Raw genomic sequence first — 84,549 nt, 5'->3', positions numbered from 1 at the left:
CGGTGCTGGAAGGTTAATTGATGGGGTCAGCCGCAAGGCGAAGCTCTTGATCGAAGCCCCAGTAAACGGCGGCCGTAACTATAACGGTCCTAAGGTAGCGAAATTCCTTGTCGGGTAAGTTCCGACCTGCACGAATGGCGTAACGACAGCGGCGCTGTCTCCACCCGAGACTCAGTGAAATTGAAATCGCTGTGAAGATGCAGCGTTCCCGTGGCAAGACGGAAAGACCCCGTGAACCTTTACTATAGCTTTACACTGAACGTTGAGTTCGTCTGTGTAGGATAGGTGGGAGGCTATGAAACTGTGGCGCTAGCTGCAGTGGAGCCATCCTTGAAATACCACCCTGTCGTGCTTGACGTTCTAACCTAGGTCCATAATCTGGATCGGGGACCGTGTATGGTGGGTAGTTTGACTGGGGCGGTCTCCTCCTAAAGAGTAACGGAGGAGCTCGAAGGTACGCTCAGCGCGGTCGGACATCGCGCACTGTGTGCAAAGGCATAAGCGTGCTTGACTGCAAGATCGACGGATCAAGCAGGTAGGAAACTAGGACTTAGTGATCCGGTGGTTCTGTATGGAAGGGCCATCGCTCAACGGATAAAAGGTACTCCGGGGATAACAGGCTGATACCGCCCAAGAGTTCATATCGACGGCGGTGTTTGGCACCTCGATGTCGGCTCATCACATCCTGGGGCTGTAGTCGGTCCCAAGGGTATGGCTGTTCGCCATTTAAAGTGGTACGCGAGCTGGGTTCAGAACGTCGTGAGACAGTTCGGTCCCTATCTGCCATGGGCGTTGGAGATTTGAGAGGGGCTGCTCCTAGTACGAGAGGACCGGAGTGGACGAACCTCTGGTGTTCCGGTTGTCACGCCAGTGGCATTGCCGGGTAGCTATGTTCGGAAGCGATAACCGCTGAAAGCATCTAAGCGGGAAGCGCGCCTCAAGATGAGATCTCCCGGGGCACAAGCCCCCTGAAGGAACCATATAGACTATGTGGTTGATAGGTCAGGTGTGTAAGTACAGCAATGTATTGAGCTAACTGATACTAATGATCCGTGAGGCTTGACCATATAACCTCAAGTTGCCTTGGCCGACATGACATGTCGATAGATCCCAAGTGCACGCTACGTCACAAGACCAAACGAGAGGCAGGCGCTGTAGGCGCGTCTCTTTGCAAAGCAGGCACATCCGTGCCCGCTCCCTGCAAGGACACGACTCCCGCGGCGACACTCCAAAAGCCTCCCTGGTGAAATTAGCGCTGTGGCACCACCCGATCCCATCCCGAACTCGGAAGTGAAACGCAGCTGCGCCGATGGTAGTGTGGCCTAAGCCATGCGAGAGTAGGTCATCGCCAGGGTTTATACCCAAAAACCCCGCTGCTCACGCAGCGGGGTTTTTTCTTTGTGCGTCCGCACGGCGTCACGTCGGTAGGGTCGGTTCCCAAACGACTGCCGATAACGGCGATGGATGCTTTGACGCCGAGACCCGTATCGAAGCGGTGCCCCAGCTACACAGAGCCCTCCCCGGTGATTGCAATGCCATCACCGGGCGCGGGCCGTGCAACGGCAGTCGATCGGGATGCGACCCTACCAATGCGGGGCCCTGCCGGCGCGACGGCATCGGGTCGTGCATAGCCCCCTGCTGGCGCGGCGGCATTCGGGTCTGCGCATGGCTGCCCTCGGTAGGGTCGGTTCCCAAACGACTGCCGATAACGGCGATGGGTGCTTTGACGCCGGGACCTGTATCGAAACGGTGCCCCCGCTACACAGCGGTCTCCCTGTTGATTGCAATGCCATCAGCGAACGTGGACCGTGCAACGGCAGTCGATCGGGATGCGACCTTGCCAAGGGCGCAAACAGGAACGGCGCCCTTGCGGGCGCCGTTCCTGTTTGCATCATCGGAGGGGGACGGCTCAACCGGCCGCCCTCCGCGTCTGTGCCGCCTGCCGCACTGCGGCAGACGACCTCACTGATGGCGGAATACCGCTACCGCGGCGGTCAGGGCTTCGGCCTGGCCTTCGAGCAGGCGGGCCGCTGCACTGGCCTCCTCGACCAGCGCCGCGTTCTGCTGGGTGGCGTCGTCCATCTGGGTGACGGTCTGGTTGACCTGGTCGATGCCGGCGGCCTGTTCCTGCGAGGCCGAGGAGATCTCGGCCATGATGCCGCTGACACCGGCAACGCTGCTGACGATCTCCTGCATGGTCTGCCCGGCGTCCTGCACCAGCCGCACGCCATCGGCCACCTGGGTAACCGACGCCTCGATAAGCTGCTTGATCTCCCTGGCGGCATCGGCCGAACGCTGCGCCAGGCTGCGTACTTCACTGGCCACCACGGCAAACCCACGGCCCTGTTCGCCGGCACGCGCGGCTTCCACCGCCGCATTGAGCGCGAGGATATTGGTCTGGAAGGCGATGCCGTCGATCACCCCGGTGATGTCGCCGATCCGCCGCGAGGCGTTCTGGATCGCCTCCATGGTGGTCACCACCTGGCCGACCACCACGCTGCCGCGGCTGGCCACCTGCTGCGCGCCGTGTGCCAGCCCGCTGGCCTGGCGCGCGTGCTCGGCGTTCTGGCGCACGGTGGAGGTCAGTTCTTCCATCGAGGCGGCGGTCTCCTCCAGGTGTGCGGCCTGGCGTTCGGTGCGTTCGGACAGATCACTGTTGCCGCTGGCGATCTCGCTGGCGGCCAGTGAGATCGACCCGGTGCATTCCCGGATGCGCTCGACCATGGCGGTCAGCTGCTCGGCGGTGGCGTTGGCGTCGCGCTGCATGGCCGCGAACGAACCGGCGAAATCGCCCTGCATGCGCTGGCCCAGGTCGCCATCGGCCAGTGCCGAGAGGACCCGGCGCACCTCGTCGATGGTGCCACCGACGCTGTCCAGCAGTTGGTTGATGCCGCCGGTGAGACCGTCCAGGAAGCTGGCGCCGTCATTGCCCGGCGGCAGGCGACGGTCCAGGTCGCCCTTGGCGGCGGCGGCGACAATCCCGGCCACCGCGGTTTCCAGCTGCAGCTCCTGGGTGCGGTCGTGCCATTCCACCGCAAAGCCCAGGCGCTGCCCATGCGCGTCGAAAACCGGGGTGACCACCTGGGCGAAATGCACCGGGCCGATCCGCACCCGGCCGTGATGGGTCCGGGTCAAGGTGTTGAGGATGCCGCGGATGCGCTCGGGGCTGACGTGGAAGCGATGGATGCTGCTGCCGACCAGACGTTCGGCATCGAAGTCGGGAAACGCCTGGCGCAGGTTGTGCTGCTGGTTGCGCAGCAGCGCGACCACCGATTGGTTCACGTAGCGGATCACATGGTCGTTGTCGGCGATCATCATCGCGGTGCGCGAGACATCCAGCGCCAGCCGGACCTGGGCGTCTTCGCGGTGCCCGGCGTCGGCCTGCGCATGCAGCTGCGCGTGGGCCGTGGCACTGGCGGCAGCGTGTTGCAACTGCCGCTGCAGGGCCAGGGTAAGGCCGCGCTGGCGGCGCGCGAGCGCACACAGCAGGGCGCTGGCCACGGCAACGGCAAGCAGCGGCCAGGCCTGCCGCTGCCACAGGGCGGCGATCCCGCAGGCGCTCAACAGCGCGGTGGCCAGGACCAGGTACAGCGTATCGATGCGGTTGGCCGACGTGGCCGGCGGGGCGACGTCGATGCGATCGGGCGGATGGGACGGGGCGTTGGGGATGGCAGACATGACGACTCCAGGATCAGCAGGAAACAGCGGGGCCGGCCGCGCAGGCGGACAGGCCGGTGCCGCGCCGGACACCGTCGAGCGGTGGGCGTTGCAGCGGAAGGGAGGGCATTCCAGACGGGCGCGGGGTGAACACGCGCCGCAGCGCCGCGTCGGCGGTGGCGATCACCGCCGGCATGGCCCGGTCCTGTGGGCGATGGCACGGCCAATACGGCATTGCAACGACGTTCCTGGAAGCCTGGAGTGATACGCGGCTTCGCAACGGCGGAGCAAGCGACGACACAGGCCGGGTCCACCAGCCTGCATCAACGGTATCGGTACAAACCTGCGGAAATTGAGTGCGACACGATGTCGCAGCGCCACCTTGGGGGCGCGCTGCGCGGCTATCCGGCGAGGAAGCCGCTGATCACCGTGGCAACCTGCTGCGGATGTTCCATGTGCAGGTGATGGGTGCCGGGGAATACCGCCAGCCGGCCATCGCGCAACAGCCCGATGCGCTGGCTGCGCAGCGGCTCGGGATAGTACGACTGCGCCGGCGTGGCGTAGATCACCTGGGTGGGGCATTCGATCGCCGCCAGCAGGTCGTCGATCTGCGCCTCGCTCAGGCGCATGGCGGTGGGCAGCATCAGCCGCGGATCGCTGCACCAGCTGTAGCCGCCGGCGACCGGCTTGACCCCGCGTTCGACCAGCAGGCGTGCGCAGGGCTCGCTGAGCTGGTTGGCCATCATCCGTGCCCGGATCGGCGCGGCCAGGTCGGGGAACACGCGCAGGTTGCGGCCGGGCAGCGCCCGCGCGGCGCGCACGTGTTCGCGCAGGCGTTGCGCGGTTTCGTTCTCGGGCCCGCGCAGGCCGCCGAGGGCCTCGATCGCCACCAGCCGTTCGATCCGCTCCGGTGCCGCGGCGGCGACCAGGCTGGCGATGCCGGCGCCCATCGAGTGGCCGAGCAGGCAAAAGCGGTCCCAGCCCAGCGCATCGGCCACGTCCAGCACGTGGCAGAGGGCGCCGGGGGTGTTGTATTGCGCGCCCGGCGGCAGGTGCGCGCTGTGGCCATGGCCGGGCAGGTCGATCGCCACCAGGTCCAGCGTCGGCAGCTGCGCGGCCAGCGGCACGAAGCTGGCCGCGTTGTCGAGCCAGCCGTGCAGGGCCAGCACGCGCAGGCCGCCGGGGTGTGCCGCGCGCAGGCCGGCGACGGTGGTGCCGGCCACGGTCAGGTCGAATGGCTGCAGGGTCATGCCAGGGCCGCGATGCTCAGCCGCGACAGCGCCAGCGCGTGTTCGGGGGCATCGTTGAGGCAGGGGATGTAGCGCATCTGCGCGCCACGCTGGGCGACCGTTTCGGTGAAGCCCAGCGCCACTTCCTCTAGGGTTTCCAGGCAGTCGGTGGCAAAACCCGGGCAGACCACGTCGATCTTCCGCACGCCGCTTTCGGCCAAGGCCCACAGGGTGGGTTCGGCATAGGGCTGCAGCCATTTTTCGCGGCCGAAACGCGACTGGTAGGTCAGCTGCCAGGCATCGTCGGCCAGTTCCAGCGCCTGTGCGATCGCCCGGGCGCTGGCCTCGCAGCGTTGCGGGTACGGGTCGCCGGCATCGGCCAGGCGCTGCGGGATGCCGTGGAAGGAGAACACCAGCTTCTCGCCGCGGCCGTGCTGCTGCCACCACTGGCCGATGCTGGCGGCCACCGCCGCCACCCAGTCCGGGTCGACCGCGTAGTCGCGCACCAGGGTGACGGTGACCGCCGGGTGGCGGGGCTGCCAATGGCGCACCTGGTCCTCGATCGAGGCGGTGGTGGTGGTCGAATACTGCGGGTACAGCGGCAGCACCACGATTCGGCGCATGCCTTCGGCGGCCAGCCGGTCCAGTTCGGCGGTCAGCGCCGGGGCGCCGTAACGCATCGCATGGCGCACCTGCAGGTTCGGCATCAACGCCTGCATGGCCTGGGCCAGGCGGCGGGTATAGACCATCAGCGGCGAACCGTCGGGCAGCCAGACCTGGGCGTACTTGGCCGCCGAACGGCTGCTGCGCAGCGGCAGGATCAGCCCGTACAGCAGCGGTTTCCACAGCAGCGGGGGGATCGCGACCACGCGCGGGTCGGTGAGGAATTCAGCCAGGTAGCGACGCACCGCCGGGGCGGTTGGCGTCTCGGGCGTGCCTAGATTGACCGCCAGCACGGCGGTGTCGGGTGCGTGGAGCATGGGCCATTCTCGCAGGTCTGCGCGATTGGTGGGATGGAATGAGTTGGTGGTAGTCATCTATTCGATGTATCAATAGACGGCATCACTCATTGCCGATTCATCGCAAGCCTTCTAATTTCGAACCAGTGCATCGTCCCCCAGGGGAGCGGTGCGGCTGCTTTCCTGCATTATCTTTGTCTGCATCGACTTCTGGAGCCACCATGCGCCGCCTGAGCCTAGTACTGCTGATCTCCGCCAGCCTGTTGCTGTCTACCCAGGCGATGGCCGGGCCACAGGAAGACCAGCGCGCCCGCAATGCGGTGCGCGTGCTGAATGAAATCCAGGACATGCCTGAACAGGGCATTCCGGACAAGTTGCTGGATGAAGGCCGCGCAATCGTTGTCATTCCCGACACGATCAAGGCGGGCCTGGTGATTGGCGGGCGCCGGGGCCATGGCCTGATGTCGGTCAAGAACCCCGACGGCAGCTGGTCCAACCCGGTGTTCGTCAAGCTCACCGGGGGCAGCATCGGCTTTCAGGCCGGTGTGCAGTCCTCCGACGTGGTGCTGGTGTTCCGCAATGACCGCAGCCTGGACAACCTGGTCAACGGCAAGTTCACCCTGGGCGCCGATGCCGGCGTGGCCGCCGGTCCGGTCGGGCGCAATGCCGCTGCCGCCACCGATGGCCAGCTGAAGGCCGAAATCTGGTCGTGGTCGCGCGCGCGGGGGCTGTTTGCCGGTGTCGCGCTGGACGGCGCGGTGCTGCAGATCGACGATGCCGCCAATCTGGACGCCTACGGCAGCAATACCACGCCGCGGATGGTGTTCGAGGGCCGGGTCGGCGAACCGCCGTCGATCGACGTGGTTGCCTTCCGCGATCGCCTGGAAGAAGCCACCTACAGTGCCCGCGAGAAGCGCGGCACCGCCGGCAACGCGCCGCCGCCGGCCGCGCGTTCGGTGGCCCCGGCCGCCGCCCCGGAAGTAGCTGAACAGGCAGCGGCGACCGGCGCGACCACCGCGCCGCTGCAGGCCGTGCCGGCCGCCCAGGCGCCGGCGCAGCAGCAGGGCTTCCAGCCGGTTGGCGAAGGTGAAGTCCGGACTGAATCGCTGGACGGCAACTGACTTTCGTCACGCGCGCCGACCTGTGGCCGGTGCGCTATGCTCAACTGTCTGATCACTACGCAACGCGAGCAGCTCATGGGCAGTTTCAGCATCTGGCATTGGTTGGTCGTGCTGGTCATCGTTCTGCTGGTGTTCGGCACCAAGAAGTTGACCAGCGGCGCCAAGGACCTTGGCAGCGCCGTCAAGGAATTCAAGAAGGGCATGCACGACGAGGACAAGCCGAACGCGCAGCTCGGCGACAACTCGCGTCCGCAGGACTCGACGACCACGTCGCAGACCGAGCACGACCGCGACCCGCGCTGATCCGGAGCGCGTGGCGTGTTCGACATCGGCTTCAGTGAGCTGCTACTGATCGCGGTGGTGGCGCTGGTGGTACTTGGCCCCGAACGCCTGCCCAAGGCGGCGCGGTTTGCCGGGTTGTGGGTACGCCGTGCGCGCAGCCAATGGGATTCGGTGAAGCAGGAGCTGGAACGCGAGCTGCACGCCGACGAGATCAAGCGCCAGTTCCGCGATGTGCAGGCCTCGGTGCAGGACACCGAAGCGCAGCTGCGTGCCAGCGGTGAAGCGGTACGCCGCGAGGCCGAGCAGCTGCGCCAGGGCGTGGTGCGCGATGCAGATGCGGCCGCCGTCGACGCCGATGCCGATGCGCCGGTGATGACCGGTCCGGCCCCCGGTTCGCCGGCCAGCGTGGCCCAGCATGTACTGACCGAGCAGGCCGAGCCGCGCGACGCGATGGCCCCGCCGGGCATCGACGGCGCCGCGCCGCGTGCGGCCGCGGAAGACGCGCACCCGCTGACAGCGCCGGACCCTGCCCGGCTGGCCCAGCCGCCCGGCGGGGAGGCCCCGCGATGAGCGAACACGACACCCCGGAAAGCTCGCTGGTGGAGCACCTGATCGAACTGCGCGCACGCCTGGTGCGCGCCATCGTCGGCCTGCTGGTGGTGCTGCTGGGGCTGCTGCCGTTCTCGCGAAAAATCTATACCTGGCTGGCCGAGCCGCTGATCTCGCAGCTGCCCAACGGGCAGACCATGATTGCGACCAATCCGGCCGGGGCGTTCTTTGCGCCGTTGAAGCTGACCTTCTTCGTGGCGCTGTTCGTGGCGGTGCCGTGGCTGCTGTACCAGCTGTGGGCGTTCGTGGCGCCGGGGCTGTATGCACGCGAGAAGCGCCTGGCGGTGCCGCTGCTGGCCTCCTCGGTGCTGCTGTTCTACCTGGGCTGTGCGTTCGCCTACTTCCTGGTGCTGCCGGCGGTCTTCCATTTCCTGACCACGTTCCGCCCGGAGGTGATTGCGATCACGCCGGATGCGAATGCGTACCTGGATTTCGTGCTGGCGATCTTCTTCGCGTTCGGCACCAGTTTCGAGTTGCCGGTGGCGATGGTGATCCTGGTGCTGATGGGCTGGGTGACGCCGCAGCAGTTCAAGGAAAGCCGTGGTTATGCGGTGGTGGGCATTTTCATCGTGGCCGCGGTGCTGACCCCGCCGGACGTGGTGTCGCAGTTGCTGCTGGCCATCCCGATGTGCCTGCTCTACGAGCTGGGGATCCACGCGGCGAGGTGGCTGGTTCCGCGCCCCGGCGGGAAAGAACAGCCGCAGTGACGAACGCGTCGCCACGCGCCCGTTGTTCACCGACGCCCGCAACACCGCTTGAAACAACGATACCTGGCCGTAGCGCCGGGCTCTGCCCGGCTGCCGTTGCCTTCCATGCAGGAGCAGCCGGGCAGAGCCCGGCGCTACGAACCACAGCGCCGCGAAACTAAAACCCCGGCTCTCGCCGGGGTTTTCTGCTTTTCGGTCAGGCCGCGAACACGTTGTCCGGGCTGGGGGCGGTCGGCGGTGGGGTGCGGCCGCGGTGGGCGAACATCTGCTTCCACGCCGCGTATACCGCCCCGACATACAACGGCATGATCACCGTGGTGACCGCCAGCTGCATCACGAACGCCGCCGCGCCCATGCCGCCGACCAGCATTGCCACCTGCATCAGGATCAGCATCAGGACGTACAGGCAGACCGCGGCGATCAGGCCCAGCAGCATGAACACCGCCATCGCGCCGAAGTTCTCGATGCAGCCCTGCAGGCTCATGCGCAGCGCATGCATGCCGCTCTGGCGGTCGAACACCACCAGCGCCGGCTGCGCGAACATGGCCATGCTCAATGCCACGAACGTGGCAAACACGATCAGCAGCCACAGCATGATGCGCTTGACCGGCACGTTGGCCATCAGCGCCAGGGTTTCGTCCTGGCTGAGCTGCTGGCCGGACTGCTGCAAGGCCTGCACCTTGTGGATCAGGTCGGTGAAGGCGCTGAAGCCCTGGCTGCCGATCAGGGTGAACAGCAGGGTGCCCAGCGCGATCACCGCGATCAGCTGGATCGCCAGCGGCACCAGCAGGTGGCTGACGCGGCGGTCGCGGATCGGCTGCAGCAGGTGGGTGGGCAACGCCCGGCGGCCCTGGTCGATCTCGCTCACCGCCCACAGCATGCCGCCGAAGATCAGTGGGCCCACCGCCAGCGACAGCAGCTGCACCAGCAGCCCGAGCCAGCCCGGCAGCAGCTGGGCCAGTACCAGGATCAGCGAGCTGGCCAGCATGCCGATCACGCCCAGCACCGCCAACTGCATCGGCGCACGGGCATACAGGGAAAACGCGTCCAGCAGCCATTGGGCGCCAGCAGAGGCCGGCAGCTTGCGAATCTCGCTCATACCATTCCGAAACAGGGGAGGGGCGCAGGCGCCCCGAATGCGATCGATTATCCCTGTTTTCCCTGCGCGCCACCTGAAGCCCGGCACGCGCGGCCGGGACGCTGTGTCGTGGCGGCCGGCTCAGGCGTCGCGGGCCTGGCGCACGAAGCGGCGCAGCAGCTGGCGTGCCAGCGGGGCGGCGCTGACCGCCCGCGCCACGCTGCGCGCGCAGCCGCCGTGGCGGCCGATGCACTCGGCGCGGGCGCGCACGTAGCCGCGCATGTGGTGGGTGGCGAACTCCGGATGGAACTGCACCCCCCAGGCCTGCCGGCCCCAGCGGAAGGCGTGGCAGTTGTCCTGCGCCGAGCGCGCCAGGATGGCTGCCCCGTCCGGTGCGCGCAGCACCGTCTGCAGGTGGGTGGCGTGGGCAGGGAACCGCGTGGGCAGGCCGGCGAACAGCGGATCGGTACTGGCCGAGGGGTCCAGCGCCAGCTCGATGGTGCCCGACTCGCGCCCGGCCGGGTTGTAGGCCACCTCGCCGCCCAGCGCATGCGCCAGCAGCTGGTGCCCGTAGCAGATGCCGAACACCGGCCGGCCGGCGTGGGCGGCGTCGTGCAGCCAACGGGCGCTGCGCTCGCTCCAGTCGGCGTGGTCGGTGACGAAGGCGGCCGAGCCGGTGACGATCACCCCGGCAAACTGGCGGTGGTCGGGCAGCGCGCCGCCATGTTCGACATCGACCACCACCGTTTCGTCGGCATCCAGCCCGGCGGCGACCCGGATCCAATGCGGGAACCGCCCGTAACGGCGCAGCGAGGCGACCGGTTGGCCGGTTTCAAGAATCAGGAACGGGGCGGAATTCATCCGGGGGCGGCAGCACTGAAAGGACTTCCTCGATTGTAGTCAGCCCTGCGGCCACTTTTTCAAGTCCCGCGCGGCGCAGGGTACGTACCCCTTCGGCACGTGCGGCGCGGTTGAAAGCGGCCAGATCCATGTCCGCGCGGATCAGCCCGCGCAGGCGCGAGCCCAATGGCAGCAGCTCATACAGGCCTACCCGGCCGAGGTAACCGGTGCGCCGGCAATCGATGCAGCCGACCGGTGCATATGGCGTGGGTGACTCAGGTAATGCTTCATCGGCATCAGCCAGTGCCGCCCATTGGAGCGCGCTGAGCGGGCGCGGCACCTTGCAGTTCGGGCACAGGGTGCGCACCAGGCGCTGGGCGAGGATGCCGTTGAGGGTGGAGGCCAGCAGGTAGTGCGGCACGCCCAGGTCGAGCAGGCGGGTGATCGCCGAGGGCGCGTCGTTGGTGTGCAGGGTGGACAGCACCAGGTGCCCGGTCAGCGAGGCCTGTACCGCCATCTGCGCGGTTTCCAGGTCGCGGATTTCGCCGATCATGATGATGTCCGGGTCCTGCCGCAGCAGGGTGCGCACGCCGCTGGCGAAGTCCAGGTCGATGTTGGTCTGCACCTGCATCTGGTTGAATTCCGGCGCGATCATTTCGATCGGGTCTTCCACCGTGCACACGTTCACTTCCGGCGTGGCCAGCCGCTTGAGGGTGGAATACAGGGTGGTGGTCTTGCCCGAGCCGGTGGGCCCGGTGACCAGCACGATGCCGTGCGGGCGCTCGACCAGGGCGCTCCAGCCGGCCGCTTCCTGCGGGCTGAAGCCGAGCTGGTCGATGCTCTTGAACGCCGCATCGGGGTCGAAGATGCGCATCACGCACTTCTCGCCGAACGCGGTGGGCATGGTCGACACGCGCATTTCCACCTCGCGCCCGCCCGGCGAACGGGTCTTGATGCGGCCGTCCTGCGGGCGCCGGCGTTCGCCCAGGTCCATGCGGCCCAGCACCTTGATCCGGCTGACCACCGCAGTCATCACCGCCGGCGGCACTTCGAACACCTTGTGCAGCACCCCGTCGATGCGGAAGCGCATGCGGCCCATGTCGCGGCGCGGCTCCAGGTGGATGTCCGAAGCGCGCTGTTCGTAGGCGTACTGCAGCAGCCAGTCGACGATGTGCACGATGTGCTGGTCGTCGGCGTTGACGTCGCCGGCACGGCCCAGTTCGACCAGTTGCTCGAAGCTGGGCAGGGTGGCGTTGGCTTCACCGCGCACGTCGCCGCGCGCGCCGCGCACCGAGCGGGTGACCCCGTAGAACTCCATGGTGTAGCGGTGCAGGTCCAGCGGGTTGACCATGGCCAGTTCGATCCGGCGCCGGGTCAGGTGCTGCAGGTCGCGCAGCCATTCCTGGGCCAGCGGCTCGCTGGTGGCCACCAGCACGCGCTCGGTATCCACCGCCAGCGGCAGGAAGCGGTGGCGGCGGGCATAGGCGTGGGAAACCAGCGAGGTCACCGAAGCCACATCGACCCGGGTCGGATCGACCCGCAGGTAGCGGGTACCGGTGCGGGCGGCCAGCCATTCGGTCAGCCGCTCCAGGCCCAGCTCGCCACCGCCGGTGGCGGCCAGCTTGAGGTTGGCCAGCAGTACCAGCGGGTGCACTTCGCTGGCGTTGCGCGCGCCCTGGGCGGAGAAGCGGATGCGCTCCAGGTCGGCCTCGGCGACCAGGCCGTCGGCGATCAACGCCGCCACCACCTGCTCGAAGCCGAGCCGGCCCGGCCGCAGCGGGTCGCCGGTACCCGGGCCGGGGGCTGTCGCGATTGAAACCGGCGGTCGCTGATCCATCGGCCAAGTCCTTGGGGCGTGCCGGGCACGCAGTAATGGGGGGGTGGCCGGGATACCCCGGGGCCGGGCCTGCCTGGCACGTCGAAGGCGTGCCGCGGTGGTGACCGGACAGGGTGATCGCGCCATGTTGGCCGCGCCCGGCCGGGGCCGGAAGGCGGCAACGCAGTCGCTGGCTATACTAGCGCACCCCTTCTGCAGGCAAGAATCCGCCGCATGTCCGTCACGAAGAACGTTCCGATCACTTTCCAGGGCCTGATCCAGACCCTCAACCAGTATTGGGCGCAGCAGGGCTGCGTGCTGATCCAGCCGCTGGACCTGGAGGTGGGCGCAGGTACCTTCCACCCGGCCACGTTCCTGCGCTCGATCGGCCCGGAAAGCTGGAATGCCGCGTACGTGCAGCCCTCGCGCCGTCCCACCGACGGCCGCTACGGCGAGAACCCCAACCGCCTGCAGCGGTACTACCAGTACCAGGTGGCGATGAAGCCCAGCCCGGACAACATCCAGCAGCTGTACCTGGATTCGCTCAAGGCGCTGGGCATCGACCCGCTGGTGCACGACCTGCGCTTTGTCGAGGACAACTGGGAATCGCCGACCCTGGGCGCCTGGGGGCTGGGCTGGGAAGTGTGGTTGAACGGGATGGAAGTCACCCAGTTCACCTATTTCCAGCAGGCCGGCGGCCTGGAGTGCAAACCGGTGCTGGGCGAGATCACCTACGGGCTGGAGCGCCTGTGCATGTACCTGCAGAACTGCGACAACGTCTACGACCTGGTCTGGACCTACGGGCCGGACGGCACGCCGGTCACCTACGGCGATGTGTACCTGCAGAACGAGATCGAGCAGAGCACCTACAACTTCGAATACGCCGACGTGGATGAAATGTTCCATCGCTTCGACGCCTGCGAGAAGGAAGCGCAGAAGCTGGTCGATGTCGGCCTGCCGCTGCCGGCCTACGAGCAGGTGTGCAAGGCCAGCCATGCCTTCAACCTGCTCGATGCGCGCCGCGCGATCAGCGTGACCGAGCGCCAGCGCTACATCCTGCGCGTGCGCGCGCTGGCCCAGGCGGTGGCAAAGCTGTACGAGGCCAAGCGCCTCGAAGCGGTCGCCGCCAGGGAGGTGCAGGCATGAGCACGATGCTGCCGCTGCTGATTGAACTGGGTACCGAAGAGCTGCCGGTCAAGGCGCTGCCGGGCCTGGCCCAGGCGTTCTTCGATGGCATCGTCGACGGCCTGGCCAAGCGTGGCGTGGCCATCGACCGTGGCGATGCCAAGCCGCTGTCGACCCCGCGCCGGCTGGCGGTGCTGCTGCCCGGCGTGGCGGTGGAACAACCCCAACAGCACAGCGAAGTGCTGGGCCCGTACCTGAACATCGCGCTCGATGCCGACGGCCAGCCGACCAAGGCGCTGCAGGGTTTCGCGGCCAAGGCCGGGATCGACTGGAGCGCGCTGGAGCGCACCAGCGATGCCAAGGGCGAGCGGTTCGTGCACCGTTCCACCACCCCGGGCGCGCGTACCGCCAGCCTGCTGCCGGAGATCCTGCGCGAGGCGATCGCGGCCATGCCGATCCCCAAGCCGATGCGCTGGGGCAACCATGCCTACGGCTTCGCCCGCCCGGTGCACTGGCTGGTGCTGCTGCATGGACAGGACATCATCGAGGCCGAGCTGCTGGGCCTGAAGGCCGACCGCATGAGCCGCGGCCATCGCTTCATGCACGACAAGACCGTGTGGCTGTCCCGCCCGGAGGATTACGTCAGCTCGCTGCAGGCCGCGTTCGTGCTGGTCGACGCCGACGCGCGCCGTGCGCGCATTGTCGAGCAGGTCAACGCCGAAGCGGCCAGGGCCGGCGGCCAGGCGCGGATCACCGAGGACAACCTGGAACAGGTGGTCAACCTGGTGGAATGGCCGGCACCGGTGCTGTGCAGTTTCGAACGCGAATTCCTGGCGGTGCCGCAGGAAGCGTTGATCGAGACCATGGAAGTCAACCAGAAGTTCTTCCCGGTGCTCGATGCCGGCGGCAAGCTGACCGAGAAATTCATCGGCATCGCCAACATCGAGTCCAGGGACGTGGCCGAAGTGGCCAAGGGCTACGAGCGGGTGATCCGCCCGCGCTTCTCCGATGCCAAATTCTTCTTCGACGAGGACCTCAAGCAGGGCCTGGAGGCGATGGGCGACGGCCTGAAGACGGTGACCTACCAGGCCAAGCTGGGCAGCGTGGCCGACAAGGTGGCGCGCGTGGTGGCGCTGGCCGAGGCGATCGCGCCGCAGGTGGGCGCCGATCCGGTGCTGGCCAGGCGCGCCGCGCTGCTGGCCAAGAACGATCTGCAGTCGCGCATGGTCAACGAGTTCCCGGAGCTGCAGGGCATCGCCGGCCGCCATTACGCGCTGACCGGCGGCGAATCGCCGGAGGTGGCGCTGGCCATCGACGAGGCCTACCAGCCGCGCTTCGCCGGCGATGACATCGCCTTGTCGCCGCTGGGCAAGGTGCTGGCGATCGCCGAGCGCCTTGACACGCTGGCCGGCGGTTTCGCCGCGGGCCTGAAGCCGACCGGCAACAAGGATCCGTTCGCGCTGCGCCGCAATGCGCTGGGGTTGGCGCGAACGGTGATCGAGAGCGGGTTCGATCTGGACCTCCACGAGTTGATCCTCAAGGCCTGCGAGGGTGTGCTCGGTTCAATTTCGACCGTAACGATTGACAAGCAGATCAAAGCATCAAAGGTGGCTAAGGACGCCGGCATTTCTGCGCAGGATGGAATCTGGGGAGATATGCGTTCCATTGACGAGACTAGCTATTCGGAAATCTACCCCTTCATCCTCGACCGCCTGCGCGGCTACTACGCCGACAAGGGCGTGCCGGCCACGCATTTCAACGCCGTGGCCGAACTGAAGCCGGCCTCGCTGTACGACTTCGACCGCCGCATCGATGCGATCGGCATCTTCGCCGCGTTGCCCGAAGCCGAAGCGCTGGCCGCAGCCAACAAGCGCATCCGCAACATCCTGCGCAAGGCCGAGGGCGACATTCCCAACGGGGTCGATCCGGCGCTGCTGGCCGAACCGGCCGAGAGCGCGCTGGCCGAGGCGGTGGAAGCGGCCATCGACGACAGCAACGCCAGCCTGCACCAGAAGGACTACGTCAGCGTGCTGAACCGGCTGGCCCGGCTGCGCCCGCAGGTGGATGCGTTCTTCGATGCGGTGATGGTCAATGCCGAGGACCCGGCGCTGCGGGCCAACCGCCTGGCCCTGCTCAAGCGCCTGGGCGAGCGCCTGGGCAGCGTGGCGGCGATCGAGCACCTGTCCAGCTGACCTGTCCCGATGGCGGCCATGACCGGCCGCCATCGGGCGTGTTGCCGGGCCACGGGAATGAACCCTGCGGCCCGAAAACGTCGATACCGACGCAGTGGCGGATTTTTACAGTGACTTAACCGGCGTTCTGAAACACCCCCGCCGATTTCGCATGGTCACGATGGCCCGTTATGCTGTGGCCATGCAGCCAAAGAATTACGCCCTTCCCCTGATGTTCCTGTCGCTGGCCACCGTCTCGGTGGCACACGCCCGCGGAACCATCGACAAGGTGGAAATCAAAGGACTGGACAAGGGCGACGACGCCGAGATGATCGAGAACATCGAGGTCTCGCTGTCGCTCTACGACACCATCGGCAAGCCCCAGGGCGAGTCGCGGCTGGAGTACCTGTTGTCCCAGGCCGAACGCCAGACCCGCCAGGCGCTGGAGCCGTTCGGCTATTACAACCCGGTGATCAAGGTCGACAGCCCGCGCGAGGGCGAGAACCTGCGGGTGGTGATCCAGGTCGACAAGGGCCCGGCCACCGTGGTGCGCCGCGAGCATATCGACATCACCGGCCCGGCCCAGCTGGACCAGTACCTGCAGGAAGACCTGGAGAAGTTCAAGCCGCGCAAGGGCCAGCGTTTCGAGCATACCCAGTACGAGGCCAGCAAGATCACCGTGACCCGGCGCCTGGCCGAACGCGGCTACTTCGATGCCGACTACACCCAGCGCCAGGTGCAGATCACCCGCGCCGACAACGCCGCCGACATCGACCTGACCTGGGACAGCGGCCGCCGCTACAACATGGGCGACATCCGTTTCCACGAGGATTACTTCGTCGACACGCTGTTCGACCCGCTGGTGTACTGGGACAAGGGCAGCTATTTCCACGAAGGCAAGCTGGACCGGCTGCGCGAGTCGCTGACCAAGCTGGATTACTTCAGCGTGATCGACATCCAGCCGCGCCCGGACCAGGCCGACGCCGACGGCAATGTGCCGGTGGACGTCAACCTGACCCGCGCCAAGCGCACCATCTACACCGCCGGCCTGAGCTACGGCAGCGAAAGCGGCGCCGGTGTGCGCGGCGGGCTGGAGCGGCGGTTCCTCAACAGCCGCGGCCACAAGATGAACACCCAGCTGGACTATGCGCAGAAGCGCAAGAGCCTGGTCACCAGCTACCGCATCCCGGCGTTCAACTGGCTGGACGGCTGGTATGCGCTCACCGCCAGCGCCTACGACGAGCAGACCGACTACATCGACCTGCGCAACTTCAAGCTTTCGGCCAGCCGCAGCGGCGAAATCAACGAATACTGGACCGCGATCGCCTCGATCAACGCGTTGCGTGAACGCTGGCGCTATGCCTCGGGCACCGAGTTCACCGACCCGGTGTACACCACCTCCACCCTGGTCTACCCGCAGCTGGTGGCCGACTACGTCAACGTCGACGACGAACTGTTCCCGCGCAAGGGCATCAGCGGCAGCGCCACCGTGCGCGGCGGGGTGGAAGGGGCCGGCTCGGACACCAGCTTCGTGCAGGCCAACATGGTGCTGCGCTGGTACATCCCGATCGGCGCTACCGACCGCCTGATCCTGCGCGGCGAGGGCGGCACCACCTGGACCAGCGACCTGGTGGCGATGCCGCCCAGCCTGCGCTTCTTCGCCGGTGGCGACCGCAGCATCCGCGGCTACGCCTACCGTGAAGTCGGCCCGCGCACGCCCGAGCCGGACAAATTCGCCCTGGGCGCCAAGAACCTGGTGATCGGTTCGGCCGAGTACGAGCATTACTTCAAGGGGGGGCCCTGGGGCGCGGCGGTGTTCGTGGACACCGGCAGTGCCTTCGACAACACCATCGACCTGCATACCGGCGTGGGCTTCGGCGTGCGCTGGAAATCGCCGGTGGGGCCGGTGCGGGTGGATATCGCCCATGGCCTGAACAACCCCGATTCGCAGTTCCAGCTGTACCTGAACATCGGAGCGGACCTGTGAGCACGCCCACGCCTGCCGCGCCGCCGCCGCGCGTGCGCTTCTACCGCAAGCGCCGCTTCTGGGCGTGGTCGGGGTTCACCGTGCTGGGCATGGTGCTGCTGGCGCTGCTGCTGCTGTACTGGCTGCTGCAGACCGTGGCCGGGCGCGATGTGCTGCTGGCCCAGGTGGTGGCGCGGCTGCCGGCCGGCGCCACGCTGACCTGGAGCAAGGTCGATGGCCCGGTCGCCGGGCCGTTGCTGCTGCACGACCTGGACTTCCGTTACGACGATATCCATTTCACCGCCGAACGCGCCTACCTGGACCCGGACATCCGTCCGCTGCTGGGCCGCAAGCTGCGGCTGGATGCGCTGCAGCTCAAGAACGCCTCGCTGAACCTGGCCAAGAGCGATGAACCGTTCGAGCTGCCGTCCTGGCCGGGCTCGCTGCCGCAGATCGAAATGCCGCTGGCGATCCAGGTCGACACCATCACCATCGACGGTTTCCGCATCACCCAGGCCGGCCAGCCGCTGATCGACATCGCCAAGGTGCGTGGCGGGGTGGAAATCGCCAATGGCGAGTTCCGCGCAAGCCAGCTCAGGGTGGACAGCAACTACGGCGATTTCCGCGTGGATGGCCGCTACCTGCCGCGCAGCGACTACGACACCGACATCACCGTCGGGGCGCTGATGCCGGCCCCGCGCGGGCGCACCCCGGCGCGGCTGGGGCTGGTGGCGCGTGGCGACCTGGGCCATATGGAAGTGGCGGTGGCCGGCAATGCGCCGGCGCCGCTGCAGGCCAGCCTGGTGTTCGACGGCCGCACCGATCCGGTGTGGAAAGCCAGCGCACGCAGCAGGGAACTGGACCTGGCGCTGCTGGTGCCGGGCATGGAGGCCAGTGCCGGCACGCCGATGGCGCTGGAGTTCCAGGCCGATGGCAAGGGCGGCCAGGCCAACCTGCAGGGCCGCTTCAAACAGGGCGACATCGCGGTGGAACTGGCCCCGTCCAAGCTCGGCCTGGCCGACCAGGTGCTGACCGTGGCGCCGCTGCAGGTCAAGGCCTTCGGTGGCCAGGCGCGGCTGCAGGGCAAGGCCGATTTCACCGACAGGGAGAACGCCAGCCTGCGTTTTTCCATCATCGCCAATGACCTGACCTTCGTGCCGGCGGCCGATACCACCACGCCCGGCGCCGCCGCGCCGGTGCCGGTGACCCTGAAGGAAGCCCGCCTGGGCCTGGCCGGCACGCTGAAGGCGTGGGCGGCGGTGGGCGAGGCCGCGGTGGAGCGCGAAAAGCAGACCGCCGACCTGCAGTTCGATGTGCGCGGCAACGACCAGAGCGCACAGATCCGGCAGCTGCAGGCCAGCACGCCGGGCGGCGCGCTGGATGTCACCGGCCAGGTGGCCTGGGCACCGCAGCTGGACTGGGACGTGGCGGCCAAGCTGGCCGGTTTCGATCCGGGCTATTTCGCCCCGGGCTGGGATGGCAAGCTGTCCGGTGCGCTGGCCTCCAAGGGCCGCCAGTTGCCGCCAGCGGCGGGCAGCCCGGCCGGTACCGCCGGCAGCTATGAGGCCACCGTCGACGTGCCCGGCATCAAGGGCACGCTGCGCAAGCGCGCGGTAGACGCACAGGGCCGGTTCGCGCTGCGCGGCCAACAGGGCGAGGGCAACGTGAAGCTGGCGGTGGGCAACAGCCGCCTGACCGCCAAGGGTTCGGTCGGCGACCGGCTCGATATCGAGGCCCAGCTCGAACCGGTGCAGCTGGACGACCTGCTGCCCGGCAGCAGTGGCAGCCTGCGCGGCCAGGTGCAGATCAAGGGCCCGCGCAACGCACCGGACATCAGCGCCGACCTGGCCGGCAGCGGCCTGCGCTGGAACGACTGGAGCGCCGAGGCGATCAGCATCAAGGGCCGCCTGCCCTGGCAGGGCGACAGCGGCGCGCTGGCGGTGCAGGGCAGCAAGGTGCAGGTGGGCATGCTGCTGGACACGCTCAACGTGGATGCGCGCGGCAGCGTCTCCAACCTGCGCCTGGATGCGCAGACCAAAAACGAACTGGGCGCGGTCGCGCTCAGCGGCGCGGTGCGCCAGCAGGGCCAGGCCTGGCGCGGCGAGCTGGGTGCGCTGCGGATCGCACCGGTCAAGGGCGATGCCTGGAGCCTGCGCGCACCGGCCGCCTTCAGCGTGCAGGGCAGCAATTTCACCCTCGGCGATGCCTGCCTGGGCGCGGCCACCGGCGGCGAACTGTGCGCCAGCGCGAACTGGCCGCGCGAGGGCTTGCTGGTGCGGGGCGATGCGCTGCCGCTGGCCCTGGTGCAGCCCTGGCTGCCGCCGCAGTCGGGCCGGCGCATGTACCTGCGCGGCGAGTTGACCCTGGATGGCCGCATCCGCCCGCGCGGCAACGCCTGGGAAGGCAGCGTCAAGATCGCCTCGCTGGAAGGCGGTATCCGCCTGGGCGACAACGCCCGCGGCGAACTGGTGCGTTACGACCAGTTCTCGGTGGACGTGCAGATGACCCAGTCGCAGATCAACGGCAAGCTCGGCGTCGGCTTCCAGGGCGACGGCTTCGTCGACGCTAAGGTGCAGACCGGCTGGGATGCCGGCGCGCCGCTCACCGGCGAGCTGTACATGAACATCGCGCGGCTGTACTGGCTGGAGCTGTTCTCGCCGGACATCGTGCGCCCGACCGGGCTGATCGAGGGCCACGTCAGCCTGCGCGGTACCCGCGGCACGCCGTCGCTGGGCGGCGAGGCCACCTTGAGCCGGTTCAAGGGCGAGTTCCCGGCCCTGGGCCTGAGCTTCGATGAAGGCAAGGGCAGCTTCACCGCGCAGCCGGACGGCTCGGCCAAGATCACCGCGCAGGCCAATTCCGGCAAGGGCACGCTGTATGTCGACGGCGGGCTGTCGTGGTTCGGCGATGCGCAGCCGTTGCAGTTGCATATCCATGGCGAAAACGTGCTGCTGGCCAATACCAGCGAACTGCGCGTGATCGCCAACCCCAACCTGGATTTCTCCCTGGCCGGCAAGACCATGCAGCTGCGCGGCAGCGTGCATGTGCCCGAGGCCGACCTGGACCTGGAGCGGCTGGACCGTGGTACCTCGGTGTCCGAAGACGTGGTGGTGCTCGATCCGGTCGACCCGGAAGAAACCCCGACCTCGCCGCTGGACATGGACCTGACCGTCAGCCTGGGCGACAAGGTCAAGATGAGCGGGTTCGGCCTGAAGGGCGCGCTGGGCGGCAAGATGCAGGTGTGGTCGCGGCCGGGTCGCGAGATGACCGCCAACGGCGGGCTGGAAGTCAGCGGCCGTTACAAGGCCTACGGCCAGGACCTGACCATCACCCGCGGCAACCTCAGCTGGAACTACAACGCGGTTTCCGACCCGCGCATCAACATCCGCGCCGAACGCAAGGTCGGCGATGTCACCGCCGGCATCGACGTCACCGGCCGTGCGCAGTCGCCGCGCGTGGATGTGTGGTCCAACCCGGCGATGTCGCAGTCCGAAGCCCTGGCCTACCTGGTGCTGGGGCGCAGCCTGACCGGCGCCAGCAGCGACCAGGCCCAGCAGGTCAACGCGGCCTCGGCGGCGTTGTCGGCCGGCAGCGGCCTGCTGGCCGCGCAGCTGGGCGCCAAGCTCGGCCTGGACGACGCCGGGGTGAGCCAGTCGCGCGCGCTGGGCGGTTCGGTGATCGGCGTGGGCAAGTACATCTCGCCCAAGCTGTATGTCGGCTATGGCGTGTCGCTGGTCGGCAGCGGTTCGGTGCTGACCCTGAAGTACCTGCTGAGCCGCGGCTTCGACGTGGAAGTGGAATCGAGCACGGTGGAAAACCGCGGTTCGATCAACTGGCGCCGGGAGAAATAACCCGGGTGGCCGCGTGGTGCGGCCACCCCGTCCCCCAACCATCGGCCGTTGCCCCTGCCGGGCGCAAAGGCTATGGTCCCGGGCTGTTCTGACGTACCGGATGTGCCCATGTCGCCACGCAAAGCCCTCCCCGCCGCCCTGGCCCTCGGCCTGACCCTCGCTGCCGGCGCCCACGCCGATGAAGGCATGTGGATGCCGACCCAGCTGCCGGAACTGGCCAAACCGCTCAAGGCCGCCGGCTTCAAGGGCGACCCGGCCGACCTGGCCAACGTCACCGCGCCGCCGTTGAGTGCGGTGGTGCGGGCTGGCGGCGGCACCGGTTCGTTCGTGTCGACCGATGGCCTGCTGCTGACCAACCACCATGTCGCGATGGGCGTGATCCAGTACAACAGTTCGCCCGAGCACAACCTGATCGACAATGGCTTCATCGCCCAGGACCGCAGCGACGAGCGCGCGGCCAACCCGGATTTCCGCGTGCTGGTCACCACCGGTTTCGACAAGGTCACCGATGAGGTGCTGCGCGACGCGCGCGGCAAGACCGGCCGTGCCTACTTCGAGGCGGTCGACCGCGCCAGCAAGCAGCTGGTGGCCGACTGCGAGAAGGAAGGCAACGTGCGCTGCAGCGTGGCCGACATGTACTACGGCACCGATTTCTACCGCATCCGCCAGCTGGAACTGAGCGATGTGCGGCTGGTCTACGCGCCGCCGCGCGCGATCGGCAACTACGGCGATGAGATCGACAATTTCATGTGGCCGCGCCACACCGGCGACTTCACCCTGCTGCGCGCCTACGTCGGCAAGGACGGCAAGCCGGCGCCGTACAGCGCGGACAACGTGCCCTACCAGCCGCCGGCGCACCTGAAGATGGCCATCGACGGGCCCAGGACCGGCGACTACGCGATGCTGGCCGGCTACCCGGGCATCACCTACCGGCACCGCACCGCGGCCGAATTCGCCGGCCAGATCGATGCGGTGCTGCCGCGCCGGGTGGCGGTGTTCCAGCAGATGATCGACACCATCGAGGCGGCCAGCGCCAGCGATGCGCAGGCGCGCACCCGCTACGCCGCGCAGCTGCAGTCGTTGAAGAACAACCGCAAGCGCGCCGCCGGCGAGCTCGAAGGCCTGCTGGGCAGCGATGCCAAGGCCCAACGCGCGGCCGACGAAGCGGCGATGCTCAAGGCCACCGACCGCCGCTACCAGGGCGACATCCAGGCCCTGTTCGGCTCGCTGTCGCAGGGCGCTGCGGTGGGCGAGCGCGACCTGCTGCTGGACCTGCTGTCGGCGCAGAGCCAGCTGCTGCGCTCGGCGCTCACCCTGGAGCGGCTGCGCATCGAATCGGCCAAGCCCGATGCCGAGCGCGACAGCGGCTACCAGCAGCGCGACCTGGCCTTGATCGAAGGTACCTTGAAGCAGGTCCAGCGCCGTTATTCGCCGGCGGTGGAAAAAGCCCTGCTGACCACCCTGCTGACCCGTTACCAGCAACTGCCCGACGCGCAGCGCGTGCCCGAGTTCGATGCCGCCTTCGGCCGCACCCCGGCCGCGCTGGCCAAGACCCTGGACACGCTGTACGCCGGCACGCAGCTGGGCGAGGAGGCCGAACGCCTGTCGCGTTTTGCCGCGGCAAAACAGGGCAAGGCGCTGGCGCGCGACCCGCTGGTCGACCTGGCCGGCCCGCTGGTGGCCGCGCAGCTGCGCCTGGACGACGAGCGCAAGACCCGCGAGGGCGAACAGCTGCGCCTGCGCCCGGCCTACATGCAGGCGCTGTTCGCCTGGCGCGGCAAACAGGGCCGCGCGGTATACCCCGATGCCAACCGCACCTTGCGCATCAGCTACGGCAAGGTGGAAGCGTTGTCGCCGCGCGATGCGGTGCATTTCGACCCGGTCACCACCGTGGCCGGGATCGTCGGGAAGAACACCAATGCCTACCCGTTCGATGCGCCCAAGCCGCTGTTGGCGGCGATCGCCAAGGGCGATTTCGGTTCCACCGCCGACCCGGTGCTGAACACCCAGACGGTCAACTTCCTGACCAACCTGGACACCACCGGCGGCAATTCCGGTTCGCCGGTGCTCAACGCCAAGGGCGAACTGATCGGGCTGAACTTCGACAGCAACTGGGAGTCGGTCAGCGCCAGCTGGTGGTTCGACCCGCGTTACAAGCGCGCCGTGCACGTGGACATGCGCTACCTGCGCTGGCTGCTGGCCAAGGTCTACCCGGCACCGGCGCTGCTGCAGGAAATGGGCGTTCCGGCTGAATGACCATCGCGGCCACGGCCCCTGGCCGTGGCCTGCCAGCGCGCGGCAGCGCGCCGGTGGATCGGCATTTGGTCCACCGGCAGGCTGCGGCTAGACTGCGCCCTGGCTCTGGGGGAGCGGGACAGACGTGGTGGCAACACAGAACGACGACCGCGGCGCAATGCCGGCGGCGGCAGGTGGGGAACTGCAGGGATTACGGGTCTGGGTGGTGGAAGACGACCCGGAGCTGCTTGCACTGGGGGTGGACGACCTGCGCTGGCGGGGGGCCGAGGTACTCGGCCTGGACAGCGCCGAAGCGTTGTATCGCGCGCTGGCGGTCGGCCAGTGCGACATCGTGGTGCTCGACGTCGGCCTGCCCGGCGAGGATGGCTACAGCGTGGCCCGGCACCTGCGCCGGATCGCCGATATCGGCATCGTGATGCTCACCGGCCGCGGCAGTACCCACGAGATGGCGCACGGCCTGTCGCTGGGGGCCGATGTGTACCTGGTCAAACCGCTGGATGGCAACCTGCTGGCCGCCGCCCTGGCCAGTCTGCGCCGGCGGCTGCGGCCGGCGCTGCCGATCGCCCACGCCGCGCCGGCACCGGTGGCGGCGCAGTGGCAACTGCAGGCCGATGGCTGGAACCTGTGCGCACCCAATGGCGCGGTGCTGGCCCTGACCAGCGCCGAGCGCGGCTTCCTGCGCGCATTGCTGGCCACGCCCAGCATCCCGGTCGAGCGCGAAGCGCTGATCGCCGCGGTCACCGACCAGCCCTGGGACTTCGACCCGCATCGGCTCGAGGTGCTGGTACACCGGTTGCGCGCGCGGGTACGCGGTGGCATCGGCCTGACCCTGCCGGTACGCGCGCTGCGCGGTGCCGGCTACCTGTGGGCCACGACCGCCGACTGAGCCGGCAGCGCCCTGCCGTGAGCGAGTGAGAGCCAGCGAGAGCGGCTGGCACTGCCTTTGTGTCGTCCGCTGCGCAGAATTCCCGCCGCCTCCGGCCATCCGGCCGAGGCCGCGCGTCCGTCGTCGATGGACGCCAGAACGCCGGGGAATGCGTGCCTGACCAATGGCCGTTGCCCCGGCCTTGTCGCCAGCAGGGGAACAGTCGTGCACAAGCAGCAGGTTCGGACGGATGCCGTCGCAGGCATCGCATCGTCGTGGGGTCGGTCGTGGCGCGCCTGCGCCTGGCTGTTGCTGGCCAACTGCCTGTTGGCGCCAGCGGCACTGGCCGCCAACCTCAGCGTGTCGCAGCTGTCGGACTCCACCAGCGGCTGGTTGCTTGGCGATGGCTCGGCATCGGGCAATGCCGGCAGCGATCCGGCACCGGTCGGTGCGATCGTGGTCTACGACGTCACCCTGTCCAACAGCGACAGCAGCGCGGCCAGCAGCGTCGCGGCGGTGTTCGACCTGCCGGCCGGCACCCGCAGCTACCAGCTGCCCAGCGACTGTACCGCCGAGACCGCCACCCGCATCGTCTGCCGCTATGCCAGCTTCCCCGGCAACGGCAGCCGCAGTTTCAAGCTGATGGTCGATACCCAGGGCGTGACCCCGGGCACCACCCAGGTAGCTGCGGCGATCGGCAGCCAGTCCGCGCTGCCGGCCACCACCACCCCGGTCACCAGCCTGGATAGCAGCGATGCGTTCTTCGCCGGCGACAGCAACCCGTCCAACAACCGGCTGGAACAGAACACCACCCTGACCGCGGCGGCCGACCTGGCCCTGACCAAGAGCGCCAGCCCGGCCACGGTGATCGCCGGCGGCGAAGTCACCTATACCCTGGCGGTGCGCAACCTGGGGCCGAGCACCTCGACCAACTTCCGCGTCATCGACACCCTGCCGGCCGGCTTCAGCGTGGTGCCGGGCAGCTTCAGCGGCAGCGGCTGGACGTTCAATGCCGGCACCACCACCGCCACCCACAGTGGCGCACTGACCAACGGCCAGACCGCCACCTTCAGTTTCCGCGCCAAGGCCAACGTGGCCAGCGGTTCGGTCACCAACGCCGCGCGCGTGGTCGCCGGCGGCACCCCGGACCCGCGCCCGGACAACGATGTGGACACCGCCGATACGCTGATCACCACCGGCGCCGATGTCACCGTGAGCATGGTCGCCACGCCGGCACCGGCGGCCACCGACGCCCCGGTGACCTTCACCCTGACCGCCGACAACCTCGGCCCGGAGCCGTCCAGCGGGGTCAGCGTCAGCGGCGTACTGCCGGCCGGCTTCAGCTTCACCGGCACGGCCAGCCTGCCCAACGGCTGGACCTGCAACAACGCCAGCGCCACCACCTTCACCTGCACCCGCAGCGGCGCGATGCCCAGCGGCGCCAAGGAAATCCTGCGCGTCCTGGCCACCGCACCGCCCACCCCGGGCAGCTTCCAGGCCACCGCGCAGATCCAGTCGGCCACCACCCCCGACCCGAACGACGCCAGCCACGGCACCAACAACAACATCGCCACCACCGCGCTGACCGTGCTCGCCGATGGTGCCGACCTGCGCCTGTCCAAGGCCAAGCGCGGCAGCAACAACAACACCGAGGTGGTGCCGGTCGGCACCACCGCCGCCAGCAACATGACCTCCACGCTGCGGCTGTGGAACAACGGGCCGGCGCGGATCACCGCCAATGCGCAGATCGTGGACGTGCTGGCCGACGGTGAGGAATTCATCGGGGTCAGCGGGCCGTTCACCTGTTCGGTGCTGCCGGTTGCCTACACCCCGGGCACCCGGCAGGTGGTGACCTGCGATTACGTGGGCACCTACCCGGTAGCGGTCGCCGCCGGCAGCAACGATGCCAATGCGTTCGCCACCCTGAGCATGACCACCCGCGCACGCGCGCCGGGCGTGCTGACCAACAACGCCTGCACCGGGGGCTCGACCCCGGCCGGCGGCCCGGCGTCGGCCGAGCCGACCACCGACAGCGGCATCAACCTGGACAAGATTTCCAGCAACGACTGCGCCGGCATCGGCATCCGCGCCACCGACGATGCGGCCAACCTGTCCATCACCAAGCTGGCCAGTACCCAGAGCGGTGGCGACAAGGTCGTCGGCGTCACCGAGACCTGGGCCGAGTACCTGCTGACCGTGCGCAACAGCGGTGCCGATACCGCCGGCGTGGTGGTCAACGACCCGCTGCCCGGATACCTGGACAACGACCGCACCAAGGTCGACGTGATCGCACCGGCCGGCTGGCCGGCCGGCCAGTGCCGGATCAATGCCGGCAGCCTGATCTGCGAATCGGGCACGGTGGTGCTGGCGCAGAATGCCAGCGCGGTGATCCGGCTGCGCCTGCACAACGCCGACAACAGCCCCGGGTTCCTGTTCGACAGCGTCGGCAAGACCGCCGGCAATGCCGCCAACAGTGCCTGCGCGGCCAACGGTACGGCACCGGGCAGCGGGCACTTCCACTGCAACCAGGCCGGCGTCGGCGTGGACGGCCGGATCAATGGTTCGGTCGGTGAGGCCGACTGGGCGGACAACTACGCCACCGACTGGCTGCGCGTGGACCGCGTGGCCAACATGCAGACCGAGCAGAAGGTGATCACCAGCGGCGACAACAGCGGCCGTGCCGGCGTGGTCGCCGACTACCGCATCCAGTACCGCAACCAGGGTCCGTCGGCGATCCCGCAGGTGGTCTTCACCGATACCTTCACCCTGCCAGCCGGCGACAGCGGCTTTGTGCTGGTCAGCGCCCGGCTGGCGTCCAACAACCAGGCCTGCGCGATCAGCGCGATGGAGCCGGGCATCACCGCCAGCAATACCGCCGGCGGCATCTCCTACCGCAACACCGACGCGGCCAACCCGCGCAGCCTGACCCTGAGCTGCCCGGCGGTGGCATTGGCCAATGGCGCGGTCAACACGGTCAACCTGAGCATCCGTCCCAACGTCAATGCCAGCAACACCGGGCGCGTGTTCGACAACGTCGCCGCCTTCAGCTTCCCCGGTGGTGCCACCGGCAGCGATGCCGACGGCGACTGGAACTACAACCTGGTGGCCACCGCCGCCGACGACACCAAGAGCGCGCGGCTGACCTTCGGCGAAGGCCGGGTCGACCTGCTGGTGCAGAAAAACGACCAGGGCTTCCCCGGTGGCGTGGATCCGCTCGGCTTCGATCCGCAGGACCCGAGCAGGAACTACCTCACCTACCGCGTGCAGGTGACCAACCAGGGCCCGTCGCTGGCCAGCGACACCCGCATCCGCGACAGCATGGTGCCGCCGGCCGGGCGCACGGTGACCTTCATCGGCGTCTCGGCGACGGCGACCGGCACCTTCAGCAGCGCCGGCTGCACCGTGGACAGCGGCACCAATCCGTTCACCGGCGATGGCAGCAGCGCGCTGGTGCTGAACTGCCTGATGCCCGGGGCCGGTTTCAGCGGCAGCGACGAACCGGGCACGGTTGCCGCCGGCGCCAACAGCGACCTGTTCCTGCGTTACCGCTACGACACCGCCCCCGGTGGCGGCGGCGACACCCTGCGCAATACCGCGCTGGTGCATTCGGCCGAAACCCGCCAGGGCAGCGACCTGACCGCAGGCGATGCCAACGGCGCCGACAACAGCACCACCGAAACCACCAGTGTGTTCATGCGTTCGGACGTGGCGGTGAGCAAGACCATGGTCAGCGTGCTGCCGCCGTCGGCGCCGAACGCGGCGCTGCCGGCCAGCGTGGCCGGCGTGACCGTGCAGCAACCGTTCTGGTATGTCATCACCGGCATCAACAATGGCCCGGGCCAGAGCCTGTCCAAGGACCGCAGCGCGGCCTCGCAGGCGCGTGGCACCGGCACCGTGGTGGTCGATACGCTGCCGGCCGGCGTGCAGGTCACCGGCGCGGTCACCTGGCAGAAGCAGGGCCCGGCCTACGCCGGCGCCACGCCCGACGGCACCGGTACCTGCGCCGTGCTCGACCGGGTGATCACCTGCGAGGTGGGCGATACCACCTACGCCAACGGCACGCCCGGCCAGGTCCGCATCCTGGTGCCGGCGATGTGGCCGCAGCTGCCGGCCGGCAGCACCGCACCGCGCGGTACCTCGAACAACCAGGCCTCGGTCACCACCGAACAGGTTGACGAGACGCCCACCAACAACACCGTCACCGTGCCGCTGGACGTGGTCAACCTGTCGCTGTCGGGCAAGGTCTTCGTCGACAGCGACCAGAGCCCCGGCAATGGCGGCATCCCGCAGCCGGGCGAAACCGGCATCGGCGGCGTGTCGATCCGCCTCAGTGGTACCGATGCCTACGGCCAGCCGGTCAACCGCACCGTCACCACCGATGCCAACGGCGATTACCGCTTCGACAACCTGGCCCCGTCCGATGCCAGCGGCTACACCGTGCTGGAAGTCCAGCCGAGCGGCTACGCCAACGGCCGCATCGACCCGCCGGCCAGCGGCAGTGCCGCGGCCAGCTTCGATCCCGGCAGCTACCGCGCCGGCAACCCGGACAGCCAGTACGTGGCCCTGCTCGGCGCCTCCGTGGCCGTGCCCGGCGGCACCATCGGCAGCGAAGGTGCGGTCGCGCTGCGCTACAACTTCCCCGAAGTGCGTCGCCCCAGCCTGTCCGGCCATGTGTATGTGGACCTGGACTTCAACAACGTGCGCACGCCTGGCTCCGACAGCGCGATCGTCGGCGCCACGGTTGAATTGCTGGACGCCGGCAGCGGCGCGGTGCTGTTCACCACCACCACCGACAGCAACGGCCAGTACCGCTTCAGCGACCTGGACCCGCACGTGCTGTACAGCGTGCGCGAACCGCTGCCCACCGGCCCGTATACCAACCGCCCCGGCGCGGTGACCGCCGGCACCATCGGTGGCGCCGCCTGTGCGGCCGGCGACTGCGTGGCCGGTACCGGCGTGGCGGCACCGGGCGGCCCGGATGCGGCCAGCACCGACCGCCTGTCGCGGATCGATCTGAGCGCCGGGCTGGATGCGGTGGACTTCAACTTCGGCGAAAACCCCAACGGCAGCTCGATCGCCGGCCGGGTCTGGCTGGACCTGGACAACGACGGCCTGATCGGCCCGACCGAAACCGGCCTGGGCGGGGTGGAGATCGTGCTCACCGGCACCGACCGCAACGGCCAGCCGGTGCGCCTGACCACCACCACCGCCGCCGACGGCACCTATGCCTTCGTCGGGTTGCTGCCGGGCACCTATGTGGTGACCGAACCGACCCAGCCGGCCGATACCCTCAACGGCACCACCGTGCCCGGCGACAAGGGCGGCACCGCCACCGGCGTGGAGGCCGTGCCCTCGGCGATCAGCGCGATCGTGCTGGGCGCCAACGAGCTGGCCAGCAGCTACAACTTCGGCGAAATCCCGATCGCCTCGATCAGCGGCCGGGTTTACTACGACAACAACGACAACGGCAGCATCGACGCCGACGAAACCGGCATCGCCGATGTGCAGGTGGTGCTGACCGGCACCGACCACGCCGGCCAGGCGGTCACCCTCACTACCCGCACCGATGCGCAGGGCCAGTACAGCTTCCCCAACCTGCGCCCGGGCAGCTACGTGGTCACCGAGCCGGACCAGCCGGCCTATACCACCAACGGCATCACCAGCCCGGGCACCGTCCAGGGCAGTGCCGTGGGCGTGGCCACCGACCGCAGCACGGTGCCTTCGGCGATCAGCCAGATCGTGCTCGGCACCGGCATGCAGTCCATCCACAACAACTTCGGCGAAGTGGCCGATACCCCCGACCTGGTGGTCAGCAAGCGCGCCACCACGGCGGTGTTCACGGTCAACCACCCGGCCGAATACCAGATCCAGGTGCGCAACATCGGCCCGCGCCAGACCCTGGCCGGCTATGACGTGCACGACCGCCTGCCGGCCGGCCTGACCCTGCTGGACACGCCGGCCGGCAACGGCTGGCAGTGCCAAGGCGCGGTGGGTGCAGACCGCTTCGTCTGCCGTGCCAGCACCGTGATCGGTGCCGGCGCGACCCTGCCCGATGCGATCACGGTCAAGGTGCTGGTGGGTGCCGGCGCGGCCAATGGCAGCACCGTGCACAATGCGGTGCTGGTCGAAGGCGGTGGCGAAGATGGCCCGCATGCGCCCAGCCCGACCGAACGCGCGGCCTTCGACGGCGATGTCACCACGCTGCCCGAGTGCGACCCGGCGATCACCCAGAACGCGTGCCGGGTGCCCAACCGCGTGCAGCTCAGCGCCTCGGTCGGCGGCACCGTGTGGTACGACGTGGGCAGCGATGATCAGCTGCTCGATGGCGGCGACCAGCGCCTGCCGGCATGGGTCGTCGAACTGATCGACCCGGCCACTGGCGACGTCGTGGCCAGCACGCCCACCGGTGCCGACGGCAGCTACCGTTTCAACGACGTGCTGCCGGGGGTGAAGTGGAACATCCGCTTCCGCGACCCGCGCTCGAACATCGTCTGGCCGCACCCGGTCACCCGCGAAACCATCGCCGGCGTCCAGGCCAGCTGTGACGCCGACGGGGCGATCGCGCGGGCCGGCAGCAGTGCCTGCCAGCGCAACGACAACGGCAGCAGCCTGCTGGAAGTGGTGCTGCAGCCGGGCCAGCATCTGCCGCAGCAGAGCCTGCCGGTGGATCCGTCCGGGGTGGTCTATGACGCGGTTTCGCGCGATCCAGTGCCCGGGTCGATCGTGACCCTGGCACCGGTCGGCGTCTGCGCCGGCTACGATCCGCGCACCGCCGTGCTCAACGCCGGCAGCGGCGGTTACCGCATCGAGGGCAATGCGATTTCGATGACGGTGGGCAGCGAGGGCTTCTACCAGTTCGCTTTCGGCGCCGCCGCGCCGCCGCGTTGCGAGTTCCAGCTCAGCGTGACCCCGCCGGGCGGCTACCAGTTCGTGTCCAGCCTGATTCCGCCGCAGACCGGCGCGCTGTCGCCGGTGGGCAGTGGCGGCGCCAACCATGCGGTGCAGCCCAACACCCGTGCACCGACCGGCGCGGTCGGTCCGGCCACGCAGTACTACCTGGGCCTGTTCGCCGGTTCGGCGACCGCTTCGATCGTGCACAACCACCTGCCGCTGGATACCGCGGTGGCTACCGGTCTGGCGATCAGCAAGAGCGGCGACCGCCAGACCGCCGAGATCGGCGACACCGTGCAGTACACCATCACCGTGCGCCAGACCGCCGGCAGTACGCTGCGCGCGCTCAACGTGATCGACCGGTTGCCGCGCGGCTTCACCTACATCGACGGCACCGCCCGCGCCGACGGCCGCGCGCTGGCCGACCCGCATGGCAGGCCGGGCCCGCTGCTGGGCTTCAGCCTGGGCCCGATCAGCGTCGGCGGCCAGATCGTGCTGACCTACCGCGTGCGGGTTGGCGTGGGCGCGCAGCAGGGCGATGGCATCAACCGTGCCCAGGCCTTCGGCTGCGGCTTCGACGGTGGCTGCATCAGCACCGCCAGCCTCACCCCGCTGCCCGGCGCGCTGCCGTCCAACCGCGCCGAATACCGCGTGCGGGTCACCGGTGGCGTGTTCACCGACCAGGCCTGCGTGCTTGGCAAGGTGTTCGTGGACTGCAACAACAACCACGTGCAGGACCGCGAGGAAGTGGGCATCCCCGGGGTGCGCCTGTACTTCTCCGACGGCACCTGGGTGATCAGCGACTCGGAAGGCAAGTACAGCTACTGCGGCCTGCCGCCGCAGAGCCACACGCTGAAGGTGGATGCCGGCACGCTGCCGCTGGGCGCGCGGCTGACCACCAGCAGCAACCGCAACCTTGGCGACGCCGACAGCCTGTTGCTGGATCTCAAGAACGGCGAATTGCACCGCGCCGATTTCATCGAAGGCAGTTGCGCCAACCCGGTGCTGGAGCAGGTCAAGGCCCGCCGCACCCAGGGCGAGGTGCGCGCGCCGGAAACCGAAGCCGGCCAGGCGCCGCTGCGCTTTGACAGCAAGCCCGCGCGGGCGCCGCAACAGGCGACCGACTCGGCCAACCAGAGACCGATCGTGCATCCCAGAGCCAACCCGCCTGCTGCAGGCGCCGCCAGCGAGGGCCAGCCATGAGCCGCGCCCTGCCGCTGTACCGCCTGCCCCGTCTGAGTCTGTTGGCCTGTGCGCTGGCCGCCGTGCCGGCGATGGCGCAGAGCGTGGGCAGCCCCGGTCGCTTCACCCCGGTGCTGGGCCAGGCCAGCAACCTGTACCCGCGCAGCGCCGCCAGTACCGAGACGGCGCCACGCGCGCTGGACAGCGCGCAGCCGGGCACGCTGGACCGGATCGTGGTCGAACTGGACCGCGATGGCGTGCCGGCCGATGGCCAGAGCGCGGTGCATGTGCGCGTGCAGCTGCTCGATGGCCAGGGCCGTGCGCTGCCCGGCAGCCACTTGGCCACCATCGAAAACAGCGGCGGACGCATCCGCCTGCCGGGCTCGCGTACCGACGAACTGGGCCCTGGCGCGCTGGATGCCGACAAGCTCACCCCCGGCGTGCAGCTGCAGGTGGTCGACGGCGTGGCCGAGTTCGACCTGCTCGCCCCGCACGACCCGCAGGACGTGCTGTTGCGGGTCACCGCCGGCGCTGAAACCGCGCAGGGCAGCATCGCCTTCCTGCCGGAAATGCGCGAACTGCTGGCCACCGGCCTGATCGAAGGGGTGGTCAACTTCGGCCGTCGCGGCAATGCCGGGCTGATCTCGCCGGTGGAGCACAACGACGCCTTCGACCGCGACATCCGCCGCTGGGAACGCCAGTTCAACAGCGGCAAGGCCAACGCCGCCGCGCGCACCGCGTTCTTCGTCAAGGGCCGGATCAAGGGCGAGTACCTGCTGACCGCCGCCTACGATTCGGACAAGGACACCCGTGGCCGGCTGCTGCGCGACATCCAGCCGGAGGAGTTCTATCCGGTCTACGGCGATTCGTCGCTGCGCGGCTTCGATGCGCGCTCGGCCGAGCGCCTGTACGTGCGCATCGACAACCAGCGCAGCTACCTGCTGTATGGCGATTTCCAGACCGGCGACGGCCTGGCCACCGCCACCGGCATCGGTGGCAGTGGCGCCCTGCCGCAGCGCAGCCTGGGCAGCTACAACCGCACCGCCACCGGGCTGGGCTGGCATTTCGAGAACGAGCGGGTACGCAGCAATGTGTTCGCCATCCAGGATTCGCTGCGCCAGGTGATCGAGGAGTTCCGCAGCCAGGGCAGCGGCCCGTACGCGCTGCGCAACAACGCGGTGCTGGAAGGCAGCGAGCGGGTCGAGGTGGTGGTGCGCGACCGCAACCAGCCGACCCGGATCGTCTCGGTGCGCGCACTGGCGCGGCTGGTCGACTACAGCTTCGAGCCGTTCTCCGGGCGCATCCTGCTCAACCAGTTCCTGCCGGCCTTCGACAGCGACCTCAACATGGTATCGCTGCGCATCACCTACGAACTGGACCAGGACACCGAAAAGTTCTGGGTGGTCGGTGCCGATGCGCAGGTCAAGTTGACCGATCGGTTTGAAGTCGGCGCGGCCGCGGTCGAAGACCGCAACCCCTATGCCGAATTCAAGATGGGCAGCGCCAATGCCAGCTATCGCTTCGGCGACAACACGCTGCTGGTGGCCGAGTTCGCCCGGACCCGCAGCGAGGTCAACACCAACACCATCAACCAGGTCACCTCGCAGGGCCTGAAGGATGTCAGCGGTGAAGTGGAAGGCGACGCCTGGCGGCTGGAATTCGCCCACGACGGCGCCAGGCTCGACGCGCGCCTGTTCGCCGCGCGCACCGACCCGGCCTTCAACAACCCGGCCGCGCCGCTGTATGGCGGCCGTGGCGAGTACAACGCGCGGCTGGGCTGGCGGGTTGGCCCGCGCCTGGAGCTGTATGTCGAAGGCCTGCGCAGCGAAGACCGCAATCCCGACGGCGGCAAGCGCGATGCCGGCGGCGCCGGTGTACGGGTCAACGCCAGCGAGCGGTTGACCGTGGACCTGGGCGTGCGCAGCATCCGCGAGACCATCGGGGTGACCTCGCCGTGGTCGTCGGGGGCACCGTTCGGCAACGCCGGCGGGCTTACCGGCGGCTTCGCCAGTGGCAGTGGCGGCGGCGCGCTGGGCTACGGCCAGCAGGCCCTGGACCCGCTGACCGGGCTGATGGTGATCAACGGCAGCAGCAGTGGCAGCCCGCTCACCAGCGACCTGCCGGTGGGCACCGAACTGGAATCGGACAGCGCCCGGATCGGCCTGGGTTACCGCCTCAGCGACCGGCTCAGCGCCGGTGCCGAAGTGGAGCGCAGCGTCAGCGGCGAAGACCGCAAGCGCCTGGCTGCCGGCCTGGATTACCAGGTGTTCGAGCGCAGCCGGGTGTATGGGCGTTACGAAAAGCAGACCGGCCTGACCAGCGCCTACGGCATCACCACCACCGACCGCGAAGCCGATGCGCTGGTGTTCGGTGTCGACAGCACCTACCTGCGCGATACCCAGACCTTCAGCGAATACCGGCTGCGCGATTCGATCAGCGGCCGCGACGTGCAGGCCGCCTCGGGCATCCGCAACACCTGGGACATCGCCGAAGGCCTGCGCCTGGGCAGTTCGGCCGAGCACGTCAAGGTGATCGACGGCAGCGCCGGCGACAGCACCGGCCTGGCGCTGGCGCTGGACTACAGCGCCAACCCGCTGTGGCGCGGCGCGGTCCGGGTCGAACACCGGATCTCGGACGACGTGCCCGATACCGACAGCAACGAGGCGTTCAACACCACCCTGGTGCAGGCCATGCTGGCCCGCAAGCTCAGCCGCGACTGGACCCTGCTGGCCCGCAACTACCTGCTCAGCACCCGCTACGACGCACGCGGGGACGTGCTGCAGGACCGCTTCCAGCTGGGCGTGGCCTACCGCGATACCGACCGCAACCGGGTCAACGCGCTGGCCCGCTATGAGTACAAGCTGGAACGCGACGAAAGCGGGCTGACCCTGTCCGACGGCCGGCCCGTGGACGGCAGCAGCCAGGACGTGCGCACGCGTGCGCACATCGTGTCGACCCACGCCGACTGGCATCCATCGCGGCCGTGGTGGCTGACCGGGCGCATCGCCGGCAAGTGGCAGCAGGACCAGTTCGCCTACGGCGACGGGACCCGGGTCAACAGCCGCTTCCATGCCGTGCTGTTGTCCGGCCGGGTGGTGTATGACATCACCGAAAACTGGGATATCGGCGTGCTCGGTTCCACCTTCCGTGGCCAGTCCAGGGCCAACCAGTACGCCTGGGGCGTGGAAGTAGGTCGGTTGCTGCGCCAGAACCTGTGGTTGTCGGCCGGCTACAACTGGACCGGCTTCAGTGGCGACCGCGACCTCAATGGCTACGAATACACCCAGCAGGGCGTGTTCCTGCGCCTGCGCTTCAAGTTCGACGAAGACCTTTTCCGGCCGGACCCCGTCCGCTACCGCGACCCGGCACGCTGAGGATGCCCCGATGACCACTTTCCACCCGATCTCCCGCCTTGCTCCCTCGCTGCTGGCCACCGCGCTGCTGCTCGCCAGCACCGCCTCGGCCCAGCAGACCCGGCTGCATCCGCAGCAGCAGCGCATCAGCGACCAGGCCATCCATGCCGACCTGGGGGCCTATGAGGCCACCCAGGGCCGCATCCAGGCGCTCAACGATGGCGGCCGCCCGATCCGCGACTACCACCTGGCCAAGGCACAATGCTGGCTGGACGTGTCCTTCCACGAGTACAGCCGCAACGACCGCAGCGACTTCCCGCAGCAGGCACTGGGCGAATCGGAGAAGCTGATCGTGGGCATGGAGCAGGGCGTCCAGCCGCTGCCCACCGACACCCCGCTGGTGAACAACGCCAAGTACCTGCGCGATGACCTGTGGCAGCGCCTGCGCGTGCTGCACCAGGCCCCCGGCTTCAGCTGCGCGCAGCAGCAGGTGGCCTGTGGCGAGGTCGAACTGGTGCATGCCGGCAACGAGTTCAACCAGCAGCAGTGGCGGCATTCCAAGCCCTACATCCAGATCGCCGAAGAACTGGTCAACGACGCCGAAGCCGCCGCACGCCAGTGCGATGTCGGCGCAGCCGCGCCGGTTGCGGCGGCCACGCTGGTGGCCAACGTGCTGTTCGAGTTCGACCGCGACGGCTACCGCGACATCCGCACCTATTCGCTGGAAAGCGTCGACCGCGCGCTGGCCAGCATCGCGGCCGAATCGTTGCCGCTGCAGGGCATTGCCCTGGTCGGGCATGCCGACCGCATGCAGGGGCGTGGCTTCGATGCCAACCAGGCATTGTCCGAGCGGCGTGCGCGCACCGTGCGTGAACTGCTGGTCGGGCGCGGCATCGATCCGGCGCTGATCCGCTATGAGTACCGTGGCGATACCCAGCAGGTGCAGCAGTGCGACGGCGTGCGGCCGCGTGCGGCGCTGCTGGAATGCCTGTTGCCCAATCGCCGGGTGGAAGTGCGCTTCGAGGTGGCGCGCTGAACGGTGCCGCCTAGTACCGGTGCTTGTTGACGGTGCCGGCCGCGGCCCCGGCCGGGGCCTGCCGCTGCGGCTCGGCGCGCGGTGGTGCCCAGGGCATCGGCCGGCTGCCGGCCAGGGTCACCCAGCCTTGCGCCATCGCCTGCTCCGGGTCGTGCAGCAGGCTGTACAGGTCCACGTCGGCGCCGGCGGTTTCGCCCCAGAGACTGGCCCAGGCATTGTGGCCGCTGCGGCGTGCGCTCTGCAGGGCGCGGTCGGCCGCGCGCAGGCTGTCGTCCAGCTGCGCCGGATGGCCGTCGAACAGCGGCAACGGGGCCAGGCCCAGGCTGGCGCTGAGGGTGATGGCCTGGCCGGGCTGGGCTTCCACCAGCAACCGTTCAATGCTGATGCGCAGGTGATTGGCCAGTGCCTGCGCGGCGGCGGCGTTGGTGTCGTGGCGGGCGACCAGGAAGCTGGCACCGCCCCAGCGGGCGACCAGATCGCGGCGATCCACCGCCTGCACCAGGCAGCGCGCCACCGCGCGCAGCAGGCCATCGCCGGCGGCCTGGCCGTGGCGTTCGTTGAAGGCCTTGAAATCATCGATTTCCAGCAGGACCAGCGCGCTGCGCTTGGGGCCGGCATGTTCGGCGGCGTCGGCCAGCCGGTGCTCGGCCTCGCTGCGGTTGGGCAGGCCGGTCAGCGCATCGGTGCGGTTCAGCGCCGACAGCTCACGGCGTTGGCGGCGCAGCCGCAGCACCAGCGTGGTGGCGATCACCAGCACCGCCAGCAGCGCCACCACGGCGCTGTTGCGCAGCACCCGCACGCGGCCCAGGTCCTGCTCGGCGTTGACCTGGGCCGGATCGATGCTGCGTTCGGCGGTGGCCTGCAGCTTGGCCAGCTGGTTGAGGGTGTCGCCCTTGCTGCGCGCCTGGTCCATCTCGCGCGCCTGGCGCGCCACCTGCAGGGCCTGTTGGCGGTGGCCAAGCACGGTGTACGCATCGCCGAGCAGGTCCAGCCCGTGGCGGATTTCATCGCTGAACCGGCCATCCTCGGCCAGGGTCTGGGCCTGTTCGGCCAGCGCCAGCCCCTGCACATCCTGGTTGCGGTCCAATGCCAGCCGGGCCAGCCGTTGCAGGGTGACGATCCGGCCCTGCTGGTCCTGCTTTTCCTGCCAGGCCAGGGCCCGCCGCAGCCCTGCGTCGGCGGCGGCATACTGGCCCTGCGCGCGCTGGATCTCGGCACGGTGGCTGGCGATCCGGTACAGCAACACGTCCTGGCCGTTGAGCCGCGCACCGATCGCCTCGGCGCGCGCGAACGCGCTCAGGGCTTCCTCATGGCGCTGCATCTGCAGCAGCGCGTAGCCCACGTTGTAGTGGATCAGCAGGTCGCCCGGGTTGGGCGGGCGGCGCAGGTGCTGGCTGAGCGCGGCGGCTTTCTGCAGGTAGGTCAAGGCGCCCTGCGCGTCGCCCATGGCATCGCCGCGGATCATCGCGATCTGCATCAGCGCACTGATCTGGCCTTGCACATCGCGGGCGCGCACCGCTTCGTCGAGGGCGTCACTGGTCAGCGCCAGTGCCCGGGCGTGCTCCCCCTGCCACAGCAGCAGGTGCGCGGCCATCGATTTGGCGCGCAGCCGGTCTTCGGTGCTGGCATCGGCGCGCTCGGCGGCGGCCAGCAGCCGTGCCGGCAGGCCGGCGGTCTGTTGCAGCTGGCCCTGCGCGCGCAACGCGATGCCCAGGCAGCCGGTCGCGCCGATCTCCACCGGCGTCGGCAACGCCGGGCGGGCCAGCAGCGCGCGGGCGATCTGCAGTGAGGTCTGTGGTGCGCTGGTCAGCAGCGCGTGGCACTGCTGCACCTGGTCCATCAGCGGCGCATTGTCGACAGGGTGTTGCGCCCGTGCCGGCAGGGCGATACAGGCGGCAAGGCATAGCAGCGCAGACAGACTGCGACGGGCGAGCGGCAAGCTGGGCATGGTCAACGGCGTCCTGGCGGCGATCAGGCCTGGCCCAGGACGACTGCAGCGGCGCTGCAGCCGGCGGCAGCCGGATCGTGGACGGCTAATATAACGCCGTTATCGACACAACTTGACGTATTCGGCCCGCCTGGAGTGGCCGCGCATGCCTGAGCCTGTTACTTCCGCTGTCTCCCTACCGGATCGGGCCGTGCCGCCGCGCGGCCTGGGCAGGCGCACCGATGCCATGCTGCGCGGCCTGTGGCTGCTGCTGGCCGGTTTCCATCCGCTGATGGCCTTCTGGCTGTTGCAGGGGCCAAGCGTGGGCGTGGACAGCATGGTACCGGTACTGGCCGGCCTGCAGCTGCTGCTGTGCGTTGGCTGCCTGCTCGTACAGCGGCGTGGCCAGGGCGTGGCGGCGGCCGGTGCCTTCGTGCTCGGGCAGTTGCTGCTGCTGTCGGTGGCCTACGGCTACTGGGGCCTGGCCGCACAGGTACGGCAGCAGCTGCTGCAGGTGATGCCGATCCTGCTGGTGGCCGCCCTTCTGGGCGCCCGGCCGCTGCGTTGGGCCACGCTGTGGCTGTGCGCTGCGCTGCGCTGGTGGCCGGGGCCTGGGTCGATCTGGCCGGCGGCCTGTTCCGTAGCGAACGCGTGCCGCAGGTGGTGGTCCAGCTGGGCGCGTGCGTGTTCGGCAGCGCGCTGGTGGCCTGGCTGCTGCACCACAGCGTCACCGGCCTGCGCGAAAGCCTGCAGATGGCCAGGCAGCATGGCGCCGACCTGGCGCACAGCCGCGACCAGCTGCAGCTGGAGATGCAGGAGAAGGAGCGTTCGCGCGATCAGTTGGTGCACGCGATGAAAATGGAGAACGTCGGCCGCCTGGCCAGCGGCATCGCGCACGATTTCAACCACCTGCTGGGGCTGATCCACGGCTATGTGGCCAAGGCCCGCCGCAGCCAGGATCTGCCCGCCGTGGCCGAAGCACTGCAGGGGGTGGACTCGGCGGCCCGCCGCGCCAGCGCGGTCAGCCGCCGCCTGCTGGACTTCAGCCGGCTGGAGGCCGGCCGCCCACAGCTGCTGGATGCCGCCGATGCCATCGGGGCGATGGCGCCGATGCTGCGCCAGGTGTTCGATCCGGGCATCGCGTGCCGGGTCGATACCGGCCAGGTACGTTGCCGCATCCATTTCGATCCGGCGCAGCTGGAGTCGATCCTGCTCAGCCTGGCCGTCAACGCCAGCCAGGCCATGCCCGACGGTGGCAGTTTCGAACTGGAACTGGCGGTGGTGCCGGGGGTGGGCGAATTGGCCATCCGCGCCCGCGATACCGGGCAGGGCATGAGCGAGGAAGTGCGCGCGCGCTGCCTGGAGCCGTTCTTCACCACCAAGCCGGTCGGGCAGGGCACCGGCCTGGGCCTGGCGGTAAGCGCCAGCCTGGTGGCCGCGGCCGGCGGCCGGATCCAGGTGGAGAGCCGCAGGGGCCACGGCACCTGTGTCGAGATCCGTTTGCCGGCCCTTGCGCTGGAGTAGGTGGCAGCGGCCGCACCGGCCATTGTCACCGGCAACGGTGGTGACCTACCCTGCCTGCTGCTTTCAGGGAAACACGCCACGTGGTCTCCAGCTGGATCCTGCTGTTGGTATCGGTGGCCTATGCCGCGCTGTTGTTCGGCGTGGCATGGTGGGGAGACCGACGGCCGATGTACCCCGACCGGCCCTGGCTGCGCCCGGTGGTCTACAGCCTGGCCCTGGCGGTGTACTGCTCGTCGTGGACCTTCTACGGGGCGGTCGGCACCGCGGTGCGGCATGGCATCGGCTACCTGCCGATCTACCTGGGCCCGCTGCTGCTGTGGTTGTTCGGCTGGCGCATCATCGAACGCCTGGCGCTGATCGCACGCAGCCAGAACGTGGTGTCCATCGCCGACTTCATTTCCTCGCGGTTCGGCCGCTCGCGCCGGTTGGCCGCGCTGGTGGCGGTGATCGCGCTGATCGGCATCGTGCCGTACCTGGCGCTGCAGTACAAAGCGGTGGCGATGAGCCTGCAGGTGCTGACCGGCAACGTGGGCCCCACCGGTTTCTTCACCGACCCGGCGTTGTACGTGGCGCTGCTGATGGCGTTGTTCGCCACGCTGTTCGGCACCCGCCAGGTGGATGCCACCGAGCACCACCACGGCATGATGCTGGCGATCGCACTGGAATCGCTGATCAAGCTGATCGCGATGGTGGCGCTGGGCCTGTTCGCCTACCTGTGGCTCAACGACCGTACCGACCGGGTGCTGCAATCGGCGCATACGCTGTTTGCCGGGTTGCCGCCGGTGGGCTTCATCTCGCAGACGCTGCTCAGTTTCCTGGCCATCATCTGCCTGCCGCGCCAGTTCCACGTGGCGGTGGTGGAATGTGGCGACGTACGCGATGTGCGTCGCGCGCGCTGGATGTTCGGCGCCTACCTGGTGATCATTTCGGCAATGGTGATTCCCATCGCCACCGCCGGGGTGACCCTGTTCGGCACCGGCGGCAGCGTCGCCGATGACAGCATGGTGCTGGCCCTGCCGCTGGCCGAAGGGCGCAAGTTCCTGGCGCTGGTGGCCTACGTGGGCGGCTTCTCGGCGGCCACCGGCATGGTCATCGTGGCCTCCATCGCACTGGCCACCATGGTCAGCAACGACCTGGTGATGCCGGTGCTGCTGCGCCGCAGCGGCGACCACCAGGAAGCGGCCGATGTCGCCTCGCGGGTGCTGTGGATCCGGCGCACGGCGATCCTGCTGCTGGCGCTGCTGGCCTACAGCTACTACCGCGGCAGCAGCAACGACAGCACGCTGGCTTCCTACGGGTTGATGGCATTCGCCGCGGTGGCGCAGTTCGCGCCCGGGCTGATCGGCGGCCTGTACTGGCGCGGGGCCAGCCGCAAGGGCGTGGAGGTCGGCATGCTGCTCGGCTTCGCCACCTGGGCCTATACCTTGTTGCTGCCCGCGCTGACCCATGCCGGCTGGATGGACCCGGCATGGCTGCAGGGCCCGTTCGGCATCGCCTGGCTGCAGCCGCAGCACCTGTTCGGGATGAGCGGCTGGGATCCGCTCACCCACGGTACGTTCTGGTCATTGCTGGTCAACGTGGCCGCGATGGTGCTGGTGTCGGTGCGCTGGCGCCCGGGCGTGGACGAGCGGCTGCGCGCCGCGCCGTTCCTGGACCCGTATGCGCAGCGGCCGTCGGTGGTCGGTGCCTGGCCGGGCCATGTGCATGTCGAGGACCTGTTGGCACTGGCCTCGCGGGTGGTCGGCGACCGCCATGCGCGGCGTTCGTTCCTCGAACAGGCCCAGTCGATGGGCCGCGAACTGCAGGCCTCCGCCCCGGCCGACCGCGCCTGGGTGCAGTTCACCGAACGCCTGCTGGCCGCCTCGATCGGCGCTGCCTCGGCGCGGTTGCTGCTGACCAGCCTGCTGCGCGGCTCGGGCATGGACCTGGGCGAAGTGGTGGCGGTGCTCGACGAGGCCGGCCAGGAACTGCGTTTCAACCGCGAAATCCTGTCCACCACGCTGGAGAACATCAGCGCCGGGGTCAGCGTGGTCGATCCGGACATGCGCCTGACCGCCTGGAACCGCCGCTACCAGCAGATGTTCGGCTACCCCGACGGCATGCTCTACGTGGGCCGCCCGGTGGCCGACCTGATCCGCTACAACGCCGAGCGCGGCGAGCTGGGCGAGGGCGAGATCGAGGTGCAGATCAACCGCCGCATCGGCTATATGCGCGCCGGTTCGCCGCATGTCTTCGAGCGCACCCGCAGCGATGGCAAGGTGATCGAGATGCGCGGCCAGGCGCTGCCCGGCGGCGGCTATGTCACCAGCTACAACGACATCACCGACTACAAGCACGCCGAGAAGGCCCTGCTGGAAGCCAATGAAACCCTGGAACAGCGCGTGGCCGAACGCTCGCATGCGGCCGAGGCCGCGCAGCAGTCCAAGACGCGGTTCCTGGCCGCGATCAGCCATGACGTGCTGCAGCCGCTGAACGCCGCGCGGCTGTTCGCCTCGGCGCTGCGCGACAGCCACCACAACAACGAAGAGCAGCGCCACCTGGCCGAACGCGTGGACGCCTCGCTGCGCGCCGCCGAAGAACTGCTGGACGGCTTGCTGGACGTGTCGCGGCTGGACGCCGGCGGGCTGCACCCGGTGATCGGCGATTTCGACGTGAGCCTGTTGATGCGCGAACTGGCCGCGCAGTATTCCCCGGTGGCCGCCGGACGTGGCCTGCGCATGGACTTGTCGGCGCGCCCGGCCTGGGTGCGCAGCGACCGCCGCCTGTTGCGCCGGGTGCTGCAGAACTTCCTGGCCAATGCGCTGCGCTACACACGGCAAGGCCGCATCGTGCTGGCGGTGCGCCACCGCGGCGACCAGATCGAGCTGCAGGTGTGGGATACCGGCCCGGGCATTCCCGCGCACCACATGCAGCAGATCTTCGATGAGTTCCATCGCTACCAGCAGCCGTTCGACTGGGGCGAGCAGGGCCTGGGCCTGGGCCTGTCGATCTGCCAGCGCATCTCGCGCCTGCTCGACCACCGGCTCAATGCGCGCAGCCGGGTCGGTACCGGCAGCATGTTCTCGATCATGCTGCCGCGGGTGGAGGCGCCCCTGTTGCCCGATCCGGCGAGCTCGCCGCCGACACCGCCGCCGGTGTCGCGCACCGATTCGCTGGCCGGCATGCGCGTGCTGTGCGTGGACAACGACCAGGAGATCCTCGATGGCATGCGCGCGCTGCTGGGGCGCTGGCAGGTCGAGGTGATCACCGCCAGCACCGTGGACCAGGCATTGCAGAAGGTGGACGAACGCCCGGACGTGATGTTGGTGGATTACCACCTGCACGACCGCCTGGATGGCCTGGATACGCTGGTGGCCCTGCGCGACAAGGCCGGGCGCGCCATCCCGGGCGCGCTGCTGACCGCCGACGGCCGCGATGAACTCAAGCGGATGGCGCGCGAGCGCGGCTACCGGCTGCTGACCAAGCCGATCAAGCCGGCATCGCTGCGTGCGTTCCTGGCCGCCTTCCACGACACCCGCGGCGACATGTAGCCGCGCCGGCATGGCGGCGCGCGGTCAGCCCATCGCGCCGTTGAGGTGTTCGTACAGGATGGTGGCGCCGATGATGATCAGGATCACGCCGCCGACGATCTCCGCGCGCCTGCCGGCCATGTTGCCCAGTACCCGGCCGAGCATGATCCCGCAGGTGACCATGGTCAGCGTGCACAAGCCGATCACCAGGGCCACCACGCCGATGTTCACATCGAGGAAGGCCAGGCCGATACCTACCGCCATCGCATCGATGCTGGTGGCCAGGCCGGTCATCGCCAGCCGCCAGAAACCGTGGTGCCTACTGCTGTCTTCCTCGTCGGCATCGTGCTCGGAGCGGAGGCCGTTGATGATCATGTGCACGCCCAGCGCGCCGAGCAGGCCGAAGGCGATCCAGTGATCGAAGGCCTCCACGTACTGCAGGGCGGCGCGGCCGAGCAGCCAGCCGATCACCGGCGTGATGCCTTCGATGACGCCGAAAATAAGGCCGGCGCGCAGCGCATCGGAGAAGCGGGGCTTGCGCATGGCCGCACCCTTGCCGATCGCCGCGGCGAAGGCGTCGGTGGACATGGCAAAGCCGATCAGCAGGATCGAAACAAGAGACATCGGAGTACGCGGCAGGTCGGGCGATGGCGGGCAACGGACCGCGGACGCGCCCAACCTGTCGTTGCGCACGCGGACCGCTGGTCTCGCCAACCAAGATGGTTGCCCGCACCACGGCGCACTGGCCGAGCATGTTGATGCGGGCGATTCCTTCAGCAGGAATCCGGCTACTCCCCAAGGGGACGCGAAGCTTAGCACCGGGTGCGCGGATTGCAGCGTTGACGGCGAATTGCGCAGGTAACGCTGGAATTCATAGCTCCGGCTATAAGGCAGTGCCGGTAGGGTCGCGCCCCAGCCGACTGCCGATGGCGCTGCAACGTTCGGCAGGGCATGACCTTTGAACGATGCCGCCGGCATTCCGGCATCGCATCATCCACGCGCGGCGTGGATCTACTCCTCTTCCGGCGGCAACACGATCTGCTCGTCGTCGATGGCCAGCTTGCCGGCCATCAGCACCGCCTGGGTGCGGTTGGTGACGCCGAGCTTGCGCAGGATCGCGGTGACATGGGCCTTGATGGTCGCTTCGGAGACGTTGAGGTCGTAGGCGATCTGCTTGTTGAGGCGGCCGACGCCGAGCATCTGCAGCACGCGGAACTGCTGCGGGGTCAGTTCGCGCAGGCGCTGGCCGATCTCGCGTTCCTCGCGCCCGGTCGGTGGCACGGTGTGCGCCTCCGGCGGTGCCCAGGTCTCACCGTCGAGGATGGTGCCCAGCGCATGGCCGATGGTGTCCGAATCGGCGGATTTGGGAATGAAGCCGAACGCGCCATGGTCCAGCGCGCGGCGCATCACGGTCGGCTCTTCGCGCGCGGAGACCACCACCACCGGCAGCTGCGGGTGCAGCGCACGCATGTGCACCAGCGCGTTGAAGCCCTGCGCGCCGGGCATGTTGAGGTCCATCAGCACCAGGTCGGCGTCGGTGTGCTGGTCGGCCAGCTGGTACAGCGCTTCCACGCTGTCGGCTTCATACAGCTGCACACCGGGGATGACCCGTTGCACCGCCCCGCGAAGGGCTTCGCGGAACAGCGGGTGGTCATCGGCAATCAGGAGGGTTGTCATGGTGGGGGCCATGTTGCGGAGGGGTAGCGCGACGTAACGGAATGAGTGTATCGAGATGACAGCCCCCTGAGTCAGGGGGGCGGCCGCGCAGCGGCGGGGTGTGGGTGATGGTGAGAGGGGGCCCACGGTCCGCTTGCGGACCGTGGGAGCGACAGCGCAAAGTAAATCGCAGGAGCGGTTTACAACGCTGTACAGCAGCGGCCCGAAGGGCGCCCGCCAAGGATGGCGGGCGTCATGCGCTGTCGCGGCCTTTATTTCACTTTTCGTTCTTCCACCAGCGAGGCCACCACCGACGGGTCGGCCAGGGTCGAGGTGTCGCCGAGCTGGTCCGGTGCGTTCTCGGCGATCTTGCGCAGGATGCGGCGCATGATCTTGCCCGAGCGGGTCTTGGGCAGGCCCGGCGCCCATTGCAGGTGGTCAGGCGCGGCGATCGGGCCGATCTCCTTGCGTACCCAGGCCACCAGTTCCCTGTGCAGTTCCTCGCTCGGCGTTTCGTCGGCGATCAGGGTGACATAGGCATAGATCCCCTGGCCCTTGATGTCGTGCGGGAAGCCGACCACGGCCGCCTCGGCCACCTTCGGGTGCGAAACCAGCGCGCTTTCCACCTCGGCGGTACCGATACGGTGGCCGGAGACGTTGATCACATCATCGACGCGGCCGGTGATCCAGTAGTAGCCATCGTCATCGCGGCGGCACCCGTCGCCGGTGAAGTAGCTGCCCGGGTAGGTGCGGAAATAGGTGTCGATGAAACGCTGGTGGTCGCCGTAGACGCTGCGCATCTGGCCCGGCCACGAATCGCGGATGATCAGGTTGCCTTCGGTGGCGCCATCCTTGATTTCGCCATCGGCATTGACCAGCGCCGGCTGCACGCCGAAGAACGGCAGGGTGGCCGAGCCCGGCTTGAGGTCGACCGCGCCCGGCAGCGGCGAGATCAGGATGCCGCCGGTTTCGGTCTGCCACCAGGTATCCACGATCGGGCAGCGGCTGTCGCCGATGACTTCGTAGTACCAGCGCCAGGCTTCCGGATTGATCGGCTCGCCGACGCTGCCGAGCAGGCGCAGCGACGCGCGCGAGGTGCGCTTGACCGGTGCATCGCCTTCGCGCATCAACGCGCGGATCGCCGTCGGTGCGGTGTAGAAGATACTGACCTGGTGCTTGTCGATCACCTCCCAGAAGCGCGAGGTGGTGGGGAAGTTCGGCACGCCCTCGAACATCAGCGAGGTGGCGCCGTTGGCCAGCGGCCCGTACACGATGTAGCTGTGGCCGGTGACCCAGCCGACGTCGGCGGTGCACCAGTAGATGTCGTCTTCGCGCAGGTCGAACACCGCCTCGTGGGTGTAGGCCGCATACAGCAGGTAACCGCCGGTGGTATGCAGCACGCCCTTGGGCTTGCCGGTGGAACCGGAGGTGTACAGGATGAACAACGGATCCTCGGCGTTCATCCGCTCCGGCTCGCACTGCGCCGGCTGCGGATCGACCACATCATGGAACCAGCGGTCGCGCGGGGCCTGCATGTCCACCGCACCGCCGGTGTGGCGCACCACCAGCACCGTTTCCACGGTGGTGGTGCCGGGCAGCTTCAGCGCGGCATCGACGTTGGCCTTGAGCGGGATCTTCTTGCCACCGCGCAGGCCTTCGTCGGCGGTGATGATCAGCTTGCTGCCGCAATCGATCACCCGGTCGGCGATCGAGTTCGGCGCAAACCCGCCAAACACCACCGAGTGCACCGCCCCGATGCGCGCGCAGGCGAGCATGGCCACGGCCGCATCGACGATCATCGGCAGGTAGATGGTGACCCGGTCGCCCTTGACCACACCGAGGTTGCGCAGCGCATTGCCCAGCCGGCAGACGCGCTCATGCAGCTCACGGTAGGTCACGCCCTTGGACGGCGCGTCCGGGCTGTCGGGCTCGAACAGCAACGCCACCTTGTCGCCGCGTTGCTGCAGGTGGCGGTCCAGGCAGTTCACGCTGGCATTGAGCTCGCCGTCCTCGAACCACTTGATGCGGAAGTCATCGAGGTCGTAGCTGACGTTCTTGATCGTGGTCGGCTGCTTGAACCACTGCAGGCGCTGCGCGGCCTTGCCCCAGAATGCATCCGGGTTCTCGAGCGACTCGCGGTACAGCGTCTGGTAGGTGTTCTTGTCAATGCGCGCCTTGGCGGAAAAATCCGCCTTGACGGGGTAAAGATCGGCCATGGCACCCTCACTTGCACTAGGACTTGGGTTGTGCGATCGCAGCATAACCCGCGATTCATCCCCCTCAGTTTGCCGCATCCACCCGCCTTCGCGCTGCCTGGGTGCATAGACCATGGTCGTAGCTGGAGGGCAGCAGGCCCCGAACGAGGGCATCCCGGGCATGGGGGCGTGACCCGGGGCGGGTCGTGGAGGCATACCGGCCAACGGCCGGTAGCTACCCAGGTGCCTGTGGCGCCTGTCGGGGGCGAGTACGACCAATGGCCAATAGCGGGATGCGTCAATCGGCCGCACTGTCGGCTCGACCGTGCCCAGCGCGGCGTTCGCATTGCCACCCGGGAGAGAGGGCAACATGAGCCACCGTTTACTGAAGACGACACGCCGGCCATTGGCGGCCGCCCTGTTCGTTGCATTGATCGCGCCAGGCGTGGCGTGGGCCGACACCGCCAAAGAGAAGGCGCTAGAAGCACGCGTCGCCGAGCTGGAGCGCCAGGTGCAGATGCTGGTATCCACCAGCCAGCAGCAACAGACCCAGATCAGCCAGGCGCAGACCGACGTCACCGCCGTGAAGACGGTGCAGGCCCAGCAGCCGCTGGCCGCGCAGGTGCCGGCCGGCAAGCAGCCCATCCAGGTCACCACCATCACCCCGGGCGCTGCGCCGGGTACCACGGTCAAGATCGGCGGCTTCATCAAGGCCGACTTCATGGCCACCCAGACCGGCGACGGCCAGCTTGCCGACGACGCCACCGGCCGCGCGCTGTACCTGCCGGGGCAGACCCCGGTGGCCGGCGCCGGCGGCAGCGGCAAGCGCTCGGATGTGGATTACAACGCCCACGCCAAGTTCTCGCGCTTCAACCTGGGCATCGACAACGTCAGCGATGCCGGCAACAAGGCCGGTGCGTTCTTCGAGATGGATTTCTTCGGCAATTCGCTGGGCAACCAGACCGCCACCAACACCTACGGGGTGACCCTGCGCCACGCTTACATGTACTGGAACAACTGGCTGGCCGGCCAGACCTGGTCCAACTTCATGGATGCCGCCTCGCTGCCGGAAGCGGCCGATTTCGTCGGTCCCACCGACGGCGTGCTGTTCGTGCGCCAGGCACAGATCCGCTACACCCAGGGCGGTTTCAGCGTGGCCCTGGAAAACCCGGAGACCACCGTGCTCACCGGCGCCCGCAACCCGCTTGCCGGGAACGCATGGACCAATGCGTCCAGCAGTTCCGACCGCGGCGCGCTGCCGGACCTGACCCTGCGCTATGGCTGGAAGGGCGACTGGGGCACCTTCGGCGTGGGCGGCGTGGTGCGGCAGCTGAAGATCGACAACCAGACCACCGGCGTCAACATCGACAAGATCGGCGGCGGCCTGACCCTGGGCGGCAAGTGGGTGATGGGCGGCAGCGACACCCTGCATTACCAGCTCAGCGGCGGCGAAGGCATCGCCCGCTACGTCGGCCTGGGCATCACCGCCGACACCGCCTACGACGTGGCCCGCGACGAACTCAACCCGACCGGGGTACTGGCCGGCTACGTCGGCTGGCGGCACGCCTTCACCCCCAAGCTGCGCACCAACCTGATCTATGCGCGCAGCGACTACGACAACGACGGCAGCCTGGGCCCGCTGGTCACCAAGAGCGTGCAGAGCATCCGCGGCAACGTGTTCTACACCCCGATGCCCAAGGTCGATATCGGTGCCGAGTACATGTACGGCGTGCGTGAGATCGAGGATGGACGCAAGGGCGACATCAACCGCCTGCAATTCACCACGAAATACAGTTTCTAAATGAGTGCCGACCAACGGTCGGCACCTACCACCAACGATTGCTTCGGAGGGGAAGCGTCCCATGTCCACCACAGCCGCACCCGCAAAACCCCAACTCACCCAGGGACACAAGAAGGTCATCTTCGCGTCCAGCCTGGGCACTGTCTTCGAGTGGTACGACTTCTTCCTGTACGGCTCGCTCGCCGCAATCATCGCCAAGCAGTTCTTCAGTGGCGTCAACGAAACCACCGGCATGATCTTCGCGCTGCTGGCGTTCGCGGCCGGCTTCTTCGTGCGCCCGTTCGGCGCGGCCTTCTTCGGCAGCCTCGGCGACCGCATCGGCCGCAAGTACACCTTCCTGGTCACCATCCTGATCATGGGCATCTCGACCTTCCTGGTCGGCGTGCTGCCCAACTACGCCTCGATCGGCTTTGCCGCTCCGGTGATCCTCATCATCCTGCGCCTGGCCCAGGGCCTGGCGATGGGCGGCGAGTACGGTGGCGCGGCGACCTATGTGGCCGAACATGCCCCGGCCGACAAGCGCGGCCTGTACACCAGCTTCATCCAGTGCACCGCCACGCTGGGCCTGTTCATGTCGTTGCTGATCATCCTGGCCTGCCGCTACTTCCTGGGCAACGAGGCGTTCGAAGCCTGGGGCTGGCGCATTCCGTTCCTGGTTTCCATCGTGCTGCTGGGCGTGTCGGTGTGGATCCGCCTGCAGCTGAGCGAGTCGCCGTTGTTCCAGCAGATGAAGGCCGAAGGCAAGGGCTCCAAGACCCCGTTCCGTGACAGCCTCAAGGGCGGCAACTTCAAGCTGATGCTGCTGGTGCTGCTGGGTGCTGCGGCCGGCCAGGCGGTGGTCTGGTACGGCGGCCAGTTCTACGCGCTGTTCTTCCTGAGCAGCATGCTCAAGGTCGACGCGACCACCTCCTACCTGCTGATCGCCGCCGCGCTGGCGCTGGGCGTGCCGTTCTTCATCTTCTTCGGCTGGCTGTCGGACCGTATCGGCCGCAAGAAGATCATCCTGGCCGGCTGCCTGCTGGCCGCCATCACCTACATCCCGATCTTCAAGGGCCTGACCCACTTCGCCAATCCGGCCATCGAAGAAGCGCGCAGCAACTCGCCGGCCCTGGTCGTGGCCGACCCGAACACCTGCTCGTTCCAGTTCGATCCGGTCGGCATGCGCAAGTTCACCAGCTCCTGCGACGTGGCCACCGCGGCCCTGACCAAGGCCGGTGTGCCCTATGAAGTACAGCCGGCACCGGCCGGTTCGCTGGCCCAGGTCCAGGTGGGCAGCAGCAAGGTCGGTTCGTTCGAGGCGGCCGGCCTGACCAAGGACGAACTCAAGGCCAAGGCCGATGCCTTCGGTGGTGAGCTGAAGGGCGCGCTCACCGCGGCCGGCTACCCGGCCAAGGCCGACAACGCGCGCATCAACATCCCCGGCACCGTCTTCATGCTGTGGCTGCTGGTGCTGTACGTGACCATGGTCTATGGCCCGATCGCCGCCTACCTGGTCGAGCTGTTCCCGACCCGTATCCGCTACACCTCGATGTCGCTGCCGTACCACATCGGCAACGGCTGGTTCGGCGGCTTCCTGCCGGCGATCTCCTTCGCGCTGGTGGCCGGCACCGGCAACCTGTACTACGGCCTGTGGTACCCGATCATCATCGCGTTGATGACGGTCGTGGTCGGCGGCCTGTTCCTGCGCGAGACGCGCGGGGTGGATATCACGCTGTAACGTTGGTTCGCACTGCACGAACAAAGGGCCGCGATGCCAATCGCGGCCCTTTTCGCGTTTCGGGTAGTGCCGGCCGCTGGCCGGCTCCCCATGAACTTTCGGAGACGCGCCCCGATCCTGCCATCACAGGTGCTGCCGCTATAGTCGCCGCATGAGCGATGCCCCTACCGATCCCCTCGCGCTTCCCGCGATCCTGCATGCCTTGCGTGCCGCCTGGCAGGCCAACCGGCCGTCGCTGGCGCAGCGCCGCGATGATCTGCTGCGCCTGCGCGTGGCCTTCAAGGCGCGCCTGCCGCAGATGGCCGAGGCGATCGCGGCCGATTTCGGTCACCGCTCCACCCACGAATCGCTGATCGCCGATGGCATGACCGTGCTTGGCGAGATCGACCACCTGCGCGCGCACCTGCGGCGCTGGGCGCGGCCGCGCCGGGTTGGCGTCGGCTGGCGGTTCTGGCCGGCGCGCGCGCAGCTCCGGCCGGTACCGCTGGGCGTGGTCGGGGTGATCGCGCCGTGGAACTACCCGGTCAACCTGGCGCTGATCCCCCTGGCCACCGCGATCGCGGCGGGCAACCACGTCATCCTCAAACCCTCCGAACACACCCCGCGCACCAGCGCGTTCCTGCAGGCGCTGCTGGCCGAGGTGTTCCCGCCCGCCCGGGTGGCGGTGGTGCAGGGCGGTGCGGCGCTGGCCAGCGCGCTGGCCGGCGCGCCGCTGGACCACCTGGTGTTCACCGGCTCCACCGCGGTCGGGCGCAAGGTCATGGCCGCCGCCGCCGCGCACCTGACCCCGCTGACCCTGGAACTGGGCGGCAAGTCACCGGCGATCGTGTGCGCCGACTATCCGCTGGACAAGGCGGCAGCGCGCCTGGCCACCGGCAAATGGTTCAACGCCGGGCAGACCTGCATCGCGCCGGATTACGTCCTGATCGACGGCACCCGCCAGCGCGAACTGGTGCAGCAACTGCAGACCCAGGTGCGCGCGCGCTACGGCGATTTCAGCGATGCCGCCGATTACACCCGGATCATCCACGACGGCCAGTACCAGCGCCTGCGCGGTTACCTGGACCAGGCGCGCGCCCGCGGGGTGCCGGTGATCGAGCTGGCCACGGTCGATCCCGAACGTGCCCGGCGCGAACGCCTGATCGTGCCGACCATCGTGCTCGACCCGCCGGCCGACCTGGACCTGATGCAGGAGGAGATCTTCGGGCCGATCCTGCCGGTCTGCGCCTATCCGGACCTGGATGCGGCGCTGGCCGAGGTGGAGGGGCGCGACCGGCCGCTGGCGATGTATGTGTTCAGCCAGCAGCGTGAGGTGGTCGAGCGCGTGCTGGGCCGGATCGTGGCCGGCGGCGTCACCGTCAACGACACCTTGCTGCACTTCGCCATCAACGGCCTGCCGTTCGGTGGCGTCGGCCCCAGCGGCATGGGCGCCTACCACGGCCGCGCCGGGTTCGACGGACTGAGCAAGCTGCTGCCGGTGCTGTGGCAGTCGCGCTGGGCGGCCAGCGACCTGCTCAAGCCGCCGTATTCGAAGATCACCGGGATGTTGAAGGTGCTGGTGCGGTGATCCCGGCCCACCGGTCCCGTCCCACCGACCAATGGTCGGTGGCTACCGCACCACGAGGTACCGACCACGCGCGGTAGGTACCGACCGTTGGTCGGTACAGGGCCGGAGCGCGAGGGATGCCCACCGGGGCGGTGCCCCGCAGGTAGAATGACCCCATGAAAATCGCCTCCTGGAACGTCAATTCGCTCAACGTGCGCCTGCCGCACCTGGAACAGTGGCTCACCGCGTTCGCGCCGGACGTGGTCGGTATCCAGGAAACCAAGATGGAGGACCACAAGTTCCCCGACGCAGTGCTGGCCGGGCTGGGCTACCGCAGCGTGTTTGCCGGGCAGAAGACCTACAACGGCGTCGCGCTGCTGTCGCGCGAACCGGCGCAGGACGTGCAGATCGGTATTCCCGGGTTCGAGGACGAGCAGAAGCGCGCGATCGCCGCTACCGTGGGCGGGGTACGCATCATCAACCTGTACGTGGTCAACGGCCAGGACGTGGGTACCGACAAGTACGCCTACAAGCTGCGCTGGCTGGAGGCCGTGCAGGCCTGGGTGGCGGCGGAACTGCAGCAGTATCCCGAGCTGGTGGTGATGGGCGATTTCAACATCGCCCCGGACGCGCGCGATGTGCACGACCCGCTGGTGTGGAACGACAACCACATCCTGACCTCCACCGCCGAGCGCGGCGCGCTCAACAAACTGCTGCAGCTGGGCCTGCACGATGCGTTCCGCCTGCACAGCGAGGAGGAAGGGGTGTTCAGCTGGTGGGATTACCGCGCCGCCGGCTTCCGCCGCAACCTGGGCCTGCGCATCGACCTGACCCTGGTGTCCGACGCGCTCAAGGCGCGTGCGCTGGCCTCGGGCATCGACCGGCAGCCGCGCACCTGGGACCGCCCCAGCGACCATGCGCCGGCATGGGTGCAGTTGGGCTGACCGATACAACAAGGCCCGGCAATGCCGGGCCTTGTGTCCGCACCCGCCGCGATCCGGTCAGCGCACGCTCTTGCGCGTAAACAGGTTCACGATCGCCAGCAGGATCACCGCGCCGATCAACGAGAACAGGAACGTACGTATGGTGATCGCTTCGTTGATGCCGCCGCCGAACAGCCAGCCGGCCAGCAGTGCACCGACAATGCCCACCACGATGTTGAGGATGATGCCTTGCTGCGCGTCGCGCTTCATGATGATGCTGGCCAGCCAGCCCACGATGCCGCCGACGATCAACCAGATGATGATGCCCATAGCCTTGACTCCCGGTTTGCGTGTACGACCGCGCCAGTTGACGGCAACCCCCGTGAAATCGCCGTGCAGCCCCGCGCGCCGGAGGCGGGCATGACCCTGCCGGCGGCCCTGGGTGGCCCGTGGCGGTTCGGCCCGGTCACGGTCTGGTGCCTGCCGCACGTCAACGGCACCCGCGGCGAACCGCAGGCACGGGTATTGCTGGCGCAACAGCTTGGCGCCGCGCCGGGCAGCCTGCCGCTGCAGCGCGATGCCCGCGGCCGGCCGGAGCTGCATGGCCCGCTGGCGCACCTGGGCACCGGCTGGAGCCACAGCCATGGCCGCCTGCTGGTGGCGCTGGGCGAGGGCGTGCGGCTGGGCGTGGACCTGGAGCCGCTGCGGCCGCGGCCGCGCATGGCCGAGATCATCGAACGTTTCTTCCACCCGGCCGAGCAGGACTGGCTGCTGGGCCTGGACGAGGACGCCCGCCACCCCTGGTTCTTCCGGGTCTGGTGCGCCAAGGAAGCCATCCTCAAGGCGCAGGGGCAGGGCATCTCGTTCGGCCTGCACCGCCTGCAGCTGGCTCCGGCCCCGGGCGGTGCGCTGCAGCTGGCCTGGTGCGACCCGGAGCTGGGCGCGGCGGCGCGCTGGACGCTGCACGAATGGCAGGCGGCCGACGATTTCCGCGCCGCGTTGGCCTTCCACGCGCTCTGATGGTCGTCCCGCGCGGCCCGCCGGGACGGCAGCCGACCTGCGATAATGCGCCCATGACCGAACACACACTTCCGGCCGGCGTGGCCGAGGCGCTCGCGCGTGGCCTGGCCGCGATGGACCTGGACGCCGCACTGGCGCCGCCGCTGCTGACCTACCTGGCCCTGCTCGACCGCTGGAACCGCACCTACAACCTCACCGCGATCCGCGACCCGCTGGAGATGGTCACCCGCCACCTGCTCGACTCGCTGGCGATGCAGCCCTACCTGGAGAGCGGCAGCCTGGCCGACCTGGGCACCGGCCCCGGGCTGCCGGGCATCCCGCTGGCGATCGCCCGCCCGCAGTTGCAGGTGACCCTGGTCGAAAGCAATGGCAAGAAGGCCCGCTTCATGCGCGAGGCCGTGCGCCAGCTGGGCCTGGCCAATGCGCGCGTGGCCGAGTCGCGCGCCGAGGCCCTGGCCGAGCCGGGCGCCTACGACCACCTGACCGCGCGCGCGATGGATACCCTGGCCGGGATCATCCAGGTCGGCGGCCACCTGCTGCGCCCGGGCGGGCGCCTGCTGGCCATGAAGGGCGTCCATCCGCATGAGGAAATCGCCCAACTGCCGGCCGGCTGGCGGGTCGAACAGGTGCTGCCGCTGCACGTCCCCGGGTTGACCGGCGAACGCCACCTGGTGGTGGTTGCCGGTCCCTGACCGGCCCCGGTGGGGTTGCCGGCGACACCGCCGGCGGGCTGCCGGATATCGGCGTCAGCGCCTGTCGCAGCAGCCGCTGCGGTGTCCATCGGGCGCACTCCGGGCGGGCAGGCGCCCGGGCGGGGGTTGGCCGGCGTGCATCTCACAGTGCATGACACGCCCCATATACGCATAATGACCAGTCCCACTCCCTGCCGATGAGGCTCACCCGCATGGCCCGCATCATCGCCATCGCCAACCAGAAAGGTGGCGTCGGCAAGACCACGACTGCCGTCAATCTGGCCGCCTCCCTGGCTGCTGCACCCAAGCGCGTGCTCCTGGTCGATCTCGATTCCCAGGGCAATGCCACCATGGGCAGCGGGGTGGACAAGCGTGAGGTCGCCGCGTCCACCTGCGACCTGCTGCTGGGCGAGGCCACGGCGGCCGAAGTCCGGGTCACCACCCCGGAAGGCTTCGACCTGCTGCCGGGCAACATCGACCTGACCGCCGCCGAGATCCAGCTGATGGACCAGGGCGAGCGCGAGCAGCGCCTCAAGCGCGCGCTGGCGCCGATCCGCGACGAATACGACTACATCCTGATCGACTGCCCGCCGGCGCTGTCGCTGCTGACCCTCAACGCGTTGGCCGCGGCCGACTCGGTGATCGTGCCGATGCAGTGCGAGTACTACGCGCTGGAGGGCCTGAGCGCGCTGGTGGAAACCATCGAGGCGCTGCGCGCCAACCTCAATCCCACCCTGGAGATCGAGGGCGTGCTGCGCACCATGTTCGATGTGCGCAACAACCTGGCCAACGCGGTGTCGGCCGAACTGACCGACCACTTCGGCGATCGCGTGTTCCGTACCATCGTGCCGCGCAACGTACGCCTGGCCGAAGCGCCCAGCCACGGGCAGAGCATCGTCGGCTATGACCGTGCTTCGCGCGGTGGCGTGGCCTACCTCGGCCTGGCCGGGGAGATCATCCGCCGCCACCAACAACGCAACAAGGCCGACAAGGCCATGGAGACCGCCTGATGAGCACCAAGCCCGCCCTCGGCAAGAAACGCGGCCTCGGCCGTGGCCTCGATGCGCTGCTGGGGCCCAAGGGCGCCGTGACCCAGGTGCAGGCCGCCGCCGTGGTCGAACCGCTGCCCGGTGAAGTGCTGCGCAAGCTGCCGGTCGGCCATCTGCAGCCGGGCAGGTACCAGCCGCGCCGCGACATGGATGAAACCAAGCTCGCCGAGCTGGCCGAATCGATCAAGGCGCAGGGCGTGATCCAGCCGATCCTGGTCCGCCAGCTCGGCCCCGACAGCTTCGAAATCGTCGCCGGCGAACGCCGCTGGCGCGCCTCGCAGCTGGCCGGCCTGGACGAAGTGCCGGTGGTGGTGCGCGAGCTGGAAGACCGCACCGTCATCGCGATGGCGCTGATCGAGAACATCCAGCGCGAAGACCTCAACCCGCTCGAAGAAGCCGAAGCCCTGCAGCGCCTGATCAGCGAGTTCGCGCTGACCCACGCCGAGGCCGCGCAGGCCGTCGGCCGCTCGCGCGCGGCGGTGTCCAACCTGCTGCGCCTGCTCGAGCTGCCGATCGCCATCCGCCTGCTGCTGGAAACCCGCCGGCTGGAAATGGGCCATGCCCGCGCGCTGCTCACGCTGGCGCCGGAACTGGCCAGCAAGCTGGCCCAGGAAGCGGCCGACCAGGGCTGGTCGGTGCGCGAAGTGGAACATCGCGCGCAGCAGTTTTCCGCCGGCAAGGTGCCCGGCGCGCTGCGCAAGAAGCCGGCCGCCAGCGCCCCGCAGGCCGACATCGCCTCGCTGGAGACCGAGCTGTCCGAATCGCTGGGCGCGCGCGTGGCGATCAACCACGGCCGTGGCGGCAAGGGCAAGTTGATCATCCATTACACCGACCTGGACACGCTGGACGGCGTGCTCGAACGACTTCGCGCACAGAAGGGCTGAGTCCCCGCCCGCGCCAGAGGATTCCCCCCCAGCAATGAACCCCACCAAGGTCGACCGCAACCATCTGTTGCGTCTGACCGACCTGCCGAATGTCGGGCCGGCCTGTGAGAAGGATCTTCGTTTGATCGGCATCCGCGTGCCCGCCCATCTGCGCGGCCGCGACGCCTATGACATGTACGCCCAACTGTGCCTGCGCACCGGGGTGATGCACGACCCCTGCGTGATCGACGTGTTCCTGTCGATCGTGCGCTTCATGCAGGGCGAGGCCCCGCGGCCGTGGTGGGATTTCAGCAAGGAACGCAAGGCCACCCTGGCCAAGGACGCCCCGCTCACCCTGTGGTGACACGTCCCGGCAGGCGGTGGCCGCCAACAAGGAGCCATGGATGAACACCCCCTATGACGACGTAAGCCCGGGCGGCAGCCCGATGCTGATCCACACCCAGCCCCGCGATTTTGCACCGGCCGCCGGTGAGGAATGCATCGAACGGATCAGCGCGCATATCGAGCAGCATCTCGGGCCGATCTCGTTTGTCTTCCACGAGATCATTTCCGATGCGGTGCACATTGACGTGCACGTGGTACCGGCCACGGAGGATTTCCCGCACCTGCGGCTGGTGACATCGGGCATGAGCGACTTGCCCATGACCTTGTCCGCTGGCGCGGAGGGTTCGCCGCGGCACATGGAGTTGATGGTGACGCTGCCGGCCGTCTGGCCGCTGCAGCAGGCCGACTTCAAGGACGAACGTCACTACTGGCCGATCCGCCTGCTCAAGGAGCTGGCGCGCCTGCCGCACAAGTTCGATTCCTGGCTGGGCTTTGGCCATACCGTCCCCAATGGCGACCCGGCCCAGCCCTACGCGCCGGGCGTGGGCTTCAGCGGGGCGATCGTGCTGCCGCCGGTGACCTCCCCCGACGATTTCAGCCACCTGGTCATCAGCGATGAGAAAACCATCGTGTTCATGTCCCTCGTGCCGCTGTATCCGGAAGAAATGGCGCTGAAGCTGAAGAAGGGCAGCGACGCGCTGCTGGACCGCTTCGACGCCAAGGGCATCAGCGACCTCATCGAGCCGGGACGGGTCAACGTTGCCAGGAAACGCTTCGGGCTGTTCTGAGCGCGGCGCATCGGCGATATCCTGTCGACTGGAATTTCCAGGACCCCCGCCATGACCATTCTCGTAACCGGCGCCGCAGGCTTCATCGGCGCCAACACCGTCCGTGCCCTGCTCGATGCCGGTGAAGCGGTGGTCGGCCTGGACAACTACAACGATTACTACGACCCGCAGCTCAAGCGCGACCGGGTCGCGGCGCTGTGCCCGGACGCGGACATCCGCGTGCTGGACCTGACCGACCGCGACGGCCTGGCCGCGCTGTTCGAGCAGGTCAGGCCGACCCGGGTGGTCCACCTGGCCGCGCAGGCCGGCGTGCGCTATTCGCTGGAAAACCCGCACGCCTATGTCGACAGCAACCTGGTCGGCTTCGTCAACATGCTCGAACTGTGCCGCCACCGCGGCGTGGCCCACCTGGTGTATGCGTCCAGCAGCTCGGTGTACGGCGACTCGGCCACCCCGCCGTTCTCCGAAGACCAGCGCATCGACAAGCCGCGCTCGCTGTATGCGGCCACCAAGGCCGCCAACGAGCTGATGGCCTACACCTACGCCCAGCTGTACGGCCTGCCTGCCACCGGCCTGCGCTTCTTCACCGTGTATGGCCCGTGGGGCCGGCCGGACATGGCGCCGCTGCTGTTTTCGCGCGCGGTGCTGGCCGGGCGCCCGATCGAGGTGTTCAACGACGGCAAAATGCAGCGCGATTTCACACATGTTTCCGACATCGTCGCCGGTATCCTCGGCGCGCTGGCGCATCCGTCCGGCGAGGGCGTGCCGCACCGTGTCTTCAACCTGGGCAACCACACCCCGATCGAACTGGAACAGTTCATCGGCATCATCGAGGCGGCGGCCGGTCGCCCGGCGCACAAGGTCTACAAGCCGATGCAGCCTGGCGACATGGTCCGCACCATGGCCGATACCACCCGTGCGCGTGACGCATTCGGCTTTGATCCAGCCACGCCGATCGCCCAGGGCCTGCCCCCGGTGGTGGCCTGGTGCCGGGATTATTTCGGCGATCACGCCTGACACACACGCACCGATTCATCTTCGGATAACCTTCGCTGCGGAAAATGCGCGCTCTTTTTCGTTCCTGGCCATTCGCAGAGCCCGACCATGAGCCACCCCCAACTGTCGGTCGTCGTCCCGGTCTTCAATGAACGCGACAACGTCACCCCCCTGATCGGCGAGATCACCGCGGCCCTGCGTGGCCAGCTCGATTTCGAAATCGTCTACATCGACGACCACTCGCGCGATGACACCCTGGCGGTGCTGCAGGCGCTCAAGGCCGGCACCCCGGAACTGCGGGTGCTGCACCATGCCAGCCAGAGCGGGCAGAGCACCGCGGTGCGCAACGGGGTCAAGCAGGCCCGCGCGCCGTGGATCGCCACCCTCGACGGTGACGGCCAGAACGATCCGGCCGACATTCCCAGGCTGCTGGCCGCCCGCGCCGCCGCGCCGCCGCAGGTCAAGCTGTTTGCCGGCTGGCGGGTCAACCGCCAGGACAGCGGCAGCAAGCGCTGGGCCAGCAGGTGGGCCAATGCGATCCGCGCGCGCATGCTGCGCGATGACACCCCCGATACCGGCTGCGGCATCAAGCTGTTCGAGCGCGCCGCGTTCCTGGACCTGCCGTACTTCGACCACATGCACCGCTACCTGCCGGCACTGATGCAGCGCGCCGGCTGGAGCACGCTCAGCGTGCCGGTCAACCACCGCCACCGCACCGCCGGGGTGTCCAAGTACAACAACCTGGGCCGCGCGCTGGTCGGCATCGGCGACCTGCGCGGGGTGGCCTGGCTGATCAGGCGCAGCAAGCGTACCGCCGTGGAAGAATGCTGATGGAGTTGCACTGGCTCGATCAACCCTTGACCTGGCTGTACTGGACCGGGCTGCACGTGACCGGCTGGAAGTTGATCGGCTACACCGGCGCGCTGATGTTCGGCGGCCGCTGGCTGGTGCAGTTCGTGGCTTCCCGGCGCGCCGGCAAACCGGTGATCCCGCGCCTGTTCTGGTACATGAGCGTGGTCGGCAGCCTGATGACGCTGAGCTATTTCCTGTTCTCGGCCAAGCAGGATTCGGTGGGCGTGCTGCAGAACCTGTTCCCGGCGTTCACCGCCCTGTACAGCCTGAAGCTGGATATCCAGCACCGTGGCTGGAGGCGGGACCGGGCGGAGCATTAGCGGTAGATCCACGCCATGCGTGGATGCTCTTGGTGCGGTGTCATGAACGTCTGACGGGTGTGCCGCGCTGCGCGCGGTATCCACGCATGGCGTGGATCTACCACGCGCCGTTGGCGCGTCGGTCCCGGCCTGCGGCCGGTTCCGGGTCCTGCCCGCGATGGGATCACCGACCACGGGTCGGTGCCTACGCGCGCCTTCGGCGCTGCGGTCCCGGCCATTGGCCGGTCCCGGGTCCTGCCCGCTGCGCGGGCAGGACCTTTGATCCATGCCCGGGCGCTGGCTTGGTGCCATGATCGGGGTTTGCCGTCCCACGGGAATCCCTGATCGTGAAATCACCGCTCGTTGCTGCGTTGCTGTTCGCCCTGGCCCTGCCTGCCGGTGCCGCCCCGGCCGCCCCTTCGGCTCCCCCGGCCGCGGCCCCGCCCAGCCTGGCCACCGAAAGCGCTGCCGATGCGCAGTTCAAGGCGATCTACGAGACCGAATGGAAATGGCGGCAGGCCGGTGGCGGTGAGGCCAGCGAAGACGGCGACGGCCCGGCCAATGCCACCCGTATGCCCGATGTGGGCGCGGCCGCCCAGCAGGGCCGGCTGAAGGTGTGGGACCAGGTACTGGCCCAGCTGGACAAGGTCGACGTCCAGGCCCTGTCGCCGGACAACCGGATCAACTACGCCATCTACCGCGACCAGGTGTTCAACCTGGCCGCCGAGGTGCGCCTGGGCGGCTATGAAATGCCGTTCAACGCCGATTCCTCGTTCTGGTCCAACCTCTCGTTCATGGCCCGCCGCGAGATGAAGACCGCGCAGGACTTCCGCAACTACATCGCGCGCCTCAACGACGTGCCGCGCTACTTCGACCAGCAGACCGACAACATGCGCGCCGGGCTGAAGCGTGGCTTCAGCGTGCCGCGCGCGGTGCTCGATGGCCGCGAAGTCTCCATCGCCACCGTGTCCGAACTGAAGGACCCGACCGCCTCCCCCCTCTATGCGCCTTTCAGGAAGCTGCCGTCCAGCATCCCGGCCGCCGAGCAGGCACAGCTGCAGGACCAGGCCCGCCAGGCCATCAGCGGCAGCGTGGTGCCGGCCTTCGCCAAGCTGCGCACCTTCTTCGTCGGTGAGTACGTGCCGCAGGCACGCACCACCCTGGCCGCCGAAGCCATGCCCGGTGGCAAGGCCTACTACAAGCAGCAGATCCACCAATACACCACGCTGGACCTGACCCCGCAGCAGATCCACGAGATCGGCCTGAAGGAAGTGGCGCGCATCCAGCAGGAAATGAACGGCATCATCAAGCAGGTACAGTTCAAGGGCAGCTTCGCGCAGTTCCTGGCGTTCCTGCGCACCGACCCGCAGTTCTACGCCAAGACCCCCGACGAACTGCTGCATCGCGCCGCATGGATCTCCAAGCGCGTGGACGGGGTGATCGGCAAGTACATGACCCTGCCGCGCGCGCGCTTCACCATCGTGCCGGTGCCGCCGGACATCGCCCCGTTCTGGACCGCCGGCCGCGGTGGCATGGGCACCTATTGGCTCAACACCTACAACCTGCCGGCGCGCCCGCTGTACAACCTGCCGGCGCTGACCCTGCACGAATCCGACCCGGGCCATGCACTGCAGGGTGCGCTGGCCGCCGAACAGGGCCAGTTGCCCGAGTTCCGCCGCAATGCCTACATCTCCGCCTATGGCGAAGGTTGGGGCCTGTACTGCGAGAAGCTCGGCGTGGAGATGGGCATCTACGAAACCCCGTACGAGGATTTCGGCCGCCTGACCTACGAAATGTGGCGCGCCGCGCGCCTGGTGATCGATACCGGCGTGCACCACAAGGGCTGGACCCGCGAGCAGGCGATCGCCTATCTGCGCGACCACACCGCCCTGAGCGAACATGAAGTGACCACCGAAGTGGACCGCTACATCTCCTGGCCGGGCCAGGCCCTGAGTTACAAGCTGGGCGAGATCGCCATCGTGCGCCTGCGCGCGCAGGCCGAGCAGGAACTGGGCGAGCGTTTCGACATCAAGGGGTTCCACGACGCGGTACTCAAGCAGGGCTCGGTACCGCTGCCGGTGCTGGAGTCGCAGATCCAGGCCTATATCGCCGAACGCAAGGCCGCCGGCTGAACCGGCAAGCCGCCGGCCCGTGCGTGGCCGGCCCGGCAATGTGAACCAATGCGGGCCGCTGCGATTGTGTAACGCGCAAGCGGCCCGCTACCCTGCCGGCATGTACCGCCATGCCCGCCCGCGTCCGTCCCTGCTGCTGCGCCTGCTGATGCTGGTCGCCGTGGGCCTGGGCGTGTTCGGCACGGCCACCGCCTCGGCCCTGGCCGACATCCACATCAGCCTGCACAGCGATGCCGCGCCGGCCGATGCGGCCGCAGCGGGCAGCGCCGATGCCGAGCAGGACGATGGCGATCTGCTGCATGTCCTGGTCCATTGCGGGCATTGCCACGGCCATGGCGGCGTGTTGCCGATGGCGTCACTGCCGTGGGTGCTGCCGGCCGCGCCGGCGCACAGCCTGCCGGCAGGGTTGACCGCGCAGCTGCGCACCCAGCCGCCCGAGAGCGTGTTGCGCCCCCCGATAGCGTCCTGATGCCACGCGGCCCTGTGCCGCGCTTGCCCATCTGAACCGTTATCTGGAGATTTCCCATGTGGATGCGTCTGGCAGCCTTGGCTGTCTTTGCGTTCGTGCCCGGCGCCCATGCGCAGGGCACGGCGCCGGCGGCACCGTCGCCCCCTGTTGCCCTCACCCTCGATGACGCGCTTGCGCGCGTTGCCCAATACCACCCCGAGCTGCGCCTGGTCGATGCCCAGCGCCCGGTCTGGGAAGCACGCCGCGATGCAGCCGGGCTGCGCCCGCCCTTGACCCTGGGCGTGGACCTGGAGAACGCGCTGGGGACCGGTGGCAACCGCGGCTTCAAGGCCGCCGAACTCACCGTCACCCTGGCCGGCGTGCTCGAACGGGGCGGCAAGCTGGATGCGCGCCGTGCCGTGGCCCAGGCCAACATCGACAGCCTGGCCCCGCAGCGCGAGACCGCGCGGCTGGACCTGATGGCCGAAGTGGCGCGCCGCTACCTGGCCGTCACCGATGCGCGCCAGCAACTTTCCATCGCGCAGACCGACATCGAACAGCGCCGCCGCGCCGTGGCCGCCGCACGCCTGCGCCTGCAGGCCGGCGCCTCGCCCGAATCGGTACTGTTCACCGCCCAGGCGATGCTGGCCCAGGCCGAACTGGACCGCGACCGCGCCCGGCAGATGGACCAGTCCGCGCGCATGGCCTTGTCGGCGCTGTGGAAGCAGCGCGATCCCGGCTTCGACGTGGTCACCGGCGACCCGATGCAACTGCCGGCACTGCAGGATTTCGCCGTGCTCGCAGACGAACTGCAACGCACCCCGGAACTGGCCGTGCTGGCCGGCGAACGCCGCATCCGCCAGGCGCAGGTGCAACTGGCGCGTACCGCCGCGCGCCCGGACTTCAACTGGCAGGTGGGGCTACGCAACAGCCGCGACAGCCGTGACAACGCGTTCGTTGCCGGATTCAGCCTGCCGCTGGGCAGCGTGGCGCGCGCAGCGCCCGAGATCCGCGCCGCCGAAGCCGAACTGGCACTCAACAGCGTGGAGCGCGACGCGCGCGCGCTGCAGCTGTACGCCACCCTGGCCGAAGCGCATGGCCGCTACCTGACCTCGCGGCTGGAAGTGGCGCGCATGGCAAGCGATGTGCTGCCGCAGCTCAAGCGTGCCGAAAACGCCGCTGAAAAAGCCTGGCGTGCCGGTGCGATCAGCTACATGGAATGGGCGCAGCTGCAGGCGATGCGCATCGACGCGCGCCAGCGCCAGCGCGAGGCGGCGATCGCCGCGCAGACCGCCCTGATCGAAATCCAGCGCCTCACCGGGCAGGGCATGCTCGCCGCCGGCGATACCCCCACCCCTAGCCACGTGTCCACGGAGGACCGCCGATGACCACTTCCGCATCCCGCACGGCGCTCACCGCCAGCCTGCTGCTTGCCCTGTCGGCCCTGGGCGGCTGCAGCAGGGACACCCCCGCCGTGGCAGCGGCCGACACCGCCGCCGATGCCGGCCACGCTGAGGCCGGGCATGCCGAGGGCGAACAGGACGACCACGACGCCCCACAGAGCACCACCATCGCCGCGGCGATGGCCGAACAGGCCGGTATCCGCGTGGCTCCCGTGGCGGCCGGCACCATCGCCGACGAACACGATGTACAGGGCCTGCTGACCCCGGTCGATGGCCGCGTGGCGCAGGTAATGGCGCGCTTCCCCGGGCCGATCCGCTCGCTGCGCGCCAACGTCGGCGACCGGGTGCGTGCCGGCCAGGTACTGGCCAGCATCGAAAGCAACCTCAGCCTGACCACCTACAGCGTCAGTGCGCCGATTTCCGGCGTGGTGCTGGCGCGCCAGGCCCAGGTCGGCGGGGTGGCGGGCGAGGGCACGCCGTTGTTCGAGATCGGCGACCTGTCTTCGCTGTGGGTGGACCTGCATATCTTCGGCAACGATACCCAGCACATCACCGCCGGCGTGCCGGTCACGGTGTCGCGGATGACCGATGGGGTCAGCCAGGCCACCACGCTCGAACGCGTGCTGCCCGGCACCGCCACCGCCAGCCAGAGCACCGTGGCGCGGGCCACGCTGCGCAACGACGATGGCCTGTGGCGGCCGGGCGCGGCGGTCAAGGCGCGCATCGTGGTCGCCTCCACCCCGGCCGCGCAGGTGGTACCGCTGAGCGCGCTGCAGAGCCTGGACGGCAAGGACGTGGTGTTCGTGCGGCGCGGCAACACCTACACCGCGCGCCCGGTCACGCTGGGTGCGCGCGATGCCGGCAAGGTCGAAGTGCAGTCCGGGCTGGCCCTGGGCGAGGAGGTCGTGGTCGAGCAGAGCTACGTGGTCAAGGCCGACATCGGCAAGGCGGGGGCATCGCATGAACATTGAGCGCGCGCTGCAGCCCCGGCATCGCGGAGGGCACGGTCATGCTTGAGCGCATCATTGGCGCCTCCATCGCCCACCGCTGGCTGATGATGTCCCTGACCGTGGCGTTGGTCGCGGTGGGCATCTGGAGCTTCACCAAGCTGCCGATCGACGCCACCCCGGACATCACCAATGTCCAGGTGCAGATCAACACCGCCGCGCCGGGCTATTCGCCGCTGGAAACCGAACAGCGCATCACCTACCCGGTGGAAACGGTGATGGCCGGCCTGCCGCGCATGGAGCAGGCGCGGTCGCTGTCGCGCTACGGCCTGTCGCAGGTCACCGTGGTGTTCGAGGACGGCACCGACATCTACTTCGCCCGCCAGCAGGTGGCCGAACGCCTGCAGCAGGTCAAATCGCAGATCCCCGCCGGCCTGGACCCGCAACTGGGCCCGATCTCCACCGGCCTGGGCGAGATCTTCATGTACACCATCGACGCCGACCCCAAGGCGCGCAAGCCCGATGGCAGTGCCTACACCGCCACCGACCTGCGCACCCTGCAGGACTGGGTGATCCGTCCGCAGCTGCGCAACGTACCCGGGGTGACCGAGGTCAACACCATCGGCGGTTTCCAGCGCCAGGTGCACATCACCCCGGACCCGGCGCGGCTGCGCGCGCTGGGCTTCAGCCTGGAAGACGTGGCGCAGGCGGTGGAAGCCAACAACCAGAACGTCGGTGCCGGCTATATCGAACGCAATGGCCAGCAGTTCCTGGTGCGCATTCCCGGCCAGGTCGCCAACCTGGAGGAGATCGGCAACATCGTGCTGGCCCGCCGCGAAGGCGTGCCGATCCATGTGCACGACGTGGCCGAAGTCAAGGACGGCCCGGAACTGCGCAGCGGCGCGGCCACCCAGAACGGCCATGAAGTGGTGATGGGCACGGTAGTGATGCTGATCGGGGCCAACAGCCGCGACGTGGCCCAGGCCGCGGCGGCGCGGTTGCGGCAGGCGCAGGCCAGCCTGCCCGCAGGCGTCACCGTGACCGCCAGCTACGACCGCACCGCACTGGTGGACCGCACCATCGACACCGTGGCCAAGAACCTGGTCGAGGGCGCGCTGCTGGTGATCGTGGTGTTGTTTGCGCTGCTCGGCAATTTCCGCGCGGCGCTGATCACCGCCGCGGTGATTCCGCTGGCGATGCTGTTCACCCTCACCGGCATGGCCCGCGGCGGCGTGTCGGCCAACCTGATGAGCCTGGGCGCGCTGGACTTCGGCCTGATCGTCGACGGTGCGGTGATCATCATCGAAAACTGCCTGCGCCGCTTCGGCCAGCGCCAGCACGCGCTGGGCCGCGACATGACCGGCGCCGAACGCTTCGCCGAAACCGCCAGCGCCACCGCCGAAGTGATCCGCCCCAGCCTGTTCGGCCTGGGCATCATCACCGCGGTGTACCTGCCGATCTTCGCGCTGTCCGGGGTGGAAGGAAAAATGTTCCACCCGATGGCGATCACCGTGGTACTGGCCCTTAGCGGGGCGATGGTGCTGGCGCTGACCTTCGTCCCGGCGGCGATCGCCCTGTTCCTCGGCGGCCGCGTGCAGGAGAAGGAAAACCGGCTGATGGCCTGGGTACGCCGGCGCTACGAACCGCTGCTGGCGCTGGCCCTGCGGCGCGGGCGCTGGATGGTGGCTGGCGCGCTGGTGCTGGTGGTCGGCTGCGGCCTGCTGGCCACGCGGCTGGGCAGCGAGTTCGTGCCCAACCTGGACGAAGGCGATGTGGCCATGCACGCCATGCGCATCCCCGGGACCAGCCTGACCCAGTCGATCCAGATGCAGTTGCAGATCGAGAACCGGCTGGTGCAGTTCCCGGAAGTGCTCAAGGTGTTTTCCAAGATCGGCACGCCCGAAGTGGCATCCGACCCGATGCCGCCCTCGGTGGCCGATACCTTCATCATGATGAAACCGCGCAAGGACTGGCCGGACCCGCGCAAACCGCGCGCCGCGCTGCTGGGCGAGCTGGAAACGGCGGTGGAGCAGCTGCCGGGCAACAACTACGAGTTCACCCAGCCGATCCAGATGCGCACCAACGAGTTGATTTCCGGGGTGCGCGCCGACGTGGCGGTGATGCTGTTCGGCGATGACCTGGACACGCTGCTGTCGGTGGGCAAGCGAATCGCGGCGGTGGCCGGCACGGTGCCCGGTGCGGCCGATGTGCGCGTGGAGGAAACCAGCGGCCTGCCGCTGCTGACCGTCACCCCCAACCGCACCGCGCTGGCCGGCTACGGGCTCAACCCCGGCCTGGTGCAGTCCACCGTGGCCACGGCGGTGGGCGGGCAGGTGGCAGGGCAGCTGTTCGAGGGCGACCGCCGTTTCGACATCGTGGTGCGCCTGCCCGAAGCCCTGCGCCAGGACCCGGCCGCGCTGGCCGACCTGCCGGTATCGCTGGAGACCGCACTGGCCGATGGCGCCGATGAATCCAGCCGCGCCGGCAGCGGCACCGGCGGCAGCGCCCGCACCGTACCGCTGCGCGAGCTGGCCACGCTGGCCAACAGCGAAGGGCCGAACCAGATCAACCGCGAGAACGGCAAGCGCCGCATCGTGGTCACCGCCAACGTGCGCGACCGCGACCTGGGCAGTTTCGTCACCGCGCTGCAGCAGGCGATCGGCCGCGATGTGCAGGTGCCCAACGGCTACTGGATCGAGTATGGCGGCAGCTTCGAACAGCTGATCTCGGCCAGCCAACGCCTGGCGGTGGTGGTGCCGGTCACCCTGATCATCATCTTCGCGCTGCTGTTCTGGGCCTTCGGCTCGGTCAAGGACGCGGCGATCGTGTTCAGCGGCGTGCCGCTGGCGTTGACCGGCGGCGTGCTCGCCCTGGCCGCGCGCGGCATTCCGCTGTCGATCTCGGCCGGGGTCGGGTTCATCGCGCTGTCCGGCGTGGCGGTGCTCAACGGCCTGGTGATGATCAGCTTCATGCGCAGCCTGCGCGACGGTGGCCTGCCGCTGGCCGACGCGGTGCGCGACGGTGCGCTGGGCCGGCTGCGCCCGGTGCTGATGACCGCGCTGGTGGCCTCGCTGGGCTTTGTGCCGATGGCCTTCAATGTCGGCGCCGGCTCGGAAGTGCAGCGGCCGCTGGCCACCGTGGTGATCGGCGGGATCGTTTCGTCCACGCTGCTGACCTTGCTGCTGCTGCCGGTGCTGTACCGCTGGCTGCACCGCAAGGATATGTGACTGCGCGCGCCGCCCCAACCGGGGCGGCGTGCGAAAATGCGTCGACAGGCGTCCCGGTGAAAGGATGGGGCGCAGGCAAGCGCAAGGAGCCGCATGCAACGTGTGATCAGTCTGGACACCGAAACCACGGGCATCTCGCACCGCCTGGGCGATCGGATCATCGAAATCGGGGCGGTGGAGCTGATCGATGGCCGGATCAGCGGCCGCCAGTTCCACACCTACCTGCAGCCGCAGCGCGGTGTGGACTGGCGCGCGCAGCGCGTGCACGGCATCAGCGATGCCATGCTGGTGGGCAAGCCGCTGTTCGCCAGCAAGGCCACCGAACTGCTGGACTTCCTCGGCGGCAGCGAGATGGTGGCCCACAACGCCAGCTTCGATGTCGGCTTCCTGGACAACGAGCTGCGGTTGGCCGGCATCCCCGGTGGCCTGGGCCGGCACTGCCGGGTCACCTGCAGTCTGCAACTGGCCCGGCGCCGCTGGCCGGGCATGCCCAACAAGCTCGACGACCTGCTGCAGCGGCTGGGCATCGTCCACAGCCGGGGCCTGCACGGCGCCCTGAAGGATGCCCACCTGCTGGCCCAGGTGATCCCGCACCTGCGCTGAGGGCGCGCGGCACCCTGGCCCTGTGGACAACTTGCACGGCCGCCCCGGCTGCGGCATAATGCGCGGCTCGCTGTGTCCGGATTGTTCCGGATCGGTGGCCGGGAACACGTCATCCGGCCCGCCCTCGACAGCGTAACCCTTTGATTCTCATGACGTGTGGCGGGAAACCGCCGAGGCCGCCGTCGCCCGGGCTATGGGCTGACAATTACTTTCATCGAGGTGCGCAATGTCCCGCGTATGCCAAGTTTCCGGCAAGCGAGTGCAGACGGGTAACAACGTCTCGCACGCCAACAACAAGACCCGTCGTCGTTTCCTGCCCAACCTGCACGAGCGCCGCTTCTGGGTGGCCAGCGAAAACCGCTGGGTCAAGCTTCGTGTTTCCGCGCATGCCCTGCGCACCATCGACAAGAACGGCATCGATTCCGTTCTGGCTGAGCTGCGTGCGCGCGGCGAAAAGGTCTGAGGAGTAAACGATCATGGCAGGCAAGCGCGACAAGATCCGTCTGATTTCGACGGCCAACACTGGCCACTTCTACACGACGGACAAGAACAAGAAGAACACCCCCGGGAAGATGGAATTCCTGAAGTACGATCCGGTCGTGCGCAAGCACGTCCTGTACAAGGAAGGCAAGATCAAGTAATCCGCAAGGATGCTTGAGCTTCCCCTGAAGAACCCGCCCTCGTGGCGGGTTTTTTGTTGGCCGCGCCCGGTAGGTGGCCACCGTTGGTGGTCACGCCCTTTGGTGGCCACGCCCGTTGGCGGCCAGGCCCACCGCCGCCAACACGGCCGTGTACACCACCCATGGCAGAATGCCTGCACACCCCCGACGGGCGACGCGATGCTGTTCGAGTGGCTGCTGGGTTCCTGGTTGTTGCTGCTGGACTGGCTGATCCGGCTGGCCGCGCTGTTCTGGATTCCCACCCGCACCACCCCGGGTGCGGCGCGCAGCTGGCTGCTGCTGGTCGGCTTCGTGCCGCTGCTGGGTCTGCCGCTGTACCTGCTGTTCGGCCACCCATGGCTGTCGCGCCAGCGCGTGCAGCGCCAGGCCGAGGCCTCGCAGGTGATCCGCGAGGAACAGGCGCTGCAGCCGCCGCTGCGCTGGACCCCGGTGGCCGATACCGCCACCGCCGAGATCGTGCCGCTGATCGAGCGCCAGGGCGATTTCATGCCCATCCACGGCAACGCGGTGGAACTGCTGAACGACTACGACGCTTCGCTGCAGGCGCTGATCGCCGACATCGACCAAGCCCGCGAGCGCGTCCACCTGTTGTACTACCTGATGTTCGACGATGCGGTTGGCGAGGCCATCGTGCAGGCCCTGCAGCGCGCCGCCGCGCGCGGCGTGCACTGCCGGCTGCTGCTGGATGCGGTGGGGGCCAAGCGCGGCCTGCGCCATTACCGGCACCGCCTGCAGGCGCTCGGCGTGGATGTGCGGGCGATGCTGCCCGGCGGCCTGCGCTGGCGGCGCAGCGGGCGCATGGACCTGCGCAACCACCGCAAGATCGCGGTGATCGACAACCGGGTCGGCTACATCGGCTCGCAGAACCTGGCGCAGGCGCAGTTCGTGCCCGGCTTCCCCAACAAGGAACTGGTCGCGCGCGTGCGCGGCCCGGGCGTGGCGCACCTGGAGGCGGTGTTCGCCAGCGACTGGTACATGGAAACCGGCCAGCGGCTGGACGTGCTGACCGCCGTACCGGTGTGCTCGGCCGACGTGGCCACCCAGCTGCTGCCCAGCGGCCCGGCCTACCCGTTCAGCAATGCACGCGATGCGGTCAATGCGCTGATCCACCTGGCGCGCCGCCGCATCGTGCTGGTCACCCCGTATTTCGTGCCCGACGAGGCCACCCTCAGCGCACTGCGCATTGCCGCGCTGTCGGGGGTGCAGGTGCAGCTGATCCTGTCGGCCAGCAGCAACCAGCGGCTCACCGCGTGGGCGCAGGAGGCCTACTACGATGAACTGCTGCGCTGCGGGGTGCGCATCGCGCTGTACCAGCCCTGTTTCCTGCATGCCAAGCACCTGACCGTGGACGAGGACATCGCCCTGGTCGGTTCGATCAACCTGGATATCCGCTCGTTCGCGCTCAATGCCGAAATCGGCATGCTCTGCTACGACCGCGGCATCGTCGCCCAGCTGCTGCAGATCGAGAACGACTACCTGGGCCAATCGCGCCAGCTCGACCTGCGCAGCTGGCGCCAGCGCGCGGCGTGGCGGCGCAGCCGCGAAGGCATCGCGCGGCTGGCCGATGCGCTGATGTAGCGCCGCGGCGATGGCCGATACGGGGCCATCGCGTGCATCGCCTACAATCGGGGCATGACGGCAACCCAATCCCTTCGCCAGTGTGATCTGGCCATCGTCGGCGGCGGTGCGGCGGGCGTACTGGTGGCGCTGCATGCGCTGCGCACGGCAACCACTGCGCTGCATGTCGCCTTGTTCGAGCCGGCCTCGGCGCTGGCCCAGGGCATCGCCTACGCCACCCCGTGGCCGGAGCACCTGCTCAACGTGCCGGTCGGCAGGATGAGCGGGCTGCCCGATGCCCCCGATGATTTCCTCGACTACCTGTTGCAGGTCGACGCGTTCCCCGGCATGCCGCGCGACGCGCTGGCCGCCGAGTACGCGCCGCGCCGCTGCTATGCGGCCTACCTGCAGGCACGGCTGGAGCAGGCGCAGGCCGGCAGCCCCGCGCAGTTCAGCGTGGTGCATGACGCGGTGACCGCGTTGCAGCCCGGCACCGCCACGCAGCGCCTGACCCTGGCCGGCGGCGACAGCTGGCAGGCGCGCCAGGTGGTGCTGGCCTGCGGCAACAGCATGCGTCCGCTGCCGGTCGCCGGCGCCGACGCGCTGCCGCCGGGCAAGGTCGTCGATGCCTGGGACTACGACGGCGTGCGGATGCTGGCCGGCGACGGCGACCTGGCCATCATCGGCTCGGGCCTGAGCATGGCCGACAGCGTGGTGGCCCTGGCCAACGCCGGGCATCGCGGCCGTATCCACGTACTGTCGCGCCACGCGCTGCTGCCGTTGCCGCACGCGCACGGCGGCGCGGCCAGCTTCGATCCGCAACCGCTGCCGGGCCTGCCACTGCGGCAGGCGCTGCGCACGCTGCGCGGGCATGCCCGTGACGCCGTCGCGCAGGGCCTGCCGTGGCAGAGCGTGATGGATCGCATCCGCCCGCTCGGCCAGGCACTGTGGTGGGGGCTGGATGCCGCCGACCAGCGCCGTTTCCTGCGCCACGTGGTGCGGTACTGGGACGTGCACCGCCATCGCATTGCCGAACGCGTCCAGGCGCAGCTGGCCGCGCTGGAACAGTCGGGCCAGCTGCAGCGCCATCGCGCCCGGCTCGACACCGTGCTGGTGCTCGACGGCACCCTGCAGGTGCATGCGCACGGCGCCGACGGCGGCCTGCCGCCGCTGCAGGTGGGCGCGCTGGTCAATGCCACCGGGGTGGAAACCCGCGCCACGGCGATGCGCAATCCACTGGTCCAGCAGCTGCTCGCCGACGGCCATGCGCGCCCGGGCCCGCATGGGCTGGGGCTGGATACGTCGGTGCAGCAGGGCCACCTGCTCGATGCGGGTGGTCAGCCACAGCACGGCATCCAGGTGGTCGGCAGCCTGCGCATCGGCACGCTGTGGGAAAGCCTGGCCATTCCGGAGTTGCGGGTGCAGGCGCAACAGGCCGCAGGACGCGCGCTGGGCTGACGCCTTGCGTGGGTGGGTGGGCCAACTGCGACAACACGCAGTACGGTTGAAGCGAGGTATAGAAAGGGCTAATGCCTCTGTCTCAATCTTCGCATTGGTGACGGCGCGCCTACCGCTCTAGGCTGCTGTCTTTCAGACCGGGAATGCGCATGACGCCCACCTCCGCCCCGACCGCCCTGCGCGGCCCCGCTGCCTCGGCCGTGATGCGCCGCGTGTTCGCCGTACTGGGTATGGGCATGCTGCTGGCCGCCTGTCGGCCGGCGGACAGGGCCGATGCCCCCGCACCCGGTGCGCCGGCCAGCGCCGCGACGCCCGTGGCCAGCGCAGTCGATGACATTCCGGCCTGTCCGGCGGGTGCCAGCGTCATGGACGGCTGGAACGATCGCGCCCCGCCACGGCGCATCTTCGGCAACACGTGGTATGTGGGCACCTGCGGGCTGTCGGCGGTGCTGGTCACCTCCGACCAGGGCCATGTGCTGATCGACGGCGGCACCGTGGCGGCCGGTCCGCTGATCGAGGCCAATATCCGTGCGCTGGGCTTGGATCCGCACGCGGTGAAATACCTGTTGAACTCGCACGAACATTCCGACCATGCCGCCGGCCTGGCCCATCTGCAGGCGGCCACCGGCGCCCCGCTGCTGGCGCGCGCGCCTGCGCTGGCCACGCTGCGCAAGGGCAAGAGCGACCGCAGCGATCCGCAGTACCTGGAGCCCGGTGGGAGCTTCCCGCCGGTGGCCGACGTCGCGGTGATCGGCGATGGCGAGGTGGTCCGTGTTGGTCCGTTGGCGCTGACCGCGCATGCCACGCCGGGCCACACTCCCGGTGGCACCAGCTGGACATGGCGTTCCTGCGAAGGCGCGCGTTGCCTGGACATCGCCTACACCGACAGCGTCAGTGCCATCTCCGACGCGCAGTACCGCTACCTGGATCATCCGGAGATGGTGGCCGCCTTCCGGCGTGGCCTGGACACACTGGCCGCGCTGCCCTGCGACATCCACGTGACGCCGCATCCGCTGGGCAGCGATCTGTTCGCCCGCCTGGCCGGCGATGGGGCATCGCCGCTGGTCGATGCGGGAGCCTGCAAGCGTTACGCGCAGAACGGGCGCGCCCAGCTGGACGCCCGCCTGAAGGAGGAGGCGGCTGGCCGTAAGCCCTGACGCAGGGAGGGCGCGGAGGGCGTAAAATAGCCCGATGGATGTCTCCCACTTGCTCGACGGGCTCAACCCCGCCCAGCGCGAAGCTGTGTCCGCCCCGCCCGGCCACCATCTGGTGCTTGCCGGTGCCGGTTCCGGCAAGACCCGCGTGCTTATCCACCGCATCGCCTGGCTGAATGAAGTCTGCGGCGTGCCCACCCATGGCATTTTCGCGGTGACCTTCACCAACAAGGCCGCCGGCGAAATGCGCCACCGCATCGACCTGCAGCTGCCGCAGGGCAGCCGCGGCGCGTGGATCGGCACCTTCCACGGCTTGGCCCACCGCCTGCTGCGCCTGCATTACCAGGACGCCAGGCTGCCCGACAGTTTCCAGGTGCTCGATTCGGACGACCAGCTGCGGCTGGTCAAGCGCGTGGTGCAGCAGCTGGAGATCGACGATGGCAAGTTCCCGCCCAAGCAGATCGCCTGGTGGATCAACGAACAGAAGGACGAGGGCCGCCGGCCGCAGCACATCCAGCCTGAGCCGCACGATGCGTGGCTGGAAACCATGCGCCAGGCCTACGCGGCCTACCAGGAACGCTGCGACCGCGCCGGCCTGGTCGATTTCGCCGAGCTGCTGCTGCGCGCGCATGAACTGCTGCGCGACAACCCGGCGTTGCTGGCGCACTACCGTTCGCGCTTCCGCGAGATCCTGGTGGACGAGTTCCAGGACACCAATGCCATCCAGTACGCCTTCGTGCGCGTGCTGGCCGGCGACAGCGGCCACGTGTTCGTGGTCGGCGACGACGACCAGGCCATCTATGGCTGGCGCGGCGCCAAGGTCGAGAACGTGCAGCGCTTCCTCAAGGATTTCCCCGGTGCGCAGACCGTGCGCCTGGAGCAGAACTACCGCTCCAGCGCCAACATCCTCGGCGCGGCCAACGCGGTGATCGCGCACAACCCGGACCGGATCGGCAAGGAGCTGTGGACCGACAGCGGCGATGGCGAGCCGATCGACCTGTACGCGGCCTACAACGAAATGGACGAGGCCCGTTACGTGGTCGAGCGCGCGCGCCAGTGGGTGCGCGACGGCGGCAGCTACGGCGATGCCGCGGTGCTTTACCGCAGCAACGCACAGTCGCGTGCGTTCGAAGAAGCCCTGTTGTCCGAGCAGGTGCCCTACCGCGTGTACGGCGGCATGCGCTTCTTCGAGCGCGCCGAAATCAAGGACGCGCTGGCCTACCTGCGGCTGATGACCAACCGCAACGACGACGCCGCCTTCGAGCGCGCGGTCAACACGCCCACCCGTGGCATCGGCGACCGCACCCTGGACGAAGTGCGCCGGCTGGCGCGCAGCCAGGCGATCTCGCTGTGGGAAGCCACCATGCTCACCACCCAGGGCAACGAACTGGCCGCACGCGCACGCAATGCGCTGGCCGGGTTCCTGACCCTGGTCAACCAGCTGCACGCCGAAGCCGGCGAGATGACCCTGGCCGAACGCATCGACCACGTGCTGGTGCGCTCGGGCCTGCGCGAGCACTGGTCCAAGGAAAGCCGCAACGCACTGGATTCGGAATCGCGCGCGGACAACCTGGACGAACTGGTATCGGTAGCCTCGCGCTTCGTCCGCCGCGAGGACGATATCGAAGAGACCGGCGAGACCATGAGCGAGCTGGTCGCGTTCCTGTCCTACGCCTCGCTGGAGGCCGGCGAAGGCCAGGCCCAGGCCGGCGAGGAAGGCGTGCAGCTGATGACGCTGCACTCGGCCAAGGGCCTGGAATTCCCGATCGTGTTCCTGGCCGGCATGGAAGATGGCCTGTTCCCGAGCGCGCGGTCGCTGGAAGAAAGCGGCCGGCTGGAGGAAGAGCGCCGCCTGGCCTACGTGGGCATCACCCGCGCCCGCCAGAAGCTGGTGCTGAGCTACGCCGAATCGCGGCGCATCCACGGCCAGGAAAACTACAACGTACCCTCGCGCTTCCTGCGCGAGATCCCGCGCGAACTGCTCAACGAGGTACGCCCCAAGGTGCAGGTGTCGCGCACCGCCTCGCTCGGCGCCAACCGGGTGATGGGCCATGCCGCCCTGGAGGCGCCGCCGTTGAAGCTGGGCGCCATGGTCAGCCACGCCCGCTTCGGCGAAGGCATGGTCACCGATTACGAAGGCAGCGGCGCGCATGCGCGCGTGCAGGTGGAGTTCGCCGACGCCGGCAGCAAGTGGCTGGTGATGGCCTATGCCAACCTGACGGTGCTGTAAGGTCCAGGGATGACGCGCCGCGTCCTGTTCATCTGCAGCCAGAACCGCCTGCGCAGCCCCACGGCCGAGCAGGTGTTCGCCGACTGGCCCGGCATCGAAACCGCCTCGGCCGGGCTCAAGCCCGATGCCGACGTGCCGGTCAGCCCGGAACTGCTGCAATGGGCCGACCTGATCGTGGTGATGGAGCGCGCCCACCGCAGCCGTCTGTCCAGCCGGTTCCGCCGGTGGCTGGGTGGCAAGCGCATCGTCTGCCTGGATATTGCCGACGATTACGATTTCATGGCACCTGCGCTGGTGGAACTGCTGGAGCGCAAGGTACCGCCGCTGCTGCGCTGAGGCGGCGCCGTCGGGAGCCGGCCAGCGGCCGGCACTACAATGTGCGGCATTCCCTTGGCGCAGGCTTCCCCCATGACCGATTCGCTGCTGCACATCACCGTCAAATTGAACGCCAGGCTGCAGCCTGAGCATCGCCATGAGCTGTTCGAGGATCCGCTCGATGCATTGCTGGAAAGCGCCAAACTCGGCCAGCTCACCGGCGGCGGCACGGCGTTGTCCGATGAGGGCGAAGTGGAGTACGGCGATATCGAGATCGCGCTGAACGATCCGGCCTCGCTGCCGGCGGTGGTCGAGCTGCTGGAGCAGCTGGGTGCACCCAAGGGTTCGCTGATCCAGCGCGACGGCGCGCCCGACCAGGCGTTCGGCGTCACCGAGGGCCTGGCGTTGTACTTGAATGGCACCGACCTGCCCGATGAGGTCTACGAGCAGTGCGATTCGAACTACGTGTTCGAGCAGATCGTGGCCCGCATCGAAGGCGTGGGCGAAGTCTGCAGCTGGTGGCAAGGCCCCAGCGAGACCGCGCTGTACCTGTACGGCGTGTCGTTCGACACGCTGAAGGAGCGCATCGCCGAACTGGTTGCGACCTACCCGTTGTGCCAGGACGCGCGCGTGGTGCGCACCGCCTGACAGTGGGCCGGCCAGCGCCCGGCCATTGACTGCAGGCAGTCAGGTGGCACGCAGTGCCAGCGCTGGCTGCCCACTCGGCGCCCAAACGCCCCCGACTCATCCGCACCGGCCCGGCACTCATCCCGGATTTCGGCGGCTTCGTCGCGTGGTGCTTGTGGCGCCCCGGCGCGGCGCCCAGAGTCTGGCGCTGTCTGCTGGGAGCGCATACATGAACAAGGGAATTCCGTACCTGCTGGCCGTCCTGTCCACGCTGACCGTGTCGGCGGGCTGGATGGCGCCGGTGCTGGCCCTGTTCCACCGTGCCTATGCCTGCCTGGATGCCGGCGGCGGCCTGGATCTGTTGCACCTGCGCTGCGAGCCCCGGCCCACCGGCCTGTGCGCGCTGCTCGGGGCCTGGCCGTTCTGGATGACGGCGGCCGCCACCGCGTTGGTGGTGGTCCTGGCGGTGCGCCTGCCGCAGCGGCGCCGGCGGGTGAGCGTGGCCTGAGCGTCCGGCCGGGCACCGCTTACGCCGGAGGTGGCGGCCAAGGCATGATCGGGGGCCGCAACGAGGAACCGCCATGGCGTTGAGCGAAAAGGAAAAGATGCTGTCCGGCCAGCCGTACCGGCCGGGCGATCCGCAGCTGCAGGCCGAGATGGCCGCGGCGAAGGCCTGGATGGTGCGCTACAACGCCGCCCTGGCCGAGTCCCCCGCGGTGCGCCACGCGCTGCTGCGCGAGCGGCTGGGCGCGGTGGGCGAAGGCGCGGTGGTCCGTCCGCCGTTCCATTGCGACTACGGCAGCCACATCCATCTGGGCGAGGGCGTGTTCCTCAACTACAACTGCGTCATTCTCGACGTGGCCGAGGTCCGTATCGGCGCGGGCAGCCAGATCGGGCCGGCGGTGCAGATCTATGCCGCCGACCACCCGCGCGATGCGCAGGCGCGGGCGGCCGGGCTGGAATCGGCGCGGCCGGTGCGGATCGGGCGCAATGTGTGGATCGGTGGCGGGGCGATCGTGCTGCCCGGGGTGGAGATCGGCGACGGCGCCGTGGTGGGGGCCGGCAGCGTGGTCACCGGCGATGTTGCGGCCGGGGCCACGGTAGTGGGCAACCCGGCGCGGGTGGTTGCCGCACGCCGACCGCCGGAAGTTTGATCTGGCTCAAGGCGCGCCGTGCACGCCGGGTGTGCAATGGTGGCCCTTCCTTCTTCCACCGCTGAGGAGCCCGCCATGTACAAGCGCATCCTGATTGCCACCGATGGCTCGGAGCTGGCCGAGAAGGGCCTGCGCAAGGGCCTGGAACTGGCCAAGGACCTGGACGCCGAGGTCGATATCGTGACCGTGTCCGAGCCATGGGCGGTGGGCATGTACGACGCCATGGGCTGGAGCGTGGGCTATATGAACAGCCCCGAGTACAAGGCCGACCGCGAAGAAACCGCGCAGAAGGTGCTGGCCCCGGCCCAGGCCATCGCCCAGGCGCAGGGGCTGCGGGCCAACGTAGTGCACGTGCTGGACCGCTACGCCGCCGACGGCATCATCGACACCGCCACCGAGCGCGCCAGCGACCTGATCGTGATGACCTCGCACGGCCGCCGCGGGGTCACCCGGGTGCTGCTGGGCAGCCAGACCGCCGAGGTCCTGGCGCGCAGCACGGTGCCGGTGCTGGTCATCCGCTGACGAGCTGGTGCCGGCCGTTGGCCGGCTCCGCTTGGAATGGGCGGTGCGGGGAGCCGGCCGGCGGCCGGCACTATCGGATTGCGCGCCCGGCGTCAGTCGCGCAGCTTCAGCGTCTGCGACTCATCCAGGCTGCCATTGGGTTGCACCACCACGTAGCGTTCGCCGCTGCGGTCGAACAGGACCGGCACCGGGTCGCGGAACAGCGGGCGGCGCACGAAGCGCAGCTTCCAGCCGAAGTGCTCCAGGGTTTCCACGGCCTGGCGCTGCTCGGCGGTGAGGCCGGCGCGCAGGCGTGCGTCGTCGGGGGACTGGCGGCGTTCGGGCGTATTCATGTCGGTGCAACAAGCGGGCGGTCGAGTGCGGGCATCGTTGCAAGCGGCGTGCCGGCCGGGCTCACCAGCTGTACAACTTCCAGTACACCGGCGACACGCCGTCCTTGTCGTTGTCCATGCGCCCATCGCCGTTGCGGTCGTACATGTAGTACGGCGCGCCGCGCGACGGGGTCACCTTGACCATGCGCAACTGGCCGCCCACCCGGTATTCCTCGAGGGTATCGCCGTTGGCCAGCGTCTTGCGCAACACATCGGCACCGCTGACGTCCACGGGCGGGGAGCCTGCGCCTCCGGTGGTGGCGCAACCGGCCAATGCAAGCAGGCCAACCAGCAACAGGGTCTTCATGGGCCGAGGGTCCTTGGACGGGGGAGCCCCGATTATGCCCCACCCACCGTGAGCCGCGTGCCTTCGGCGGCCGGCACCGGGCGCGTAGAATCGTCGCATGAGCCGATTAGTCCTGATTGACGGGTCCAGTTACCTGTACCGCGCGTTCCACGCGCTTCCGCCGCTGACCAATGCCCAGGGCGAGCCCACCGGCGCGCTGTTTGGCGTGGTCAACATGCTGCGCGCCACGCTGAAGGAACGCCCGGCGTTCATCGCGTTCGTGGTCGATGCGCCCGGCAAGACCTTCCGCGACGACCTGTACGCCGATTACAAGGCCAACCGCCCGCCGATGCCCGACGACCTGCGCCCGCAGGTCGAGCCGATGTGCCGCATCGTCGAAGCCCTGGGCCTGACCATCCTGCGCATCCCCGGCGTGGAAGCCGACGATGTGATCGGCACATTGGCCCTGCAGGGCCAGCGCGACGGCCTGCAGGTGACCATTTCCACCGGCGACAAGGACTTCGCCCAGCTGGTCCGGCCGGGCATCGAACTGGTCAACACCATGACCGGCAGCCGCATGGATTCGGATGCGGCGGTGATGGACAAGTTCGGCGTACGCGCCGACCAGATCGTCGACCTGCTGGCGCTGATGGGCGACACCGTGGACAACGTGCCCGGCGTGGACAAGTGCGGCCCCAAGACGGCGGCCAAATGGCTGGCCGAATACCAGAGCCTGGATGGGGTGATGGCCGCCGCGCCGGCGATGAAGGGCAAGATCGGCGAAAACCTGCGCGCGGCGCTGGAGCGCCTGCCGTTGAACCGCGACCTGGTCACCATCCGCACCGATGTGCCGCTGGAGGCCAGCCCGCGCACGCTGGGCCTGCGCGACCCGGACGTGCCCACCCTGAGCGAGCTGTACCTGCGCTACGGCTTCACCCAGGCGCTGAAGGAACTGGGCGGCCCGGTGCCCGCGCCGGCCGACGCCAGCGATGCGCCGGTGAGCCTGCGCGGCACCGCCGCCGGCTACGCGCGCGCTGCGCCGGACCAGGCCGCCGCCCCGGTCGATGCGGCCCTGTCGGCCGCCGGTGAGTACGAGACCGTGCTGACCACCGAGCAGCTCGATGCCTGGGTGCAGCGCGCCGCCGCCGCCGAGCTGATCGCCTTCGATACCGAGACCGACGCGCTCGATGCGATGCGCGCCAACCTGGTCGGTATCAGCCTGGCGGTCGAGCCCGGCCGCGCCGCCTATATCCCGGTCGGCCACAACTATCCCGGCGCGCCGGCGCAGCTGCCGCTGCAGCAGGTGCTGGACGCACTGCGCCCGATCCTGCAGGACCGGCACAAGAAGAAACTCGGCCAGCACGGCAAGTACGACCTGCACGTGCTGCGCCGGCATGGCGTGGACGTGCAGGGCTACCACGACGACACCATGCTGGAGAGCTTCGTGCTCAACTCCACCGCCACCCGCCACGACATGGATTCGCTGGCGATGCGCTACCTGGGCTACAACACGATCAAGTTCGAGGACGTGGCCGGCAAGGGCGCCAAGCAGATTTCGTTCTCGCAGGTGGGCCTGGACGAAGCCGGCCGCTACGCCGCCGAAGACGCCGACATCACCCTGCGCCTGCACCGCGTGCTGCAGCCGCAGCTGCGGGACATCCCGGCGCTGGAGCGGGTTTATCGCGACATCGAGATGCCGCTGGTCCCGGTGCTGGCGCGGATCGAGGCCAATGGCGTGCACATCGACATGACCGAGCTGCGCCGGCAGAGCCAGGACCTGGCCGTGCGCATGCTGGCCGCCCAGCAGAAGGCCACCGAGCTGGCCGGGCGAACCTTCAACCTGGATTCGCCCAAGCAGCTGCAGGCGGTGCTGTTCGACGAACTGAAGCTGCCGGCGCTGGTCAAGACCCCCAAGGGCCAGCCCAGTACCAATGAAGAGGCGCTGGAGGCGATCGCCGAGCAGCACGAGCTGCCGCGGGTGATCCTGGAATACCGCGGCCTGGCCAAGCTGCGCAGCACCTACACCGACAAGCTGCCGGAGATGGTCAACCCGGCCACCGGCCGGGTCCATACCAGCTACCACCAGTCCGGCGCGGCCACCGGCCGGTTGTCCTCGTCGGACCCGAACCTGCAGAACATCCCGATCCGCACCGAGGACGGCCGCCGCATCCGCCGCGCCTTCGTGGCCCCGCCGGGCTGCCGGATCCTGGCCTGCGACTACTCGCAGATCGAACTGCGGATCATGGCCCACCTGTCCGAAGACCCGGGCCTGGTGCGCGCCTTCGAGCTCGGCGTGGACGTGCACCGCGCCACGGCGGCGGAGGTGTTCGGGCGCGCGCTGGACCAGGTCACCCCGAATGAGCGCCGCGCCGCCAAGGCGATCAACTTCGGCCTGATGTACGGCATGAGCGCGTTCGGGCTGGCCCGCAACCTGGGCATCGACCGTGGCCAGGCCCAGGATTACGTGGCGCTGTACTTCAGCCGTTACCCGGGCGTGCGCGATTTCATGGAGCGCATGCGCCAGCAGGCCCGCGACCACGGCTATGTGGAAACCCTGGAAGGCCGCCGGCTGTACCTGAACGACATTCACGCCCGCAACCAGGGCCTGCGTGCCGGCGCCGAGCGCGCCGCGATCAACGCCCCGATGCAGGGCACCGCGGCGGACATCATCAAGCGCGCGATGGTCAAGGTGGATGACTGGCTGCAGGGCCAGAACGGCCAGGCGCGGATGATCATGCAGGTACACGATGAACTCGTTTTCGAAACCGAAAGTTCGTTCCTGGATACCTTGCGTTTGAAGGTGGTGGAACTGATGTCGTCTTCAGCCCAGTTACGCGTGCCGTTGGTCGTCGATGCCGGGGTCGGCGATAACTGGGACGAGGCGCACTGAGACGTCAATCACGGTGAAACTGCTGAATTCGTTCACTCTGTCCGCAAAAACTGACTGTTGGATGAATGTTTCCCGTGGTAAGGGAGGCTTAATTGGGCCCCTTCACGAACTATCAATGTTCGGGGTGCTTTTATAGACCTCGACAGGCGCAATGCCTGTTGTGGATCTCTCCCATCCCCTGGAGCAGATCTCGGAACGGGGGCTCCTCCCCAAGCGCCCGTTCCCCGGCCCCGCTGACCTCCCCCTGGTCGGCGGGGCTTTTTATTTGGGCGGCCACAAATACCCCCATGGCTCGGTCCGCATCATCCCGGATGTTGCCGCCACCTCCACCGCCCCGCATGCTGTGGCCTGAACCGGGGAGAACGTGATGAGCGACCTGTTTACGCTGGCCATGCCGTGGTGGGAGTTCATCCTGCGCGCGGTGGTGGTGTATGCGGTGGTGCTGGGCATGGTGCGGCTGTCGGGCAAGCGCGCGCTGGGCCAGATCACCGCGTTCGACGTGCTGCTGATCGTGCTGCTCGGCAACGCGGTGCAGAACGCCCTGCTGGGCCAGGACACCTCGCTGGGCGGCGGGTTGCTGCTGGCGGCCACGCTGATCTGCATCAACTACGGCGTGGGCTGGCTGACCACGCGCAGCCGCCGCATCGAAGCCCTGGTCGAAGGCGAGCCGGTCCTGATCGCGCGCGACGGCACGCTGCTCGATTCGGTGCTCAAACGCGAACTGGTCACCCAGGCCGACTTCGCCGCGGCGCTGCGCCAGCAGGGCTGCCTGGATGTGAGCGAGGTGGCGATGGCGTTGCTGGAGATCAACGGCCACATCACCATCGTGCCGCGTAGATCCACGCCAGGCGTGGATGGGGAAAACAACCTTCCCAGCGCCCCGTAGATCCACGCCATGCGTGGATGACGTTCACCGATACCGCCGGCCACGCACGGCGTGGCGCTATACCCAGTCGCGCGGCACCAGGTAGTCGGCCAGCCGCGCTTCGTCGCTGCCGGCCTCGGGCTGGAACCCGTATTCCCAGCGCACCCGCGGCGGCAGGCTCATCAGGATGCTCTCGCTGCGCCCGCCGCTCTGCAGGCCGAACAGCGTGCCGCGGTCGTAGACCAGGTTGAACTCCACGTAGCGGCCGCGCCGGTACAGCTGGAACTCGCGCTCGCGCTCGCCATAGGGCATGGCCTTGCGGCGTTCCACGATCGGCAGGTAGGCGTCCAGGAAACCATCGCCGACCGCCCGCAGGTAGGCGAAATCTTGCTCGAAATCGCCGTGCAGGTCATCGAAGAACAGCCCGCCCACGCCGCGCGTTTCATTGCGATGGCGCAGGAAGAAATACTCATCGCACCACCGCTTGTGCGCCGGATAGCGTTCGGCGCCGAACGGCGCGCACAGATCGTGCGCGACCTGGTGCCAGTGCTGGACATCCTCATCGACCGGATAGAACGGGGTCAGGTCGAAGCCGCCGCCGAACCAAGAGGCCACTTCCACGCCGTCGCGCTCGGCGCGGAAGTAACGCACGTTGGCATGGGTGGTCGGCAGGTAGGGGTTGGCCGGGTGGAACACCAGCGACACCCCGGTGGCGCGCCACGAGGCGCCGGCCAGCTCGGGCCGGTTGGCCGACGCCGACGGCGGCAGGCGGGTGCCGGCCACGTCGGAGAAGCCGATGCCGGCCTGTTCGAACACCGCGCCATCGCGCAGGATCCGGGTGCGGCCGCCACCGCCCTCGGCCCGCTGCCAGATATCTTCGGCAAACCGGGCCTGGCCGTCGGCCGCCTCGATGGCCGCACAGATGCGGTCCTGCAGGTCGGTCAGGTAGCTGCGTACGCGCTCGAATTCGTTCATGGCGCGTAC

The 84,549-nt window shown here is 68.6% G+C and carries 61 protein-coding genes and 2 rRNA genes (1 of these 63 only partly in view); 49 read left to right on the top strand and 14 right to left on the bottom strand.

The genetic code is table 11. The features are described from left to right. Both AC3ITM_RS18950 and rrf read left to right on the top strand, forming a co-directional pair. Positions 1-1,067: ribosomal RNA gene (locus AC3ITM_RS18950) — 23S ribosomal RNA — on the top strand (it extends 1,814 nt beyond the left edge of the window). Between the two features lie 172 nt (positions 1,068-1,239). Further along, a 5S ribosomal RNA gene (gene rrf / locus AC3ITM_RS18945) occupies positions 1,240-1,354 on the top strand. A 608-nt stretch (positions 1,355-1,962) separates the two neighbouring features. Here rrf and AC3ITM_RS18940 read toward each other — a convergent pair. From AC3ITM_RS18940 to hemH, 3 genes are all read right to left on the bottom strand, one after another. Then, the gene (locus tag AC3ITM_RS18940) at positions 1,963-3,678 is read right to left on the bottom strand and encodes a methyl-accepting chemotaxis protein (RefSeq protein WP_489267294.1); all 1,716 of its coding nucleotides are present in this window, start codon (positions 3,676-3,678) and stop codon (positions 1,963-1,965) included. 380 nt (positions 3,679-4,058) lie between these two features. Further along, entirely contained in the window at positions 4,059-4,907 is an 849-nt protein-coding gene (locus tag AC3ITM_RS18935) for an alpha/beta fold hydrolase (RefSeq protein ID WP_489267292.1), read from the bottom strand. Further along, positions 4,904-5,866 carry a ferrochelatase gene (gene hemH / locus AC3ITM_RS18930; RefSeq protein ID WP_489267291.1) on the bottom strand — a complete coding sequence of 321 codons (963 nt, stop codon included), beginning with the start codon at positions 5,864-5,866 and terminating at the stop codon, positions 4,904-4,906. The genes AC3ITM_RS18935 and hemH overlap by 4 nt, the downstream gene beginning before the upstream one ends. A 200-nt stretch (positions 5,867-6,066) precedes the next feature. On the opposite strand from hemH, the gene AC3ITM_RS18925 reads away from it, so the two are divergent. From AC3ITM_RS18925 to tatC, 4 genes are all read left to right on the top strand, one after another. Next, the gene (locus tag AC3ITM_RS18925) at positions 6,067-6,966 is read left to right on the top strand and encodes a lipid-binding SYLF domain-containing protein (RefSeq protein WP_489267289.1); all 900 of its coding nucleotides are present in this window, start codon (positions 6,067-6,069) and stop codon (positions 6,964-6,966) included. A gap of 75 nt (positions 6,967-7,041) precedes the next feature. After that, positions 7,042-7,269: a Sec-independent protein translocase subunit TatA gene (gene tatA / locus AC3ITM_RS18920; protein ID WP_489270140.1), complete on the top strand. Its 228-nt coding sequence runs from the start codon at positions 7,042-7,044 to the stop codon at positions 7,267-7,269. Between the two features lie 15 nt (positions 7,270-7,284). Beyond that, positions 7,285-7,818, top strand: a complete 534-nt coding sequence (gene tatB / locus AC3ITM_RS18915) for a Sec-independent protein translocase protein TatB (protein ID WP_489267287.1) — start codon at positions 7,285-7,287, stop codon at positions 7,816-7,818. Continuing rightward, a complete protein-coding gene (gene tatC, locus AC3ITM_RS18910; protein ID WP_228887101.1) occupies positions 7,815-8,564 on the top strand; it encodes a twin-arginine translocase subunit TatC in 750 nt (249 codons plus the stop codon). The genes tatB and tatC overlap by 4 nt, the downstream gene beginning before the upstream one ends. A gap of 196 nt (positions 8,565-8,760) precedes the next feature. Here the strand turns inward: tatC and AC3ITM_RS18905 are convergent, their stop codons facing one another. The 3 genes from AC3ITM_RS18905 to AC3ITM_RS18895 form a co-directional block, all read right to left on the bottom strand. Further along, positions 8,761-9,663 carry a BPSS1780 family membrane protein gene (locus AC3ITM_RS18905; protein ID WP_489267285.1) on the bottom strand — a complete coding sequence of 301 codons (903 nt, stop codon included), beginning with the start codon at positions 9,661-9,663 and terminating at the stop codon, positions 8,761-8,763. Positions 9,664-9,783: 120 nt separating this feature from the next. Next, positions 9,784-10,503 (bottom strand): glutamine amidotransferase, encoded by a 720-nt coding sequence (locus AC3ITM_RS18900; RefSeq protein WP_489267283.1) that lies wholly within the window; start codon positions 10,501-10,503, stop codon positions 9,784-9,786. Continuing rightward, a complete protein-coding gene (locus AC3ITM_RS18895) occupies positions 10,475-12,319 on the bottom strand; it encodes a GspE/PulE family protein (RefSeq protein WP_489267281.1) in 1,845 nt (614 codons plus the stop codon). The genes AC3ITM_RS18900 and AC3ITM_RS18895 overlap by 29 nt, the downstream gene beginning before the upstream one ends. 213 nt (positions 12,320-12,532) lie before the next feature. Between AC3ITM_RS18895 and glyQ the strand changes: the two genes are divergently transcribed. The 9 genes from glyQ (at position 12,533) to AC3ITM_RS18850 (ending at position 36,994) form a co-directional block, all read left to right on the top strand. Then, positions 12,533-13,444, top strand: a complete 912-nt coding sequence (gene glyQ, locus AC3ITM_RS18890) for a glycine--tRNA ligase subunit alpha (protein WP_489267279.1) — start codon at positions 12,533-12,535, stop codon at positions 13,442-13,444. Next, positions 13,441-15,615, top strand: coding sequence for a glycine--tRNA ligase subunit beta (gene glyS / locus AC3ITM_RS18885; RefSeq protein ID WP_489267277.1), 2,175 nt, complete (start codon positions 13,441-13,443; stop codon positions 15,613-15,615). The genes glyQ and glyS overlap by 4 nt, the downstream gene beginning before the upstream one ends. Before the next feature lie 160 nt (positions 15,616-15,775). Further along, positions 15,776-17,581 (top strand): autotransporter assembly complex protein TamA, encoded by a 1,806-nt coding sequence (locus tag AC3ITM_RS18880; protein ID WP_489267275.1) that lies wholly within the window; start codon positions 15,776-15,778, stop codon positions 17,579-17,581. Next, positions 17,578-21,411 (top strand): translocation/assembly module TamB domain-containing protein, encoded by a 3,834-nt coding sequence (locus tag AC3ITM_RS18875; RefSeq protein WP_489267273.1) that lies wholly within the window; start codon positions 17,578-17,580, stop codon positions 21,409-21,411. Before AC3ITM_RS18880 ends, AC3ITM_RS18875 begins: the two co-directional genes overlap by 4 nt. 108 nt (positions 21,412-21,519) lie before the next feature. Next, positions 21,520-23,667: a S46 family peptidase gene (locus AC3ITM_RS18870; RefSeq protein WP_489267271.1), complete on the top strand. Its 2,148-nt coding sequence runs from the start codon at positions 21,520-21,522 to the stop codon at positions 23,665-23,667. Between the two features lie 127 nt (positions 23,668-23,794). Next, positions 23,795-24,553: a response regulator transcription factor gene (locus AC3ITM_RS18865; RefSeq protein ID WP_489267269.1), complete on the top strand. Its 759-nt coding sequence runs from the start codon at positions 23,795-23,797 to the stop codon at positions 24,551-24,553. 288 nt (positions 24,554-24,841) lie between these two features. After that, positions 24,842-32,626 carry an SdrD B-like domain-containing protein gene (locus AC3ITM_RS18860; protein WP_489267267.1) on the top strand — a complete coding sequence of 2,595 codons (7,785 nt, stop codon included), beginning with the start codon at positions 24,842-24,844 and terminating at the stop codon, positions 32,624-32,626. After that, the gene (locus AC3ITM_RS18855) at positions 32,623-35,979 is read left to right on the top strand and encodes a hypothetical protein (RefSeq protein ID WP_489267265.1); all 3,357 of its coding nucleotides are present in this window, start codon (positions 32,623-32,625) and stop codon (positions 35,977-35,979) included. Before AC3ITM_RS18860 ends, AC3ITM_RS18855 begins: the two co-directional genes overlap by 4 nt. Positions 35,980-35,989: 10 nt before the next feature. Continuing rightward, positions 35,990-36,994 carry an OmpA family protein gene (locus AC3ITM_RS18850; RefSeq protein WP_489267264.1) on the top strand — a complete coding sequence of 335 codons (1,005 nt, stop codon included), beginning with the start codon at positions 35,990-35,992 and terminating at the stop codon, positions 36,992-36,994. A 10-nt stretch (positions 36,995-37,004) separates the two neighbouring features. On the opposite strand, the gene AC3ITM_RS18845 is transcribed toward AC3ITM_RS18850, so the two are convergent. After that, on the bottom strand, positions 37,005-38,834 hold the full coding sequence (locus AC3ITM_RS18845) for a GGDEF domain-containing protein (protein ID WP_489267263.1): 1,830 nt from the start codon (positions 38,832-38,834) through the stop codon (positions 37,005-37,007). Between the two features lie 663 nt (positions 38,835-39,497). Here AC3ITM_RS18845 and AC3ITM_RS18840 point away from each other — a divergent pair. Together AC3ITM_RS18840 and AC3ITM_RS18835 are read left to right on the top strand one after the other, a co-directional pair. Next, entirely contained in the window at positions 39,498-40,445 is a 948-nt protein-coding gene (locus AC3ITM_RS18840; RefSeq protein WP_489267261.1) for a sensor histidine kinase, read from the top strand. A gap of 80 nt (positions 40,446-40,525) precedes the next feature. Further along, entirely contained in the window at positions 40,526-43,975 is a 3,450-nt protein-coding gene (locus AC3ITM_RS18835) for a hybrid sensor histidine kinase/response regulator (protein WP_489267259.1), read from the top strand. Between the two features lie 24 nt (positions 43,976-43,999). Here the strand turns inward: AC3ITM_RS18835 and mntP are convergent, their stop codons facing one another. The 3 genes from mntP to acs form a co-directional block, all read right to left on the bottom strand. Then, positions 44,000-44,578 (bottom strand): manganese efflux pump MntP, encoded by a 579-nt coding sequence (gene mntP, locus AC3ITM_RS18830; RefSeq protein ID WP_489267257.1) that lies wholly within the window; start codon positions 44,576-44,578, stop codon positions 44,000-44,002. A gap of 387 nt (positions 44,579-44,965) precedes the next feature. After that, complete coding sequence (locus tag AC3ITM_RS18825) at positions 44,966-45,631, bottom strand: response regulator transcription factor (protein WP_228887082.1); 666 nt, start codon at positions 45,629-45,631, stop codon at positions 44,966-44,968. 251 nt (positions 45,632-45,882) lie between these two features. Continuing rightward, entirely contained in the window at positions 45,883-47,826 is a 1,944-nt protein-coding gene (gene acs / locus AC3ITM_RS18820) for an acetate--CoA ligase (protein WP_489267254.1), read from the bottom strand. Between the two features lie 349 nt (positions 47,827-48,175). Between acs and AC3ITM_RS18815 the strand changes: the two genes are divergently transcribed. The 4 genes from AC3ITM_RS18815 (at position 48,176) to xth (ending at position 53,813) form a co-directional block, all read left to right on the top strand. Beyond that, a complete protein-coding gene (locus tag AC3ITM_RS18815) occupies positions 48,176-49,606 on the top strand; it encodes a DcaP family trimeric outer membrane transporter (protein WP_489267253.1) in 1,431 nt (476 codons plus the stop codon). A 61-nt stretch (positions 49,607-49,667) separates the two neighbouring features. Further along, positions 49,668-51,323 carry an MFS transporter gene (locus tag AC3ITM_RS18810; protein ID WP_489267252.1) on the top strand — a complete coding sequence of 552 codons (1,656 nt, stop codon included), beginning with the start codon at positions 49,668-49,670 and terminating at the stop codon, positions 51,321-51,323. Between the two features lie 151 nt (positions 51,324-51,474). Further along, positions 51,475-52,890 carry a coniferyl aldehyde dehydrogenase gene (locus AC3ITM_RS18805; RefSeq protein WP_489267251.1) on the top strand — a complete coding sequence of 472 codons (1,416 nt, stop codon included), beginning with the start codon at positions 51,475-51,477 and terminating at the stop codon, positions 52,888-52,890. Between the two features lie 155 nt (positions 52,891-53,045). After that, the gene (xth, locus tag AC3ITM_RS18800; protein WP_489267249.1) at positions 53,046-53,813 is read left to right on the top strand and encodes an exodeoxyribonuclease III; all 768 of its coding nucleotides are present in this window, start codon (positions 53,046-53,048) and stop codon (positions 53,811-53,813) included. 57 nt (positions 53,814-53,870) lie between these two features. Here the strand turns inward: xth and AC3ITM_RS18795 are convergent, their stop codons facing one another. Beyond that, on the bottom strand, positions 53,871-54,122 hold the full coding sequence (locus AC3ITM_RS18795; protein WP_489267247.1) for a GlsB/YeaQ/YmgE family stress response membrane protein: 252 nt from the start codon (positions 54,120-54,122) through the stop codon (positions 53,871-53,873). A gap of 90 nt (positions 54,123-54,212) precedes the next feature. Between AC3ITM_RS18795 and AC3ITM_RS18790 the strand changes: the two genes are divergently transcribed. From AC3ITM_RS18790 to AC3ITM_RS18665, 26 genes are all read left to right on the top strand, one after another. After that, the gene (locus AC3ITM_RS18790) at positions 54,213-54,812 is read left to right on the top strand and encodes a 4'-phosphopantetheinyl transferase family protein (RefSeq protein WP_489267245.1); all 600 of its coding nucleotides are present in this window, start codon (positions 54,213-54,215) and stop codon (positions 54,810-54,812) included. Positions 54,813-54,865: 53 nt separating this feature from the next. Then, positions 54,866-55,504 (top strand): 16S rRNA (guanine(527)-N(7))-methyltransferase RsmG, encoded by a 639-nt coding sequence (gene rsmG, locus AC3ITM_RS18785; protein WP_228887075.1) that lies wholly within the window; start codon positions 54,866-54,868, stop codon positions 55,502-55,504. 212 nt (positions 55,505-55,716) lie between these two features. After that, positions 55,717-56,514: a ParA family protein gene (locus AC3ITM_RS18780; protein ID WP_228887074.1), complete on the top strand. Its 798-nt coding sequence runs from the start codon at positions 55,717-55,719 to the stop codon at positions 56,512-56,514. After that, complete coding sequence (locus AC3ITM_RS18775; RefSeq protein WP_489267243.1) at positions 56,514-57,437, top strand: ParB/RepB/Spo0J family partition protein; 924 nt, start codon at positions 56,514-56,516, stop codon at positions 57,435-57,437. Before AC3ITM_RS18780 ends, AC3ITM_RS18775 begins: the two co-directional genes overlap by 1 nt. A 34-nt stretch (positions 57,438-57,471) precedes the next feature. After that, positions 57,472-57,780, top strand: coding sequence for a helix-hairpin-helix domain-containing protein (locus tag AC3ITM_RS18770; RefSeq protein WP_228887072.1), 309 nt, complete (start codon positions 57,472-57,474; stop codon positions 57,778-57,780). A gap of 40 nt (positions 57,781-57,820) precedes the next feature. Beyond that, complete coding sequence (locus AC3ITM_RS18765) at positions 57,821-58,549, top strand: suppressor of fused domain protein (protein ID WP_489267241.1); 729 nt, start codon at positions 57,821-57,823, stop codon at positions 58,547-58,549. Between the two features lie 51 nt (positions 58,550-58,600). Further along, on the top strand, positions 58,601-59,566 hold the full coding sequence (locus AC3ITM_RS18760; protein ID WP_489267239.1) for an SDR family NAD(P)-dependent oxidoreductase: 966 nt from the start codon (positions 58,601-58,603) through the stop codon (positions 59,564-59,566). Between the two features lie 87 nt (positions 59,567-59,653). Continuing rightward, the gene (locus tag AC3ITM_RS18755; RefSeq protein WP_489267237.1) at positions 59,654-60,376 is read left to right on the top strand and encodes a glycosyltransferase; all 723 of its coding nucleotides are present in this window, start codon (positions 59,654-59,656) and stop codon (positions 60,374-60,376) included. Next, positions 60,370-60,717, top strand: coding sequence for a lipid-A-disaccharide synthase N-terminal domain-containing protein (locus AC3ITM_RS18750; RefSeq protein ID WP_489267236.1), 348 nt, complete (start codon positions 60,370-60,372; stop codon positions 60,715-60,717). Before AC3ITM_RS18755 ends, AC3ITM_RS18750 begins: the two co-directional genes overlap by 7 nt. A gap of 326 nt (positions 60,718-61,043) precedes the next feature. Then, entirely contained in the window at positions 61,044-62,828 is a 1,785-nt protein-coding gene (locus tag AC3ITM_RS18745; RefSeq protein WP_489267234.1) for a DUF885 domain-containing protein, read from the top strand. 100 nt (positions 62,829-62,928) lie between these two features. Continuing rightward, positions 62,929-63,297, top strand: coding sequence for a DUF2946 family protein (locus AC3ITM_RS18740; protein WP_489267232.1), 369 nt, complete (start codon positions 62,929-62,931; stop codon positions 63,295-63,297). A gap of 56 nt (positions 63,298-63,353) precedes the next feature. Then, on the top strand, positions 63,354-64,664 hold the full coding sequence (locus AC3ITM_RS18735) for a TolC family protein (protein ID WP_489267230.1): 1,311 nt from the start codon (positions 63,354-63,356) through the stop codon (positions 64,662-64,664). Then, positions 64,661-65,650: an efflux RND transporter periplasmic adaptor subunit gene (locus tag AC3ITM_RS18730; RefSeq protein ID WP_489267228.1), complete on the top strand. Its 990-nt coding sequence runs from the start codon at positions 64,661-64,663 to the stop codon at positions 65,648-65,650. The genes AC3ITM_RS18735 and AC3ITM_RS18730 overlap by 4 nt, the downstream gene beginning before the upstream one ends. A gap of 38 nt (positions 65,651-65,688) precedes the next feature. Beyond that, positions 65,689-68,853, top strand: coding sequence for an efflux RND transporter permease subunit (locus AC3ITM_RS18725; protein ID WP_489267226.1), 3,165 nt, complete (start codon positions 65,689-65,691; stop codon positions 68,851-68,853). A 93-nt stretch (positions 68,854-68,946) separates the two neighbouring features. Continuing rightward, positions 68,947-69,456 (top strand): DNA polymerase III subunit epsilon, encoded by a 510-nt coding sequence (locus AC3ITM_RS18720; RefSeq protein ID WP_489267224.1) that lies wholly within the window; start codon positions 68,947-68,949, stop codon positions 69,454-69,456. 226 nt (positions 69,457-69,682) lie between these two features. Further along, the gene (gene rpmB / locus AC3ITM_RS18715; protein WP_005411638.1) at positions 69,683-69,919 is read left to right on the top strand and encodes a 50S ribosomal protein L28; all 237 of its coding nucleotides are present in this window, start codon (positions 69,683-69,685) and stop codon (positions 69,917-69,919) included. Between the two features lie 10 nt (positions 69,920-69,929). Next, the gene (gene rpmG / locus AC3ITM_RS18710) at positions 69,930-70,097 is read left to right on the top strand and encodes a 50S ribosomal protein L33 (RefSeq protein WP_172407465.1); all 168 of its coding nucleotides are present in this window, start codon (positions 69,930-69,932) and stop codon (positions 70,095-70,097) included. Between the two features lie 198 nt (positions 70,098-70,295). After that, positions 70,296-71,714 (top strand): cardiolipin synthase, encoded by a 1,419-nt coding sequence (gene cls / locus AC3ITM_RS18705; protein WP_489267212.1) that lies wholly within the window; start codon positions 70,296-70,298, stop codon positions 71,712-71,714. Between the two features lie 36 nt (positions 71,715-71,750). Further along, positions 71,751-73,151: an FAD/NAD(P)-binding protein gene (locus tag AC3ITM_RS18700; RefSeq protein WP_489270139.1), complete on the top strand. Its 1,401-nt coding sequence runs from the start codon at positions 71,751-71,753 to the stop codon at positions 73,149-73,151. A 149-nt stretch (positions 73,152-73,300) separates the two neighbouring features. Next, positions 73,301-74,308 carry a subclass B3 metallo-beta-lactamase gene (bla, locus tag AC3ITM_RS18695; RefSeq protein ID WP_489267210.1) on the top strand — a complete coding sequence of 336 codons (1,008 nt, stop codon included), beginning with the start codon at positions 73,301-73,303 and terminating at the stop codon, positions 74,306-74,308. A 34-nt stretch (positions 74,309-74,342) separates the two neighbouring features. Next, a complete protein-coding gene (uvrD, locus tag AC3ITM_RS18690; RefSeq protein ID WP_489267209.1) occupies positions 74,343-76,535 on the top strand; it encodes a DNA helicase II in 2,193 nt (730 codons plus the stop codon). A 9-nt stretch (positions 76,536-76,544) separates the two neighbouring features. Beyond that, a complete protein-coding gene (locus AC3ITM_RS18685) occupies positions 76,545-76,871 on the top strand; it encodes a low molecular weight protein tyrosine phosphatase family protein (protein WP_489267207.1) in 327 nt (108 codons plus the stop codon). A 72-nt stretch (positions 76,872-76,943) separates the two neighbouring features. After that, a complete protein-coding gene (locus AC3ITM_RS18680) occupies positions 76,944-77,498 on the top strand; it encodes a hypothetical protein (protein ID WP_489267205.1) in 555 nt (184 codons plus the stop codon). Between the two features lie 208 nt (positions 77,499-77,706). Beyond that, positions 77,707-77,985 (top strand): hypothetical protein, encoded by a 279-nt coding sequence (locus AC3ITM_RS18675; protein WP_489267203.1) that lies wholly within the window; start codon positions 77,707-77,709, stop codon positions 77,983-77,985. A gap of 73 nt (positions 77,986-78,058) precedes the next feature. Further along, positions 78,059-78,631: a sugar O-acetyltransferase gene (locus AC3ITM_RS18670; protein WP_489267201.1), complete on the top strand. Its 573-nt coding sequence runs from the start codon at positions 78,059-78,061 to the stop codon at positions 78,629-78,631. Between the two features lie 75 nt (positions 78,632-78,706). Next, positions 78,707-79,153: a universal stress protein gene (locus AC3ITM_RS18665; RefSeq protein ID WP_489267199.1), complete on the top strand. Its 447-nt coding sequence runs from the start codon at positions 78,707-78,709 to the stop codon at positions 79,151-79,153. Positions 79,154-79,245: 92 nt separating this feature from the next. Here AC3ITM_RS18665 and AC3ITM_RS18660 read toward each other — a convergent pair whose 3' ends face one another. Further along, positions 79,246-79,485: a hypothetical protein gene (locus AC3ITM_RS18660; RefSeq protein WP_489267197.1), complete on the bottom strand. Its 240-nt coding sequence runs from the start codon at positions 79,483-79,485 to the stop codon at positions 79,246-79,248. A 61-nt stretch (positions 79,486-79,546) separates the two neighbouring features. Further along, positions 79,547-79,831, bottom strand: coding sequence for a DUF2782 domain-containing protein (locus AC3ITM_RS18655; RefSeq protein ID WP_489267195.1), 285 nt, complete (start codon positions 79,829-79,831; stop codon positions 79,547-79,549). A 97-nt stretch (positions 79,832-79,928) separates the two neighbouring features. On the opposite strand from AC3ITM_RS18655, the gene polA reads away from it, so the two are divergent. Together polA and AC3ITM_RS18645 are read left to right on the top strand one after the other, a co-directional pair. Beyond that, positions 79,929-82,700 (top strand): DNA polymerase I, encoded by a 2,772-nt coding sequence (gene polA / locus AC3ITM_RS18650; protein ID WP_489267193.1) that lies wholly within the window; start codon positions 79,929-79,931, stop codon positions 82,698-82,700. Positions 82,701-83,067: 367 nt separating this feature from the next. Beyond that, on the top strand, positions 83,068-83,586 hold the full coding sequence (locus AC3ITM_RS18645; RefSeq protein ID WP_489267191.1) for a DUF421 domain-containing protein: 519 nt from the start codon (positions 83,068-83,070) through the stop codon (positions 83,584-83,586). 57 nt (positions 83,587-83,643) lie between these two features. Here AC3ITM_RS18645 and hemF read toward each other — a convergent pair whose 3' ends face one another. Next, positions 83,644-84,540, bottom strand: a complete 897-nt coding sequence (gene hemF / locus AC3ITM_RS18640) for an oxygen-dependent coproporphyrinogen oxidase (protein WP_489267190.1) — start codon at positions 84,538-84,540, stop codon at positions 83,644-83,646. Positions 84,541-84,549 lie beyond the last annotated feature (9 nt).

Source organism: Stenotrophomonas sp. KH_029, assembly GCF_057839765.1.
This window is presented reverse-complemented; position numbering and strand designations above follow the sequence as displayed.

Bases quoted from the DNA above. Each gene is read 5' to 3' on its own strand.
- AC3ITM_RS18740 (WP_489267232.1), top strand. From the start codon at position 62,929: ATGTACCGCCATGCCCGCCCGCGTCCGTCCCTGCTGCTGCGCCTGCTG.
- xth (WP_489267249.1), top strand. From the start codon at position 53,046: ATGAAAATCGCCTCCTGGAACGTCAATTCGCTCAACGTGCGCCTGCCG.
- AC3ITM_RS18925 (WP_489267289.1), top strand. From the start codon at position 6,067: ATGCGCCGCCTGAGCCTAGTACTGCTGATCTCCGCCAGCCTGTTGCTG.
- AC3ITM_RS18810 (WP_489267252.1), top strand. From the start codon at position 49,668: ATGTCCACCACAGCCGCACCCGCAAAACCCCAACTCACCCAGGGACAC.
- AC3ITM_RS18895 (WP_489267281.1), bottom strand. From the start codon at position 12,319: ATGGATCAGCGACCGCCGGTTTCAATCGCGACAGCCCCCGGCCCGGGT.
- mntP (WP_489267257.1), bottom strand. From the start codon at position 44,578: ATGTCTCTTGTTTCGATCCTGCTGATCGGCTTTGCCATGTCCACCGAC.
- AC3ITM_RS18730 (WP_489267228.1), top strand. From the start codon at position 64,661: ATGACCACTTCCGCATCCCGCACGGCGCTCACCGCCAGCCTGCTGCTT.
- tatA (WP_489270140.1), top strand. From the start codon at position 7,042: ATGGGCAGTTTCAGCATCTGGCATTGGTTGGTCGTGCTGGTCATCGTT.
- AC3ITM_RS18720 (WP_489267224.1), top strand. From the start codon at position 68,947: ATGCAACGTGTGATCAGTCTGGACACCGAAACCACGGGCATCTCGCAC.
- AC3ITM_RS18900 (WP_489267283.1), bottom strand. From the start codon at position 10,503: ATGAATTCCGCCCCGTTCCTGATTCTTGAAACCGGCCAACCGGTCGCC.
- AC3ITM_RS18660 (WP_489267197.1), bottom strand. From the start codon at position 79,485: ATGAATACGCCCGAACGCCGCCAGTCCCCCGACGACGCACGCCTGCGC.
- AC3ITM_RS18735 (WP_489267230.1), top strand. From the start codon at position 63,354: ATGTGGATGCGTCTGGCAGCCTTGGCTGTCTTTGCGTTCGTGCCCGGC.
- AC3ITM_RS18935 (WP_489267292.1), bottom strand. From the start codon at position 4,907: ATGACCCTGCAGCCATTCGACCTGACCGTGGCCGGCACCACCGTCGCC.
- AC3ITM_RS18760 (WP_489267239.1), top strand. From the start codon at position 58,601: ATGACCATTCTCGTAACCGGCGCCGCAGGCTTCATCGGCGCCAACACC.
- bla (WP_489267210.1), top strand. From the start codon at position 73,301: ATGACGCCCACCTCCGCCCCGACCGCCCTGCGCGGCCCCGCTGCCTCG.
- AC3ITM_RS18775 (WP_489267243.1), top strand. From the start codon at position 56,514: ATGAGCACCAAGCCCGCCCTCGGCAAGAAACGCGGCCTCGGCCGTGGC.
- AC3ITM_RS18795 (WP_489267247.1), bottom strand. From the start codon at position 54,122: ATGGGCATCATCATCTGGTTGATCGTCGGCGGCATCGTGGGCTGGCTG.
- AC3ITM_RS18750 (WP_489267236.1), top strand. From the start codon at position 60,370: ATGCTGATGGAGTTGCACTGGCTCGATCAACCCTTGACCTGGCTGTAC.
- cls (WP_489267212.1), top strand. From the start codon at position 70,296: ATGCTGTTCGAGTGGCTGCTGGGTTCCTGGTTGTTGCTGCTGGACTGG.
- AC3ITM_RS18790 (WP_489267245.1), top strand. From the start codon at position 54,213: ATGACCCTGCCGGCGGCCCTGGGTGGCCCGTGGCGGTTCGGCCCGGTC.
- AC3ITM_RS18905 (WP_489267285.1), bottom strand. From the start codon at position 9,663: ATGAGCGAGATTCGCAAGCTGCCGGCCTCTGCTGGCGCCCAATGGCTG.
- AC3ITM_RS18815 (WP_489267253.1), top strand. From the start codon at position 48,176: ATGAGCCACCGTTTACTGAAGACGACACGCCGGCCATTGGCGGCCGCC.
- AC3ITM_RS18670 (WP_489267201.1), top strand. From the start codon at position 78,059: ATGGCGTTGAGCGAAAAGGAAAAGATGCTGTCCGGCCAGCCGTACCGG.
- AC3ITM_RS18805 (WP_489267251.1), top strand. From the start codon at position 51,475: ATGAGCGATGCCCCTACCGATCCCCTCGCGCTTCCCGCGATCCTGCAT.
- glyQ (WP_489267279.1), top strand. From the start codon at position 12,533: ATGTCCGTCACGAAGAACGTTCCGATCACTTTCCAGGGCCTGATCCAG.
- acs (WP_489267254.1), bottom strand. From the start codon at position 47,826: ATGGCCGATCTTTACCCCGTCAAGGCGGATTTTTCCGCCAAGGCGCGC.
- AC3ITM_RS18845 (WP_489267263.1), bottom strand. From the start codon at position 38,834: ATGGACCAGGTGCAGCAGTGCCACGCGCTGCTGACCAGCGCACCACAG.
- AC3ITM_RS18655 (WP_489267195.1), bottom strand. From the start codon at position 79,831: ATGAAGACCCTGTTGCTGGTTGGCCTGCTTGCATTGGCCGGTTGCGCC.
- AC3ITM_RS18675 (WP_489267203.1), top strand. From the start codon at position 77,707: ATGAACAAGGGAATTCCGTACCTGCTGGCCGTCCTGTCCACGCTGACC.
- rpmB (WP_005411638.1), top strand. From the start codon at position 69,683: ATGTCCCGCGTATGCCAAGTTTCCGGCAAGCGAGTGCAGACGGGTAAC.
- AC3ITM_RS18780 (WP_228887074.1), top strand. From the start codon at position 55,717: ATGGCCCGCATCATCGCCATCGCCAACCAGAAAGGTGGCGTCGGCAAG.
- AC3ITM_RS18725 (WP_489267226.1), top strand. From the start codon at position 65,689: ATGCTTGAGCGCATCATTGGCGCCTCCATCGCCCACCGCTGGCTGATG.
- hemF (WP_489267190.1), bottom strand. From the start codon at position 84,540: ATGAACGAATTCGAGCGCGTACGCAGCTACCTGACCGACCTGCAGGAC.
- AC3ITM_RS18685 (WP_489267207.1), top strand. From the start codon at position 76,545: ATGACGCGCCGCGTCCTGTTCATCTGCAGCCAGAACCGCCTGCGCAGC.
- AC3ITM_RS18825 (WP_228887082.1), bottom strand. From the start codon at position 45,631: ATGACAACCCTCCTGATTGCCGATGACCACCCGCTGTTCCGCGAAGCC.
- AC3ITM_RS18850 (WP_489267264.1), top strand. From the start codon at position 35,990: ATGACCACTTTCCACCCGATCTCCCGCCTTGCTCCCTCGCTGCTGGCC.
- AC3ITM_RS18855 (WP_489267265.1), top strand. From the start codon at position 32,623: ATGAGCCGCGCCCTGCCGCTGTACCGCCTGCCCCGTCTGAGTCTGTTG.
- AC3ITM_RS18870 (WP_489267271.1), top strand. From the start codon at position 21,520: ATGTCGCCACGCAAAGCCCTCCCCGCCGCCCTGGCCCTCGGCCTGACC.
- glyS (WP_489267277.1), top strand. From the start codon at position 13,441: ATGAGCACGATGCTGCCGCTGCTGATTGAACTGGGTACCGAAGAGCTG.
- AC3ITM_RS18770 (WP_228887072.1), top strand. From the start codon at position 57,472: ATGAACCCCACCAAGGTCGACCGCAACCATCTGTTGCGTCTGACCGAC.
- uvrD (WP_489267209.1), top strand. From the start codon at position 74,343: ATGGATGTCTCCCACTTGCTCGACGGGCTCAACCCCGCCCAGCGCGAA.
- tatC (WP_228887101.1), top strand. From the start codon at position 7,815: ATGAGCGAACACGACACCCCGGAAAGCTCGCTGGTGGAGCACCTGATC.
- AC3ITM_RS18680 (WP_489267205.1), top strand. From the start codon at position 76,944: ATGACCGATTCGCTGCTGCACATCACCGTCAAATTGAACGCCAGGCTG.
- polA (WP_489267193.1), top strand. From the start codon at position 79,929: ATGAGCCGATTAGTCCTGATTGACGGGTCCAGTTACCTGTACCGCGCG.
- hemH (WP_489267291.1), bottom strand. From the start codon at position 5,866: ATGCTCCACGCACCCGACACCGCCGTGCTGGCGGTCAATCTAGGCACG.
- AC3ITM_RS18880 (WP_489267275.1), top strand. From the start codon at position 15,776: ATGGCCCGTTATGCTGTGGCCATGCAGCCAAAGAATTACGCCCTTCCC.
- AC3ITM_RS18765 (WP_489267241.1), top strand. From the start codon at position 57,821: ATGAACACCCCCTATGACGACGTAAGCCCGGGCGGCAGCCCGATGCTG.
- AC3ITM_RS18665 (WP_489267199.1), top strand. From the start codon at position 78,707: ATGTACAAGCGCATCCTGATTGCCACCGATGGCTCGGAGCTGGCCGAG.
- AC3ITM_RS18755 (WP_489267237.1), top strand. From the start codon at position 59,654: ATGAGCCACCCCCAACTGTCGGTCGTCGTCCCGGTCTTCAATGAACGC.
- rsmG (WP_228887075.1), top strand. From the start codon at position 54,866: ATGACCGAACACACACTTCCGGCCGGCGTGGCCGAGGCGCTCGCGCGT.
- AC3ITM_RS18940 (WP_489267294.1), bottom strand. From the start codon at position 3,678: ATGTCTGCCATCCCCAACGCCCCGTCCCATCCGCCCGATCGCATCGAC.
- AC3ITM_RS18645 (WP_489267191.1), top strand. From the start codon at position 83,068: ATGAGCGACCTGTTTACGCTGGCCATGCCGTGGTGGGAGTTCATCCTG.